The sequence below is a fragment of the Wolbachia endosymbiont (group A) of Conops quadrifasciatus genome (assembly GCF_964027015.1).
GTDB lineage: Bacteria > Pseudomonadota > Alphaproteobacteria > Rickettsiales > Anaplasmataceae > Wolbachia.
Genome location: NZ_OZ034722.1, coordinates 288,356 through 403,698, shown reverse-complemented (window position 1 = coordinate 403,698; position 115,343 = coordinate 288,356). Strand labels below are relative to the sequence as shown.

The 115,343-nt window shown below is 34.9% G+C and carries 101 protein-coding genes, 2 tRNA genes, 1 rRNA gene and 17 pseudogenes (1 of these 121 cut by a window edge); 48 read left to right on the top strand and 73 right to left on the bottom strand.

Features of this window, described 5'->3' with window-relative positions; all coding sequences use genetic code 11:
* The first annotated feature begins 110 nt into the window (after window positions 1-110).
* Entirely contained in the window at window positions 111-341 is a 231-nt protein-coding gene (locus tag AAGD69_RS02045; protein ID WP_341812416.1) for a hypothetical protein, read from the top strand.
* Window positions 342-396: 55 nt separating this feature from the next.
* Window positions 397-723 (top strand): annotated as a pseudogene (locus AAGD69_RS02040) (helix-turn-helix domain-containing protein); the annotation flags it as partial.
* A 56-nt stretch (window positions 724-779) separates the two neighbouring features.
* Here the strand turns inward: AAGD69_RS02040 and AAGD69_RS02035 are convergent.
* The 3 genes and pseudogenes from AAGD69_RS02035 to AAGD69_RS02025 form a co-directional block, all read right to left on the bottom strand.
* Window positions 780-1,613: pseudogene (locus AAGD69_RS02035) on the bottom strand (transposase family protein).
* A gap of 55 nt (window positions 1,614-1,668) precedes the next feature.
* Window positions 1,669-1,938, bottom strand: a complete 270-nt coding sequence (locus AAGD69_RS02030; protein ID WP_341812415.1) for a hypothetical protein — start codon at window positions 1,936-1,938, stop codon at window positions 1,669-1,671.
* A 111-nt stretch (window positions 1,939-2,049) separates the two neighbouring features.
* Complete coding sequence (locus AAGD69_RS02025; protein ID WP_264328606.1) at window positions 2,050-2,229, bottom strand: hypothetical protein; 180 nt, start codon at window positions 2,227-2,229, stop codon at window positions 2,050-2,052.
* Window positions 2,230-2,251: 22 nt separating this feature from the next.
* On the opposite strand from AAGD69_RS02025, the gene AAGD69_RS02020 reads away from it, so the two are divergent.
* The 3 genes and pseudogenes from AAGD69_RS02020 to AAGD69_RS02010 form a co-directional block, all read left to right on the top strand.
* A complete protein-coding gene (locus tag AAGD69_RS02020) occupies window positions 2,252-4,072 on the top strand; it encodes a heme lyase CcmF/NrfE family subunit (protein WP_341812414.1) in 1,821 nt (606 codons plus the stop codon).
* 209 nt (window positions 4,073-4,281) lie between these two features.
* A complete protein-coding gene (locus tag AAGD69_RS02015; protein WP_410529812.1) occupies window positions 4,282-5,094 on the top strand; it encodes a transposase family protein in 813 nt (270 codons plus the stop codon).
* Window positions 5,095-5,157: 63 nt separating this feature from the next.
* Window positions 5,158-5,289 (top strand): annotated as a pseudogene (locus AAGD69_RS02010) (transposase); the annotation flags it as partial.
* 71 nt (window positions 5,290-5,360) lie between these two features.
* Here AAGD69_RS02010 and AAGD69_RS02005 read toward each other — a convergent pair.
* A complete protein-coding gene (locus tag AAGD69_RS02005) occupies window positions 5,361-6,608 on the bottom strand; it encodes an IscS subfamily cysteine desulfurase (protein WP_341812413.1) in 1,248 nt (415 codons plus the stop codon).
* A 1,106-nt stretch (window positions 6,609-7,714) separates the two neighbouring features.
* Between AAGD69_RS02005 and AAGD69_RS02000 the strand changes: the two are divergent.
* A pseudogene (locus AAGD69_RS02000) lies at window positions 7,715-7,924 on the top strand (recombinase family protein); the annotation flags it as partial.
* Between the two features lie 75 nt (window positions 7,925-7,999).
* Here AAGD69_RS02000 and AAGD69_RS01995 read toward each other — a convergent pair.
* The 13 genes and pseudogenes from AAGD69_RS01995 to AAGD69_RS01935 form a co-directional block, all read right to left on the bottom strand.
* Window positions 8,000-8,950, bottom strand: a pseudogene (locus AAGD69_RS01995) (IS481 family transposase).
* 45 nt (window positions 8,951-8,995) lie between these two features.
* Window positions 8,996-9,262 carry a hypothetical protein gene (locus AAGD69_RS01990; RefSeq protein ID WP_341812412.1) on the bottom strand — a complete coding sequence of 89 codons (267 nt, stop codon included), beginning with the start codon at window positions 9,260-9,262 and terminating at the stop codon, window positions 8,996-8,998.
* Window positions 9,263-9,314: 52 nt separating this feature from the next.
* Window positions 9,315-9,500, bottom strand: a complete 186-nt coding sequence (locus AAGD69_RS01985; RefSeq protein WP_341812411.1) for a hypothetical protein — start codon at window positions 9,498-9,500, stop codon at window positions 9,315-9,317.
* Between the two features lie 96 nt (window positions 9,501-9,596).
* Window positions 9,597-11,822: a hypothetical protein gene (locus AAGD69_RS01980; RefSeq protein ID WP_341812410.1), complete on the bottom strand. Its 2,226-nt coding sequence runs from the start codon at window positions 11,820-11,822 to the stop codon at window positions 9,597-9,599.
* A gap of 47 nt (window positions 11,823-11,869) precedes the next feature.
* Complete coding sequence (locus AAGD69_RS01975) at window positions 11,870-12,694, bottom strand: hypothetical protein (RefSeq protein ID WP_341812409.1); 825 nt, start codon at window positions 12,692-12,694, stop codon at window positions 11,870-11,872.
* Window positions 12,687-12,884 carry a hypothetical protein gene (locus AAGD69_RS01970; RefSeq protein WP_341812408.1) on the bottom strand — a complete coding sequence of 66 codons (198 nt, stop codon included), beginning with the start codon at window positions 12,882-12,884 and terminating at the stop codon, window positions 12,687-12,689. The genes AAGD69_RS01975 and AAGD69_RS01970 overlap by 8 nt, the downstream gene beginning before the upstream one ends.
* A 12-nt stretch (window positions 12,885-12,896) precedes the next feature.
* Window positions 12,897-13,847 (bottom strand): hypothetical protein, encoded by a 951-nt coding sequence (locus AAGD69_RS01965; protein WP_341812407.1) that lies wholly within the window; start codon window positions 13,845-13,847, stop codon window positions 12,897-12,899.
* A gap of 491 nt (window positions 13,848-14,338) precedes the next feature.
* Window positions 14,339-15,172: pseudogene (locus AAGD69_RS01960) on the bottom strand (transposase family protein).
* Between the two features lie 667 nt (window positions 15,173-15,839).
* The gene (locus tag AAGD69_RS01955; protein WP_341812406.1) at window positions 15,840-18,356 is read right to left on the bottom strand and encodes a hypothetical protein; all 2,517 of its coding nucleotides are present in this window, start codon (window positions 18,354-18,356) and stop codon (window positions 15,840-15,842) included.
* Window positions 18,357-18,485: 129 nt separating this feature from the next.
* A complete protein-coding gene (locus AAGD69_RS01950) occupies window positions 18,486-19,820 on the bottom strand; it encodes an alanine/glycine:cation symporter family protein (protein ID WP_341812404.1) in 1,335 nt (444 codons plus the stop codon).
* 227 nt (window positions 19,821-20,047) lie between these two features.
* Window positions 20,048-20,551, bottom strand: coding sequence for a protein-disulfide reductase DsbD domain-containing protein (locus AAGD69_RS01945; protein ID WP_341812403.1), 504 nt, complete (start codon window positions 20,549-20,551; stop codon window positions 20,048-20,050).
* 287 nt (window positions 20,552-20,838) lie between these two features.
* On the bottom strand, window positions 20,839-22,488 hold the full coding sequence (gene groL, locus AAGD69_RS01940; RefSeq protein ID WP_341812402.1) for a chaperonin GroEL: 1,650 nt from the start codon (window positions 22,486-22,488) through the stop codon (window positions 20,839-20,841).
* 100 nt (window positions 22,489-22,588) lie between these two features.
* The gene (locus AAGD69_RS01935; protein WP_064125033.1) at window positions 22,589-22,879 is read right to left on the bottom strand and encodes a co-chaperone GroES; all 291 of its coding nucleotides are present in this window, start codon (window positions 22,877-22,879) and stop codon (window positions 22,589-22,591) included.
* Window positions 22,880-23,052: 173 nt separating this feature from the next.
* Here AAGD69_RS01935 and AAGD69_RS01930 point away from each other — a divergent pair, with 173 nt between their 5' ends.
* Both AAGD69_RS01930 and dut read left to right on the top strand, forming a co-directional pair.
* Window positions 23,053-23,859 (top strand): folate-binding protein, encoded by an 807-nt coding sequence (locus AAGD69_RS01930; protein WP_341812401.1) that lies wholly within the window; start codon window positions 23,053-23,055, stop codon window positions 23,857-23,859.
* A 149-nt stretch (window positions 23,860-24,008) separates the two neighbouring features.
* Window positions 24,009-24,470: a dUTP diphosphatase gene (gene dut, locus AAGD69_RS01925; RefSeq protein WP_264688252.1), complete on the top strand. Its 462-nt coding sequence runs from the start codon at window positions 24,009-24,011 to the stop codon at window positions 24,468-24,470.
* A gap of 104 nt (window positions 24,471-24,574) precedes the next feature.
* On the opposite strand, the gene AAGD69_RS01920 is transcribed toward dut, so the two are convergent.
* Window positions 24,575-24,775, bottom strand: coding sequence for a hypothetical protein (locus AAGD69_RS01920; RefSeq protein WP_341812400.1), 201 nt, complete (start codon window positions 24,773-24,775; stop codon window positions 24,575-24,577).
* Window positions 24,776-24,872: 97 nt separating this feature from the next.
* Between AAGD69_RS01920 and AAGD69_RS01915 the strand changes: the two genes are divergently transcribed.
* The gene (locus AAGD69_RS01915; RefSeq protein ID WP_341812399.1) at window positions 24,873-25,088 is read left to right on the top strand and encodes a hypothetical protein; all 216 of its coding nucleotides are present in this window, start codon (window positions 24,873-24,875) and stop codon (window positions 25,086-25,088) included.
* Between the two features lie 222 nt (window positions 25,089-25,310).
* Here the strand turns inward: AAGD69_RS01915 and nusB are convergent, their stop codons facing one another.
* The 3 genes from nusB to yidC are packed head-to-tail and all read right to left on the bottom strand — an operon-like array spanning window position 25,311 to window position 27,908.
* A complete protein-coding gene (gene nusB / locus AAGD69_RS01910) occupies window positions 25,311-25,793 on the bottom strand; it encodes a transcription antitermination factor NusB (RefSeq protein WP_341812398.1) in 483 nt (160 codons plus the stop codon).
* On the bottom strand, window positions 25,793-26,221 hold the full coding sequence (locus AAGD69_RS01905) for a 6,7-dimethyl-8-ribityllumazine synthase (RefSeq protein ID WP_341812397.1): 429 nt from the start codon (window positions 26,219-26,221) through the stop codon (window positions 25,793-25,795). Before AAGD69_RS01905 ends, nusB begins: the two co-directional genes overlap by 1 nt.
* A complete protein-coding gene (gene yidC, locus AAGD69_RS01900; protein ID WP_341812396.1) occupies window positions 26,199-27,908 on the bottom strand; it encodes a membrane protein insertase YidC in 1,710 nt (569 codons plus the stop codon). Before yidC ends, AAGD69_RS01905 begins: the two co-directional genes overlap by 23 nt.
* A gap of 134 nt (window positions 27,909-28,042) precedes the next feature.
* On the opposite strand from yidC, the gene AAGD69_RS01895 reads away from it, so the two are divergent.
* The gene (locus AAGD69_RS01895; protein ID WP_182182693.1) at window positions 28,043-28,558 is read left to right on the top strand and encodes a TIGR02281 family clan AA aspartic protease; all 516 of its coding nucleotides are present in this window, start codon (window positions 28,043-28,045) and stop codon (window positions 28,556-28,558) included.
* A 6-nt stretch (window positions 28,559-28,564) separates the two neighbouring features.
* Here the strand turns inward: AAGD69_RS01895 and secF are convergent, their stop codons facing one another.
* From secF to AAGD69_RS01875, 4 genes are all read right to left on the bottom strand, one after another.
* A complete protein-coding gene (secF, locus tag AAGD69_RS01890) occupies window positions 28,565-29,440 on the bottom strand; it encodes a protein translocase subunit SecF (RefSeq protein WP_341812395.1) in 876 nt (291 codons plus the stop codon).
* A 74-nt stretch (window positions 29,441-29,514) separates the two neighbouring features.
* Window positions 29,515-29,826: a hypothetical protein gene (locus AAGD69_RS01885; protein ID WP_341812394.1), complete on the bottom strand. Its 312-nt coding sequence runs from the start codon at window positions 29,824-29,826 to the stop codon at window positions 29,515-29,517.
* A 33-nt stretch (window positions 29,827-29,859) separates the two neighbouring features.
* Window positions 29,860-30,480 (bottom strand): helix-turn-helix transcriptional regulator, encoded by a 621-nt coding sequence (locus AAGD69_RS01880; RefSeq protein ID WP_341812393.1) that lies wholly within the window; start codon window positions 30,478-30,480, stop codon window positions 29,860-29,862.
* 162 nt (window positions 30,481-30,642) lie between these two features.
* A complete protein-coding gene (locus AAGD69_RS01875; protein WP_410529861.1) occupies window positions 30,643-31,455 on the bottom strand; it encodes a transposase family protein in 813 nt (270 codons plus the stop codon).
* Between the two features lie 165 nt (window positions 31,456-31,620).
* On the opposite strand from AAGD69_RS01875, the gene AAGD69_RS01870 reads away from it, so the two are divergent.
* The 8 genes and pseudogenes from AAGD69_RS01870 (at window position 31,621) to AAGD69_RS01835 (ending at window position 36,981) form a co-directional block, all read left to right on the top strand.
* Window positions 31,621-31,773, top strand: a complete 153-nt coding sequence (locus AAGD69_RS01870; RefSeq protein ID WP_196770130.1) for a hypothetical protein — start codon at window positions 31,621-31,623, stop codon at window positions 31,771-31,773.
* A gap of 16 nt (window positions 31,774-31,789) precedes the next feature.
* Complete coding sequence (locus AAGD69_RS01865) at window positions 31,790-32,863, top strand: Fic family protein (RefSeq protein WP_341812391.1); 1,074 nt, start codon at window positions 31,790-31,792, stop codon at window positions 32,861-32,863.
* A 95-nt stretch (window positions 32,864-32,958) separates the two neighbouring features.
* Complete coding sequence (locus tag AAGD69_RS01860; RefSeq protein ID WP_341812390.1) at window positions 32,959-34,446, top strand: UbiD family decarboxylase; 1,488 nt, start codon at window positions 32,959-32,961, stop codon at window positions 34,444-34,446.
* 43 nt (window positions 34,447-34,489) lie between these two features.
* A pseudogene (locus tag AAGD69_RS01855) lies at window positions 34,490-35,020 on the top strand (phospholipase D family protein).
* A 109-nt stretch (window positions 35,021-35,129) separates the two neighbouring features.
* Window positions 35,130-35,318, top strand: a complete 189-nt coding sequence (locus AAGD69_RS01850) for a hypothetical protein (protein WP_341812389.1) — start codon at window positions 35,130-35,132, stop codon at window positions 35,316-35,318.
* A gap of 89 nt (window positions 35,319-35,407) precedes the next feature.
* Window positions 35,408-35,671, top strand: coding sequence for a hypothetical protein (locus AAGD69_RS01845; protein WP_341812388.1), 264 nt, complete (start codon window positions 35,408-35,410; stop codon window positions 35,669-35,671).
* Between the two features lie 169 nt (window positions 35,672-35,840).
* On the top strand, window positions 35,841-36,047 hold the full coding sequence (locus tag AAGD69_RS01840; RefSeq protein ID WP_264732505.1) for a transposase family protein: 207 nt from the start codon (window positions 35,841-35,843) through the stop codon (window positions 36,045-36,047).
* Between the two features lie 99 nt (window positions 36,048-36,146).
* Window positions 36,147-36,981 (top strand): annotated as a pseudogene (locus tag AAGD69_RS01835) (transposase family protein).
* 171 nt (window positions 36,982-37,152) lie between these two features.
* Here AAGD69_RS01835 and rnc read toward each other — a convergent pair.
* From rnc to AAGD69_RS01745, 17 genes are all read right to left on the bottom strand, one after another.
* Window positions 37,153-37,851 (bottom strand): ribonuclease III, encoded by a 699-nt coding sequence (gene rnc / locus AAGD69_RS01825; RefSeq protein WP_341812387.1) that lies wholly within the window; start codon window positions 37,849-37,851, stop codon window positions 37,153-37,155.
* Window positions 37,852-37,941: 90 nt separating this feature from the next.
* Window positions 37,942-39,009 (bottom strand): quinone-dependent dihydroorotate dehydrogenase, encoded by a 1,068-nt coding sequence (locus AAGD69_RS01820; protein WP_341812386.1) that lies wholly within the window; start codon window positions 39,007-39,009, stop codon window positions 37,942-37,944.
* A gap of 138 nt (window positions 39,010-39,147) precedes the next feature.
* Window positions 39,148-39,219 (bottom strand) — tRNA-Cys (locus tag AAGD69_RS01815).
* A 5-nt stretch (window positions 39,220-39,224) separates the two neighbouring features.
* On the bottom strand, window positions 39,225-40,121 hold the full coding sequence (locus AAGD69_RS01810; RefSeq protein WP_341812628.1) for a class I fructose-bisphosphate aldolase: 897 nt from the start codon (window positions 40,119-40,121) through the stop codon (window positions 39,225-39,227).
* A 64-nt stretch (window positions 40,122-40,185) separates the two neighbouring features.
* A complete protein-coding gene (locus AAGD69_RS01805; protein ID WP_341812385.1) occupies window positions 40,186-42,492 on the bottom strand; it encodes an AAA family ATPase in 2,307 nt (768 codons plus the stop codon).
* A 206-nt stretch (window positions 42,493-42,698) separates the two neighbouring features.
* The gene (locus AAGD69_RS01800) at window positions 42,699-43,925 is read right to left on the bottom strand and encodes a DEAD/DEAH box helicase (RefSeq protein WP_341812384.1); all 1,227 of its coding nucleotides are present in this window, start codon (window positions 43,923-43,925) and stop codon (window positions 42,699-42,701) included.
* A 35-nt stretch (window positions 43,926-43,960) separates the two neighbouring features.
* A complete protein-coding gene (locus AAGD69_RS01795) occupies window positions 43,961-44,212 on the bottom strand; it encodes a cold-shock protein (protein ID WP_341812383.1) in 252 nt (83 codons plus the stop codon).
* A gap of 174 nt (window positions 44,213-44,386) precedes the next feature.
* Window positions 44,387-45,721, bottom strand: a complete 1,335-nt coding sequence (locus tag AAGD69_RS01790) for a TldD/PmbA family protein (protein ID WP_341812382.1) — start codon at window positions 45,719-45,721, stop codon at window positions 44,387-44,389.
* A gap of 18 nt (window positions 45,722-45,739) precedes the next feature.
* Window positions 45,740-46,612, bottom strand: a complete 873-nt coding sequence (gene atpG / locus AAGD69_RS01785; protein ID WP_341812381.1) for an ATP synthase F1 subunit gamma — start codon at window positions 46,610-46,612, stop codon at window positions 45,740-45,742.
* Window positions 46,613-46,821: 209 nt separating this feature from the next.
* Window positions 46,822-48,042 carry a heme biosynthesis protein HemY gene (locus AAGD69_RS01780; protein ID WP_341812380.1) on the bottom strand — a complete coding sequence of 407 codons (1,221 nt, stop codon included), beginning with the start codon at window positions 48,040-48,042 and terminating at the stop codon, window positions 46,822-46,824.
* A complete protein-coding gene (locus AAGD69_RS01775) occupies window positions 48,039-48,770 on the bottom strand; it encodes a hypothetical protein (RefSeq protein WP_341812379.1) in 732 nt (243 codons plus the stop codon). Before AAGD69_RS01775 ends, AAGD69_RS01780 begins: the two co-directional genes overlap by 4 nt.
* Window positions 48,763-49,992: a lipoprotein-releasing ABC transporter permease subunit gene (locus AAGD69_RS01770; protein WP_341812378.1), complete on the bottom strand. Its 1,230-nt coding sequence runs from the start codon at window positions 49,990-49,992 to the stop codon at window positions 48,763-48,765. Before AAGD69_RS01770 ends, AAGD69_RS01775 begins: the two co-directional genes overlap by 8 nt.
* Before the next feature lie 133 nt (window positions 49,993-50,125).
* Window positions 50,126-51,424, bottom strand: a complete 1,299-nt coding sequence (locus AAGD69_RS01765; protein ID WP_341812377.1) for a sugar phosphate nucleotidyltransferase — start codon at window positions 51,422-51,424, stop codon at window positions 50,126-50,128.
* 117 nt (window positions 51,425-51,541) lie between these two features.
* Entirely contained in the window at window positions 51,542-52,804 is a 1,263-nt protein-coding gene (locus AAGD69_RS01760; protein ID WP_341812376.1) for a hypothetical protein, read from the bottom strand.
* 76 nt (window positions 52,805-52,880) lie between these two features.
* Window positions 52,881-53,237 (bottom strand): succinate dehydrogenase, hydrophobic membrane anchor protein, encoded by a 357-nt coding sequence (sdhD, locus tag AAGD69_RS01755; RefSeq protein WP_341812375.1) that lies wholly within the window; start codon window positions 53,235-53,237, stop codon window positions 52,881-52,883.
* Complete coding sequence (gene sdhC, locus AAGD69_RS01750) at window positions 53,234-53,611, bottom strand: succinate dehydrogenase, cytochrome b556 subunit (RefSeq protein ID WP_341812374.1); 378 nt, start codon at window positions 53,609-53,611, stop codon at window positions 53,234-53,236. Before sdhC ends, sdhD begins: the two co-directional genes overlap by 4 nt.
* Window positions 53,612-53,711: 100 nt before the next feature.
* Window positions 53,712-55,215: ribosomal RNA gene (locus AAGD69_RS01745) — 16S ribosomal RNA — on the bottom strand.
* Between the two features lie 153 nt (window positions 55,216-55,368).
* On the opposite strand from AAGD69_RS01745, the gene AAGD69_RS01740 reads away from it, so the two are divergent.
* The 3 genes and pseudogenes from AAGD69_RS01740 to radA all read left to right on the top strand — a co-directional run bounded on the left by AAGD69_RS01740 (window position 55,369) and on the right by radA (window position 59,648).
* Complete coding sequence (locus tag AAGD69_RS01740) at window positions 55,369-55,983, top strand: hypothetical protein (protein WP_341812627.1); 615 nt, start codon at window positions 55,369-55,371, stop codon at window positions 55,981-55,983.
* Between the two features lie 1,047 nt (window positions 55,984-57,030).
* Window positions 57,031-58,054, top strand: a pseudogene (locus AAGD69_RS01735) (IS110 family transposase).
* Window positions 58,055-58,304: 250 nt separating this feature from the next.
* Window positions 58,305-59,648, top strand: coding sequence for a DNA repair protein RadA (gene radA, locus AAGD69_RS01730; protein WP_341812373.1), 1,344 nt, complete (start codon window positions 58,305-58,307; stop codon window positions 59,646-59,648).
* Here radA and ftsY read toward each other — a convergent pair.
* Window positions 59,635-60,546 carry a signal recognition particle-docking protein FtsY gene (gene ftsY, locus AAGD69_RS01725; protein WP_341812372.1) on the bottom strand — a complete coding sequence of 304 codons (912 nt, stop codon included), beginning with the start codon at window positions 60,544-60,546 and terminating at the stop codon, window positions 59,635-59,637. The two genes, radA and ftsY, sit on opposite strands and share 14 nt — an antisense overlap.
* Window positions 60,547-60,749: 203 nt before the next feature.
* Here ftsY and iscU point away from each other — a divergent pair, with 203 nt between their 5' ends.
* The 4 genes from iscU to hscA are packed head-to-tail and all read left to right on the top strand — an operon-like array spanning window position 60,750 to window position 63,761.
* Complete coding sequence (iscU, locus tag AAGD69_RS01720; RefSeq protein ID WP_114516867.1) at window positions 60,750-61,142, top strand: Fe-S cluster assembly scaffold IscU; 393 nt, start codon at window positions 60,750-60,752, stop codon at window positions 61,140-61,142.
* Between the two features lie 10 nt (window positions 61,143-61,152).
* Window positions 61,153-61,557, top strand: coding sequence for a HesB/IscA family protein (locus AAGD69_RS01715; protein ID WP_341812371.1), 405 nt, complete (start codon window positions 61,153-61,155; stop codon window positions 61,555-61,557).
* Window positions 61,550-62,008: an iron-sulfur cluster co-chaperone HscB C-terminal domain-containing protein gene (locus AAGD69_RS01710; RefSeq protein ID WP_164224977.1), complete on the top strand. Its 459-nt coding sequence runs from the start codon at window positions 61,550-61,552 to the stop codon at window positions 62,006-62,008. Before AAGD69_RS01715 ends, AAGD69_RS01710 begins: the two co-directional genes overlap by 8 nt.
* Window positions 61,986-63,761, top strand: coding sequence for a Fe-S protein assembly chaperone HscA (hscA, locus tag AAGD69_RS01705; RefSeq protein ID WP_341812370.1), 1,776 nt, complete (start codon window positions 61,986-61,988; stop codon window positions 63,759-63,761). Before AAGD69_RS01710 ends, hscA begins: the two co-directional genes overlap by 23 nt.
* A 3-nt stretch (window positions 63,762-63,764) precedes the next feature.
* Here hscA and lepB read toward each other — a convergent pair whose 3' ends face one another.
* Complete coding sequence (gene lepB / locus AAGD69_RS01700) at window positions 63,765-64,511, bottom strand: signal peptidase I (RefSeq protein ID WP_341812626.1); 747 nt, start codon at window positions 64,509-64,511, stop codon at window positions 63,765-63,767.
* Window positions 64,512-64,870: 359 nt separating this feature from the next.
* Window positions 64,871-65,683 (bottom strand): transposase family protein, encoded by an 813-nt coding sequence (locus AAGD69_RS01695; protein WP_410529853.1) that lies wholly within the window; start codon window positions 65,681-65,683, stop codon window positions 64,871-64,873.
* Window positions 65,684-65,971: 288 nt separating this feature from the next.
* Between AAGD69_RS01695 and AAGD69_RS01690 the strand changes: the two genes are divergently transcribed.
* Window positions 65,972-67,171 (top strand): phosphoglycerate kinase, encoded by a 1,200-nt coding sequence (locus AAGD69_RS01690; protein WP_341812369.1) that lies wholly within the window; start codon window positions 65,972-65,974, stop codon window positions 67,169-67,171.
* A gap of 54 nt (window positions 67,172-67,225) precedes the next feature.
* Window positions 67,226-68,053 carry an EndoU domain-containing protein gene (locus AAGD69_RS01685; protein ID WP_341812368.1) on the top strand — a complete coding sequence of 276 codons (828 nt, stop codon included), beginning with the start codon at window positions 67,226-67,228 and terminating at the stop codon, window positions 68,051-68,053.
* A gap of 131 nt (window positions 68,054-68,184) precedes the next feature.
* On the opposite strand, the gene AAGD69_RS01680 is transcribed toward AAGD69_RS01685, so the two are convergent.
* From AAGD69_RS01680 to AAGD69_RS01670, 3 genes are all read right to left on the bottom strand, one after another.
* Complete coding sequence (locus AAGD69_RS01680) at window positions 68,185-69,078, bottom strand: RluA family pseudouridine synthase (RefSeq protein ID WP_410529869.1); 894 nt, start codon at window positions 69,076-69,078, stop codon at window positions 68,185-68,187.
* 53 nt (window positions 69,079-69,131) lie between these two features.
* Window positions 69,132-70,892, bottom strand: a complete 1,761-nt coding sequence (locus AAGD69_RS01675; RefSeq protein ID WP_341812367.1) for a hypothetical protein — start codon at window positions 70,890-70,892, stop codon at window positions 69,132-69,134.
* A gap of 61 nt (window positions 70,893-70,953) precedes the next feature.
* Window positions 70,954-73,128 carry a ComEC/Rec2 family competence protein gene (locus tag AAGD69_RS01670; RefSeq protein WP_341812366.1) on the bottom strand — a complete coding sequence of 725 codons (2,175 nt, stop codon included), beginning with the start codon at window positions 73,126-73,128 and terminating at the stop codon, window positions 70,954-70,956.
* Between the two features lie 59 nt (window positions 73,129-73,187).
* Between AAGD69_RS01670 and AAGD69_RS01665 the strand changes: the two genes are divergently transcribed.
* The 8 genes and pseudogenes from AAGD69_RS01665 to AAGD69_RS01630 all read left to right on the top strand — a co-directional run bounded on the left by AAGD69_RS01665 (window position 73,188) and on the right by AAGD69_RS01630 (window position 79,895).
* Window positions 73,188-73,264 (top strand) — tRNA-Met (locus AAGD69_RS01665).
* Between the two features lie 683 nt (window positions 73,265-73,947).
* Window positions 73,948-75,294: pseudogene (locus AAGD69_RS01660) on the top strand (IS110 family transposase).
* 1 nt (window position 75,295) lies between these two features.
* Window positions 75,296-75,433, top strand: a pseudogene (locus AAGD69_RS01655) (IS5/IS1182 family transposase); the annotation flags it as partial.
* A 43-nt stretch (window positions 75,434-75,476) separates the two neighbouring features.
* Window positions 75,477-75,854, top strand: a complete 378-nt coding sequence (locus tag AAGD69_RS01650) for a head decoration protein (RefSeq protein WP_341812365.1) — start codon at window positions 75,477-75,479, stop codon at window positions 75,852-75,854.
* Window positions 75,855-75,888: 34 nt separating this feature from the next.
* The gene (locus AAGD69_RS01645) at window positions 75,889-76,893 is read left to right on the top strand and encodes a major capsid protein (RefSeq protein ID WP_341812364.1); all 1,005 of its coding nucleotides are present in this window, start codon (window positions 75,889-75,891) and stop codon (window positions 76,891-76,893) included.
* A gap of 598 nt (window positions 76,894-77,491) precedes the next feature.
* On the top strand, window positions 77,492-78,178 hold the full coding sequence (locus AAGD69_RS01640) for a reverse transcriptase domain-containing protein (protein ID WP_341812363.1): 687 nt from the start codon (window positions 77,492-77,494) through the stop codon (window positions 78,176-78,178).
* Window positions 78,179-78,851: 673 nt separating this feature from the next.
* Entirely contained in the window at window positions 78,852-78,986 is a 135-nt protein-coding gene (locus tag AAGD69_RS01635) for a hypothetical protein (RefSeq protein ID WP_341812362.1), read from the top strand.
* A gap of 36 nt (window positions 78,987-79,022) precedes the next feature.
* Complete coding sequence (locus tag AAGD69_RS01630) at window positions 79,023-79,895, top strand: hypothetical protein (RefSeq protein WP_341812361.1); 873 nt, start codon at window positions 79,023-79,025, stop codon at window positions 79,893-79,895.
* Window positions 79,896-80,020: 125 nt separating this feature from the next.
* On the opposite strand, the gene AAGD69_RS01625 is transcribed toward AAGD69_RS01630, so the two are convergent.
* The 3 genes and pseudogenes from AAGD69_RS01625 to AAGD69_RS01615 form a co-directional block, all read right to left on the bottom strand.
* Window positions 80,021-82,072, bottom strand: a complete 2,052-nt coding sequence (locus AAGD69_RS01625; RefSeq protein ID WP_341812360.1) for an ankyrin repeat domain-containing protein — start codon at window positions 82,070-82,072, stop codon at window positions 80,021-80,023.
* A gap of 142 nt (window positions 82,073-82,214) precedes the next feature.
* Window positions 82,215-83,720 (bottom strand): hypothetical protein, encoded by a 1,506-nt coding sequence (locus AAGD69_RS01620; protein WP_341812359.1) that lies wholly within the window; start codon window positions 83,718-83,720, stop codon window positions 82,215-82,217.
* Window positions 83,721-83,766: 46 nt separating this feature from the next.
* Window positions 83,767-85,113: pseudogene (locus tag AAGD69_RS01615) on the bottom strand (IS110 family transposase).
* Window positions 85,114-85,379: 266 nt separating this feature from the next.
* On the opposite strand from AAGD69_RS01615, the gene AAGD69_RS01610 reads away from it, so the two are divergent.
* The gene (locus tag AAGD69_RS01610; protein WP_341812358.1) at window positions 85,380-86,060 is read left to right on the top strand and encodes a group II intron maturase-specific domain-containing protein; all 681 of its coding nucleotides are present in this window, start codon (window positions 85,380-85,382) and stop codon (window positions 86,058-86,060) included.
* A gap of 412 nt (window positions 86,061-86,472) precedes the next feature.
* Here the strand turns inward: AAGD69_RS01610 and AAGD69_RS01605 are convergent, their stop codons facing one another.
* The 10 genes and pseudogenes from AAGD69_RS01605 to AAGD69_RS01560 all read right to left on the bottom strand — a co-directional run bounded on the left by AAGD69_RS01605 (window position 86,473) and on the right by AAGD69_RS01560 (window position 94,008).
* Window positions 86,473-86,619 (bottom strand): hypothetical protein, encoded by a 147-nt coding sequence (locus tag AAGD69_RS01605; protein ID WP_341812357.1) that lies wholly within the window; start codon window positions 86,617-86,619, stop codon window positions 86,473-86,475.
* Window positions 86,620-86,669: 50 nt separating this feature from the next.
* Entirely contained in the window at window positions 86,670-87,284 is a 615-nt protein-coding gene (locus AAGD69_RS01600; RefSeq protein ID WP_341812356.1) for an ankyrin repeat domain-containing protein, read from the bottom strand.
* A gap of 60 nt (window positions 87,285-87,344) precedes the next feature.
* Window positions 87,345-87,470 (bottom strand): hypothetical protein, encoded by a 126-nt coding sequence (locus AAGD69_RS01595; RefSeq protein ID WP_341812355.1) that lies wholly within the window; start codon window positions 87,468-87,470, stop codon window positions 87,345-87,347.
* Between the two features lie 166 nt (window positions 87,471-87,636).
* Window positions 87,637-87,936: a type II toxin-antitoxin system RelE family toxin gene (locus AAGD69_RS01590; protein WP_250295924.1), complete on the bottom strand. Its 300-nt coding sequence runs from the start codon at window positions 87,934-87,936 to the stop codon at window positions 87,637-87,639.
* Window positions 87,917-88,141, bottom strand: a complete 225-nt coding sequence (locus AAGD69_RS01585) for a hypothetical protein (protein ID WP_174132978.1) — start codon at window positions 88,139-88,141, stop codon at window positions 87,917-87,919. The genes AAGD69_RS01590 and AAGD69_RS01585 overlap by 20 nt, the downstream gene beginning before the upstream one ends.
* A gap of 95 nt (window positions 88,142-88,236) precedes the next feature.
* On the bottom strand, window positions 88,237-89,943 hold the full coding sequence (gene argS, locus AAGD69_RS01580) for an arginine--tRNA ligase (RefSeq protein WP_341812354.1): 1,707 nt from the start codon (window positions 89,941-89,943) through the stop codon (window positions 88,237-88,239).
* 104 nt (window positions 89,944-90,047) lie between these two features.
* Complete coding sequence (locus AAGD69_RS01575) at window positions 90,048-90,665, bottom strand: hypothetical protein (RefSeq protein WP_341812353.1); 618 nt, start codon at window positions 90,663-90,665, stop codon at window positions 90,048-90,050.
* Between the two features lie 185 nt (window positions 90,666-90,850).
* Window positions 90,851-91,021, bottom strand: a complete 171-nt coding sequence (locus AAGD69_RS01570; protein WP_341812352.1) for a hypothetical protein — start codon at window positions 91,019-91,021, stop codon at window positions 90,851-90,853.
* Window positions 91,022-92,190: 1,169 nt separating this feature from the next.
* Complete coding sequence (locus AAGD69_RS01565) at window positions 92,191-92,658, bottom strand: hypothetical protein (RefSeq protein ID WP_341812351.1); 468 nt, start codon at window positions 92,656-92,658, stop codon at window positions 92,191-92,193.
* A 515-nt stretch (window positions 92,659-93,173) separates the two neighbouring features.
* Window positions 93,174-94,008, bottom strand: a pseudogene (locus tag AAGD69_RS01560) (transposase family protein).
* A gap of 102 nt (window positions 94,009-94,110) precedes the next feature.
* Between AAGD69_RS01560 and AAGD69_RS01555 the strand changes: the two are divergent.
* From AAGD69_RS01555 to AAGD69_RS01545, 3 genes are read left to right on the top strand one after another with little or no spacing between them, the layout of a single operon-like run.
* Window positions 94,111-94,389, top strand: a complete 279-nt coding sequence (locus AAGD69_RS01555) for a phage tail protein (protein ID WP_341812350.1) — start codon at window positions 94,111-94,113, stop codon at window positions 94,387-94,389.
* Window positions 94,386-94,595: a tail protein X gene (locus tag AAGD69_RS01550; RefSeq protein ID WP_341812349.1), complete on the top strand. Its 210-nt coding sequence runs from the start codon at window positions 94,386-94,388 to the stop codon at window positions 94,593-94,595. The genes AAGD69_RS01555 and AAGD69_RS01550 overlap by 4 nt, the downstream gene beginning before the upstream one ends.
* Window position 94,596: 1 nt before the next feature.
* Window positions 94,597-94,731: a hypothetical protein gene (locus AAGD69_RS01545; RefSeq protein WP_341812348.1), complete on the top strand. Its 135-nt coding sequence runs from the start codon at window positions 94,597-94,599 to the stop codon at window positions 94,729-94,731.
* A gap of 423 nt (window positions 94,732-95,154) precedes the next feature.
* On the opposite strand, the gene AAGD69_RS01540 is transcribed toward AAGD69_RS01545, so the two are convergent.
* From AAGD69_RS01540 to AAGD69_RS01530, 3 genes and pseudogenes are all read right to left on the bottom strand, one after another.
* Window positions 95,155-95,814, bottom strand: coding sequence for an ankyrin repeat domain-containing protein (locus tag AAGD69_RS01540; protein WP_341812347.1), 660 nt, complete (start codon window positions 95,812-95,814; stop codon window positions 95,155-95,157).
* Window positions 95,815-95,870: 56 nt separating this feature from the next.
* Window positions 95,871-97,046, bottom strand: a complete 1,176-nt coding sequence (locus AAGD69_RS01535; protein ID WP_341812346.1) for a multidrug effflux MFS transporter — start codon at window positions 97,044-97,046, stop codon at window positions 95,871-95,873.
* Window positions 97,047-97,271: 225 nt separating this feature from the next.
* Window positions 97,272-98,879, bottom strand: a pseudogene (locus AAGD69_RS01530) (phage tail protein); the annotation flags it as partial.
* A 56-nt stretch (window positions 98,880-98,935) separates the two neighbouring features.
* Between AAGD69_RS01530 and AAGD69_RS01525 the strand changes: the two are divergent.
* Window positions 98,936-99,961: pseudogene (locus AAGD69_RS01525) on the top strand (IS481 family transposase).
* A gap of 152 nt (window positions 99,962-100,113) precedes the next feature.
* Entirely contained in the window at window positions 100,114-101,148 is a 1,035-nt protein-coding gene (locus AAGD69_RS01520) for a hypothetical protein (RefSeq protein WP_341812345.1), read from the top strand.
* 5 nt (window positions 101,149-101,153) lie between these two features.
* Here AAGD69_RS01520 and dcd read toward each other — a convergent pair whose 3' ends face one another.
* Window positions 101,154-101,711 (bottom strand): dCTP deaminase, encoded by a 558-nt coding sequence (dcd, locus tag AAGD69_RS01515; protein ID WP_341812344.1) that lies wholly within the window; start codon window positions 101,709-101,711, stop codon window positions 101,154-101,156.
* A gap of 141 nt (window positions 101,712-101,852) precedes the next feature.
* Between dcd and AAGD69_RS01510 the strand changes: the two genes are divergently transcribed.
* Window positions 101,853-102,869 carry a substrate-binding domain-containing protein gene (locus AAGD69_RS01510; RefSeq protein WP_341812343.1) on the top strand — a complete coding sequence of 339 codons (1,017 nt, stop codon included), beginning with the start codon at window positions 101,853-101,855 and terminating at the stop codon, window positions 102,867-102,869.
* 83 nt (window positions 102,870-102,952) lie between these two features.
* Here the strand turns inward: AAGD69_RS01510 and AAGD69_RS01505 are convergent, their stop codons facing one another.
* Window positions 102,953-103,720, bottom strand: a complete 768-nt coding sequence (locus AAGD69_RS01505) for a hypothetical protein (protein ID WP_341812342.1) — start codon at window positions 103,718-103,720, stop codon at window positions 102,953-102,955.
* A gap of 236 nt (window positions 103,721-103,956) precedes the next feature.
* Entirely contained in the window at window positions 103,957-104,127 is a 171-nt protein-coding gene (locus tag AAGD69_RS01500; RefSeq protein WP_341812341.1) for a hypothetical protein, read from the bottom strand.
* 146 nt (window positions 104,128-104,273) lie between these two features.
* Between AAGD69_RS01500 and AAGD69_RS01495 the strand changes: the two genes are divergently transcribed.
* A complete protein-coding gene (locus AAGD69_RS01495) occupies window positions 104,274-105,725 on the top strand; it encodes a TrkH family potassium uptake protein (RefSeq protein WP_341812340.1) in 1,452 nt (483 codons plus the stop codon).
* Between the two features lie 27 nt (window positions 105,726-105,752).
* Here AAGD69_RS01495 and mgtE read toward each other — a convergent pair whose 3' ends face one another.
* Complete coding sequence (mgtE, locus tag AAGD69_RS01490) at window positions 105,753-107,123, bottom strand: magnesium transporter (protein ID WP_341812339.1); 1,371 nt, start codon at window positions 107,121-107,123, stop codon at window positions 105,753-105,755.
* Between the two features lie 154 nt (window positions 107,124-107,277).
* Here mgtE and prfB point away from each other — a divergent pair.
* The 3 genes and pseudogenes from prfB to AAGD69_RS06945 all read left to right on the top strand — a co-directional run.
* A protein-coding gene (gene prfB / locus AAGD69_RS01485) for a peptide chain release factor 2 (RefSeq protein ID WP_341812338.1) occupies window positions 107,278-108,382 on the top strand; the annotation gives its coding sequence in 2 pieces (ribosomal slippage) (window positions 107,278-107,352 and window positions 107,354-108,382; 1,104 coding nt in all).
* 64 nt (window positions 108,383-108,446) lie between these two features.
* Window positions 108,447-109,469 carry an ankyrin repeat domain-containing protein gene (locus AAGD69_RS01480; RefSeq protein ID WP_341812337.1) on the top strand — a complete coding sequence of 341 codons (1,023 nt, stop codon included), beginning with the start codon at window positions 108,447-108,449 and terminating at the stop codon, window positions 109,467-109,469.
* Window positions 109,454-109,510, top strand: a pseudogene (locus AAGD69_RS06945) (hypothetical protein); the annotation flags it as partial. The gene AAGD69_RS01480 and the pseudogene AAGD69_RS06945, both read left to right, overlap by 16 nt.
* 68 nt (window positions 109,511-109,578) lie before the next feature.
* On the opposite strand, the pseudogene AAGD69_RS01475 reads toward AAGD69_RS06945, so the two are convergent.
* Window positions 109,579-110,602: pseudogene (locus AAGD69_RS01475) on the bottom strand (IS110 family transposase).
* A gap of 181 nt (window positions 110,603-110,783) precedes the next feature.
* On the opposite strand from AAGD69_RS01475, the gene AAGD69_RS01470 reads away from it, so the two are divergent.
* Complete coding sequence (locus AAGD69_RS01470) at window positions 110,784-111,194, top strand: hypothetical protein (protein WP_341812336.1); 411 nt, start codon at window positions 110,784-110,786, stop codon at window positions 111,192-111,194.
* Window positions 111,195-111,212: 18 nt separating this feature from the next.
* Here the strand turns inward: AAGD69_RS01470 and AAGD69_RS01465 are convergent, their stop codons facing one another.
* The 3 genes from AAGD69_RS01465 to AAGD69_RS01455 all read right to left on the bottom strand — a co-directional run bounded on the left by AAGD69_RS01465 (window position 111,213) and on the right by AAGD69_RS01455 (window position 113,102).
* A complete protein-coding gene (locus AAGD69_RS01465; protein WP_341812335.1) occupies window positions 111,213-111,557 on the bottom strand; it encodes a multidrug efflux SMR transporter in 345 nt (114 codons plus the stop codon).
* A gap of 15 nt (window positions 111,558-111,572) precedes the next feature.
* Window positions 111,573-111,869: a DMT family transporter gene (locus AAGD69_RS01460; RefSeq protein ID WP_264735666.1), complete on the bottom strand. Its 297-nt coding sequence runs from the start codon at window positions 111,867-111,869 to the stop codon at window positions 111,573-111,575.
* Between the two features lie 126 nt (window positions 111,870-111,995).
* Window positions 111,996-113,102, bottom strand: coding sequence for a D-alanyl-D-alanine carboxypeptidase family protein (locus AAGD69_RS01455; RefSeq protein WP_341812334.1), 1,107 nt, complete (start codon window positions 113,100-113,102; stop codon window positions 111,996-111,998).
* A 653-nt stretch (window positions 113,103-113,755) separates the two neighbouring features.
* Between AAGD69_RS01455 and radC the strand changes: the two genes are divergently transcribed.
* Window positions 113,756-114,430 (top strand): RadC family protein, encoded by a 675-nt coding sequence (gene radC, locus AAGD69_RS01450; RefSeq protein WP_341812624.1) that lies wholly within the window; start codon window positions 113,756-113,758, stop codon window positions 114,428-114,430.
* A gap of 52 nt (window positions 114,431-114,482) precedes the next feature.
* On the opposite strand, the gene AAGD69_RS01445 is transcribed toward radC, so the two are convergent.
* Window positions 114,483-115,343, bottom strand: partial view of a UvrD-helicase domain-containing protein gene (locus tag AAGD69_RS01445; RefSeq protein WP_341812333.1) — the end only. 2,385 nt of this gene lie beyond the right edge of the window; only the last 861 of its 3,246 coding nucleotides appear in the window; its start codon lies beyond the right edge, outside the window; the stop codon is at window positions 114,483-114,485.

Genomic DNA, 115,343 nt, shown 5'->3' with positions numbered 1-115,343 from the left:
AAAAATCAAGTGATTTACTGCATAATTTAAAAAATGCTTGTCCCAAAAATCTAAACATAGGAATTGCTATAAAGACAGGAGATTGCTTTTTTGACTCCGTGGCTCAAGGGTTGAATGAGTTAAATATAAAACCTGGTTATCGTTTTACCGCAAAATCATTAAGAAAAGATTGTGCAGATTATGCTAGAGCAAATAGAAGGCCAGGTTTGTGGGTTTATGAAGCGGTAATAAAAGATGCTGGTATTGGTGGTTACTCTGTTAAGCTAGAAGGCCCATATGGTCCTATACAAGATCCAAAAACTAAAATAAATATAACAAGACCTGCTGCAAAAGGTGATTGAAAAAATAATGTGAGAGAAGTAGAAGAAGAATAAGCAGATTGAGTAAGGTAAAAAAATGAGCTTTAGTTACTATAACATGAAGAAACACCCAAGAAACTTTCGTAATATAACAGGTTTAACTATAGAGGAGTTCGAAAAGGTAGTGGAAAAAGTGAGGTCTGGGTGGGAAAGAGTTGAAAAACAGAAAAAGTGCCATGGTAGAAGATCACAACTACCAACTCTAGAAGATAAGTTATTTTGCGTAATTTTGTACTATCGCACTTACATAACACATAGATTTTTAGGGTGCCTGTTCAATGTTCACAACGCAAATGTATTTAGGTTACTGAAGAAAATAGAGCCATTACTTGCCAAAAAAGTTACTATAACAAAAGATAAGACCTGCTGAGAATCAAGCAATAAAAAGAAGGAAAGGAGGGTGACTAAAATCAAGGTTAACTAAAAGGCGTGCTTAAGATTCACAATACCAGCAATAATATTGAACCTCAGGTTGTATTTTTTCTGAAAATTGCGGTAAACATGAGACATAATCTTAAATATCTTTATCTCACGGATCTTATTTTCTACTCTCATTCTAAATGATGCTAATCTTCTATTATGCTCTTTCTGCTCTGGAGTTAATGGCTTTTTACGATACTTTTTATATGGAATTATAACATTGCTTTGCAATTTTTGCCAACCTTGATATCCAGAATCGGCATATTTTATGCTATCGATTGGTAAATATTTTTCTTGTTTCCTTATGCGAAAATCATTAATTCTACCATGATATGACTTTGACACTGATAAAATTCTTCCACCTTCTTCGATAACAATCTCAGTTTTCATAGTGTTGGTTCTTTTCTTTCCTGAATATGATTTCTTCCGTTTTTTACTATCTTCTGGTCTCTGTATTTGCTGTTCTGTAACATCAGCCAGAATCTTCAGTATTTTTTCTGGTGTCATACTTCTATCTTTTGTTATAGTAACTTTTTTGGCAAGTAATGGCTCTATTTTCTTCAGTAACCTACATACATTTGCGTTGTGCACATTGAACAGGCACCCTAAAAATCTATGTGTTATGTAAGTGCGATAGTACAAAATTACGCAAAATAACTTATCTTCTAGAGTTGGTAGTTGTGATCTTCTACCATGGCACTTTTTCTGTTTTTCAAGTCTTTCCTACCCAGACCTCACTTTTTCCACTACCTTTTCGAACTCCTCTATAGTTAAACCTGTTATATTACGAAAGTTTCTTGGGTGTTTCTTCATGTTATAGTAACTAAAGCTCATTTTTTTACCTTACTCAATCTGCTTATTCTTCTTCTACTTCTCTCACATTATTTTTTCAATCACCTTTTGCAGCAGGTCTAATGTTACAAACGATGTTTTTTACAACTTTTTCAGCTGCTGCATAATCTATTTCTTTTGCAAAGCAGTCAACAAATGATTGCCAAACTTTTTTATTAACAAGCTTACTTGTCTTATTTTCAAAATCTTCTCTACTTTTGAATCCTAAAATAGTATAGAGATTTTTTTCAACTATTGGTTCGGCATGTTGTTTTGCCACTTTACCTTTTATATTGAATGGAAATTTACTAATCTTAGTTGTACCCACAATGTTACCTCAATATTAACGCTATCTATAAAAGCATAAAGATTTAATATTTAATTTTTAACTAATGCCAGCATTACTAGCACAGCTAACTACGGAGGCATTATGCTAGCATCAATAGCAAGCATCAATTAACACTTTAACTTCTAACTTGTCATCAGTAATATTGTTTATATAAAAACTATAATTTTTTATGCCTGAACTTGGGAATATATTGCTATTGGTAGCCTGCTTATTGTCTTTGACATATTTGTTTTTACCGCTTAGTTCTTGTCGGTTTATTACCACTGCCATATTTTTTTGTGTATCAACATCAATGGCTATTTTGATCTACTGCCACATTACAAATGATTTCTCACTCGAAAACGTATATTACCACTCACACACAACAAAACCTTTGATCTATAAGATTTGTGGAGTTTGGGGAAATAAAGAAGGGTCTATGTTGCTTTGGACATTAGTGCTTACCTTTTACCTATTTCTGATGGGTATTTTTACTGATAACGACAGTAAATTGAAGAAAGTATCCTTGATCACCCAAGGCTTGATTTGCTTTTGTTTTTTACTGTTCACTTTACTTGAATCCAGCCCCTTCACTAAAATGCCAAGCGTTGAAAAAGATGGATTGGGTTTTAATCCGATATTGCAAGATATAGGACTTGCTATTCATCCACCGATATTATATTTGGGGTACCTTGGATTTAGCGTTCCTTTTTCGCTCTCTATAGCTGGATTAATTGCAAATACTGAAGGAAATGTTTGGGCTAAAATTGTCAGGCCTTGGGTACTTATTTCTTGGTCGCTGCTCACTTTGGGCATCAGCTTGGGTAGCTGGTGGGCATATCGCGAACTTGGGTGGGGTGGATTTTGGTTTTGGGATCCAGTGGAAAACGTTTCTTTGATGCCGTGGCTAATTGCAGTGGCGCTGACACATTTGTTGCTCGTTGTACGAAATTTCAATACTTTAAGGAATTTCGCTATTTTACTTACGCTTACAACTTTTATATTGAGTGTAACTGGAACATTTCTAGTCCGCTCAGGAATACTCACCTCAGTGCACACGTTTGCAGATGACTCAAGGTATGGACTATATATATTAGCTCTACTTGGTGTAATTACAGTCAGTAGCTTAGTAATATTTGTAGTGTTTACGAGAAAAAATCGCACATCTTTCCAGTGCTCAACATTGGAATCCAGAAAGAAATCTGCTACTCAAGTGACAGAGGGTAGAAGATTCTTTTCACGCCTTACGATGATGCTGATGAACAATTTATTATTCATCACTGCCTTTTTCATCGTGTTCGTTGGCACTTTATACCCTACAGTGCTTGAGTATTTAACCGGTGAATTAATTTCAGTTGGAGCACCATATTACAATTCTTTATTTAATCCTATTGCACTGGCTATTCTAGTGCTCACCATGATCGGGCAATACTGCCGTTGGCAGGGAAATAGTCTATTGCCAATATTCCGTGAATATAGATTTTCATTCTGCAGTGCTGCAGCTATTTTGCCGTTTATCTTTCACATGGAGCTAATAATTGTGCTATCAATTACTATCTCCATAGCATTATTAATCTTTGTTTTAGAAGCATACAGTAAAAGAATTCGTTTATTTAAGAGCGAATCAATTTTATTAGCAAGAAGAGTTTCTAAATCCTACTATGCAATGATGCTTGCTCATGCTGGAGTGGCAATTCTAGTGCTTGGTATAGCTTATTCAGTTGGTTGGCAGGAGAAAAAAGAAAATTACTTTAAAATAGGGGATAGCATAACAGTCAATAAATTTAAAGTTACTTTGCAAAATATTGAGCTAATAAAAGAAAAAAATTTCCATGCAGTGAGAGGTACAATGGATATCAGGAATTTGCTGAATAACAAGATATTGGGTGAAGTAACTCCTGAATATAGATTTTACCTTGCGGAAGGTCAGAAAAATGTTGAAAGCAGTATCTACCACAATTTGCTTTCTGATATTTATGTTGTAATTGGAGAGATTGATAAGAGTAAGAGCAAAATTGCAGCTAAAGTGCACTATAAACCTGGAATGTCTATAATCTGGCTTGGATCCTTTCTCATCGCTTTTGGTTCGCTCCTTGCCGCTTTTCCTTCTAGTGGACGAATAAAGGTTGTCTAGCTGTGGGTTATCACGGTATTTAGGAAGGGTTATATTAAATCTCATTAAGAAAGAGAGGCATCTTATAAAAGCTCACAACAAAAATTTCATATAGTTATTACTATAGATAAGACCTGCTGCAAAAGGTGATTGAAAAAATAATGTGAGAGAAGTAGAAGAAGAATAAGCAGATTGAGTAAGGTAAAAAAATGAGCTTTAGTTACTATAACATGAAGAAACACCCAAGAAACTTTCGTAATATAACAGGTTTAACTATAGAGGAGTTCGAAAAGGTAGTGGAAAAAGTTAGGTCTGGGTGGGAAAGACTTGAAAAACAGAAAAAGTGCCATGGTAGAAGATCACAACTACCAACTCTAGAAGATAAGTTATTTTGCGTAATTTTGTACTATCGCACTTACATAACACATAGATTTTTAGGGTGCCTGTTCAATGTTCACAACGCAAATGTATTTAGGTTACTGAAGAAAATAGAGCCATTACTTGCCAAAAAAGTTACTATAACAAAAGATAGAAGTATGACACCAGAAAAAATACTGAAGATTCTGGCTGATGTTACAGAACAGCAAATACAGAGACCAGAAGATAGTAAAAAACGGAAGAAATCATATTCAGGAAAAAAAAGAACCAACACTATGAAAACTGAGATTGTTATCGAAGAAGGTGGAAGAATTTTATCAGTGTCAAATTCATATCGTGGTAGAATTAATGATTTTCGCATAAGGAAACAAGAAAAATATTTACCAATCGATAGCATAAAATATGCCGATTCTGGATATCAAGGTTGGCAAAAATTGCAAAGCAATGTTATAATTCCATATAAAAAGTATCGTAAAAAGCCATTAACTCCAGAGCAGAAAGAGCATAATAGAAGATTAGCATCATTTAGAATGAGAGTAGAAAATAAGATCCGTGAGATAAAGATATTTAAGATTATGTCTCATGTTTACCGCAATTTTCAGAAAAAATACAACCTGAGGTTCAATATTATTGCTGGTATTGTGAATCTTAAGCACGCCTTTTAGTTAACCTTGATTTTAGTCACCCTCCTTTCCTTCTTTTTATTGCTTGATTCTCAGCAGGTCTAAGGTAAAAAAATTGGTAAAGAGGAAGGGAAAATTGAAGTCGCAAAAGCAATGCTGGCTAATAATGTTGATGTCAACACTATTGTTAAGTTTACTGGCCTCTCCATGAGTGAGATCAAAGAATTGCAGAATTAAGTGAAAATCTGTGAATGGTTACAGAGTAATTTCAAAGTGCATTTGCAGTTGGACTGGCTGAATGGATATATTTAATGAAAGTCCCATTTCACGGTGTTCAAATCTACTCCTTCTTGTACCATCTCCAAAAGTGGGCTCATTTCTCTCAGTCGGCCAATATTTTTAGCAACAAGATCTGCTGCGTACAAAACTTCTTCTTTAGTTGTAAATCGGCCTAGGCCAAATCTAATTGATGAATGCTCAAGGTCGTGGCCATTATTTAGCGACCGTATGACATAGGAAGGCTCAAGAGACGCAGACGTGCACGCAGAACCAGAACTTACTGCTAAATCCTTGATTGCCATGATGAGAGACTCACCCTCAACATAGGGAAAGCTCAAGTTTAGGTTGCCAGGAATTCTATTTTCATAATCACCATTTAAAACGATATCAGGAAATGCTTCTTTTATCTTATTGTACAAAATATCTCTCATTCCTTCCAATTTGCTTGCTTCTGTTTCCATTTCTTCTTTAGCAATACGTGCCGCTTCACCAAAACCAACTGCAAGAGGTGTTGGAACTGTTCCAGAACGCATACCTCTTTCTTGTCCACCACCACTAATCAATGGTATCAGCCTAACACGAGGATTCTTTCTACGGACATATAATGCGCCTATTCCCATAGGTCCATAAATTTTGTGGCTAGAGAGACTCATAAGATCAATGCACATCTCATTAACATCAATTGGAACTTTTCCAAAGCTTTGAGCTGCATCTGTATGAAAAAATATATTATGCTTTCTGCATATTTTACCAATCTCCTTTACAGGCTGAATTACTCCGATTTCATTATTTACCATCATCACTGAAACCAGTATTGTTTTATCAGTAATTGCTTCCTCAAGCTTTGATAAATCTATAATTCCGTTTTGCTTAACAGGCAAATATGTAACTTTAAAGCCTTCATTTTCCAGATGCCGACAAGAATCCAGAACACACTTATGCTCCGTGCAGACAGTTATTATATGATTTCCTTTATTTTTGTAAAAGTGAGCAATGCCCTTGATTGCTGTATTATTTGACTCAGTTGCACCTGAGGTAAAGATAATTTCTTTGCTATCTGCGTTCACCAGATCAGCGATGTGTTTCCTTGCTTTTTCCACTGCTTCTTCAGCAGTCCAACCAAATGAATGGCTGCGAGAGTGTGCATTACTGAACTCACCAAAATAAGATATCATTACCTCCAAAACACGGGAATCCACTTTAGTAGTAGATTGATAATCAAGAAATATTGGTAATTTTATTTTAGTATCATGTATTTTCTTACTTTCAACATTCATAGAGCTACCACAGGGATAAAATTTACAACTATTTAATAGCACTAAAACTTAATTTTTTCAAGGTATAATCTTGCATCAACAAACATTGTCACCACAGGGATGACGAGTTGTGTGTATGACGCTGGTTCACTCTGTGATGGTGTCATTCCAGCGCCCCTATGATGTCATCCAAGTAGCCAACACTGGGATCCAGGAAACTTAACTCTACACCAAGTAAATGTACAATAAGAACTAGATTCCAGACTGGAATGACAGAAGTCCTACGTCATACTGCCGGAGACCGTCATACCGCCGCGGTATCCTCTAGATCCCGCTAACAAGCAGCGGGATGACGAGGTTATCGTCATGCCACCGTGAACCGTCATACCGTCACGGTATCTCTAGATCCCGCTAACACGTAGCGGGATGACGGTTGTCAGGGTAGTACCTTCTCCTGTCATCCCAGTGCCCTGACTACTTGGATCCAGAAAACTTAACTTTAAATAAGTGGCTGCATAATAAAGACTAGATTCCAGCATCACGCGCTGGAATGAAACCATTTTCGGTCTCTTAAATTGCTTTAGCTACAAACATTAAGAAATTTACCAAACGAAAAAAAAGGCAAAAGAAGCCCCGTGGTGCGAGTTTTGACCCTATAATAATTTAAACTGGCGCTGTAATAATGTGCTGACGCTTAGTTTAAGCGCGTTTTGGCTGAATGTAGAAAAAATTTAAAAGACATGCAGCCGCTATAATTTTATGTAATCCGCCAATAAATACCCTGAGTTTTTTACTAAATTTTGTCATTGAGCCTGCAGGTTAAAAACAAGTTTTGAGTCATAAATACCCTTATTGTCATGATATATATAACAATGTTACAAAAAATGATATCATAGAATTCAGTAGGATAATTCCTAGAAAATTACTATACATAATAAAGAGAAAGCTTAAGTAACCGGATATAGTAGAAGTTAACTTTTTTTGTTTCTTGAGCTTATTGTTTACAACACTTAATAACCAGGAACACAACTACTACTGAAAATAGGAGATATTAACTATGTTTAAAAAAACGTTTAATTTGTAGGATTTTGCAACTTCATATAGGCAATAGAAACTCGTAAGCTAAAAAATACGCAAGTGTGAAAGAGATGAGCACTAAAATTAAGATAAGCATGAGAAGAATATAGCAAATTTTAAGATTAAATTATCTAGCACCAAAAATTAAAGGAGACATAATAAATGGGAAACAGCCAAGTAGTTTGAAGCTATCTGGTTTGAGAGAAGTACCGATGTTATGGAGTGAGCAATTGGAGAAATTTTACGGACTGGTGTCTTGATTTATAAAAGCAACAGGAGATTGAAAAGAGTATGTGCTGAAAAACCAATACTTCAAAAATTGAGGTAAACCAGTGTTAGATGTATGGTTCCAGAGTGTGATGGTAAGGATTTAGTATAAACAATTCAGGAGATTTTGTCCACTGAGAACATGTAAATTCAAAAGGAGTAAGACCATTAAGAGTTTTGAGTCTCTTTGCATAATTGTAAGCCATGACAAAGTCATAAAGATGCTTTGTGAGTTGCTGATGTGATTGGTAGTAGTATTTTTTAACAGTAGCATTTTTTAAAGTTTTGTTCATACGTTCAACTTGCCCATTTGTCTAAGGATGGCTGATTTTTGTTAGACGATGTTCAATATTATGTTCTTCACAAACTCTATCAAATATGTGTTGGAAAGCGTATTTATGGCGTTTCTGGTTGGTAAATTGTATACCGTTGTCTGTCAAAACAGTGTGGATTTTATACGGTAGAATTTTAATCAAATTACGTAAAAACTCAGCAGCTATGGGTTTTGTAGCACTTTTATGTAACTCAATATAGGTGAATTTGGATGTTCTATCTATAGCAACAAATAGATATAGTTTTCCCTCCTCTGTTCTGACTTCTGCAATATCAATATGGAAATAGCCTATAGGATATTTCTTAAATTTCTTTTTTGGTTTAGCTTCACCATCAACATCTGGCAGTTTGCTAATGTTATGTCTTTGTAAACAGCGATGCAGGCTAGAACGAGTTAAGTGCGGAATTGTAGACTGCAAGGCATAAAGGCAATCATCTAATGGTAGAAGTGTATGCTTCCGAAATGCGACGATTATTGCTTCTTCTTCTAAAGTTAGAACAGTTGATCTTGGATGTTTTGGACCCATATCAGCGTCTTTAGTGAATGAGCGTTTTCTCCACTTAATAATAGTTTTTGGATTAAGGTTATAATACTTTGAGAGTTTTGCTATGCTCTCTTTACTATTTTGTATTGCTCTACGAATCGTCTCTGTTGTTTTGGCACACCCATGTAATACTTGTCCCATAATTCCTCCTTTGATGGTATTTTTTTCTCACATTTTATCATACTATCACACTCTGGGACTGTACATCACAAGTACGTCAAGTAACATTATTGTACCATTTACATCCATTGGTGCATCTACTTGTGAGATTGGACTTGGAGTGCTTGATGTTTCCTCAGACAATGCAGGTTTAGAGCTTAATAATCTATCTATAGAGCTTTTTACCCAACCAAATAAATCATTTATCCATGAAGATGGTCTTGTACCACTACTGATTGTGTACTCACTTCTACGATTTCTAATGTGCTGCCTATGAGATTGATCAAATGCCATGACTTCTGGATTGCTTTTTATACGATTGAAAACATCATCATAGACTTGATCCTTATAACTCTTTTTTCACAATATCCACGTCTCTTGCCGTACTTATTTCCTCCTGATGATCTTTTAACATTATCTCTTTATCAGCAAATTTTATAGACAAGGTTTTCATTTTAGGCTCTTTATAGAAATTTTTAAAATATATGATAAATGACTTGCCTACCTCCATATCATTCTCGTTATTTTTCATAATACTCTCATTAAAAGCGTCAGTACTGATCAAATCATATTTATCATGAAGAGAGGTATACTGTACTGCTTTGAGTTAATCTAATATCTTTGTTCATCATTGACTTCCACGCCCATGCCCTCTGGAAACATTACTAACTCCTGGAGATCCTAACTCATTTCTAGGCCTCGCATCATAGCTACTACCTCCAGCAAATATAGATTCTAGGTTATTTCTACATTGTGAATCCATACTTAATATATTTGAAATATATTCTCTTGCACGCACAAAATAATCTTCATTTCTTTCTCGAACTTGCAAATGGCCACGTATTTCATCAAGAACATTATTTTTACTTCTTTGCAATACAGTATTAATATCTCTAGCATTTTCCAATGCCCATAAGGCGCAATTGTAACCATCTCTCTGTTGAGCAACAGAAACATCATCAACGTTAATTTGAGCCTGTTGTAAAACTTGACGAATATTATCTGTAATGCTGTTACCCAATGAGTCAGCATAGTACCCGGCATAACCCCCATTTTGATACACAATAACTAACGTAACCCAATGATTATCATTTAAATTAACAATTAAAGTTAATGGCCGCTTTTCACCTCTTGTTACTACGCTATTCTGAAACTGTTGTAATTGATTAGCTATATGCTTCGGTGATCCCACTACTTCAAACAATGTATCAGTACCATAGCCATATTCTATTCTTGCAATATCAGCTATATCGTGTTTTTGAAGCCAGTAATGATAATCTTTTGCTGCGGTTGCAGACTCTAACGTACGTAGATTTTCCTCTTGTATACCCAGATTTTTCAACCTTTTGGCTACTTCTTGTATTCCTTCTAAATGTTTTCCCTTAGCTGTGTCAATAGATTGTGTTACTTGATTAGTATGAATCACATCTACAGAACTATGCACTACTATAACAGGGGTGAATTCATATTTGCTCGCTAGAATAAGAGAATTTCCACTATTCGCTTCTTCATTAAGTACAACACCTATAAAATCCACTTCCTTTCCATCCGTAAGCGTTTTATAAGCTACACCTTTTGTATACTCTTTATTGATCTGATCATTTGCTTCTTTTATTAATGCATCAGTGTTCTTACCTTTCCTTGGTCCCTTGAGCTCTAATCCTATTGGTATATATTCTTTAGCACTGTTAGCTTGGTCTGCAAACTTAATACCATGGACTAGCATATCAATGCGTTTTCCTCTACCAGTTTGAAATTCAGTTAGTACTAACGCCCTATTTTCTTTTGATTCTCCTAGCTTTACATCACTATAGTGGCTAAATGCTCCGTGGAATACAGCTTGGGTATGTGCTTCTTTTTCTATTAAACCTTTAAAAGGTAACATTCCCTCACCTAACTTTCCAAATAATTCCTTATACTTACCTATTGATGGAGATTGATCTTGTCCAGAAGCAAGCTGAGACTCTAGTACTGCATCAAATGTTTCCTTTAACTCGGCAGGATAAGGAATGTTTTTCCACTCTCCACCAAAAAAACTTTTTCCCTGCTTATACTCATCCAAAGAATTATATCTATTAACCTTCTCTACATTAAAAAAATCTGATTTTCTTTCTTCTTGTAAACTTATACATACTTCTGTTATTTTACCAACTTTTGGTAGATTAATGGGTATTTTCTTCTCACTAAACTCTCCCTTTCCTCCCTCTCTAATATGAAAAACAAACACTTCTTTGTTCTGTTCCCGATTTCCTTTAGTCAGCATAAATGTTGTCACAGGCCTTGTAGTTGATTGTGAACCTGACCTTGTAGAAGAAACAAGTGGGTTCTCCTCGTATAAAAATACGAATTTCTCTAAATTAATTCTCTTGAACTTATCAGCAAGAAGAAGTTGCCCTAATAGAAATCTACTGAAGTAATTACCTCCTTTCTCTGGTGTACCAGGAAATGTATGATAAACACGTTCTAGTAGCTGCTTTATTTTTTCTTTAACATTAGTGATCGTATCTTGTCTTCCATTCCAATCTGAAGCTTCCTTCAAGAGTGCTTGCATTGTAGGTAGAGCAATTTCTCTATCTTCACGAGGTGATATATGCATTGAAAACTTTTCACCTTCAGTTGAATCCAAATTTAAACCTACACATAACACATTATCTGAAATGGTCAAAACACGCATTGTATTTGGCTGAAACCCCTTCGCATAATCTTTTGCTTGCTCTAATGCATCATTTGATGTAGTACCACGACCTTCTCCAGCTTTTAATTCAATAATAATAGGAACAGCATTTAATGATCTATCCTTACCACGAGGCACTAGAACAATATCAGCATAACCTCTTCCTGCAAATTGCTCCAAGTAAACCCTGAGATTATGTCTATAGCGGAAATTTACCAAAGCTCCTGCTATAAATCCATGATGGGCTGCTTCTCTTGTTCCTTGAGCATAGATAAGTGAATTCTTATATTCAGAGTAGATTCCACTAACTTTTTAAGAATTTTCTCTAAAGGTTTACTAACTTCCTCTGCGTCAGAATCGGTAAGTTTGGCTATATCACTTTCTGGATTCTGCCATAATCCGCGTTTTATTTCTTGAAACTTATCTTTTAAAGCATCATCTTCATGCAATTTTTTATCTTCCACTGCAACAAGTACTCCTTGTTGATTAACATTACCTTTATCAATTGTTACTGATTTAACTCTTAATTCGCCCTGATTGTCAAAAACAGGTTGAAATCGTGCAGGCTGAGATCTTCCTAATGCATCCCTCAATTCACCATAACTGAACTTTTTAGTTGCAGAAGGGGCACCTTTCTCTGAGATTACAAATAACCTTATCTTATCTATCGCATCTTTTTTACCTTTAATGTCACCTTTTCTTATAATAGCCACCTTTAAAGTTTGTGAACCATCAAAACAGAAATATACTTTTTCAATATCTAGCTTTGTTGCAATTTCTGTGTCTATGAAAGTAGAAAAACTTCCTAAAAAGAAATGAGGAAAAAATCCAGGCTTTCCCGAAGAATGCAAATACGATGGAATCTGATCAATATAAGATTGAAACCTTGCTTTGAAAGATTCAAAATCACTTTTTTGTTGGGTTGAAGTACTTGGGCCAGGTTGACTAACTCTCGCTTTCTCTCGAATTAACAGCTCTATTAATTCAAAATCTTGTGGTTTTTCTTGACTTAACATATAGCCCCCTAAATTATATAATAACTTTTTATTCACCTAACCTTATATGAGATTTATCATGCATTTTGTTAAGCTTTACATCAGATAAATCACCACTTGGACCAGGTATATTCTTTTGGTCAAGATCTACATCAACAGAACCACTATAAGATAAAAACTTACTTAATGAAGCGTTATCTCCTTGCTCTAAAACAGAACGTATGTAATCTGCTTGTTTGTAAGTCATGAATTCTTTTATTTAATTAGAGTCCACCAGCTTATCTAGCACTGCCCATACCGGTTCCATAATACCCTTCTTCACCCAAGGTACTAATAGATTTGTATGAAAACAAGGAGATGAATCCATTACTTCCTCACTTATTACAAAAGCACGATGACTGTCAAACCCTTCTTTTTTCCATATATGGAGAAAAAGCTTTTTAGCTGCATCTAAATAACATCCTGAATACTCTTGTATTTTTATAGAACACAAGCGGGCATTATAATAATCTCCTGAAATTTCACTCTGTTTTAGACAATCAAACAATTGCTGATATTTATCAAAGCTAAGCGTGTTCTTTATTCTATTTAAAGAATCATAGCAACCATTTCTCTCCAAATCTCTTTTTAAAAGCTCTGGATACTTATCAGGACTTATCTGACTTAAACAAAATTCAAATACATCAGGATAGCCACTATCACCTGCTGCATGCAATGCAATTCTCATGAAAACTTCATCTTTCTCTCGAGTACTTAACTCACTCTCAGGTAATGACTGAACCTTATCCCAAAAAAATTCTACTGCTTCTACACGTCTTCTCCTCGAACTTATTGCTGCGCGGTGTAAACCAAAGACATAAGCATGCTGACCTTTTAGATCTAACTCTGAAATATATCCACTAATGAAATGTGACCAAAATTGCATCATTGCATCTGTACACCAACTTCCACTTACTGATTTAACTAACTTTTTTAGTGCATCTGAATCTCCGTCTCTTATTTCATCTTCCTGCTTAAAATGTTCAAATAGGGAAATTACATCCTCTTCTAAGCAACACCAACATGCAACTTGGTAACGATCAAAGTCATCCAGCGGATTACTTATACCATTCCAACTTTTTGGTTCAATCATCTTTTTAGCTACTACTCTCCTATTGAGTTTGATACCATATATTGTATTGGTTTTTTCCCAACATTCTTCATTTGACAATATATCAAGGAAAAAAGGAAGGTTTCCGGTATTAATAGTCTCCAAGTACCCACGCCCCCAATTTTTTATTTAAAGTTGTTTAGATTCTTTATAAGGATCGTCATCCTTAATAATAGAAAAAGCTACCTTGGTTAGGTCATCTAAGTCCATAATTCTTACCTCACAAACAAAACCATATTAAGATACAGAGCTATAATAATTTATAAATTCCGTATCAACTCTGAAATCGTACTTCACCCTTAAAACTTGTCAATTAATATTGTAGGAATTTTTTCTAACCAAAAGTAATATTTCGATAAAAGCGTTTTAAAAGGCTCAATATAAGGTCTTTTATTAGCTATACACATTTTTGGAATTTGGTTTAATTTTTTTTAAACTATAAGTCCAACGTATATCAGTAAATAGAGTAGACGAGAATTAAAGTAACCTAAGACCTGCTGAGAATCAAGCAATAAAAAGAAGGAAAGGAGGGTGACTAAAATCAAGGTTAACTAAAAGGCGTGCTTAAGATTCACAATACCAGCAATAATATTGAACCTCAGGTTGTATTTTTTCTGAAAATTGCGGTAAACATGAGACATAATCTTAAATATCTTTATCTCACGGATCTTATTTTCTACTCTCATTCTAAATGATGCTAATCTTCTATTATGCTCTTTCTGCTCTGGAGTTAATGGCTTTTTACGATACTTTTTATATGGAATTATAACATTGCTTTGCAATTTTTGCCAACCTTGATATCCAGAATCGGCATATTTTATGCTATCGATTGGTAAATATTTTTCTTGTTTCCTTATGCGAAAATCATTAATTCTACCACGATATGAATTTGACACTGATAAAATTCTTCCACCTTCTTCGATAACAATCTCAGTTTTCATAGTGTTGGTTCTTTTTTTTCCTGAATATGATTTCTTCCGTTTTTTACTATCTTCTGGTCTCTGTATTTGCTATTCTGTAACATCAGCCAGAATCTTCAGTATTTTTTCTGGTGTCATACTTCTATCTTTTGTTATAGTAACTTTTTTGGCAAGTAATGGCTCTATTTTCTTCAGTAACCTAAATACATTTGCGTTGTGAACATTGAACAGGCACCCTAAAAATCTATGTGTTATGTAAGTGCGATAGTACAAAATTACGCAAAATAACTTATCTTCTAGAGTTGGTAGTTGTGATCTTCTACCATGGCACTTTTTCTGTTTTTCAACTCTTTTCCACCCAGACCTAACTTTTTCCACTACCTTTTCGAACTCCTCTATAGTTAAACCTGTTATATTACGAAAGTTTCTTGGGTACTTCTTCATGTTATAGTAACTAAAGCTCATTTTTTTACCTTACTCAATCTGCTTATTCTTCTTCTACTTCTCTCACATTATTTTTTCAATCACCTTTTGCAGCAGGTCTTATGGTATTTTGTTTAACATTGAAGCAAGAGTCTAGACTCTTGCTTCAATGTTAAACAAAATACCATAGAACTCAAAATGCAAAAAAAATGTTCAACATTGTATCAGGAGTCTAGAAATATATGTATCCGTTCAGAGGTGTAGCTTAAGAGACAATAGATAGAAGGTTTTGAAAGGGATTAAGATTCTTTTGTTTCCAAGTCAGGTATAACGAGATTATCGGGAGTGTTAAATAAACCATACGCGTCAAGTTAAGGGAAAGTAGCATAAGGAAAAAGAAAAGTGGTAAAGATTATTTTAGATATTAAGTAATAAAGCTAGTAATTTATAGACTCTTCTAAAAGAATTATCTTATTTTAGATCAAAATTTCCCAAAAAATAAATGTAACAAACAAGATACCCACTTTAAATGGTGCTATATTGGGCCTTAACTTGACGCGTATGGTTTATTTAACACTCCCACTATGGCTATACCTAATTGGGCTTTAACTATATCTCAACTTGATATTTTCTTTCCTGGTAGATTGAAAATTGAGTTGAGTTAAAAATGCGGTTTGACACACTTTTTTGAACATTCCCTAACCTCAATTTACATTAAAATACTTTTATTAGTATCTTTTTCTTGTGACTCAGCAATACGTTTAGCCCAATCCAGTGGCCTTTTATTTCTGTTACCTAATGCAATTCTGTTGCGATCATAACTATCAGTGTGTTCCGTTAAAGTATCTTTTCTTTCTTCTTCTATTACTCCAATTTTCAGTTGTGCTTCATCTTTCTCTAGTAATTTATATAGATTACTATTTTTATCTACAATTGAATTAGTGTCATTGTTTTCTTGTTCTGCCACTGTTTTTATGTCTGTTGAACTGTCTTTTAACAATCCGGCTGCTAATAAATGTTCTTTGGTTTGTTCGCTCATTTCTTTCTGATCCACTGGTTTTAGTGGGAACTTCTGAGTTTCTTTATCCAACTTACTGGTAAATTCCGTAAGTAGAGTGTCATCTCTTTGTTCAACATTCATTAGGCTCGCTTTTAACTGTCCAGAATTTACTCGAGATTGTTCATGATTAGCATGAGTTGGAGATGAATAGCCCGAATCGTTTGTTTTTATGTCTGTTGAGCTGTCTTTTAGCAACCCGACTTCTCTCAAGCGTTTTTTAGTTTCTTCGCTAATCTGACTCTGATCAGCCGGTTTTAACCCGAGATTTTCTTGACCTAATGTATTTTTAAGTTCTTCAAATGGAGTTAGATTAATATGTTCTTCTAATTTCCTTCCTACCTGTTTTAAATCTGTTTGAGATTTACTATCACCATTAGTTGGAGATATATAGCCTGAATCACTTATACTATTTGGTGTTGAAGCAGAGACACTAACAGTTGGACCTTCTACTGTTTTTACATCTGCTAAATCGTCTTTTTGCAACCCATCTTCTTTATCTTGTGACAGTTTATCAGTAGGATCAACTTGCCTTAATCCTCTATTATCTTGCTGTGATCTATCTCTGATTTCTTTAAGAAGATTTTCAGGTGGAGTTTGGTCACTTTGTTCAATGTTCTCTAAGCTCCTCTTCGGCTGCTCAGGATCTACTTGAGGTTGAGCATGAATTTGAGGTGAATAGCCCGAGTCACTTTTGCTATTGGGTTTTGGAACAGAAAGTGGCTGTTTACTTTCTTCCCACTCAGCATCACTAGCACCATGGTTATCACTGTCATGTTCATGTATATTTGAATAAGGCAAGTAAGGAACTTTGTCCTTTAATGTTTCTAATATAGAAGACGTTGATTCATTTTTCCTGCCTCCTTCCATTGATGCTCCGCTACCATCAACAACACCAGTGCGCCATAAGCTGTTTCTCTTGAAATTTCTGATGTCTTGTAATAGATCGCCTTTGCTATTTCCTTCTTGTTGCTGGGTTTTAGGTTGTTGCTGATTATTAGGTGTTTGCTCACTTCTATCTAGTTTTTGGCTTCCAGGTACAGCATGTCCAAATTTAGGATTGTCATACCGTTCATCTTTTTGCCTATTATCTTGATTGTGGCTTACAGACTTGGTGAAAGTAGAACTGTCCGAAGGATCAGAAGTTGCACCTTTTTGCTGATTATTAGGTGTTGGATTATTCTGTTTATCTCTTTGCCCACCATCTTGGCTCACAGGCTTGGCAGAGGCATTCCTCCCTTGCTCATTGACAACATTTTCTTTAGGTGGAAGTGAACTAGTTCTAAGTGGTAGCAGCGGAGGGGTCTGAGACCCGATTTCTCGATTCATATGAGTAGATTGGTGTTTTTGAACAGGTTTTTTGACCTCTTGCTCAATATCTCTACTGTTACTTTTTATTGCGATTTCAGATGATTTGTTAAGGACTTGATTGTCTTTTCCGTCATGTTGCACCTCATTCACTTTTCCTTTTTCCCTGAATTTTATTTCATGCAAGAATAAACCACCTATTTTTACGTCTTTGTTTACTTCTAATTGCTTCTTTAATTGCTCTGTAACACTGTTAGGTTCAATAAGGTCTACACCTTCTTTATCAATATTGACTTTAATAGTACGCTTTTCCCCATTCACATACCAATTTAGCGTCATTTCATATGAACCATCGGTTACAACATAATGTCTTATTTTTTTCCCTCCTTCCTCGGCAACAAAACCATGCATTCCGCTCTTTCCATCACTATGCAACGTTGAAAATCCCGAGATTCCATTCTTCTGACAAAAATCACTGTTTAAAAATTCGCTGATTTTGAACTCTTTCTTGTTATCCTCCAGTGTAATACTGGCATGATTACCGTATATTGAAACTTTTTTATCTTTAACATCATCATTAATGTTATTAGCATTAGTAATATATTTATTCAACTCTTCTTTAGCTTTATCTTCAAGCTCTTGTCTAGCTGTCTTGTCGCATTCCTGAAAAATAACTCCACATGCTTTATTTTTGTCTTTATCTTCGTTCCAATCCCAATCGGCGCATTCTGTTAAAAACTTTACTGTGTTAAAATCAACTCTAGCATTATAAATTGGGTCGTCCTTTTTATCAAATAAAGGAAAAAATTCTTGAATGCGCTCATTATAAATGTGTTCTTGTTGTGTATCGTTAGTGTTCATATACCCCTCACTAATAACCCTCTGCCTTTAGTTCTAGCTAATACTAGCTAATATTAGCTAATATAATTATTACGAGCATTGGTTGAATTTTTATTAAGGAAAGTTGTGTTGTTACTCAGATGGCAACTTTTAGTTGGCGCCTAATTTTAAATATCTGTTGCTCACAGTAAACACTTCTGGATCTTTAGAAGTTAGCTTGAGTATAGCGAGTATGTTAATAAATAACAAAGCAGCAATCGAGATATCAGCGACATCCCATAGCAATCGGACTTTACCCATCGCACCAAGCGGAATGATCATGGTAAAAATTACAATCCAGATTTTAGTGTATTTATTATCCATAGACACATAGAGTATTGTCTGTTTTGAGCAAAAAAACCAAGTAAAAATAGTAGTAAAGGCAAAACAAAACATTATGGCCATAATTAAATAGTCAATATAGGGCCAATTCATAGCTTTTCTAAAAGCAAATATGCACATGTTAGTACTCTCTAAATCAGTGACCCAAGAATCTGTGACAAGCAGTACCATTGTTGTAATAAACACTATGAATGCAACTATAAAAGGCGATATTATTGTGATTAGGCTCTGTTCAATAATAAATTTATTATTATTTTTCTTAGGAACAATTGAAGAGTGTACGATTCCTTCGAGGCCAAGCCCTATATCTGTTGCAAAAATACCTCGCAAAGTTCCGACTTGAATAATAGTCAACATTTCTAAAATCAAACCTAGGGATAAACCAGAGTTAAAGCTACTAGCTGTCAAAAAATTGCTTGTTATTAATTTTAGAGAAGGAGGGATATTTTTACTAAACTTAAATAATATGATACCGCAAAGTGTGAGGTAACTTACCGTCATTATCGGTATCATAGCCGATATAAAAATTTTAATTTTTTTTAAGCTGAGAGCTGCAACAACAAAGAATATTATGGCCATTACAATGCCACCAATGATTACAGGCACATCTATCATGTTAAGTGGTATTGATAGAGAATTTACCTGAACAAGGTTACCAACTGTTATTGAAACCATCATCATAACAACTAGAAACACAATTGTGGCTTTTCTAGAGTTAAATGCATCAGCCATGTAGGCTACAGGGCCACCTATAAACCGTCCGTTCTTTTCCTTTCTGGTTTTTATACTTAGATAACAAGTGACATATTTTATCACAGAAGTGATAACAATAATTATTGCCATCCATAAAATAGAGCCCGGTCCTCCGGTTTTTAGAGCAACAGCAGTTCCTGAAATATTTCCTACTCCTAAATTTCCCCCTAAGATTGTAAACAGGGCGGCTATAGAAGAAAATTTATTTTCCCCTCTTTTAACTCCAATGAGTGAAAGGGCGTACGGCAATCTAAATATCTGTAGCCATTTTAGTTTAACCGATAGGTAAACACCAGCAACTAGCATGAGTAATATTGTTGGCAGTAATAAAACAAACTTTACTGTATCCATCTGTAAAAGTGAGATTTTTATTTAAGTATACAACAAAAATTGAAAATACCTAATTTATTATTTATGAGAGTCACACTACAAAAGCTATAGTAAGCTAATAGCCTGCTATAGCTAAACTGACTTAGATTTACCGACAATTTGAAAAACGACAAATTCGTCATTCCGCTACTTGTTAGCGGAATCTATGCCGAGATACCGCGGCGGTATGACGTGTTAGCTATAAAACCCTATTTTTCATACCACTCATTTATAAGTTTATTGATATTAGAATCTATAAAATCCTTTAGTGGTTGCCTGGTTTTTATCTCAACATTTTTAGGGATGCACCTATCTTTACATATCGCATAATTTATATGGAAGTTAAGGTCAATATACCCTTGATTTGAAAATACATTCATCTTAAAGGGAAATAATACCATATCCTTATATACGTTACTGATAAATATCTCTCTTCCTACTTTATCTCTATGTTCCTTTGGAGTAGGCCAGTAAATATCTATGTTTAATGTGTTACCCTTACAATCAAAAGAAGTGGGAAGACCGAAATCTCCAGGATCTTTATAATATATGTGCCAGCCTGGTTCTACTGTAACCTTTATTGCACCTTTAAGAGTGAGGTTTGCTTCATTTATCTCGCCAATAAGTAAATCAAATTTTGCAATTTCCTCGTCAGCATATAGTTGGGTGCAAGAAAAAAATAAAAACAATATTAAATATATATGTATTTTCATTAAGGCAAATTTCTCCTTTTATAGAGAAAGTGATTTAGATTTTAAGTTTTATATTTAATAGCATTATATAGATTATTTATTAATATAGCATTATGCTAGTATAAATACACCAGGGGTTATAGTTTTCTTATGCTGCCTTTTTGTTATTAGACAACCACAATATAAAGGGATGAAACGGATGCAAACAGTAGTGCCTTTCTGCACCAAACGTATTACCTTTAACGAATAGTAAAATGTGAGATTTTTTGGAACTACCGTGGAGCAATTGCTCCACGGCTTCACTCTACTCAGAATCCACCCATGCCACCCATTTCTCCTGCGCCCATAGGAGATGAAGCATTTTCTTTACTTGGTACATCAACTATCATAGATTCAGTAGTAATCAGCACACTCGCAACAGATATCGCTGTTTCAAAAGCAATACGCACCACTTTCGCTGGATCAATCACACCAGCTGTAAATGCATTAGCGTAATTCATAGCCTCAACGTTGTATATAAGCTCTTTATCATTCTGCTTAATCAAATAGTCAATGATAACAGCAGATTCAAGACCAGCATTTTTAACTAACCTTCTAATTGGAGCACTGAGAACTTTCTTGATAATGTTTATGCCTATTTGCTCTTCGTCACTTGCACCTTTTAATTTGTCGAGAACAGATGAAGCATAAAGAAGTGCAACTCCACCACCTGGAACTATGCCTTCTTCAATTGCAGCTCTTGTTGCATGCAGCGCATCTTCAACTCTATCTCTACGTTCTTTAACTTCCACTTCAGTTGCTCCACCAACTTTTAGCACAGCAACACCACCTGATAATTTCGCTAAACGTTCTCTTAGCTTTTCTTTGTCATAATCAGAAGTTGAAGTTTCAATTTGAGATTTGATCTGCTCGATTCTAGCTTTCACACTGTCAGAATCGCTATTTTCGCTGACAACTGTGGTATTATCTTTAGTAATTTTAACATTTTTAGCAGTACCAAGATCATCAAGTGTCAGATCTTCCATCTTGATTCCAAGTTCATCTTTTATGACGTACTTAGCACCAGTCAAAGTTGCTATATCTTCGAGCATTTCCTTTCTTCTGTCACCAAAACCTGGAGCTTTTACTGCAGCAACTTTTAAACCACCACGCAATTTATTGATAACTAAAGTGCTTAATGCTTCACCTTCGATATCCTCTGCAATAATAACCAAAGGTTTACCAGATTTAACAACAGCTTCAAGAATAGGAAGTAAAGGTTGAATAATATTTAATTTTTTCTCTGTAATTAATAGATAAGGATTATCAAGCTCCACGATCATTTTTTCATTATTTGTAATAAAATACGGAGAGAGATAACCGCGATCAAATTGCATGCCAGTAGTCAGCTCAACTTCTAACTCTTTTGAACCTTTACTTTCTTCAACAGTGATTACACCCTCTTTTCCAACTTTTTTCACGGAATCAGCGATACTGTTACCTATATCCTTATCACCATTTGCAGAGATTATCGCAACTTGCGCTACTTCATCCATTTTCTCTAGAGAAATTGTACGAGACATTGATGCAATTTCCTTTAATATTACATCTTTTGCCTTCTGTATTCCGTTTTTAATACCAACACGATCGTTTCCAGCAGCAATTGATTTTGAAGCTTCCATTATTATGTTGCTAGTTAATATTGAGCACGTTGTTGTACCATCACCAACTTTGTCGTTACATTGAGAACAACTTTGGGCAAAGATGCTTGCTATTGAAGCATTTAGTGGTTTTTCAGGCTTGATACCCTTCATCACCTTATAACCATCTTTTGTAATTTCTGGTGCTCCATAGGGCTTATTAATCCCTACTGTTTTTCCTCTAGGTCCCGCAGTTATTGCTACCGTTGAATCCACTATTGCTGCGACTTCACGAAAGGCTTCTTGTAACTGCTCACCTGATACTACTACATTAGTCATTTTTATCACCTCTTGTTAATAAAAAATTTAGAAAACTATAATAAAACCATTTAAAATGCGCCATGTTGTGCTTTGTTTCAGTTTAGTAAAATAAAGACTGCTATTTAATGACAGCAAGTATATCGGACTCTTTCATCACGATAAGCTTTTCATCATTATGTTCTATTTCTGTACCAGCCCATTGACGATAGAACACTTTATCACCAGCCTTTACAGTTAAAGCTATGCGTTCGCCATTCGAGTTGCGTGAACCTTCACCAGTTGCTACAATTTCACCTTTAGTAGGTTTCTTTTCAGCACTTGATGGAAGCATAATTCCACCCTGCTTTTCCTCGCTAACAGGCTTGATCAGCACGCTATCATCCAATACATTTAAACTTATACTTGACATTTGCTTTTCCTCTCAACAAATTAACCTATAACTTTATATATATACTCGTAAGTTAGATTTCAAGGGCTGGAGCTTGTAAAATATGCATACCATATAAAATATGCACGCCAAAAGCAGTTTCTAAAAGAGCCTAATGTTATATAATAAAATTTAGGTTTATTTATAGAGATTTCATGAGTTATATACCATTCTTAAGTCGTGGTGTGATAGTGCTATATGGGCCTGACACTAGAGATTTTCTGCAGGGCATTATAACCAATGATATTAATAAGCTAGATAGCCAAAAAGCTATTTACTCTTTATTGCTTAGCCCTCAGGGAAAATACCTATATGATTTTTTTCTTATTGAATATGGTAGATATATTTTCTTAGAGTGCGAAAATTTGCACTTACAGCAAATAATCGAGAAACTAGATTTACTTAAAACTTATTTGAGAGTGAAAATTAAAGACATTAGTGCACTATATAAGGTTGGAGTTTTGTTTGATACTAAGTTGGCGGAGTGTAGTAGTAAGTCACAAGTTATTTTTCAAGATCCAAGGCACAAGCTGCTAGGAATGAGGATCATACATAAAGATGAAATAAAAGAACCGGTTGGAGATTTTATTCAGTATGAAAAAGTTAGAATTAAAAACCTTGTCCCAGATGGAGCAAAAGATATGGTACAAAATTCATCGTTCCCATTGCAATATTTAATCGATAAGGCAAACGGTATAAGCTTTAATAAGGGGTGTTACGTAGGTCAGGAAGTCGTAAATCGAATGAGCAGACAAGAAATATTCAGAAGAAAACTTTATCTTGTTGAGGGGGATAACGCACTTCCAGATATTGGCACTAAAGTGACAAATGAAAATAATGAGGAAATAGGGGAACTGCGCTCTAGTGTAGACAACATTGGACTTGCATTGCTTAATACTCAAAAAAGTCATGCAAATTTATATGTCGATGGGGTTAAGTGCGTTAAGACGTTGTATAATTAAAGTCTTAAGGTAGCGCATATAGAAACGAAAAACTTATTTTATGGCCTAGCGTCACGCACTAGAATGACATCATTTACGATGTAACATTTATTACTTTTGCAGATACAATTTACATGCTATAATTGAATTTTCATAGTTGGTAAATTGGAGTGCAAAGAAGTAAAATTAAAGTAGAAATAAAAAGATTATCACACGGAGAAGACTTGTCTCTTCCATGTTATGCAACTACGCAGAGTGCTGGTATGGATCTTTATGCTGCATTGAATGACTCTGCTGTTTTAAATCCACTTGAGAGATTACTTGTTCCAACTGGAATTGTGATTGCAATACCAAACGGTTTTGAGGGGCAAATCCGCCCACGTTCTGGTCTTGCTGCAAAACATGGAATCACTGTCTTAAATTCTCCGGGCACTATAGACTCTGATTATCGAGGTGAGGTGAAGATTTGCCTAATTAATCTAAGTAATCAGTCGTATGAGATAAAAAGAGGAGATAGAATCGCACAAATCCTTATTTCTCCTGTGTCTCAGGTAATTTGGGATGACAGAGAAGAATTCTGCACAGAAGAAACCGGTCGCAATGCAGGGGGCTTTGGCTCAAGTGGTAGGTAATTTGCGAAAAAGCGTGACTATGACAGTTCTTTTATACACAATTTAAGCATATTAATATTTTATTAAACGAGGTCATTTATGCTAACTTTTAAAAATCACCATGGTCAGTTCCACAAAACAAACACTGCACTTGTTGCACTTACTTCTCTGTATGTTATAGGCGCAGCAGTAGCACTTTCAGCACCATATTGGATATCTTCAACTTCCATGCTAGCTCCACTTGCAGCTTTTGCAGCTACACCACTTTGAATGAGTGTTTTAGCATTTGTTGCTGTTGCACTGATTTGTTTAGCAGTATATGCCATCAGCAAAAATAACGAAATATCTGAGTTGAAAGCTCCGAAGATTGTTGTTGATGATAAATAAGCAGCATTGCTAGTAACAAAAGAGGTGTATGAGGAAATGAAAAAGAATAACCAAAATAAGGACAAAGACGGTAAGGTTGTGGAAGGTGAATATCGTATAAACTTCAGCTTAGCAGGCAAAGATTACTATGTTACTGGTAAATTTGGTAATGGTAAAGCGGAGTTTGGTGATATTGTGTTCTTAGATATAAATTCACTAGCAAAGAAAAATGAGCAAGGTGAATATGTTCCAATAAGTGATGACGAAAAGTGATTGGAAGAATTAGGTTTAAATAAAAAGGAGAATAAAGGGGTTAACACTTATTTAGGCTCACTTTTGTTGAACAAGTTGCTTCTGAAGAAAAAGCAAAAAGCTAGACAGCTAAGTATAAAAGAGGTAGATTAAGTCTGCCTCTTTATTTTTTAGTGTCAGTTACTTAAATTTATTATGGAAGTTGCCTTAAAAAATAAATTTTTATATAGTTGTGAGAAGCTGCTAAGGATTTTTATTTAATTTAACTGCATCTTTTGCCTTATCCAATAACCCATTAATAAAACCAATTTCGCTTGGTTTATCAAGTAAATCAGATGCAATGTTAGTATATTCATTAATGACAACTGGAACTGGCGTATCACAATTAGCTAACTCACATATTGCAACACGCAAAATAGATAAGCTTATAAGATTTAACCGTGAAAGGGACCAGCTTGGGTGTAAGTAAGACTCTATTATTTTATCATATTCTTCACTGCTTTTTATAACCTTATATAACAAGTTTTCTAAGAACTGATGTTCAAATTCTTCACATTTAAATATATCTCTCAACTTACTTATGTAGTCCTTAAGCTTACAATTTTCCAATTTAAAAGTGCTTTTGTTGTAACCTACAAAAATATTTGAATAAGCAACTTGTACAGCAAGAAATCTTGCCGTACTTCTTTTTATGCGCCACTTTTTATCTACTGGTTTTTCCTCCATTATTTTAATTTATTGTGTAAATCTATCATATGCAAAACAGTTGAGGCTGCATGGCCACCAACGTTCTTTTTGTTTTTGTCAGCTCTAACTAGTGCTTTATCTTTGCTGTCAGCGGTAATTACGCCCATACCAAGGGGCATTACATAATGCATAATAACTTCATTTAAGCCTTCGATTACTCCTTTACAAACATATTGATAGTGATCGGTGTCACCGCGAATCACGCACCCAAGAGCTAAATAACCGTCATAATTAGCATTCTTGCTTTTTACTGCAAAGAGAATTGTAGCTGGTATCTCAAATGCACCAGGAACTTCAATTATGTCATAGCTTGCATGACTTTCTTTTAATCTATCGACTGCACCTTCAAGCAAAAGGTTCGCTATTTCAGTGTGGTAAATTGAATTAACTATTAGTATTTTCGACATTCATCCCCACTTTTCTTGTTAAAAGCAACTTTATTAATGATTGTTGAATTAGAGTTATAATATTACTAAATATCCAATATATTACCAGGCCGGCAGGAAAAGAAGAAAAAATAAAGACAGAAATGTAAGGTAAAAACTTCATAACATTTACTTGAATATCATCTTTACTGGTTTGATCTTTCTCACTTAGCTTCTGCTGAATTATCATAGTAATACCAAAAATTATAGGTAAAATGCCTATAGAAATAGGAAAGTTATAATTAAACAACCCAAATAATGTAAAGATGTTCGTTGGGTCAGGAGCTGAAAGATCCTTAATCCATAAAAAAAAAGGAGCATGCCTCATCTCTATAGTAACAAATAATACTTTATATAGAGCAAAAAATACCGGTATTTGTATTAGCATGGGAAAAATGCTCGACATTGGGTTTACATTGTTTCTCTTGAACAACGCAATTGTCTCTTTGTGCAGCTTTAAGCTGTCATTTTTATACAACTCTTTTATACGAGTTAATTCAGGCTGCAGGCTTTTCACCTTGAACATCGAAATATATGATCTATTAGATAAGGGAAGCATCAAAAGTTTGATTACTAAAGTCAGCAATAATATTGCTAAGCCAAAATTTTTTAAAACGAAGTTAAAATATTCAAGCAGTAAAAACACTGGCTTGGTTATAAAATAAAGAACACCAAAATCTACAGCTTTATCAAACAAAGGTGTATTGAGAGTATCCTTATAAGAATCTAGTAAATTCAACTTTTTTGCTCCAGCAAAAAAATAATTCACATTAGAAACACTTGCGCCAGGAAGTATGCTCTTGTAAGGTTTGACAAAATCTACTTGGAATTTATCAGTATTATTAACGTTCGTGTGTTTAATGCTTACATTTATTTTATCGGATTTCTCAGGTATGATGGCTGTAAGCCAGTATTTATCAGCAAAACCAAACCAATTTTTTTCACTCGTGCTTGCTTTTATTAAATGTTTTTTGGAAATATCCTTATATGTCCACTCCTCTAGTTTATTATCAAATGCACCCAGTACTCCTTCATGGGATATCCAATAAGATTCGTTGATATTGTCACGTTTACGGTTAATTCTACCATAAGGAACCAAAACTACATTATCTTTTGTATTGTTTTCAATAATTTGCTCAACTTTAAACATGTAGTTATCGTCAAGGCTAATTTTCATTCTAAATAAAATGCCATTTTCATTATCCCAAAATAAATTGACCTCTTTTTGATTGAGTTTATCTGCTTGCCAGACTGTTTTAGAATCTGGAACTTTAATCTTTTCATTCGGATCGAGCCACCCAAATTCTGCGAAATATACATCTTTTGATTCTGCAGGTGACAGTAACACCACTTGTGGAGAAGAAGAACTCGGTTCTAAGTGGTAGTTAGTTAAGATTAAGTCATCAAACCTTGCACCTTTCAAAGGAATTGATCCTTTAATCATGTTATTGGTTAAACTAACCCTCTGTTCTCGAGTGGAATTAATAATTTCAGAACGATTTTGGTGTATTATAGGAGCAAGGTCGTTAAAAGATTCGATATGTTCAATATTTTCAATCAATGGCTGGTTTTGGTTTGCACTAAAAAAATTATCATAAATAATGCGCCAAGATACCATGATCAACATGGAAAGGATAGCTGCTAAAATTAAACTTTTTGCTTCTGACATGAAATTAAATCAAACATATCTTCTTAAAGTGTATATTCAATATTGTACTAAAACAATAAAATTTACTTATTTTTAATAATAACTTTTAACGCTAATCTTTAAAATTTATTTTAATAGCTTCAAATTTTAACAATATGAACGCAGTGAAAAATCTAGTTATTTGGTTACTAATAATAGCCGCCACTTCAATGCTTATTGATTCACAAAGGGACAAACTAAGCGACAGATTTCTCAGTACTTTTTTACCATATAAAGGGAGAATTCAGAATAGTGGTCAGAATAGTGGAAGTATCGAATTTACGAAATCATACGATGGACACTTTTATATTCAGGCTCAGGTCAATGATCGCAATATAACGTTTTTGCTTGATACCGGAGCAACCGATATTGTTCTATCACAAAAAGACGCATTACATGTTGGTATTAACTTACAAAACGTTCAGGATTTTAAAATATATGAAACTGCGAAAGGTCAAATAAAAGCTGGTGTTGTTCACATCCCTCAGGTTAAAATAGGAAATTTTTTAGTTAATGATGTACAGGCAAGCGTTAACACTCATTCTATGTCTCATTCACTACTTGGAATGAGCTTTTTAAGGTATTTTCATTTCACTATAAGAGATAATAAGTTGATATTATACCGCGACTAAACACTTCTACAATCTACTTATCAAAGCTCTGTAGGTTAATATAGGAGCAGAAATAAATATTGCAGAACAAGTGCCAATCAAAATACCAAAAAAAATGATCAAGCTGAAGTCTCTCACTGCATCTGTGCAGATTAATGTCAAAGGAAGAGCAGCAAGAAGGGTTGTACCCGAGGTTAATATAGTGCGAAATAATGTAGCGTTGATACTTGCATCTACCATCTCACTCATCCGCCCACTTTTACCACTCTTGCAATACTCTCGAATCCGATCGTATATAATTACTGAGTTATTGATTGAATAACCAATGACAGTGAGGAGAGCTGCAACTGATGAAATATTAAACTCAATGCCAGTTAGGCTAATAAAACCAACAGTTAAAACCACGTCATGAATCAGTGCTGTTATTCCACTGAATCCACATTGCCAATTAAATCTAAACCAAACGTAAAAAAATATTCCAACAATCGCGATCAACATGGATAACATTCCTTCAAATATTTGTGTTGAGCTTATTTGTGGGCCAACATAGTCTATTTTACGATAGCTTATTGAGCTCCCCAGCTTTTCTTCTAGTATGCTTTTTATCTTTTTGATTTTATCTTCATCTCCTTCATCTTTAAAACGCATGACTAAATTATCACCCGCTTTTGAACTCTGCACTGTAAAACCATTTTCTTTTAATGCATCGAGAATAGAGTGATTCTCATCTGAAGATTTTATCTCTATCAAAATTCCGCCTGCAAAGTCTATGCCTAAGTTCACTCCACGTAACACAACAATGAGCATTGAAAAGATGATAAAAATAATGCTAATTAATGCAGTCAAATCCCTATATTTACTAAACTTGATATTGAGGTTATCTGGAATGAGTCTAAGTGCCATGCTATTTACTTAAAATAATCACTTGAATTTTATATACTTTTTAAAAAATTCACTAGTTTATTCTGTGATTGGAGTCATGCAATTTCATCAGCTGATAAACCAGTTATTTGGGAGATAACATCGATAGAAACGCCCAATATAAGTAGATTATTAGCAACTTCAACCTTAACTCTTTTTATAACCTCTTTTTTGCCAGCCCACATGCCTCCACATAAAACGCAGGATGACAAATCCAATACATCCAATAATTCTTGATTATTAATCTCGTTACATTCTCCCATCAAATTTAATATCCCTGCCTCACTATTCTTGTTTTTACCTCTTTTTGGTCTAGGCTGTAGAGCTATAGCATCAACTGTTAATTCCTCCGCTAAAGCACATAACATTTTGTGTGGAACATTGTCCCCTTTTTCATATCTTTATATTTGCTGTTGTGATATCCCGACTTTACTTGCTAAATCTGCCTGAGTATATTTTCGCTTTACCCTCCAGCGTTTTATCCTTTGTCCTGTTGTACAATCTACAGAATCAGTACGAATTTCTCCTTCTGTATTATTATATTCATCGGTAGATAAGCCTGTTGCTTGAGAGATAATATCAACAGAAACTTCTGCTTTAACTAGACTCTTTGCCAATTCTACTTTGGTTGCTTTTACAGTACTCTTTTCGTTAACCTGGATAGACCTGGCTAGTAAATAAAATGCCTCGTCTAATCCATGATTTTCAATTTCTTCATGTATTCCGACAAGATTTTTCAACACTTTCATCCTATCTTTATCCCAATAACTATGTTCACTTTTAGGGAGTAGAGCTCCGATATTAACTGATAACGCTTTTGCTATGGCATAGAGTTCGTGTGGATAAATGTCATCTACCCCTTGTTCTTGTCTCAGTATTTGCTGTTTTGGTACTCCAATTTTATTTGCCAAATTCTCCTGAGTATATTTTAGCTTTAACCTCCAGTATTTTATCTTTTGCCCTATTTTGTAATTTATAGAGTCAGTGTGCTTTTTGTCATCGCTATCGTTGGAGTCGCTCATATTACTTTCTTTATATAAACAAACATATGCTTTACCATAAGGTTTTATGATAGTCTATTATTTTTTATAACTTTTTTTTCATATATTCATAAGATAGCTATAGACCTGCTGAGAATCAAGCAATAAAAAGAAGGAAAGGAGGGTGACTAAAATCAAGGTTAACTAAAAGGCGTGCTTAAGATTCACAATACCAGCAATAATATTGAACCTCAGGTTGTATTTTTTCTGAAAATTGCGGTAAACATGAGACATAATCTTAAATATCTTTATCTCACGGATCTTATTTTCTACTCTCATTCTAAATGATGCTAATCTTCTATTATGCTCTTTCTGCTCTGGAGTTAATGGCTTTTTACGATACTTTTTATATGGAATTATAACATTGCTTTGCAATTTTTGCCAACCTTGATATCCAGAATCGGCATATTTTATGCTATCGATTGGTAAATATTTTTCTTGTTTCCTTATGCGAAAATCATTAATTCTACCACGATATGAATTTGACACTGATAAAATTCTTCCACCTTCTTCGATAACAATCTCAGTTTTCATAGTGTTGGTTCTTTTTTTTCCTGAATATGATTTCTTCCGTTTTTTACTATCTTCTGGTCTCTGTATTTGCTGTTCTGTAACATCAGCCAGAATCTTCAGTATTTTTTCTGGTGTCATACTTCTATCTTTTGTTATAGTAACTTTTTTGGCAAGTAATGGCTCTATTTTCTTCAGTAACCTACATACATTTGCGTTGTGCACATTGAACAGGCACCCTAAAAATCTATGTGTTATGTAAGTGCGATAGTACAAAATTACGCAAAATAACTTATCTTCTAGAGTTGGTAGTTGTGATCTTCTACCATGGCACTTTTTCTGTTTTTTAACTCTTTCCCACCCAGACCTCACTTTTTCCACTACCTTTTCGAACTCCTCTATAGTTAAACCTGTTATATTACGAAAGTTTCTTGGGTGTTTCTTCATGTTATAGTAACTAAAGCTCATTTTTTTACCTTACTCAATCTGCTTATTCTTCTTCTACTTCTCTCACATTATTTTTTCAATCACCTTTTGCAGCAGGTCTATAGATTTAAGTTGTTTGTTTTATTCCGCTGTGTATAATTTTGATAAACTCCGCGGAATAAACATATGAGTGAACCGATAATTGGTAGAGAAAAAGAAATAGCTATTCTACAAGACAAACTTCTTTCTCAATCAGCCGAATTTATTGCTGTTTATGGTCGGCGTTGTGTAAATGTTGTATTATCTGCATTTTATCAGCATAATATAGAAGTAATGTAATGCAGATATTATGCCGATGCCAAATTATACGATTACTTCTAAAATTGCTAATTGCCTTATGAGGATTGAAGCAGCAAAAGAAAAAGTGTTACATTTGCCACTCACTGTATCGATGCTCTCGTCCCTTCGTGAAACTGCACGGCTTTATACCACACACTATTCTACTATGATTGAAGGAAATCGACTTGAGCCTAAACAGATTGAAGAGGTTTTAAGTGGTAAAAGCCACTTTCCAAAATATAGGAGAGATGAAAATGAGGTTAAAGGATATTATGCAGCTTTAACCCAAGTTGAACAATGGGCAGCGAGAACGATCCCTATTACTGAGAAAGCCATTCAAACGCTTCATGCCCTAGTAATGGCGAGTGGAAAATCTAAAGTGAAGCCAACCTCTTATCGTGATGGTCAAAACGTTATTCGTGATAGCCGTACACGTGCAATAATTTATATGCCACCTGAAGCAAAGGATGTACCAAAGCTCATGAGCAGTATGATTGATTGGATTCGTGACAGTGAACAAGTGTCTTACCCAATTATTGCAGGTATTGCTCATTATCAATTTGTAACAATTCATCCGTACTATGACGGTAATGGTCGTACTGCAAGATTGCTGACTACATTAATTTTACACCTTGGTGGATATGACCTAAAAGGGCTTTACTCATTGGAAGAATATTATGCTAAAAATCTAGGGGCTTATTATGAAGCAATAAGTGTAGGTCCATTGCACAACTATTACATGGGACGAGCTGAAGCAGATATCACTAAGTGGGTGGAGTATTTCGTAGAAGGTATGGCAAATTCATTTGAGAACGTTTTACAACGTATAAATGAAGAAGAATACCACACTAATCAGACTGATCTTATACGCAAGCTTGATCCTAAACAACGCAAAGCTCTTGAGCTCTTCCAGGAGTTTTCCGCTATTACAGCTAGTCAGGTTGGCGAACTATTTAATTTTAAGCCTCGTACTAGTGCGCAACTTTGTAAAAAGTGGGTAGAAATGGGGTTTATTGAGATTGTAGACTTTTCCAACAGAGGAAGAAAATACAAGCTTAGCAAGCAATATGAGGATTTGATCTCAAATTAACTGAAAGCTCGCTAGACAGGAAAGCAGTGCATAGGTCAAATTTCAATAAAGTGCTTGAAAACTAAATGTAGACTTAAAGTTTTAAAAACTGGAATATGTACAACAACTTACGCGACTTCATCAAAGCCTTAGAGGGAAAAAAGGATCTGATTAGGATTAAGGAGGAAGTTTCAACAGTTCTTGAAATGACAGAAATTCATCGCAGGGTTGTGTCAAATAAAGGACCAGCTATAATCTTTGAGAATGTTATCACGGAAAACGGCAAAAGTACGATTCCAGTTTTGGTGAATTTATTCGGTACTATTGAAAGAATTGCGTTGGGACTGAACATAAACCCTGGTGAACTGAGAGATTTGGGTAAACTTCTCGCATTTTTGCGATCACCTGAGCCACCAAAAAACTTCAAAGATGCCGTGAAAATGTTTCCTTTACTAAAAGTTGTATTGTCGATGCGAAGTAAAGTTATGAGCAAAGCTCCATGTCAAGAAGTGGTGCTAACTGGGGATGAGGTGGATCTTAGTTTGCTACCTATTCAAACATGCTGGCCGAATGAACCTGCACCGCTTATCACCTGGCCGCTTGTGATCACAAAAGGACCAACAGCAGACAAGCAAGATAACTTTAATCTTGGAATATATCGTATGCAGGTCGTGGATAAAAAAACGACTTTAATGCGCTGGCTTGCACATCGTGGTGGTGCAGGTCACCACAAACGATGGAAAGAGAAGGAACAAAATATGAAATTTCCTGCTGCTGCTGTGATCGGTAGTGATCCTGCAACAATTATTGCTGCGGTAACTCCAGTGCCAGAAACATTGTCAGAATACCAATTTGCTGGGTTGCTGCGCAAAAAACCGCTTGAGCTTGTAAATTGTAAGACTATTCCGCTTCAAGTGCCAGCTCATGCAGAGATTGTTCTGGAAGGCTATGTAAGTTTGGATAGATATCAAGATGAAGGGCCATACGGAGATCACACCGGCTACTATAATTCTGTTGAGCAATTTCCAAAATTTAATATTACTGCAATTACTATGCGCAAAAATCCAATTTATCTCAGCACTTTCACTGGCAAACCACCTGATGAACCATCAATTCTTGGTGAAGCGCTCAACGAAATCTTTGTGCCCATTCTTATCAATCAATTTCCAGAGGTAGTGGATTTTTATCTACCACCAGAAGGTTGTTCATATAGAATAGCGGTGATATCGATAAAAAAGTCTTATCCAGGGCAGGCAAAAAGAATTGTTATGGGCATACTTTCCTTTCTAAAGCAATTTTTATACACGAAGTTTATTATCGTTGTTGATGATGATATAAATGTACGTGATTGGAAGGAAGTGATGTGGGCAATATCAACGAGAATGGACCCTGTGCGTGACACAATCACAATAGAGAACGCACCTATTGATTATTTAGATTTTGCTTCCCCTGAAAGTGGCCTGGGAGGTAAGATGGGATTTGATGCAACAAATAAAATCTCGCCTGAAACCAAACGAGAATGGGGAGAGAAAATTGAAATGAGCGAAGAAATAGTAAGAAAAATCACGGAGAAGTGGGAAGAATATGGATTGACAGGTGATTAAATTATGATGTAGCCTATCGCCGTATATCCGGGGGTGGGTTGTTGTGAGGCTTTTTCACTTTTTATTCTTGTTAATGTGTTTTTCTCTGTATTACTATGCGGGTTTTATATTTTCGCCCTGCCCAAAAGCTACGGTTTGCTTTTCACCTGGAGAAGATTGTGCTGTACCGATAATCAGCGTAATAGATCAGTCTAAAAAATCTATCTTAGTTCAAGAATATACATTTACTCTTGGAACAGCTGTAAAATCTTTGATTAATGCTAAAGAACGCGGTGTTGATGTTAAAGTCATCTTAGATAAATCGCAACTCTACTCAAAATATAGTGTTATAAATGAATTATTTTCAGGTGGAGTACCAATTTGGATCGATGATAAGCCAAAGATTGCTCATAATAAGATAATGATTGTTGACAATCAAAAAGTCATCACAGGGTAATTTAACCTTAGTAAGACAGCTAAAAAAGGAAATGCTGAAAATTTATTAATTATTACAGATTATCCTGAATTGATTCAGCAGTATGTGAAAAACTGGGAGGCACGAATGTCACAATCTTATAAATACGCTCCCAACTAATCGAGAGCGCTTGCTCAAAATCGGTTTTAAAAACAGCAAGGGAGAGCTTTTTTGATTGATTGGCATAATGATTATGATATAATGAACTAAAAGTTTAAGGAATAAAGTAATGGATTATATAAATGATGCTGCCGGTAGCTACACTGCCGTTCATGATTTTTTTCAAAACAACGGTGTTGGAGATTACAAAGTTCAATGCAGTTATGGTGGGGTGCCGTATGCTACTGATGAGTACGTGCATTCTGGCGATAAATTTTGGAGTAATAATTTCATAACTCACATTTTGGCAAGGAAATAAAAATGTATCCTCAAAGTGAACTTTTAGCTAAAGAATATGCTGGAAATACGTTACCAGTTTCAATATCACTAGATAAGGATTTAATAAAAATGAAGGAATGTCAGAAAAAAACGAAATTTGTGGAACTAGAAAGGGAGTCAGGTGATTTAGTGTATGATAAGCAAAAGCATGTAAAGTGTTACACAACAAAGCTATCATATGATGATGTACATATTTACAATAACGATAAAGTTTCAACATTTAGCATAAAATACGACGTGCCAAATGATCCGAAATACAGTTTAAATATAACATTTACAAAGGTTAATGATAATAAACCAGGATTTTGGCAAAAATTTAAAAACATGTTTTAACGTGACCATTCACTAGACTTCTTTCAAAATTGTTAGAGGGAGTGTAAGATCAAGTATTTGAAAGCATGAAATATAAGGAAATAGAAAAGTTAGAAGGAGAAAAGTTTTAACGTTTAACAGGGGTAAAAAAAGCAACATTTGAGCGAATGGTAGAAAACATGATTTTCGGATGTTTAGAAAATCAAAGGTAGCAGTATTGCCACAAACTAAAATCTTAGCTGATGCCGGCTACAGGGAAATGCAGAAGATACACAAAAATGTTGTATTACCGCACAGGAAAACGAAAAAGAATCCGTTAAGCAAAGAACAAAAAAAAGAGAACAGAACACTTATGATCCAAAGGGCAATAGTTGAAAACGTAATTGAAAAGGTTTAAAATCATTTCCGATAGACAGAAGACCTGCTGCAAAAGGTGATTGAAAAAATAATGTGAGAGAAGTAGAAGAAGAATAAGCAGATTGAGTAAGGTAAAAAAATGAGCTTTAGTTACTATAACATGAAGAAACACCCAAGAAACTTTCGTAATATAACAGGTTTAACTATAGAGGAGTTCGAAAAGGTAGTGGAAAAAGTGAGGTCTGGGTGGGAAAGAGTTAAAAAACAGAAAAAGTGCCATGGTAGAAGATCACAACTACCAACTCTAGAAGATAAGTTATTTTGCGTAATTTTGTACTATCGCACTTACATAACACATAGATTTTTAGGGTGCCTGTTCAATGTGCACAACGCAAATGTATGTAGGTTACTGAAGAAAATAGAGCCATTACTTGCCAAAAAAGTTACTATAACAAAAGATAGAAGTATGACACCAGAAAAAATACTGAAGATTCTGGCTGATGTTACAGAACAGCAAATACAGAGACCAGAAGATAGTAAAAAACGGAAGAAATCATATTCAGGAAAAAAAAAGAACCAACACTATGAAAACTGAGATTGTTATCGAAGAAGGTGGAAGAATTTTATCAGTGTCAAATTCATATCGTGGTAGAATTAATGATTTTCGCATAAGGAAACAAGAAAAATATTTACCAATCGATAGCATAAAATATGCCGATTCTGGATATCAAGGTTGGCAAAAATTGCAAAGCAATGTTATAATTCCATATAAAAAGTATCGTAAAAAGCCATTAACTCCAGAGCAGAAAGAGCATAATAGAAGATTAGCATCATTTAGAATGAGAGTAGAAAATAAGATCCGTGAGATAAAGATATTTAAGATTATGTCTCATGTTTACCGCAATTTTCAGAAAAAATACAACCTGAGGTTCAATATTATTGCTGGTATTGTGAATCTTAAGCACGCCTTTTAGTTAACCTTGATTTTAGTCACCCTCCTTTCCTTCTTTTTATTGCTTGATTCTCAGCAGGTCTATAGAAACTGACAAAAACGTTTTGGTTTAAGATTTAATTTGATTGCTGCTATCCACAATTTTGAGCTCCTTATATGAATTTTGAAAGAAGTCTATTAATGCCTATTTTGCCTAAACTGAAGAGTCTTTTCCAATTTTTTCTAGCATCAACTCAGCAGCTTTTTGTTCAGCAATCTTTTTACTAGAAGCGCATGCAGAAACTTTACCATAATCTTCTATGCAAATTGATATAGTAAATTCAGGATTGTGCGCTGGTCCAGTTTGTTTTACAAGCTCATACTCTGGTAAAGGCAATTTGTTTTTCTGAGTCCACTCTTGCAGTGAGGTTTTAGGATCTTGAGGGGGGTCAAGCATGCCTTTAGCTAGCTTTTCCCAATATTGGGTAATAAATTTTTCAACATTTTCAAGTCCGCCATCAATATAAATTGCACCTATTAGTGCTTCAAGCGAGTTTTCTAAATTTTTTAGATTACATCTCCCTCCATTGCAGCGTTCACTATTATTCATGATGATAAAGCTGCCTAATTTTATTTCTTTAGCAACATTAGCAATGGTGTTGCCACAAACTAAATCCGTCTTTCTTTTTGCCAATGCTCCTTCTTTTTCTTCAGGAAATAGTTTAAACAGTATGGCAGATACGACCATATTCAAAACACTATCGCCCAAAAACTCTAGTCTTTCGTAGCTTACAATCTGGTTTTTGCTATTCCTTTTATTTACGCTTGGGTGAGTTAGTGCCTCTTCTAATATTGCATAATTTGTAAATTTATAATCAATGATCTTAGATATTGCATCATTCAAACTCTTCATACCCATTATTTAAAAGAAAAGCACTTTCTACTACCTTTATACCAGAGAATTAGTTTTATTTTATTAAAATAATACCACCAACTTCCAAAATTAATGTATACAACCCACCACCTCACTAATGTTACTAAATCCATCTCTCATTATTAGTTCTGCAAGTTCTAGATTAATTTTGTTTACAACTTGAGGTCCGTGGTATATGAGAGCAGTGTACAACTGCACCAAAGAGGCTCCTGCCTTTATTTTTTTATATGCATCAGCACCACTTGAGATTCCTCCGCACCCTATCAATAATATTTTGCCCTTAGTAAATTTGTACATATCGCCCAATAACTCGGTTGAAAGTTTGAACAGTGGTTTGCCACTCAATCCGCCACTTTCGTTGTGGTGGGAACGCAGATTATCTCTACTTACCGTAGTGTTGCTTACTGTTAATCCGTCAATCTTATATTCCAACGCAAGCTCAGCGATATTTTCTTTCGTTTGCTGATCTATATCTGGTGAGATTTTTAATATTATTGCGGAATTATCAATTGATTTCCGGGTTAGAGTTATGGATTTCAACAATTTCGATAATTCTTGCTTATTGTGCAGATTGCGTAAATTAGGCGTGTTTGGAGACGAGATGTTCAGCACTATATAATTGCTTTTTCCATATACCATCTTTATTAAATCAACATAATCACTAATTTGGTCTTTCGATGCACTATTTTTTCCTATATTTATGCCAAAAATGCAGTCATCAAGCTTGGTTTCATCTATTTGTTTAAGAAAATAGTCTATTCCTTTATTGTTAAATCCCAATCTGTTAATTACCCCTTGATCTTTAATTAACCGAAAAATTCTTGGTTTTTTGTTTCCATATTGTGGATTACGAGTTACAGTACCAGTTTCAATAAACCCAAAACCAAATGAAAGCATAGGTCTTATAATTTCTGCATTTTTGTCAAAACCTGCAGCCAGGCCCACGGGGCTTCTGAGCTTATTACCAAAAAAATTCACACTCAAAGATTCTGGCAGCTCTATAGGATTCTTATAAGGTATTTTCTTTAATGCCATGATTGCCAAAGAGTGAGCAACTTCAGGCGGCAGTAAAAACAATAAATTACGTAATATCATTTTGTAAAACACTTTGCTTATTTTTAGTTTATTTTTTACCATGCAACACTATAAGAGTATAACCATAACTTGAAAAGAAATTGATTTTACTTATGAATAATGGATAAGCTTTCTCTATAGGTTACACACTTAAAGCTACTGTTGAATTGAGCAACTTTTACAAGATATAGAAAATGAAAGAGGCCGGGACCGGAATTGAACCGGTATAAAAGGATTTGCAGTCCTCCGCATAAGCCATTCTGCCACCCAGCCATTTTTTATGTGTAGATATCCATTATATCTTTTAGCATAGATAAAGCTTCCTCCCTTTTGCGTTGAAAAGTGTTACGTCCAATGATTGAACCATTACCACCACCCTGCTTAATTTCTTTCGCTTCATTGCATATGTCATTCACTGATTTCGATTCGCCACCAGAAAAAACTACTATTCTTTTCCCTGCAAAACAAGATCTTTTAACATATTCAATTCTTTTAGATAATGATTCAATATTTTCTGTTTCTATTTTCTCCCTTTCCAAATATTTAGTTGGAAGTTTTACTTTGATTATATTAGCGCCAAGTAAAGCTGCTATGTGCGCAGCATAGGCAATAACATCAACTGCTGTTTCACCTTCTTTGGAAATTCCTTCACCACGTGGATAAGACCATAGCACTACTGCAAGCCCATAAGATTTGGCTTCAGCTACGATTTCACGGGCTTCTTCCATCATATCAAAACACTTAGCAGAACCAGGATATATAGTAAATCCAACAGCCAAGCAGCCCAAACGCAGTGCATCTTTCACAGAAGAGGTTATTGCTTGATCAGAAGTCAGATTTTTTGAATGTAAGAAGTTGGAACTATTAAGTTTCAAAATAAGTGGGAGCATTCCAGCATAAGTCGAAGCACCAGCTTCAATCATACCAAGTGGAGCAGCATATGCACTTACTCCCGAATCAACTGCAAGCTGAAAATGATAATGTGGGTCATAAGCATCAGGGTTAACTTCAAAGCTTTTTATTGGCCCGTGCTCAAATCCTTGATCTACTGGCAGAATCACTAACTTGCCAGTACCGCCAAGCTTTCCATGCATGAGAATACGAGTAAGATTTGCTTTTACCCCGGGGTTTTCACTTTCGTAGTAGCTTAGGACTTGTTTTACTTTATCACTTATCACTATAATTCAAATTAAATTTTAGTTATAAATTGTAACAAAGATGAAGTTCAATACAAGGATTTTAAACTATATCAAAAGCAATTTTATTTTCTACTTTATTCATATATATTCTTAATTTCTTTCCTTTTATTAATTTACGATTCAGTATTTCTTCCGCTAAGTAACTTTTTATCTCTTTTTCAATAAGTCTCTCTATCGGACGTGCTCCCATTTCCTTACTATAACCCATTTGTACAAGATAAGATTTCACTTCATCCTCTACCAAGCAGTTTATGCCTTTTTGCGTCAGTTGCTTTTTCAGTTCTAGGACAAATTTATCCACAATATGCAAAATCACATCCGTACTTAAGTCAGAAAAAGAAATAATCGCATCAAGACGATTACGAAATTCAGGGCTAAAAACCTGTTCTATTGCTTTTTCGCTATCACCAATGTTAAAATTTTTATGCCCAAAGCCAACAAAACTTTTGCTGCGTTCAGCTGCTCCTGCATTAGTTGTCATAATTAAAATTATATTGGAAAAGTTAACTTTACGTCCGTAAGTGTCTGTAACACAACCATAATCCATAATTTGTAGCAATATATTATAGATATCGCTATGGGCCTTTTCAATTTCATCAAGCAGCACAACACTATATTGATTGTTAGATACAGACTCTGTTAGTAATCCACCCTGATCATAACCTACATATCCAGGAGGAGAACCAATCATCCTTGATATCGTATGAGATTCAATATATTCGGACATATCAAAGCGTATAAGATTCATGCCCATGCTTTCTGCTAATTGTTTTGCTAGCTCGGTTTTACCAACACCGGTTGGCCCTGCAAAAAGATAATTTGCTAAAGGCTTATTGTAATTTCTCAACCCAGATTTAGCAATTTTAATAGAATTAACAAGAGATTCTATTGCCTGCTCTTGGCCAAAAATCACCTTTTCTAGATTAGCTTTTAAAGACTTTACTTTCTGCAAATCATCAGATTCAGATCCGCAAGGCACATTTGTAATTCTAGTAATGGTATTCTTAATATCTCTACTATTTACAATTTTACCCCTGTTTCTTAGCAATTTACAATATGCCCCTGCCTCATCAATAACATCAACCGCTTTATCAGGTAATATTCGCCCAGTAATATACTTATGCGAAAGTTCAGCCGCAGATCTAATGGCATTCTTTGTATAATATACTCCATGATACCCTTCATAGTAGTGCTTTATGCCATCCAGTATCTTTATCGTTTCATTAACAGAAGATTCTTTAACATTAATTTTTTGAAACCTTCTCGCTAGTGCTTTATCTTTTTCAAAACTAGTGCTGTATTCTCTATATGTAGTTGCACCTATACAACGTAGTGTACCTCTTGCAAGCACAGGTTTGAGTAGGTTACCTGCATCAAGAAAGCTACCACTTGTAGAACCTGCTCCAATGATAGTGTGTATTTCGTCAATAAAAAGGATAGCACCTGGTTTTACCTCAATCGCTTTTATTATAGATTTTATTCTCTCTTCAAAATCACCTCTGTAGCGTGTCCCTGCAAGGAGTGATCCTAAATCCAAAGCATAAATTATACTGGACCTGAGCACATTGGGAACACTGCCTTCAATGATCTTCAATACCAAACCCTCAACTATTGTTGTTTTGCCAACACCTGGGTCTCCAACATATAAAGGGTTGTTTTTTCTACGCCTCAATAATATTTCTATAGTGCGATTTAATTCATAATCACGACCAATAACATAATCTATTTTTTTGCTTCTTGCATAGTCATTTAAATTTTTACAATAACTTTGTAGAATTTCCTCATCTTTTAATAGCTCACCTTTATTTACTGTAGTAGGAGCGTCATTATTTTTATCAAGTTTTACTTTATGATTGGTGGTGTATTCATCTATATCGTTAGAGTATTTCATATTAGATATATGGTAAATCAAATTGGAATCTTTCGCACTTTGTTTCTGCAATAGATCTTCAACGTATAAATCTTGCCCAGACAAAATTTCTACTAGAACACTTGCTCCATTTATTTCTTTTTTCCCCAAGCTATGAGCCCGTATTATTGCTCTGTGTATTATGCATTGAAACATTGAGCTAGGTTTAACTCCACTGATAATCAATTCAGAACTGCTTTGTAAAAACCCTTTTATATTATCATTATAATCATTAGCCTTAATATTGCATCTTGATAGAATGTTATCCATATTGATGATTTCATCGGCTCTGATATTACATCTTGATAAAACGTAATTTACATCCACGTCTTTAGTTAACGCCAGCAATAAATGTTCTACTTTCGCATATTTTAGACTAAAATTATAAGCAATGAGTAGCGCTCTATTCAAACTTGCCTCTAAGTTTTTGGAAATCATCTCCTATTCTCTTTAAAAGTGGGAACTCATATATAATGAATAGCACACAATTATTAAAAAAAAATTGAAATCCAGCAGTTCGCTGTAGCCAATTTGAATCCCCACTCTGGATCTACGTCATAGCACCGCGATATCTCAACATAGATTCCGCTAATGAGTAGCGGAATGACGAGTTTTACGCTTATCAAGTTGTAGGTAAATCCTATTTAATACGCTTTTTCTAGTACTCTGCTTTTCTTCTTAAATGCATTAATCTTTTTTCTACCGTATTTAGTCTTTAACGTACTTAGCCTTTTAAAGACCTTTTTGCTATTACGTTTTTTAAATCGTACACTACAATCAAAATTTGGCTCTCCTTCTTTGTCTGCCAATGCAGGCAGTCTTCTCTTATCTTGAGGTGTAACAAAAGATAGCGCATGCCCTTCAGCTCCAGCACGTGCAGTTCTGCCTATACGATGAATATAGTCAGCTTGCGATTGTGGTGCATCATAATTGATAACATGTTGAATGTGGGGAATATCAAGGCCGCGAGAAGCAACATCTGTTGCAACCATGATTTGATTGCTGCCACGACGAAAAGAATTAATGACCCTTTCGCGCTTGTGCTGCCTTAAATCACCATGAATTGCTAAAGCGCTATAGTCATCTTTGTGCAATCTGCTAGCTAGCTGATCCGCTCCTTGCTTTGTTTTGACAAAGATAATGATTGATCCTTCGCGCTGACATAGTTGTGTAACAAGCTTTTCATATTTTTCTGATTCTGATGCATAAACAATCTCTTGCTTAATTTTTACAGAAGTTGTAGTCTCACAATCAACAGAAATACGTTCTGGTCGATTAAGGTACTTCTCAGTAAGTTTAACTATATCACTAGGAAGAGTTGCAGAAAACATAAGAGTCTGCCGTATTTTTGGCAGATATTTCATGATCCCTTCAATTTGAATTCCAAAGCCCATATCAAACATACGATCCGTTTCATCAAGCACAAGAACGCTAACATTGCGAGTAATCAAAGTTTTACGCTCAATATGGTCTATAATACGACCAGGAGTACCTATTACAATTTGTGGTTTTTTCTGAAGCTGATTTAGCTGCCTAAAAATAGGCTCACCACCAATCAATAAAGCGATCCTTAGTGCAGAATTTTGAAATAAGAGTTTTCTTATCTCATTTGTTACCTGATGCGCAAGCTCCCTGGTTGGCACGATGACTAAAGCTGAACCAGTGTTAGGCTCATTCAGCAACTTAGCAACCAACGGGATAGCAAATGCCAAAGTTTTTCCAGTTCCTGTTTGAGCAGACCCAAGAATATCTTTACCTTGTAGCGCTAAGGGAATCGCTTGTATTTGAATCGGAGTTGGGACGAAAAGATTATTTTTATCTAGAGCTTGTGTAAGCAAAGCTGGGAGACCCATCTCATGAAAATTATTCACAATACGTTAACCCTATTAAAAGACTTCATAATATATTAATCTTCCAATCTTAAATTTATTGCAGATTTTTTATCTTCTCCGTTTCTACCGCGCTCCTCTTTAACCTCATAACTCACCCTTTCTCCTTTTATCCCCTTCTCTTTATTCTCTCCTTTAAGTGTCTCAGGCCTTATTCCTGAACGTTCCAACGTGCTAATATGTACAAAAACGTCACTCCCTTTACCTTCTGGCTTGATGAAACCATAGCCTTTTTCGGCATTAAACCATTTTACATTACCAAATTCCATTTAAACAACTCCTAAATTATTAACTAATATTACTAATGTGATGAAAAACTTTGAAATTACGATTGAGAATGCTTTAAGCTTAGCTATTGAAACTAAACCTTTATACTCCATAGTCTATTCTTAACATTACATGACAATAATACACAATTGTTGTACTTAATGCAAATAAATTTTTTAATCGTTAAGCGAACCTGCAACCGTCATTTCGCTAACTTTAATCGTTGGTGAATTAAATTGCCCACAAAAAGTTAGATCATCTGCAACGACTAAATTGCTAAACATATCCTTCAAATTGCTAGCAATGGTAATCTCATGTATTGGATACGTTATTTTTCCATTTTCTATAAAAAATCCGGAAGCGCCTTGGCTGTAATAGCCATTGATTAAATTAACACCAAAACCAAATAAATCAGTTACATATATTCCCTCTTTCACTTCCTGAATTAATTCTTCAAACGATACATTACCATTCTCAATGTAGAGGTTACTAGCTGCAGGAATAACTGCAGCATTACTTGCACGAGTTGCACTTCCGGTTGTTTCTGAGTCTAATTTTCTAGCCGAGTATAAGTCTAAAATCCAATTTTGTAATATTCCGTTTTTTACAAATATATTTTTCTTGCTAGTTATCCCTTCTCCATCAAATGGTCTCGATGCTATGCCTCTTGGCAACAATGGATCATCGATAATATTAATTCTATCGTTGAAAATCTGAGCGTTTAAACTACCCCTCAAGAAAGAACTGTTGCTTATAATACTGCTCCCATTTATAGCAGAAGCAAAACTTTTTACTAGCCCTTTTGCTGCTCTTTTTTCAAAAATAACTGGAAATTTACCAGTTTTAATTGTACGTGAATTCAATTGATCAACTGCTCTTTTTGCTGCTTCTTTTCCCATTAACTCTGGCAACTTTAAATCACTAAAATTACATGCTATATCATAATCGTAACCAACCTTCATTTCACTTTCTCTTCCAGCAACAACAGAGACCTGATTAGCAAAGGTTGATTTACTAAACGAGCCAATAAAACCAGAAACAGTCGATAATACTGTATTCACTAAAGCGTATGAAGAAGAGGCTCCTTCAGAATTAGTGATACTCTTATGTGCAAGGGCTGAATTTTCTGCAGCTTCAGCAATTTCTTTTAGGTTATCAACGGTTACAACATTATTATCTGAGATACTTAAATCTGCAGAAGAGATATAATTACTACCATTTACAGCAAAATTAATGCAAGGATCTTCTGGCGCATTCTTTGCCATTTCTACCACTTGGCTTACCGTATCACTAAGATTATTCAAATCATTTGTAGAAATATACGCAGCTTTGTTTTTACCTGCTATAGCTCTGATTCCTACAGTGCAATTTTTAGATTGTGATATTTGCTCAATTTTTGATAGACGCTGAGAAACTGAAGTCTTATTAGTTTCATATATTGTAACTTCCGCATCTTGATTCTGCTTTTTTATTAATTTAGTGATATCTGCTGCAATATTTAATATATTCATTTTCTATTCCTTAGATTTTTATAAAGACTCTGCACCACCTATAACTTCAATTAAATCAGTTGTAATTGCTGCTTGACGAGAACGATTATAAAGCAATACTAGTTTGTTCAGCATCTCTTTAGTGTTTCTGCTTGCTGATTCCATAGCAACCATCCTAGCACTATTCTCACTTGTTGCACTTTCAAGCAAAGCAGAGTAAAGAGCAATTACAACGTAATCTTGAACCAAAGATTTTAAAATAAATTCAATATTTTGTGGTTCATACTCATAGCCGTAATCTGTTGTTGGACCAGCCAGAGAGTTGTCAATCAAGGATGAGTCTTCACTCCATGGTTTTATTGTTTCCAACATTGGTTTTTGCGTGAAGGTATTATAGAATTTACTATAAAAAACTTTAACTTTATCGTATTTACTTAAATCTATACCATCAAACAAAGCTTCTACGTGCTTTAACGTGATCCCCTTACTATTTTCAATTTTTAAGATACTTTTAGAGTCAAATCTATTTTTACCTACATCAAAAGCTTTTTTACCAAGAAATACAATATCTACTTTTTTGCCATTTGCGATTGACTTATTTACACGCTCTTGACTAAATTTGACAATAGAAGAGTTAAAGTTGCCGCACAAGCCACGATCAGACGCAACAATGAATACTAGGTAAGAACCGTCATTACTGATATTTAGAATTTTTGCCAGTAATTTTTGATCAACTGATAGCATTAATGAAGAAATAATGCTATGCAGCTTAGATATATATAATTTTGAATTTGATAATTTCTTTTGGCTTTGTAATAACTTTGCTGCAGAAACCATTTGCATTATTTTCGTGGTTTTCTGTACAGACCTAATATTCTTAATTCTTAAGGATAATTCCTTTAAGCTCTTCATTTTGTATACAACCCTGATTTATTAAAATATATAATTGTTAGTGTCTAAAAGCAAGTTTTTTTGACATTAGAACCAAGTCTAACTAAAAAACTTGCAGGTTTATTATTTTGAAATAAGGGTTATATTAAGAGATCTACTCCAAAAATTGTTCAATAGAGGTCTTTGATGGTAATTTCCCATATATTATTATCATCACACTTTGTGGAACCTTATAATATATAATAAACGCAATTAAAACTATTGCAATTTGAACATTTATGATCCCATTGCTTTAGTTCTCTGTTACAATTTTTACACTTCCAGCCCGGATCAGGCAAAGCTTCTGAGCCCATCTTGTTTAGCCAATAAATTACCTTGTCGTGTTCTTGCAATGTAACCTTAAGTTGTATTACAATAAAGTAGATTGACATGTAATTAGCCTTTTTCATAGCAGTGTCTAAATATTGACTTGCAAGATCATATTTACCTGAACTCATTGAGGACAAAGCAAGTAAACAGTAACTAAAATAATAATCAGGGCGTAAGTTGTATAGTCTTTCAGCACCTTTACTATTTAAATTGATGTACATTTTAGCTGACTGAGGAGTAGGGTTTACTGCATATTCTGCCTCTAGCACTGCAGAAGCTTTTCTAATTTTTCCAAGTTTAATATATAATTCTGCTTTTAAATAATTGATGGAGCGAAAGGTTGCATAATAACTTTGTGCTCTGAATAAAGACTTTATAGCTCCTTTAAAATCCCCTTTACTTTCATATTGTTTTGCCAAAGCACAATAAAAAACTGCAAACATTTCTTTATGGTCAAATGGAAGAAAAATATTGAACTTAACTGCTTCCTTTAACCTCAAAATCGCATTAATCCAATCTTCTTTCAATATGCAATGCTCTATTTGAAAGGGAATAGATAGCATTTTATCATTAATTGAACTAGAACAATATTCTATAAATTTTTGAAAGACTACTTTTTCTTGTTTGAGGTGAACAATCAGCTTATTGGCCAGAAGTAGAGCTAAGTTACAATTTTTATTTGCAATATTTGTTAAACCGTTACTGAAAAAGCTGTAATTTCCCGTCTTACCTGAGTTAAAGAGCTTTATTAAAGACAACCTATCGCTCTTCTCATTTAGACTTTTAACTACCTTTTGGGCATTCTCTATATTGTTTAAGTCTATGCTAAAGAAAGCTTCAAAGAGAAGCAATTCTTCCCTATCCCTTTTTCTATTTCTTATGTTGGCAAATGTTGATAAAATGGAGGAAAAAAAGCGTACAAGTGTAATTAATAAAAATAATAAAACTACACAAGTAAAAATAATGAAATATAGATCAATACTTATAGTGTAATTGCCTAATTCCAATTTTATTACTTCACCACTTACCTTGACCCATATGCCAAATAAAAACGAAAGAGCGAAAATTATAAAATAAATCATGAGATATATTGTAATAAGTGATGATATATTGTTGAAATATTCTTAGAAGCTACAATAAAACCATTCAATTTATTCAGCCATGGCTTGAATTCTGAATGCGTTAAATTGCTTACTTTAACAGTTATATTTTGCCAATCATTATCGTTTATTGACTCCTCAATTTCTGCGAATTTTGCCCTTAATGGGTCATTTTTATCTTGTATTCTAATCCAGTTTGAAATGATTTTTTTAGACAATGTACTTTTATTGTAGTTAATAACAGCAATGGTCTTCTCAAAAGATAACTTCAACTCACGTAAAGTATCTATCTCTTTCAAACTTTCCAATTCATTTACTGCATTTTCTATCTCTGGATCATCAAGCTCTGATATCAAAGGCTTTATTGAATTTATATGATTATCAAATTTTGCTTCTCGCAATAACGAATTCTTCATTTTAACTACAAGTAGCAGCAATCTTGCGAGGTTCTTATGCCTTGAGCTACCATCACCTTGCTCACATTGAGTGTGCAGACCTCTCTTTAAGTCAAATATCTTTTTTTCTACCCTGGATTGATTAACTTCAAGTGACATTCTGAATTCATCTATTTTTTCCGTTAAAACATTTATATTGTCTTCGCTTTCTTGCTGACTTATTTTTAAAAAGATTATGTTATTTATTGTAATGTAACCGGTAAATAACAATACAATTAAGAACCAACCTATGTACTTTTGCTGAGTATCATTCATAACGTAGTATCTCCGCAGGATCTTGTGCAGCTGCCTGCAATGCAGGAGCAATTGTCGCTAAAAATGATAAGAGTAACGCAAGTGCAGAAATACTTACTACATCTTGAGGGATTAATATCACCGGTAAACTTGAAAAAAAGTATATCATAGGATCAAACAGCTTGACGTTAGTAATGTTTTCTAAAAACACTCTAATACTTTCGATATTGAGAGAAAAAACGACACCTATAATACAGCCAAGACAAGTTCCCGTAAAACCGATTAATAGACCACAAGCGCAAAATATGCGCATAATGCTTACACTTGTTGCACCAAATGTACGCATAATTGCAATCGCGGATTTCTTTTCTTGCACTATCATCATTAAATTTGAGATAATATTAAACGCTGCTACAACTATAATCAAAGTAAGAATTAAAAACATCACATTTCTTTCAGTTTTTAAAGCACTAAAATAATGGCTTTGCTGTGATTGCCAACTTTCAGCTTTCATTCCTATTTCTTTTTCTATAGCATCTGCCAGCTTACCAGCTCTAGTAACGTCGTCTACAAGTACTTCTATATTTTTTATGCTATTTTCATAATTAAAAAAGGCTTGTGCTGATTTTAGAGGCATATATATCAAGGTATTATCATACTCAAACATACCCATATCAAATATTGCTATAACTTTATATTTTTTCATTCGCGGCATTTCACCAAGTAATGCATCAAATTCTTCAGATGATATAAAAGTAATTTTGTCGCCATAGTCAACGTTCAAAGCTTCTGCCAATCGTGCTCCTATTATTATCCCTTCATCAAATTTTTTTACATCACCTATAATTACATTATTTGTAATGGTAGTACTATCAAGCAAATCTTTAGTTGACACACCTCGCACTACGCTACCTGCAATTTTACCATTTGCTACAATAATAACTTGATCATTGGTCATAGGAGTAGCTTTTAATATACCAGGAATTTTCTCAATAGATTTCGAAACTGTGCAGTAATCTGAATTTATGTTCCTATCAAAATAAACATTAATATGGCCATCAATGCCAAGTATTGAGTCAAGCAACTTTGCTCTGAATCCGTTCATCACAGACATCACCACTATTAGTGTTGCAACTCCAAGGGCAATGCCGATAATAGAGAACAAAGTCGTTATAGAGCAAAATCTGGCATTTTTCGCTCGCAAATAGTAAGCAGCCATAGTAATTTCAAAGGCAATGGACATTACAAAATATTTTGAGGTTAAACATTATATTCTTGAAACTTCGTATAATTGTAGACTTTTCTTTATTTGAAAACTAGATATTTTTACTCCTTTAAATTTAGCAGACTTATAGAGTATCTTTAAAATTAGAATTTCAAAATCTTCCATATACATCATCCAATCTCACTATATCATTATCAGATAAATGCTCTCCTATCTGAAATTCAACTATTTCAAGTGGAGAGCTTGTGCTTCTATTTTCAATCCTATGGGAAACTTCCCTTGGGATTTCTATCATATGGTCTTTTACTATAGCATATTCTTTGTCGCCTAAACTAATATATCCAACTCCCGATAGTACTATATGGTATTCATCTCTATAGTGATGGAATTGCTTAGAAGTGTAGCTTAATGGATTTATAAAAAGATATTTTATAAGAAAATTTTCGCTCATTAAAATTATACTATAAAATCCCCATGGCTTGATTTCTCTTCTTATCGCTTTTGCTTTCTTAACCTTATTAATAAACGATATTAGGCTTTTGTTTGGTTGCTTATAAGCTCCACCCAATAAATTTTTATTACTTTCTGTCGTTGAAACTGGTTCTTTTTCTCTAATCACATGCTGAAATGACACCGGTTCTTTGCTAAACTTCTCACTCAATTCTAAAACTGAATTCCAAGTTCCAACATCCAACCAATCGAAATTAGCCTCTACCATTGTAATGTTCTTTGCTTTTTCCATTACCAAGTAATCAATAGATATGCCTTCAATTCCTGCAAAATCTCGTTGTTTTAAATACAGAAATCTCTCTTGCGGTATGAAATGTTTCACACTTGCAAAACATAAATTATAAAGACTTGGAGCAGATTTTTTGATCTCATCTATATAGCGTTTTGCTTTGAACACAAATATTCCAGAATTCCAATAATAATTATTACTTAATACATGCTCAGGTTTCTCTATGAAATCCTTTACTATATGATACTTTTCCTTATGATCATAAACTGCATTTATATAGCCGTATTCAGAATCGAATTCATGAAGTTTGACTCCAAAAGTAACTATAGAGTCATCCTCAGAGGCTAACTTAGACGCTTTCTCAACGGAAGCATAAAAATTATTCAAATCACCTATAAAATGGTCTGAAGGCAGAATTAACATTATCTCGTTTTCATTGCAGAGAAGCGCAGCAATTAATATCGCTGCTGCTGTTCCAATTTTCACTGGTTCGAAAATCACTTTATATTCTCGCAGCGCATGCAACTCCTTCTTCACTAACGACTCGTACTGTATATTTGTGGCAATTATGGGTGGCATATAACCACTTTTTAGCCTCAATAAAGTGTTCTGAAACATAGTGTTATGGCTAAATATTTTTTGAAATTGCTTTGGCTTCGATAAAGGCCAAAGTCTGCTGCCACTACCACCACATAGTATTACAGGGCGCATATAGTTAAGAAAATTAATTAAATAATTAACATCTTATACTAAGAGTAAAATGCATGCAAGTTTTTGTTGTGGAATAGTTAATAAAGAAAGTAAATGTTAATTTAAAGTAGTGGCCGTTTAGCGAGAAGGTAATTGAATTCTTTCGTCTTGCAATGAATTCCGTCTGCTTAGTACTTCATTAACATGAGGAGTATCACTCACTTTTTCAACATCTGCTTTTTTAAACGCAGCTATTTTCTCATTACTTTTGTTTTGCAACTTCTCCTTCTTTAAGCTTTTTCCAATATCTGGTTCTCTAGATTTATCTATACTTTCACTACTTTTATTTGACGGCTTCTCTAAGTCTTTTTCAATACCTGGCCTTCTAGCGTTAAGCTCATCCCATGTGCCCACTATACTAAGTGGCTTATGATCCTTTTGCCCTGGCTTTAGCCTTTCTCCACCTTTAATAACATTAAAGTCACCTTTTGCTTCTTCCCAACATCCTTTCAATTGGTGTTTCCACATAGTGAAGTAAGCATCACCATACTTCTTTTTATCTGCTACAAATAATAAAATTGGAGCCTTAAGTATGGTAGCTCCCATATTCACTAAATTTTTTACTGCCATTGCAGGGGTGAACAAAAGATAGCCAAAAGACTTTGCAATTGGGTTTTGTTCGCTTATTAAATACTCCCCTAACTTTATAGGAAGAGAGGTCAACAATTTAGTACAAACTTTAGCCAAGCTTGTAGCAAAAACGATAGGAACAGATATAAGACTTTTATCTAGCTCTAGATTACCATCCTGATCTCTAATTTCTAAAAAATGGGTGCTTAGCTTCTTGTAATCACTAGCGTATAGTAATTTTCCATTTCTTCCTTTTTCATCTCTATCTTTCTCATCAACTTCTCCCGTGTCATCATTGATGAAGCAACCTTTTTTAGCAAGAAAAGAAGAATTAGTTAATCTAAGTAACTTAGTATCAACCTCAAAGACCGGCAAGTGTTTTTCAAGATCTATTTTTGAAAACTTAAATGGCTTATAAAATTTACTATAATCATTAACCTCAAGCCTACCTTTACTAACTAAAAAGTCAATAGTAAAGTAAGATTTTTTATCAATTTCCTTAACCAAGGCTAGATCAAATTTGTATTCATTATATATAAGCTGGTACTCTGGATTTCCGTCTTTATCTTTTACAAGCTTGTCATTTTTTTTTACAACTCTCCCAGAATCTACAATCTGATAATAATTTTTTGGATATTGACACTTTCGTCCATCCTCATATATCATTACCTTTCTAAGGTCTTTGACATAAACTTGAGACTCAGATGAACTAAATAGATCCTTCACCTTTAGCGTAAGATCTATTCCCCACTTTTTCAATGTCTCTAACATATTGCTAAACCAAAATCGCTATAGTTCAATGATAAAACTAGTACACTAATAATATATTAACACAGAATTGGCAATTTTACAAGAAAATATGCCTGTAAAAGACAAAGATTGTAAAAGCGAGGGTTATATAAGTAATGCTTGATAAGTACTTTATGCATGTAATTGTAAAAATCCTTAGAGATACGCTGTGTATATAATCTTCACACACTACCTGCATTCCAAGAACTGCGTGCCAAAAAATGCAAAACAACAATACAACAAAAAATAAAAGCTCTAGAGGGTGATTAATAAATTTTTCACTAAAAGACAAAGAGCTATCAGTATAAAATGCGCAAGAAAATGAATAGATAAACCAAGGAAACATGAGCAGTAAAATTACCGCAGAAACACGCTGGACCCACCAATGATGTACTGAATTTCCAGATTGACTCATATAAACATAAATAAAAAAGCAATAGTAGAAAGAAGTAGCGTTACTGTCAGCAGTATAGCACTCCTTGAAACGCCAGTAATTTCTAAATTAAGCCCAACATCCCACAATAAATGACGAATACCATTAAGAAAATGATATACAAAACTTATAAAACATAAGACATAAGCTAATTTAGCAACATGAGTGAATAATAATGCATTTAAGTACCTTACTATAAGTAACTCAGGAAAGTAAACATGTAATATGAAATACCAAGAAAGTATCATTAATAAAAGGAATAGCAAGATACCAGTCAATCTGTGCATAATAGAGAAAAAAGTAGTAACTTGTACTTTATATATTTGTAAATGTGGAGAAAGAGGCCTATCACTCATAAAATTCCGTTATCGGGAAATTAAAATAAAGTAGAAGTAAAGACAGCAGTATAGCACATAACAACACCATCATTAAAAATGGTAAGTTATGCGCAAAGCCCAAGGAGGTAATCCAGCTGCAGATTCCCCTACTGCTACCTTGTTACGACTTCACCCCAGTCACCGATCCCACTTTAAATAACTCCCTCCTTGCGGTTAGGTCGTTAGCTTCGAGTAAAACCAATTCCCATGGCGTGACGGGCAGTGTGTACAAGACCCGAGAACGTATTCACCGTGGCATGCTGATCCACGATTACTAGCGATTCCAACTTCATGTACTCGAGTTGCAGAGTACAATCCGAACTGAGATGGCTTTTAAGGGATTAGCTTAGCCTCGCGACTTTGCAGCCCATTGTAGCCACCATTGTAGCACGTGTGTAGCCCACTCCATAAGGGCCATGATGACTTGACATCATCCCCACCTTCCTCCAGTTTATCACTGGCAGTTTCCTTAAAGTCCCCAGCATTACCTGATGGTAACTAAGGATGAGGGTTGCGCTCGTTGCGGGACTTAACCCAACATCTCACGACACGAGCTGACGACAGCCATGCAACACCTGTGTGAAATCCGGCCGAACCGACCCTATCCCTTCGAATAGGTATAATTTCCATGTCAAGGAGTGGTAAGGTTTTTCGCGTTGCATCGAATTAAACCACATGCTCCACCGCTTGTGCGGGTCCCCGTCAATTCCTTTGAGTTTTAATCTTGCGACCGTAGTCCCCAGGCGGAATGTTTAACGCGTTAGCTATAATACAGAAAGTAAACTTCCCATATTTAACATTCATCGTTTACAGCGTGGACTACCAGGGTATCTAATCCTGTTTGCTCCCCACGCCTTCGCGCCTCAGCGTCAGATTTGAACCAGATAGACGCCTTCGCCACTGGTGTTCCTCCTAATATTTACGAATTTCACCTCTACACTAGGAATTCCTCTATCCTCTTTCAATCTCTAGGTTAGCAGTTTTAAAAGCAGTTCCAAGGTTAAGCCTCGGGATTTCACTTTTAACTTACTAACCAGCCTACGCGCCCTTTACGCCCAATAATTCCGAATAACGCTAGCCCTCTCCGTATTACCGCGGCTGCTGGCACGGAGTTAGCCAGGACTTCTTCTGTGAGTACCGTCATTATCTTCCTCACTAAAAGAGCTTTACAACCCAAAGGCCTTCTTCACTCATGCGGCATGGCTGGATCAGGCTTTCGCCCATTGTCCAATATTCCCCACTGCTGCCTCCCGTAGGAGTCTGGACCGTATCTCAGTTCCAGTGTGGCTGATCATCCTCTCAGATCAGCTATAGATCATTGCCTTGGTAGGCTATTACTCCACCAACTAGCTAATCTAATATAGACTCATCTAATAGCAATAAATTTTTCCCCCGTAGGGCGTATACGGTATTAGTTGCCGTTTCCAACAATTATTCCGTACTACTAGGTAGATTCCTATACATTACTCACCCGTCTGCCACTAAGTTATACCATAGCAAGCTACAATATAACTCCGTTCGACTTGCATGTGTTAGGCCTGCCGCCAGCGTTCATTCTGAGCCAGGATCAAACTCTCAAATTTAGACTTCAACCTATAAAAGATTGAGGGTACATCGGATAAATCCGACAAAAAATAATTTAGCTTAATACTGCTGTCTTTATTTCTACTTTAGAAATATTTTAATCTCCAACTATTCAAACAACTTTGAGAGTATTATTATGTGATATAATCACTATGTCAATATGTTTTTGCAAATTAAAAGCATTAATGTATAAATATATAACTATTTGGAATATTACCATGAAAAAATACATCTTTCTGCTTGCACTCGCACCAATGTTAGTTGGCATCACATTATACTTATTGCGCAACATTGATAACACAAAACAATCTATAACTGCGGGTGACAAGTTTTACGAAGTATTATTCTTTAAAAAAGATAATAAGCCGCTGCTAGAAGAAATAGATTCAAATTGGGGGTATTTAGCAAATTTTGAACACGCATTCAATCATATCTCAAATTCAATGCCAACAAACACAGCATCTATTTATAATGATTTGGCAGATGATAAAGATGCTCCTAATGTTTTGCGTGAGTTAGCACAATACTTAGAGGTAATGAGCTTACTTCACTCCAACGGTAAAAAAATAAATAAAGATAAAATTGATAATTTAGAATCAAGTGCAGTGTATCCTTATTCAAGCCAAGAAGCTATCGCTGTAGTAAAGATACATAATAACGACATTAAAGGTGCAACTGAAATATTGCGTTCCCTATTAAATGACAGAAAATGCCCTATCCTAATCAAAGCTAATGCACAAGAACTACTCAGGATATATGGAAGTTAACTCATTAGACTTTTTGTATAGTTTTTGGCAACAACCGTTAGAAACGAAAAACTACTTGACAAACTCCGCCAGCGCCCTTATTATGATAATAAGGGTATTTATTGGCGAATTACATAAAATTATAGCGGCTGTATGTCTTTTTTATTTTTTCTACATTCAGCCAAATCGCGCTTATTTTAAGCGTTAGCACATTATTACAGTGCCAGTTTAAATTATTATAGGGTCAAAACTCGCACCACGGGGCTTCTTTTGCCTTTTTTTTCTGCCTGGTAAATTTCTTAAACATTTGTAGCTAAGGTTAGTTGCATTTAAAAGCAGCTAAATTGCAGTATTTAAGAATTAAAAAACGCCAATACTGAAAATAGACAATGACCAGTGTTTCTTTTGCCTTTTTTTTCGCTTGGTAAATTTCTTAATGTTTGTAACCAAATGAACTGGGCAGCGCGTGACACTGCCCTCCTTTGTCATCCGAGTGGCCCCTATGATGTCATTCCAGTGCTTGACACTGGAATCCAGGAAACTTAACTTTACACCAGGTAATAAGAACTGGATCCCAGTGTCTGGGCACTGGGATGACAAAAAAAGGATGCTACTGGAATGACAGGAAAATGGGCTACTTGGATCCTAAAGGGAAGCGTTCGTGCAATTATTGTGCATGAATTTAATGGCACAACTTATGACAATTATCTTCGCACCAAAACGTTTGTGAGACTCAGTGTTTAGATTTAATTCGCCTATTCAGCTAATTTTTATTACAATTACAACAAAATAATTTTGGCTTTGATGAAAACTGTATATGTATGTCAATCCTGTGGTCATAGCACTTGTATCTTGTAAAAAGCATCTAATGTTTTAAGCTTAAGCATTAGATGGAGAAGGGAAGCACTCTGTCATAGGGCTTAGATATAAAATCTGTCAAGTAGATAAGAGCTCCCTTCTCAAAGGTATAGGCTGGAAGGTATCGTAGAAAGACCTAAATGGTTCTAATTCTATATCCTCAAGAATAGCCTTACTTTTCATTTTTAATGGTAACGTATGGGGTTATATATGATCAACAACTTTCTGGGAATAGATGTATCAAAAGATCGCTTTGATGTTTTTCTCTCATTTATAAGTAAAAAAGGAAAACGTGAAACTAGGAAAAGAAGCTTTAAGAACGATGATAATCGGTTTCAAGGTCTGCAGAGCTTTCTACAAAAACATAACGTAGAGCAAGTGAAAGCTTGTATGGAAGTTACTGGTTGTTATAGTGAAGCTCTGGCTGAATTTCTACACAATGCTGGACATTTTGTAAGTGTTGTAAATCCTTCTTGCATAAGATCTTATGCAAGAAGTAAGCTTGTACGACAAAAGAATGATCAGACCGATGCGGAAATTATTGCTGATTACTGACAAAGACAGGAACCAACTCGTTGGACACCACCTTCTCCTGAGTTAAAAAAATTAAAACATCTTTATCGTTGCTCGGCTGCGTTAAAAGATGAATTGACATTAGTAAATAACCACTTAGAAAAAAAAGAGAGACTGCCTAAAGAAGTTACAAATGCTTGGGAAGACCTTGCAATGAATATAGCTCAAAAAATAGAAACAATAAAAAACTCCATACGTGAACTATTAAAGCAACACAAAGAGTTGTTGGAAAATTTTCAACTTCTATTAACTATTTCAGGCATAGGAGAGGAATCAGCAATAGCTATCTTAGCTGAAGTTCCTGACATAAAAGCTTTTAGAAATGCCAGGCAATTGGCAGCATATGCTGGAGCTATACCACGAAATATAACGTCAGGTTCCTCTGTATATGCCAAGCCCAGATTAAGTAAATCAGGTTCACGAACACTACGTAAGGCAATGTATTTTCCTGCTATAGTAGTTAAAAATCACAATCCTATTATTATGACTTTTTGCAAGAGATTAAAAGAAAAAGGCAAGCATAATATGGCCATTGTGGGAGCTGCGATGCATAAGTTACTCCATATTGTTTTTGGTGTTCTAAGGTTCAAAGAAGGCTTTTGATCCAGATCATATCAAAAACTACAGGGCAAAGCTGTTGGAGGAAGGTTTACTTAGCTGATTGTTAAAAAAAATACTTTCAATCTTATATGAAATATTGCCTTATTTTGTAATTTTCTTGTTGACTAACTAGACGGTATCTGCTTGGATCCTAGAGGGAAGCGTTCGTGCAATTATTGTGCATGAATTTAAATGGCACAACTTATGACAATTATCTTCGCACCAAAACGTTTGTGAGACTCAGTGTTTAGATTTACTTCGCCTATTCAGCTAATTTTTATTACAATTACAACAAAATAATTTTGGCTTTGATGAAAACTGTATATGTATGTCAATCCTGTGGTCATAGCACTGGTAGGTGGGTAGGAAAGTGCATCGCATGTGACAATTGGGATACAGTTGTTGAGGAAATAGCAGTAAAAACGGGCAAAAGAAGTATATCTGCGCCAATTTTAATAAAGACGTTATCGGGTAGCGAAATTATCACTCCAAGTCGTTTTCTAACAGGAATAGAAGAATTAGATAGAGTTTTTGGTGGGGGTATCGTTCAAGGTGCTAGCATTTTAATTGGAGGCGAACCTGGTATTGGAAAATCCACCCTTTTGCTTAGAATTGCAGCTAATGTTGTGCAACTTTCCTCTTTTGAATGTCTTTATGTATCTGGCGAGGAATCTTTAGAGCAAGTGAGTCTCAGAGCAAAGCGTCTTAAGATAAATGAACCTAAAATCAAGCTTTTATCTACAGTGTCTTTAACTGATGTAGTAGCAACAATAAAGGAAAATAAAAGTATTAAATTCTTAGTAATTGACTCTATACAAACAATGTATGATAGCAGAATTACATCGGCACCAGGAACTGTAACTCAGGTTCGTACTTGTGCCCATGAATTAACCATTCTTGCGAAACAATATGGTGTTTCTCTTTTAATAGTTGGTCATATAACTAAGGATGGACAAATAGCTGGACCTAAAACTTTGGAGCATATGGTAGATACGGTATTATATTTTGAAGGTGAAAATAGCAATCAATACCGTATTTTACGCACTATTAAAAATAGATTTGGTCCTGCAAATGAAATTGGTGTTTTTGAGATGTCTGAAGCAGGACTTGTGCCTGTTGATAATCCATCATCATTGTTTCTGATGGCCCATGACAGAGAAGTAGTTGGCAGCGCTGTATTTGCAGGAATTGAAGGTTCAAGACCAATTTTAATGGAAGTTCAAGCGTTGATAGCAGGGACTAATATGGCAACCCCAAGAAGGGCAGTAGTTGGGTGGGATATTAATCGATTGGCTATGATCATCGCGGTGCTAAATGCTCGCTGTAAAATGTTTTTGCATGATAAAGAAGTGTACCTAAACATCGCTGGAGGATTGAAAATACAGGAACCATCGGCTGATCTTGCTGTTGCTGCTTCCCTTATTTCAAGTGTAGTAAATTTACCGCTGCCAACTTCTTCAATAATCTGCGGTGAAGTTGCACTTTCTGGAGAAATTAGGAATGTCTCGTATGCTGATCTTAGACTAAAAGAAGCACAAAAGTTAGGATTCAAAAAAGCAATTATGCCTAAAAATGGTAATTACTCTTCTCATGATATTGAGATAATTAAGCTTGGTCACGTAAGGGAATTAAGAGAAATTTTTAATTACAATTAAATAATGCTTCAGCAAACTCTTTACTAGTAAACTCCTTTAAGTCCTCTATACTTTCACCAATTCCTATAGCATGTAACTTTACCTTATAAGCTTCTGCAAGTCCAATTACTACTCCGCCCTTAGCAGTGCCATCTAGCTTTGTTATGATTAACCCTGTAACACTAACCATCTTACTAAATGCCTCTAATTGGCTATAAGCATTTTGGCCAGTAGTTGCGTCAAGAACTAAAATAACATCATGAGGGGCAGTGTCATCCAATTTCTTTATCGTTCTATATATTTTTGATAACTCCTCCATAAGGTTCACATTATTTTGCAGCCTTCCTGCTGTGTCAATTAGAACAACATCAACGTTATCTTTTATAGCTTGACTTACAGCTCTATATGCCACACTTGCAGAGTCGCTACCATGCTCTCCAGTAATAATCAAGCAATCAGAACGTTCTGCCCAAATGTTTAATTGTTCACTAGCAGCAGCTCTAAATGTATCGCATGCAACAAGCATAACGGACTTTCCCATCTCCTTATATTTATATGCGAGCTTACCTATAGTTGTGGTTTTACCATTACCATTTACTCCACATACCATTATTATGTGTGGTTTTCTGTTTAAAATTAACGGTTGCACGACAGGGTTTAATATAGCTTCTATTTCGTTCATTAACTGCTGTGTGATGATATTATGCTCAACTTCCTTGTCAAATTTGATGCTTGCGAGCCTATCGATAATCAACTTAGAAGTTTTATGACCAATATCCATGCTAATTAGCAATTCTTCTAGCTCATCTAAAAGCGACTGATCTAATTTTTTTTTGCCAGAAAAAATACTTTTCACCCCGTCGCTAAAGCGAGAAGAAGTTTTTAACAAGCCTTTATAAAGGTTACTAAACAAACTCAAGGGAATACTCCTTTTTAAATTATAAACTTAATGATAACATAGAGACGCTGGTTGTAAAGAAATACACGTATTATGTGTATTTGTAAAGTTAAACAGTCGTTTTACGGGAATTTTGAAAGTAAAATACACGTAAAACGACTGTTTTCCTTTAGTTTTTAACCTAAGTATGTTATAATGTAGGGCAGTGGTTTATAGGTAATTTTATGAGTTATAATGAGAAAATTTTAGATCATTACGAAAATCCAAGGAATGTTGGCTCTCTGGATAAAAATGATCCAAATGTTGGTACTGGTTTAGTTGGTGCACCATCGTGCGGTGATGTAATGAAATTGCAGATAAAGGTCAATGACAAAGGTGTTATTGAAGATGCAAAATTTAAAACTTTTGGTTGTGGTTCTGCCATTGCTTCAAGTTCCTTGTTAACAGAGATGATAAAGGGAAGAACCATCAGTGACGTTACACAGATAAAGAATACTCAAATAGTGGAAGAGTTGTCTTTACCTCCAGTGAAGATACACTGCTCGGTGCTTGCTGAAGATGCTATAAAGGCTGCTATTCATGATTATCAAAGCAAACAAAGTAAAGGTGGACATTGAGAACTAAAGCATGAGTGAATATCAAGGAGTAAACGCTATAAAGAAAGATAAAAAACTTATTACTATAACTGTGAAAGCAGTAGAAAGGATAAGGTATTTATTGGACCAAAAGAAGCATACTAACCTTGAGAAACCGGAAGAAGCAATAGGAATAAGAGTGCTAATTAAACAAAAAGGATGTTCTGGTTTAAAATATGATATTGAATATGCGTATGATACTCGTCCTTTAGAGTCGATGATTGAGGAAAACTGCAGTGATGACCAAAAAGTTAAAGTGTTGATCGATCCAAAATCTGTCATGTTTATTCTTGGCTCTGAAATGGATTATATAGAAGAAAAATTTTCATCGGGTTTTGTTTTCAAAAATCCTAATGAGAAAGGAAAATGTGGTTGTGGAGAGAGTTTTCATGTCTAGCAGCTATTTTACATTGTTTGAAATTGAACCAACTTTCAATATCAGCTTTGATGAGTTAGAGAAAAAATATATTGAGCTAAGCAGGACTGATATAAACGAAGGACAATCTAAAAATATAATTAATATTAACAAAGCTTATCAAGTGCTGAAGTCACCACTAGAACGTGCCAAGCATTTGTTGAATCTTTTTGGTGTGGAAAGCCCAAAGGATCATCCAAATTCCGAAATATTAAATGAATCAATGGAAATAAGAGAATATTTGCTGGACTGCGATGATCTACAATTTGCAAGTAGGATGGTTGATGAAAAAATAAAAGATTGCGTTAAAAACCTAATTAACACTTTTGCTGTAAAGAATTTTGATGGAGCTGCTACACAAGTCTTAAGATTGAAATATTTATATAAGTCATTTGAGGAGGTGAAAAAGAATGCAACCAATTCAAATTTCTGAACCAAATTCAAGTGAAGTAGTTTTTGGTATAGATCTTGGTACTACCAATTCTTTAATTGCCATGGTAAATAAAGCTGGCAACGTGGAGATATTTAAAGATGAGCAGGGAAGAGAGCTACTGCCTTCTGTTATTTCTTATGAAAATAATACATTGAAAACTGGCTGTGACGTCGGTCAAAATGCAATCTACTCAATAAAGCGTTTAATGGGTGAAAGTGTTGAAGAATTAAATAAAGAAGGCCTCAATTTTGAAATAGATAACGAAAGTGAAAAAGTTATTAGAGTAAAATGCTCAGAGGAGAAGTATCTTACTCCTGTTGAGATTTCTGCTGAGATATTAAAAGCTTTATGCGAGAGGGTAAAAAAATCCACAGGGATAAAAGTGAAAAAAGCAGTAATTACTGTGCCAGCTTACTTTGACGATTCAGCACGTAACGCAACTAAATATGCAGCAAAATTAGCTGGCATAGAAGTTCTTCGCCTCGTTAACGAGCCAACCGCTGCAGCGCTTTCTTACTCCATTGAAAAGAACAATAACAGTGGAATATATGCAGTTTATGACCTTGGTGGAGGAACATTTGATATTTCAATATTGAAATTACATCAAGGAGTGTTTCAAGTCCTTGCGGTTGGTGGTGATACCAAACTCGGCGGTGATGATTTTGATCACCTACTAAGTTCAATTGTACTTGATAAGTATAGAGAAAAAGTAGGTTTAAACAAGGAGTCGACAACACACCTTAATGTCATTCCAACAAATAACGCTGGAACCTGCAATATCCGTACCGCGAAAGAATACTTAAGTGAAAATGCATCAGGCACTTTTGGCTTTAACATTAACGGCAAGCCATTTGAATGTGAAATAACTAGAGAAAAGTTCGAACAGGCAATAAGTCCTTTGGTTAGTAAAACTATCAATATAGTCACTCGTACTATAAGCGATATAGATCTTAAAATTGATGATATAAAAGGAGTAATTTTAGTTGGTGGTGCAACTAGAACACCATTGGTTCAAAATTCACTAGTCAAACTCTTTGGAAATAAAGTACTGAATGACGTGGATCCGGATAAAGCAGTTGCCATTGGGGCAGCTCTGCAGGCTCATGATTTAACTTCGAGCTCAAAAGATAGGAATATTCTCCTGGATGTTCTACCTTTATCACTTGGCATAGAAACTATGGGAGGCATAGTTGAAAAAATCATACCAAGAAATACGCCACTACCAGTTTCAGAGATAAAAGAATTTACAACTTATGTTGATGGGCAAACAGCAATGAAAATTCACGTTTGTCAGGGAGAACGTGAAATGATAGAGGATAACAAATCTCTAGCGCAGTTTGAACTAAAAGGTATACCTCTACTGCCTGCAGGTTCTGCAAGAATTGAAATAGAATTTACAGTTAACGTTGACGGAATCTTGACTGTTACTGCAAGAGAAAAAGCTACCAGAATCGAGCAGACAGTTGAAGTAAATTCAAGTTTTGGCTTGAGTGAAGCTGATGTTCAAAATATGGTTAACCAGTCAATAAACAGCTTTGATGAAGATATGAAGGCTCGTTCCCTTGCAGAGGCTAAAATTAACTGTAACAAGCTCATACATCTAGTTGAAAATGTTTCCACTGATCAAAAGTTGAAAAACCTATTACAAAACGCAAAAAACGCTTTACAAGGCAATGACTTGAATGAAATTAACAACGCTATCGCTGAGTTAGAAAGTTCTGCTTTAGAATTATGTGAATTAACAGATAGGTAGAGTTTACACAACTTTATGCAATATCCTGTCAAATCTCAGAGCAACAGGTAACCTGAAATTAAATGGTAACCAATCGACCTTCCCCAATTTAAACGATAAACCAACTATACTTACACGCCCAATGATATTTTCCATTGGTACAAAACCAACTTCAGGAAACCTGCTATCCAAAGAATTATTTCTATTGTCTCCCATAACAAAAAATTGATCGTTAGGTACATAATAAACCGGAGTGTTATATGATAGCTTATTAGAAATGTTATCTACCAAAATCTCATGCTCCTTGCCACTTAAAAGCGTTTCTATATATCTTGGTATGTTATGATTTGACTCATAATCAAAAAAACTTTCAATTTGCCTTCGCTCTACTTTCTGATCATTTAGGTATAATTCTCCCTCTATCATTTGCACTTTGTCACCTGGTGTTCCTATTACTCGCTTAACAAACCTGATGCTGTCATTTCTTGTGGGTTTAAAAACTACTATGTCGCCACGCTTTGGAGGGGTATAAAAAATCCTGCCGCTAAAAATGTTTGGAGAAAATGGAAATGAGTGTTTACTGTAACCGTATGAATATTTACTAGTAAAAATGTAATCCCCTTCAAGTAGGGTGCTTTTCATTGAACCAGAAGGTATATGAAATGGCTCGAATAAAAAACTACGTATTGATAGCGCAATCAACAGTAAAAAAAACAATGAAGATAAAAATCTTCCCGTTCTTATCACCCAGTTTTTGCTTAGTTCTTCCAACTTTTCCAACTTTGTTTTTCTTATAGATTAAGCTTATTATAATACATAAATTAAAAAATGGTAATATGAAATTTTACTTGTGAATGTTATTCCTCTATTCAAAACAATTTTGAAAAGGCGGTTCATTTCTTTCAATGGTGTCATCCAAGTAGCGTGACACATAACTCTACGAACATTGCAATTTGCAGGTGGCAGATGAAAGTAGCTGACACTGAGATCCAGAAAAAAGAATGGTGTCATCCGAGTAGCTGACACTGGTTCCTGCAATCTCATCGAAAACGTTGTAACCACTTTCTATAGACCTGCTGAGAATCAAGCAATAAAAAGAAGGAAAGGAGGGTGACTAAAATCAAGGTTAACTAAAAGGCGTGCTTAAGATTCACAATACCAGCAATAATATTGAACCTCAGGTTGTATTTTTTCTGAAAATTGCGGTAAACATGAGACATAATCTTAAATATCTTTATCTCACGGATCTTATTTTCTACTCTCATTCTAAATGATGCTAATCTTCTATTATGCTCTTTCTGCTCTGGAGTTAATGGCTTTTTACGATACTTTTTATATGGAATTATAACATTGCTTTGCAATTTTTGCCAACCTTGATATCCAGAATCGGCATATTTTATGCTATCGATTGGTAAATATTTTTCTTGTTTCCTTATGCGAAAATCATTAATTCTACCACGATATGAATTTGACACTGATAAAATTCTTCCACCTTCTTCGATAATAATCTCAGTTTTCATAGTGTTGGTTCTTTTTTTTCCTGAATATGATTTCTTCCGTTTTTTACTATCTTCTGGTCTCTGTATTTGCTGTTCTGTAACATCAGCCAGAATCTTCAGTATTTTTTCTGGTGTCATACTTCTATCTTTTGTTATAGTAACTTTTTTGGCAAGTAATGGCTCTATTTTCTTCAGTAACCTACATACATTTGCGTTGTGAACATTGAACAGGCACCCTAAAAATCTATGTGTTATGTAAGTGCGATAGTACAAAATTACGCAAAATAACTTATCTTCTAGAGTTGGTAGTTGTGATCTTCTACCATGGCACTTTTTCTGTTTTTCAACTCTTTCCCACCCAGACCTAACTTTTTCCACTACCTTTTCGAACTCCTCTATAGTTAAACCTGTTATATTACGAAAGTTTCTTGGGTGTTTCTTCATGTTATAGTAACTAAAGCTCATTTTTTTACCTTACTCAATCTGCTTATTCTTCTTCTACTTCTCTCACATTATTTTTTCAATCACCTTTTGCAGCAGGTCTAATGCTAATTTGCTTGTAAGCAACCTGGATCCCAGTGTCGGCTACTTGGATGACACCATTATAGAGTGAACCAGTGTCAGCTACTTTCATGACACCATCTGGATGCAAATTTCCTTAAACGTTCGTAAACTTAAAACTTTACTTTAGGTCAAACTGCTGTATAGTGGCTTTATAGCTTTAGTTTTACAATGAATATACCTAGTATAGAAAATTGTGATCTTCACAATAAAACCGTCTTACTCAGAGTTGACTTCAATGTTCCTATAAAAGATGGAGAAATTCGTGACGTCACTCGTATTTTGAGAGCATTGCCTACTATTGAGTATTTAGTTAATGCAAGTGCAAAGATTATTATTATATCGCATTTCGGACGCCCAAAGGCCAGAGACAATAATCTGTCACTAAAAAATGTAATTGACACTTTATCGCAGTTACTAAATAAAAAAGTGAAATTCATTGATGATTGCGTTGGTGAAAAAGTGCAAAAAGCAGTGAGTGCTATGGATGCAAGAGATATAATATTACTAGAGAATCTAAGATTTTATAAAGAGGAAGAGCAGAGTGACTCAAATTTTGCCAAACAACTAGCATCTCTAGCGGATATATATGTAAATGATGCATTTTCTTGCTCTCACAGAGCTCACGCTTCTATTTCACGCATTACAGAGTTTTTACCTTCCTACGCGGGATTTTGCTTACAAGATGAGCTAAAGTATCTTGAAAAAGCTGTATCGTTTAAAACTAAACCTATTACTGCGATAGTTGGGGGAGCCAAAATGTCAACTAAGATAAAAATGCTTATAAAGCTAACAGAAAAGGTTGATTACCTAGTTCTCGGAGGTGCAATTGCTAATAATTTTTTGTTATTTAGCAAAGTAAATATAGGAAAATCTTTCTTTCAAAATGGTGTTGACGACCTTCTACATAATATTGTTGAAACAGCAAATAAAAACAATTGCAAAATAGTTGTGCCAGAAGACGTTCTGGTTGCAGTAAACTCTGATTACAGCACTAGTATTTCAAGAAGAACTGAGTCCATTTTGGATGGTGATATAATTTTGGATATCGGACCACAAACTTTGAGTACAATAAGCAGTATAATAGCAAGCAGTAAGACTCTGCTGTGGAATGGACCTATTGGTGTTTTTGAACATTCAGCTTTTGCAAGTGGTACAATAGGGGTAATGAAAGTCGTAAGTGACTTAACGCACAAAGGAAAGTTAACCAGCATAATAGGGGGAGGTGATAGTCTATCTGCAGTAAGCGCTGCAGGCCTTACCGATAAGGATTTTACATGTGTTTCCACTGGTGGAGGAGCGTTTTTAAGTTGGCTGGGTGGTGATGAAATGCCGGGAGTTGCTGCTCTGCAAAAATGCACTCAACATTAGATTAAAACTTTTTTAAATTGTTTCTTATAAGCTAGCTTTTTTGTGAACTTGATTATGTCGAAGACAGTTAAACTAATTTTGTGTTTAATAATACCGATAATAGGATTTATTTTTTATATTAAGGATCATTATTTTCACACCAGTTATGTAGAAGAAAATGTTAAGGTCAATTTTGAACCATTTTTCAGTTCACAACCAGGTTATATACCACCGTTTCCAGAATTAACTGACTTCGATAGAGGAGTGTTGAAAGTTTGTGGAGATTGGGGAGCACATCCAGATAAAGAAGATTTCAAAATTTTACTTAGTTGTCCGCAGCATCAAGAAGTAGTGAAAGGAATATATGATAAGCTTGATCATCAAGTGATTACGCCAGATGCGGATTTGGAGTTATTTAAAGATGAACTGGCTAACATTTGGTTTACAAATAGTGGAAGTGAAAAAGAAACTATAGGGTTTGGACATATTTTTTGTGGTGAGCCAAACGATAAATTAGGTGGTATGCATTTTGTAGGTAGATATGTTGAAGCTCAAGAAGATAAATGGGCAGGTGCAATTTGGAATGATAAGTCCCTATGCAATAAATCAGATATTAAGCCACCAGTTTATACATTTGGAATGAAATATTTGGGTAAGGATGGGGAAGTGAAAGTTAAATGCCCAAATGGATACGCATATAACCTTCATGCCGATGATATTTTAATTTCTGCAACTAAGGCGTTCAAGGAATTAGGAAAAGATGGAATGTGCCTATATGAAATGGAAGATGACAATTATCAATCAGTGTTTGTAAGAAAGAATGATTCTATACTTACGTTCTATCCCGACTTAACACCAAAATGTGATGATAAGAGTACTAATTGTAGTTGCAATAAATCTTAATTTCAAAACCAATAGGGTGAACAAATGATAAAAATGTTATAGCCAATTTATGCTGACCCAAGCAACACCCGCGGTATCTCATCCGCTAACTAATAGCGGAATGACGGTTTTTCAAATTGTCGGTTTATACTTCAAAAATCAGGTAAACCTTTCTTAGGTATATTTTCAAACTCACCAATTAAAGTTTTTATATCTTGCGGTAAATCAGAGACAAATTCCATGTATTTATTACTTTTTGGGTGGTATAAGCCAAGTGTATAAGCATGTAGTGCTTGCCTATTGAAATTACGAATAAAACTAGAGTTTTTAGCATATTTTGTGCTTTTACTACTATTTTTTCCGTAAACTTGATCACCAACTATGGAATGTCCTATGTGGCTCATGTGGACTCGAATTTGGTGTGTTCTGCCTGTCTCTAAAGTGCATTTAACCAGGCTTGCTTGTCCTATAACTTTTTGCACTAAATAGTAAGTGATTGCTAATTTGCCTGTGATTTTTGTTACACACATCATTTCTTTATTACCGCGTTTGGGAGCAATGTTAGTTTTTATAGTTCCCTGCTGGGAAGATAATGCTCCCCAAACTACTGCTAAATATTCTCGCTTTATTTTACGATTTGATAACAATTCAGACAAAAAACTATGGGCTTCCTCATTTTTTGCAATTACCATCAGCCCACTAGTATCTTTATCGAGTCTATGAACAATTCCTGGTCTTACATCAAGGTGAGCGATAACTGCGTTCAAGAGCGTATCATTGTTTGTCCCAGCACCAGGGTGCACTGTTAATCCACTTTGTTTACTCAGAACTATAATGTCCTCATCTTCATAGACGATATCAAGTTTTATGTCATAATTAGGCTCAATTGATGTGGATATGTTAGGTTGAACGAGATGTACTATATACTCTTCACCTGATTTTACTATGTGATCATTATTAATTATCGGTGTGCCAAGTAATTTTACCTGCTCATTCTGTATTAGTCTTTGAGTTTTACTGCGCGATATGTTGCATTTTTCAGCTATATAGGTGTCTAACCTTAATTTTTTCTCATCACTATTAATGTTTAAGGTTATATCTATCCTGCACACGCTACTTTAAATGCTGCGTGAATGTTTTTGTCTACAAAATCAACTTTTGTACTAGGAAGATCACCTTGTTTTTTAATATGGCAAGTTGTCTTAGAGCTATCTTTCCAGTGGACTATTATTTTATTATCAAAATCCCGTAGTGTTGCCTCAACCTTTTTTTCTTTATTATCTTTTTCTTCCAGCTTAATAGATTCTAATAAATAATATAAAAATTCACTTGGGTTGCCATTGATTTTTTCTTTCCATTCATCTGTTCTTTTTCGTTCAAATAAATCTTTTTTCTGCTGCCTTATTCTGTATTGTTTTTCTAAGACTGCCATTTGTTCTTGTAGATCCTTCTCTTCATCTACTAATTGATCAGTATTATCTTCATTATCAGGCTCATTTGGTTGGCTGTGTTCTTCTAATAACTGTGCTTGTATCTCTTTGTCTGCAGATCCATTAGTGCTAGTTTGCATCTCTTTATTTGCAGATCCGTTAGCATTAGATCGACTACTGCTTCCTTGCCCATTTTGTTGAGGGTTGGGGTTATTAGGTGCGTTAGGCAGTCTTTCATTGTGGAAAGTAGCTCCCGTTAGTCCCATATATTGTCCTGGCTTTAACCTGGCTACTCTATCATCAATAGTCTCTACTGCATTCTTAATAGCATTTATTGTGTCCATTACCTTCTTTACATCCACTTCACTCAGTTTATCTTTTACGTCTTTGCTAACTTCTTTACACAGAACATCCACACTTTTACTAATATCTTTCAGGCAGTCAGTTATTTCTTTACTAGCAGTTGTTTTCACCTCATCCACATTTTTCTTTATATCTTTTTCTAATTTATCAAGTAAAGCTTTGAGATCCTTCCCTATACTGCCAAGCGTTTCTTTAATGTTAATATTTGCAGGCTTTAAAAGACTATTATCAAGTAAATCGCAAGCTTTTTTAAGGTTACTGACAAATGAGTCGCAAAACGGACTAAGCAGTTCTTTCATTAGAGATATTAGTTCATTTTCCTTTTTACCAAGCTTATTTTCTATTACTGATACAACCATGCCCTTTCCAGACCAGTATGGAAGTAGAAGACCTAAAGTATTGTGGTTTCTAATAGTATGATTTTCATAATCTACGCTATTACTTATTAGATTGCTAAGTGTTGATATGATGCATACAAGAATAACGACTAATAAAGATATTAATGTTATTAGAGCATTAATGGATTGTGATATTGCTGAAACTACTATAATAGCACCAAATACATATGATCCAGTAAACAAGAAAATCCTATTTCTATTTTCTGCTTTTATATCTTCTAGTATTTTTCTCTGCGTCTTAGAAATTGGTAAAACTATTGAAAGCTTTTTCCTCTTACGATCTAAATTTGTTACAATTTCAATTTTTTCGGCTTCTTGAACAATCTGGCTGTACTGTTCATCAACTTGATAGTTTCCTACTTTTTTATCTATCTCATTCTCTTTTATTTTTTGTGTATTTATAAAGTTTATAACAGCAGTAAATAAGAGAACTGCAAGAGGAATAAAGACAAGAGGTGCTGGCGTGAACACAAACCCAGCAATACTTACTGTAACAGGCTGAATAGAAAAGGCAGTAAATGCTATAAGAGTAGCAATGGTACTTGATATCGATATAGTACCAGAATACTTTCTTATAGATCTCAAAATTCTACTGGGCTGGTCAGAAAGTTTTCTAAATCCTAAAAAATCAAAATAGTTTTTGAAAGGATCTTTAGTTTCTGTAACCATAACATTTTTCTAGTTTTAATTTATTTAGGTATACATTAACCAAACCTTAAAATCAAGTTTCTTAATTTTTCAACATGTGCCAAGGCCTATTAGAGCGCACTGTATTAATCTTTACGTAACGATTTGTTAACCAAATTAAATGTGTGCCATATGTTTTTAGATTGGTGTATTTAATAGTTCTAGTATTACAAACTGAATAGTCGAATTCACTTAATTGAATTATTAAATCAACTTTATCACAATTTTCTGAAATATCTTCTTTTTTATAAGCAAGCAGTACTGATTTATTATTTCCTTTATTATATATACAGCCATAATCGTTGCACTTTAGTCTTTTATCTGGATTGCTATATTTTGTATGATTCAAAATTTGGTTCTGCCCATTTTGTTTCGCCCATGTTTTGACAACAAAGTTCCTATTTTTTCTGGTGAGAGAATATAGTAAGTTATCACTCTCCTTTGCAGCAACATTATCAGCATTTATTAGGATGTCGGGGGTTTTATATGCGGTGCTAAAGCAAATACCTAGTACAATAAAGAAAATTCCGAAGAAACGCCAATTTCTTTCCCACAAGCACAGCCACAATAAACCAAGTGTTATGATAATAATTGATGAGGCAGGAAAAGTACGAATGGGAATAACCAAATACTGAAGACTAGCGATAGCGTTTGTTATATACAAAATACTGTCAATTGGGCGTTCTATAAGTGGCGCTATAATCCATTCAATACCGAAAGGAATCAACAAAACATAGATTATTCCAAGTGGAATAATAATTAATGTAACTATTGGTATAGCAACTAAATTTGTGATAATACCACTAATTGAAAAATAATTAAAATTGTATATCGTGTACGGAACAGTTGCTAAACTTGCTATTACTGAGCTGATCATTATCGACACAAAATATTTCATTATTTTTATTTTGAACAATTTATTAGCATTAATTTGATAACTGGCAACCAGTGCCAAAACCGCAGAAAATGACATCTGAAAGCCTGGCTTTAAAATTGCTTCTGGTTCTACTGAGAGTATCACTGCAGCAGCAAACGCAATTGCTATTAATCCTCGATATTTTCTCTCTATCATTATTGCAACGAGTACTAAAATCACCATGATGTAGGCACGCTGAGCAGAAATTTGCATACCGGTAATCAACAAATAAAACGTGTTTGGCAAGATAGTAAGGAATGCAGATATTTTCTTGGTGTTATACTTAAGAGTCAAAGTTTCAGATATTGCGAATAAATTACGAAACACTATAAAAAACAGACCAGCAACGAATGATAAATGCAAACCAGATATGGCAAACAAATGTGCTATACCTGAATCTCTTATCGCATCCATAGTTTTTTGGTCTATTCCGTCCTTTTTGCCGATTAGTAATGCAGAAATTATGTCTGCATGTGGTTTTTTAATATTTTGCTGCAGGTTTTCATAAATGTATTGACGGAAAGATTCTATATATTCTTGAAATTTCTTTGCTTCAGCCTTTTTGTGCAAAGCTATTTTGCTTGTTGCAAAACCTGTTGCACTTATTTTCTGATAATATGCTATTCTTGCAAAATCATATGCATGCTCCAAGGGCGCAATCTTTATAGGGAAGAGTTTTGCTGATAATTTTACTTGATCGCCTATTTTAATGCCTTTTTCCACTTTGGTTCTAACTGATATTCTGATGTTATCTAGAGCTCTATCCGGTGTCATTCCAGCGCGTAACGCTGGAATCCATATCTTTTTTTTCTGGATCCCAGTATCAAGTACTGGGATGACAAAAGGGGGTGCTGGGATGACAGGAGAGGATTTTGAGATAGCAGAGGGTTTTGTAACAGAAAGCAGAAATTGTTTGTATGAGCCCCTGTCATTAATGTCCTTCACTGTGGCAATTATATCTTTTACGTATCTCTCTTTATCAAGAATTTGAGTATCAACTAAAGCTGTTCTTAATTTACTAGCTGTAAATCCTATGAGCACTGCAATTAAAGCAATGCATAGTATTGTGTACCTTTTGTGCAGTATCGCAATCAGAGTTAGTGTAGGTGGAAGCAAAAGAAAAATAGATATAGTGAAAATGCAGCTTGGTTCAAAACTTAGGGAAAAATAGGTTAAAATCCCTACACACTGACACACAGGAAACCACAGTATCAAGTTATATTTTTCATTACGTAGGTTATGACGTATATAGCTAACTATTATGTCAAAAAAAGTTAATAAATATACTAATATACGACCCATAGCGGATTTTATCCTTGTATATCCTATAATTGCAAGTATAATAGTTAAATAAACAACGACGCGGGATGGAGCAGCTCGGTAGCTCGTCAGGCTCATAACCTGAAGGCCGTAGGTTCAAATCCTACTCCCGCAACCATTTTCCAACTGTGCGAATATTGTGGTTTCAGGCAGCTCATACAAACCAAAACTTACTTGACAAATTCCGCCAACCCCATTACTATGACAATAAGATTATTTTTCGACTCAAAACTTGTTTTTGATCCGTGCGGGTTCAATGACAAAAATTCAGTAAAAAACTTAAAGTATTTATTGGCGGATTATATAAAATTATAGCGGCTGCATGTCTTCTAAATTTTTTCTACATCCAGCCAAATCGCGCTTATTTTAAGCATTAGCACATTATTACAGCGCCACTTACAGTAATAGAGAGTCAAAACCAGCTACTCGGAGGTTTCTTTGCCTTTTTTTTCACTTAGTAAATTTCTTAACGTTTATAATTTAGATTAGTTGCGGCTTAAAAGCAGCTGAATCGCGGTTATTAAGCGTATAGCACCGAACAGAAGAAATCTGTCAAACCAGGAAGAAACTCCTCAATTTAAGTTTTTAGTAGTTTTTAAGTATAGTTGTATAGGAAGCGCCTCTGAAGTTATAACCGAAATTTTCACTGGTGCCATAAGTACCCGTCGTTTAGCATGGTTTTGGGAGGAACGGTCAAATCATTGATGGAGTTTTTTAGGCTACCTCGGTTAGGAGATTGTATTATCTAACCGTTCCAAGCTGAAGCGTTTCCCTATTACAAATTATAATAAGGGAGTTACTATGAAAAAAGCAAAAAGTAAATTAGAGATCATGAATCCTGATGCAGCAGGAATAGATGTTGGTTCAGCTGTACATTATGTATGTGTACCAGAAGGAAGTGATGAACAGCGTATACAAAAATTTAGCTGCTTTACAGAGGATCTCCATAACATAGCAAAATGGCTGAAGAAATGTAAAGTTACTACAGTAGCCATGGAGTCAACAGGAGTATACTGGATTACTTTGTTCCAAGTACTTGAATCATATGGACTTGAAGTAAAGCTTGCAAATGCAAGACATGTAAAAAATGTACCTGGAAGAAAGTCAGATGTTCAGGATTGTCAATGGCTTCAACAACTACATAGTTATGGGTTAATCCAAGGATCATTTAGGCCAGATGATCAAATGTGTGTATTGCGTGGTTATGTTCGGCAACGTAAAAACTTAATTGAAAACGCTGCTAAACATATTAATCGCATGCAAAAGGTGTTAGTACAAATGAATATTCATTTACATAAAGTGACAAGCGATATTACTGGCGTCACAGGAATGCAAATTATTAAAGCAATAGTAGAAGGTGAAAGGAATCCTAAAAAACTAGCTGAATTCAGAAGTGTGAATATGAAGAATGATAAGGCTACTATAGCAAAAGCATTAACAGGCGATTATAGAGAAGAACATTTATTTGTATTAAAGCAAGAATATGAAGCATATAATTTTTTTCAAGAAAAAATAATTGAATGTGATAAAAGTATAGAGAACTATTACAAAGCATTAGAGACGAAGTCCGATGAGAGTAAAGAGTTAGGTAAGGAAAAAAATAAGTCTAGAAGAGGCAGACCAAATTTCACCCTGCGTGAGGAATTGTATCGTGTAACTGGTATAGATTTCACTAAAATTCCTGGATTTGATGTACTAACTGTACAAACCATTATTGCGGAAGTTGGCATTAATCATAATAAATGGCGATCAGAAAGGCATTTTACCTCATGGTTAGGGCTTAGCCCTGCTAATAAGATTACAGGAGAAAAAGTATTTTGAACAAAAACTCGTAAAGTTATTAATCGTGCTACGAATGCCTTGCGAATGGCTGCTTATGCTGTGGGAAATAGTAAAAGTGCATTGGGTGCATATTGTAGGAGATTAAAAAAACGGCTAGGAGCAATAAAAGCAATTACTTCTACAGCAAGAAAATTAGCATGCATCTTTTACCAAATGTTGAAATATGGACAAGAGTATGTGGAAAAAGGAATGAGCTATTACGAAACACGTTACAAAGAGAGAGTTGTAAAAAATTTAATCAAAAAAGCACAGGAATTTGGCTACATATTAGTTCAACAAGAAGCGCTAGTTAAGGGAGTTTCTTAGGAGAATGAGAGTAGAAAATAAGATCCGTGAGATAAAGATATTTAAGATTATGTCTCATGTTTACCGCAATTTTCAGAAAAAATACAACCTGAGGTTCAATATTATTGCTGGTATTGTGAATCTTAAGCACGCCTTTTAGTTAACCTTGATTTTAGTCACCCTCCTTTCCTTCTTTTTATTGCTTGATTCGCAGCAGGTCTACTGAAGCAAATAATCTTGGTGATCTATTAAAGTATGAGGCATCAAGTCTATACTCAAGAGACCAAATAACAGTAGCTAAGGGGCAGAACCTAAAGCTTGGTACAGTTGTTGGTTGTGATAAAGATGATCTAATTAAAATTTTAAACCCAACTGCAACAGATGGCACACAAACAGCAATAGGTGTAATAACAAGCGATGTAAATAGCAAAGATGGAGATACTAAAGCAATAATAATTACTCGTATTGCCCTTCTTGCCGATCATGCAGTTGTATGGCCAGCAAATATCACTGAAGAGCAGAAAAATGCAGCAATAAAGCAACTTGAAGCACGAGGGATCATTATCCGCAAAGGGGCTTAACGAGCTATTTAAAAACAGTATTAAAGGGGGAAAGATGCAAAATCCATTTACAAATACAGCATTTAGCATGACAGCACTAACAAATGCGATGAATATATTGCCAATAAATTATGGACGAGTTGAAAATTTAAATTTGTTTCCAAGTAGATCAGTAAGATTTAGACATATTACAATAGAAGAACACAACAGAGTATTAAGTTTACTACCAACGCAGTTACCCGGAGCACCAGCAACAGTAGGAAAAAGAGGAAAAAGAAAGGTCAGAACATTTACGATTCCACATATTCCACATGATGATGTAGTATTACCAGAGGAAGTGCAAGGAATAAGGGCATTTGGATCAGAAAGTGAACTTAAAGCGCTGGCAGATGTAATAACCGATCATTTGCAATTGATGAGGAACAAACATGCAATAACATTAGAGCATTTGCGAATGGGAGCGCTGAAGGGAATAATTTTGGATGCTGATGGCAGTGAATTATTAAATCTGTACAACGAATTTGAAATTACGCCAAAAGTAGTAAATTTTGCACTGGGAACAGCAACAACCGATGTCAAGCGTAAATGTCTAGAAGTACTGCGTCATGTTGAAGATAACCTAAGCGGTGAATATATGACTGGGGTTCATGCTTTGGTAAGTCCTGAATTTTTTGATGCATTAACTTCCCATGCTAAAGTAAAAGAAGCATATGAGAGGTGGCAAGAAGGTGCGGCGCTCCGGAACGATATGAGGTCAGGATTTACGTTCTGTGGAATAACGTTTGAAGAATACAGAGGGCAAGCAACCGACCTAGAAGGAAACGTGAGAAGATTTATTGAGAAAGATACAGGGCACTGTTTTCCACTAGGAACAGCGAGTACGTTTACGACATATTTTGCACCAGCAGACTTTAATGAGACAGTAAATACTCTTGAACAGCCACTATATGCAAAACAAGAGCCAAGAAGATTTGATAGAGGGACCGATTTACATACGCAGTCAAATCCATTGCCAATGTGCCACAGACCAGGGACATTAATCAAAGTCGTTGCAGCATAACAATACTGGTAGAGTAACTACAAGTTGGTGAGGCACAGAACGACTCTACCGGTATGCGCTTTTTTAGCATGTAAAGGTTAGTATATCAAAAAGAAATATGCAAGGTGCGCCAAGAAGTGCGTAAGGAACAGTTGGTGAAAATCTAACTCAGGTAAAGCCTAGCCAGCAATCTGGAACGAACTATTATGCTACGTAAGGTAACAAGCGTAGTAGGGCTAATAGAAGGGACAATATAGGATGCAACGAAAGTAAAGGTATTGAGTCCCGAAATTTTTGACGATATGGAGGTTGACGCTCTCTTGCAGGCGGAAGACAAAATAAGTGATAACGAAAAGGCAAGATATCACTTGCTCCATCGGGATCTAAGGCCGTGTCATGTGTTGAGATGGAACTTACGTGAACTTGGGAGATCCTTTGTATTCCCAATAGGGTACTCTAGAACAAGTCAATAAAGGCGAGGACTGGGGAAAGATACGAAGGAAGTCGGACTAACTGATAGTACTCAGAGTGTGGGAAAGCCACATACAAGGGGAAGCGGTTAGCAATATAGTAACTGGTATAGGGATTGCTATACAAATACAACAGAGATTGGAGGAATATGCAAGGAAAACTAGACCAGATAGTAGAAAGAGCGAAGCGAGATAAACGATTGAAATTCACATCGTTAGTGCATCTGATAAATGCAGAGAATCTTGCAGAGTGCTATAAGGAACTAAAACGAAACAAGGCTTGCGGTATAGACCAGGTAACAGTGGAAACTTACGGAGAAAATCTTGAAGAGAAGCTTAGAACTCTAGTGGATAGCATGAAGAAAAAGCAGTATCAACCGCAACCGGTGAAAAGGGTATATATACCAAAAACTGGGAGCAAAGAGAAACGCGGGCTCGGAATACCATCAACAGAAGATAAGTTGGTACAGATAATGTTAAAGAAGATACTAGAAAGTATTTATGAAACAAATTTTCTGGACAACTCTTATGGATTTCAACCAGGAAGAAGCTGTCATCAAGCGGTCAAAACACTGAATAAAGCAGTTATGGACAAACCAATTAATTACATTGTAGAAGTGGATATCAAGAAGTTCTATGATAATATTCAGCATAAATGGCTAATGAGATGTCTGAGAGAGAGGATAACAGACCCCAACTTATTGTGGTTAGTAAAACGGTTTCTCAAGGCAGGAATAGTTGAAGCTGGACATTATGAAGCAACCGAACAAGGTACACCACAAGGTGGTATAGTAAGCCCAATATTAGCTAAAATATACCTACATTATTTATGCTAAACTTTGCAACAACAACCAAGCTGTAAAGGATCTTTTAGAAGAAGCCAAAAAACATGGTATTTTTGAGGAAGTTAATGATAAGAAAATAATCTCAGAATATTTAGGGAGTAATGGAGAACCAATACGTACCCATAGTTCTGTTGAAGATGGTGTAGTAAGAGTAAAAGATCATTATGAGTGCGCCAAGAAAAGCGTTTAGAAGACAGTTGGTGAAAATCCAACCTTAGGCAAAGTCTAGCCAGCAGGCTAGAACAGACCATTATGCTGCGTAAGGTAACGAGCGTAGTAAAGCTAGTGGAATGGACAACACAGGATACAACGCAAGTGAAGGTATTGAGTCCCGAAATTTCCTATATCATAGAGATCGACATTTTTCATATGATGGAAGACAGCATGAAGGGTAACGATAAGGCAAGTTATCACTCACTCTATCGGGATCGGAGGCCGTGTCATGTGTTGAGATGGATTCTAAATGAACTGGGAGATCCTTTGTATTCCTACTAAGGTACGTTGGAACAAGTCAACAAAGGCGAGAATTAACGGAAGATACAAAGGAAGTCGGACTGATTGATAGTACTCAGAGTGTGGGAAAGCTACATACAAGGGGAAGCGATCAGCGGTATAGTAACTGGTTTAGGGATTGTTACAACAACACAACAGAGGTTGGGATATGATGCAAGGAAAACTAAATCAGATAGCAGTAATCAAAGATGCTGTGAATGCTACACTGAAGAGCCGTATGCGGGAAATTCGTAAGTACGGTTCTGTTGGGGGGATCATAGCAGTTAAACCTAATAAGAGGATTTAAAGTTATGATCTCTACCGGACTAAAAATAATAAGAAAGTGTTGAATCAAAATATAACAATTCAAGTTGGTGCTAATGCAGAGATATTAACCAACACCAGATCATGTGGAAGTAACGAAGAAGGCAAAAATGCTTCAACAGACAATACTATGGAAGAATCAATGGCTTGTAGTGTATCAAGGGAGGTTAAAGAAGTGATGGATAAGTGTTTTGATATAGAAGAGCAAGAGGAGATGATAAATTTTTATAAAGCTACAGAAACTGAATCACATAATGATATTCATAAAGATAAAGAAGATTTTTACCTGACATTTGAAAATAAGGAGAAAGCTGAAACCGAGGTTCTTCTTCCTAAAGAAAAAGCTGTATCAACAAAAAGACGGATATCATTACATCCGGTATTATTAGACGACGAATGTATAGGTAATTTTAATCCAACAACGATAGAACGTGCTAAAGAAAAAGCGATGCCAGCAAAAAGATTGATACCATTAGATCCAGTATTATTAGACAATGAAGATAACGAAAATTTTCACCTGACATTTGAAAACAGCAAAAAAGCTCAAAACTTTTCAATAGAAAATGCTGTGCAAGAACGCAATATTTCTGGTAGCTTCCCTTTTCGACAATGTTTTAATAGTGATGCTGCAGGCAAAGAAGAAAATCCATCAACAAAAGCAACACAACAAAAACGAGCAATCCTGGCTGGTAGTGCTGGAGTAGTATTATTGGTGGGTAGTGTTGCATCCTATATTATGAAAATGCATGTAATAGCCGTAATTGGATGGATTGTTGGATTAGCGTGTATAGGTTTCGCACTGTATAATTCGTTCAAGCCAAATACCAAACTGGAGAAAGTGGAAGGTCCAGCACAGCCTGTCATTGTTCATTCTTATTTGAATACAACATAAAAATGTTATGCTTAAAAACAAATAAGCATCAGGTAAATCTTTAAATAAGATAATTTATTCGGGAAAATACCTAAAACGTTAACTTAACATTACTATGGCTTTCCCTTGTAAAATTGTGTAACTGACTATCTTACCTTTTGTATACTTTCCTGTATAGGAGAAGACAATGATATATCACCTAATGAGGAGTTGACGCTAAGTGTTTCAGAAGGTTTACTAAGTTTTCCAGATCTGAAAAAATATCCTTGTTCTATTGCCTTATTAACTGATAACCCTCCTAGCAAGCAATTTCTTCCTGGTTCTTCTTTACAGTGCTTTAAACTTTCCAGCAGACCTTGGTCTTTTATTTCTACCTTTATTTGGCCCTCATTTTCCTTACTGGGGTATAACCTAACTTCTAATTCTCCCAAACTAGTATAGAAAGTTAACACTATATCACTATCTTCTACAAGATCTGTATAATTCCTTATTCCTCCTTGAGTTATAATTTCCACCTCACTTTTACCGATCTTGATTATATCTCTTCCGTATTCTATTTCTCCTTGAGTGAGTCCTAAATCCCTTGCTCCATCTGTAATCTTTGCAACATCTATTGTGCTATCTTCTGAATATTCTAAGTAAAAAGTGGTATTATCTATCCTTGCATCATTCAATTCACCATTAGCAGCATTTTCCGCAATTGTAAAAAATTCTTTAGCATAATTAATATAATTGTCATATGCTCTGATCATATTCGCTTTATGACCCTTAAAGCTTGACTCTATTTCATCAATGACTTCAAAACTGCTCGAATTCTTTAACTTTCCTCCTCTCGATATTAATGCACATATTATATCACTAGCAACTTCAGGACTTTTGTCTAGCTGGTTAATTCTTTCTATCACATGATCTGTAAAATAATTCTCTTGATCTTTAGCAAAATTCAGTCTTATTCCAGATATGATAGCTTCATTCACAACTTTTTGTAATTCAGCTAGGCTTTCAGCTTCTGATACTTGAATAAAAAACCGATTTATCTTGGCTAATCGATCAGGTGGGACAATGTTTGATAAAAGGCTATCCCATCTTTCTACTAAATTCTTCCTTATCCCTTCAAAATTATCTTGCTCATCTTTCGTTAAAGAAGTTACTCCTGCTTGTAAAAGCAATTTTTCTACTTCCTTAAATGTAGATTTTTTAATAGGTGCCGAAATACCAGAATTAACTTTAACCTTTAAAACTGTCTTTAAATCTTCGTCATTTTTATGCTCATTTAAAAAATTCTTTAGATTTTCAAATTGTTCGGGATCAGGTACGTCCCAATTTGAATCAAGCGATTCAATATTAACTAACTTTAATAGCTGGTCATACAATTTTTTTTGATTGTCAGTTAAGAGACATTCTATAACATTATTATTATCACTTGCGATTTGTAGGGGGGTTTTGCCATCATTATCCTTTATACTCAGATCAGCCCCACTTTTTACAAGTAAATCCATGATTTTCCTACTTCTACTAGTACAATAAGCAGCATAGTAGTGCAGTGGTGTTTTACCTTCTCTATCCTGTATATTAGGATTAGCGTGTAGACCCAATAGACAATCGACATCTTCATATTTACAATGATACAGGGCAGTATCATGCAAAGGTGTTTTACCTTTATTATCTTGTATGTTTGGGTCAGCTCCTGCTTCCAGAAGATCATGCATATTCTCTTGTCCTACAAAGACATGTAGTAGTGTTGTTCCTAACTTGCTTCTTTTAAGGTTGAACACATCCTTTAGGTCTTCACTGTTCTTATTATCTGCTAAGCACTGCTTAAGATTTAAGAAATGATTATAGTTGTCACAAACTAAATCTTTTATAACACTCCCGAGTAACCCTTTGTTTAACTTTTTTTGGCTAGATGTTAACTCTAAGTTGGGTGCATCCATGAGCCATTCGTGTACTAGATACTCTAAGTATTTTCTATCGTCTACCAAGGTTCTTGAGCCATTATCTGAATAAATTAAGCTTACCTTGATGAAATTATAGTAATCATCTTGAATATCTACTATTGGTAACTCAGTTGTTTCTGGATTCCGATCATCTATTTCTGAACACCCTAAAACGTTACTTAATCCCAATTCTAGGTCTTGCTGATCTATTTGTTGACTAGACAGTCCTAGACTAGATTCTCTTGACTCTTTACCTACCATTCCACCTCCTAGCTTGAACAGATAACATATTGTATACAATGTATTATATGAGTCAAGCTAATTAAGCATAATATTTTTATTATTTCGCAAATGTGATATAAAAAGAAGTGAGAGAGAAGACAACTCTTTTCCTCAAGCCAGATCACTGATTAACTGCTCGAGAGGTGCCTGCTTGATAAGTTACTGATTGTTTAACTTGGCCAGTTGGTTGTTTACCAAAAAGCATTACATCAGAGCTATGCTTCACTTCTACGTCTACAAACTTATCACCAATTTTTATGAGAGAATTTGTATCTGCTGCACCTTTATAAAAAACAGCGTACATCAGGTTAGCTTTGCCACTATCAGTAATCACTTTATATGCCTCACCTTGCTTATACCTTTGTAACTGATCCTTCGCTTCTTTTTCCTTGCTTTTTAACTTTCCTTGCTCAGCAAACTTTAGCTCTATTCCAACTGGAGAATATTCTTTCTCCCCGTCATTAGCTTGTATAACTAACATCATATCCACCTTATTTCCACTACCTGATTGAAACTCAGTAATAACTTTCATATCGTTATCACTATAGCTGCTAAATAAACCATGCAGTACAGCTTGGAATGTAGCTTCATTTTTTATTAATGATCGTAAAGGATTCAATATACGAGAAATTTCTTCGAATAGTTTTTTGTAGTCATTATACTGACTAGATTTTATAGCTTTGTCGAAAGCTGCCTTGAGCTTCTTGTTTTTATCAATCGGTGGTAGAAAATCACCTAGAAGAGTTTCACCGTTTTTTTTGTATTCGTCTAATGAGTTGTACATCTTTAGTGTAACTCCATCATTCTGATCACAGTATTGGTTAAATTGATTCTTATTACTAGGTGTACTGTACAAGTTAAAGGTTATTTCTTGTATCTGTATGTCATTAACGTTTTGAATTCCTCGAATATTTTCAATTGGAATTCTTTTACTAGTTTGCACTTTTAATACAAACTTATTTTTTTCATTTACATTGAGTATAAATATCTTCTTGCCTATAGTTAGCACTATAGTTGTAACACAATCTGCAATACTTTCCTCTGCTGTTTTTAAACGTGTTTGCGATCCTGTAACCATTTTATCATTTTTATCATAAATCAAAATATATTTACCTAATTTTTCACGCTTAATAATATCAGGAATAAACACTAATTGACCTAAGATCATTCTACTGACATAATTAACATTATCACTTCCACCATTGCTCCAAACAATCCCATAGTAAAGGTACTCTAGCTGCTTTCTTATCGCCTCAGCATTCACTGCTTCAGTACTAAGCAACCTTTCTATTACAGAATTACCTTCTCGACTAAGAAAATTTTCTACGTCAATTCCAACATTTCCATGATCAACCATTTCAAAATTTAATCCTACACAAATAGCCTCCTCAGCTGTAGTAACCATTCTTATAGAGTTAGAAAAAGAGGCCTTAACATAATCTTGTGCTTGCTTCAATGCTTTTATCACCGTACTCGCTTGACCAGTACCTGCTTTAAGCTCAATAATAATGGGAATAGAGTTTAGCGACTTATTAGTACCACGTACAAGTAAGATAATATCTGCGTAACCTTTCCCTGCAAACAGCTCAAGATACAGTTTTAGATGATAACGATATTTGAAATTCATTAAGAATCCTGCTAAAAAACCATGATAACTTGATTCTTTACCACTCCTAAGAAACTCCCTTAACTAGCGCTTCTTGTTGAACTAATATGTAGCCAAATTCCTGTGCTTTTTTGATTAAATTTTTTACAACTCTCTCTTTGTAACGTGTTTCGTAATAGCTCATTCCTTTTTCCACATACTCTTGTCCATATTTCAACATTTGGTAAAAGATGCATGCTAATTTTCTTGCTGTAGAAGTAATTGCTTTTATTGCTCCTAGCCGTTTTTTTAATCTCCTACAATATGCACCCAATGCACTTTTACTATTTCCCACAGCATAAGCAGCCATTCGCAAGGCATTCGTAGCACGATTAATAACTTTACGAGTTTTTGTTCAAAATACTTTTTCTCCTGTAATCTTATTAGCAGGGCTAAGCCCTAACCATGAGGTAAAATGCCTTTCTGATCGCCATTTATTATGATTAATGCCAACTTCCGCAATAATGGTTTGTACAGTTAGTACATCAAATCCAGGAATTTTAGTGAAATCTATACCAGTTACACGATACAATTCCTCACGCAGGGTGAAATTTGGTCTGCCTCTTCTAGACTTATTTTTTTCCTTACCTAACTCTTTACTCTCATCGGACTTCGTCTCTAATGCTTTGTAATAGTTCTCTATACTTTTATCACATTCAATTATTTTTTCTTGAAAAAAATTATATGCTTCATATTCTTGCTTTAATACAAATAAATGTTCTTCTCTATAATCGCCTGTTAATGCTTTTGCTATAGTAGCCTTATCATTCTTCATATTCACACTTCTGAATTCAGCTAGTTTTTTAGGATTCCTTTCACCTTCTACTATTGCTTTAATAATTTGCATTCCTGTGACGCCAGTAATATCGCTTGTCACTTTATGTAAATGAATATTCATTTGTACTAACACCTTTTGCATGCGATTAATATGTTTAGCAGCGTTTTCAATTAAGTTTTTACGTTGCCGAACATAACCACGCAATACACACATTTGATCATCTGGCCTAAATGATCCTTGGATTAACCCATAACTATGTAGTTGTTGAAGCCATTGACAATCCTGAACATCTGACTTTCTTCCAGGTACATTTTTTACATGTCTTGCATTTGCAAGCTTTACTTCAAGTCCATATGATTCAAGTACTTGGAACAAAGTAATCCAGTATACTCCTGTTGACTCCATGGCTACTGTAGTAACTTTACATTTCTTCAGCCATTTTGCTATGTTATGGAGATCCTCTGTAAAGCAGCTAAATTTTTGTATACGCTGTTCATCACTTCCTTCTGGTACACATACATAATGTACAGCTGAACCAACATCTATTCCTGCTGCATCAGGATTCATGATCTCTAATTTACTTTTTGCTTTTTTCATAGTAACTCCCTTATTATAATTTGTAATAGGGAAACGCTTCAGCTTGGAACGGTTAGATAATACAATCTCCTAACCGAGGTAGCCTAAAAAACTCCATCAATGATTTGACCGTTCCTCCCAAAACCATGCTAAACGACGGGTACTTATGGCACCAGTGAAAATTTCGGTTATAACTTCAGAGGCGCTTCCTATACAACTATACTTAAAAACTACTAAAAACTTAAATTGAGGAGTTTCTTCCTGGTTTGACAGATTTCTTCTGTTCGGTGCTAAATGAGGTAGATAAAATGTTGGAGAAAGCAAAAGAGGTGACCAAAGAAGGAAAGTACCAACGTATGGAATATTCCAGATGGGCAGATGATTTAGTGATACTGATCAGAGAATACCCGAAACGGGAATGGCTAGAGAGAGCAGTATACAGAAGGTTGGAAGAGGAATTAGCAAAACTAGAAGTGAGCGTAAATGAAGAAAAGACAAAAGTCATCAACCTAAAGAAAGGAGAAATATTTAGCTTCCTAGGGTTTGATTTTCAAGAGAATATCACAAGACAAGGAAAGTGGAATGTCAGGAAAACACCGCAGATGAAAGCACGAACAAACCTGCTACGCAAGTTGAAGGAAATATTTCGGCGCTATAAATCGCAACCGATAAAAAGAGTGATACATGACATCAATCCGATATTGAGAGGGTGGGTAAACTACTTTAGGATAGGGAACTCTAGTCGAAAGTTCAATTACGTAAAACATTGGGTGGAAAAGAAGGTAAGACGCAACTTAATGCGAGCCAAGAAAGCAAAGAAAGGGTTTGGTTGGAAGAAGTGGAGTAGCGAATGGATATACAAAACGCCGGGTCTATATTCAGACTACAGAATAAGGTATTACAGACCGAAAGCATCACCAACACAATATGTGATAAGCTTTGGTAAAGAACTTGCTAGGAAAGCGTAGTGCAGGAAAACCGCATGCTGCGTTTGACGAGGCGGGAGCTGGAAACGTTAACATGGGAATTTGGATTGAGGCCCACCACGAAAGTGATGGAATAGCCACCAAACCCTAAAGGAGGAGCGCCAGTTCTCGACCCTACAGATTTTCTTAAATGTTAAATCTAACTTTGGATCGAGAAATTTAGAAAGAGCCATAGTAAAAATACTGAGAAAAGATTAATAATTATACACTATTATTAACAACTATTCAACCATATTTTTAAGTATAGCTAACACGTCATACCGCCGCGGCCGCTAACACGTAGCGGGATGACTGTTGTCAGGCTAGTACCTTCTCCTGTCATCCAAGTAGCCGATACTGGGATCCAGAAAAAAGGATGATGTCATGAAAGTAGCTGACACTGGAATCCAGCAGATCAAGCTTTCCGCTCATCCCCAATTATGCCTTGTTCTTTTTCCACTTCATCCATTTCAGTACTAGGTTTTAACATCGTATATGTGATACCACCAACTGCTAGTGCTGCTGCTGCAATTGCAGCCACTGCTATTACTATAGATATCAACTCAACTGCAACTGTTCCGGTTGCAAAAAGTGCTACTGCTACAGCAGTGCCTAATACTGCGACTGCACCACTGGCGAAAAGACCTTTTTTAATTGCTGATGTAGGTTGTTTTTTTTCTGTTTCTTCCAGAAGAGGTGTTGTATCCTTATTATCATCCTTTCTTGCGTTAAATTGTTTTTTTCTTCGTTTAGTTTTTTTAGCTGTTTTTCTTCTTCTTCCAGAAGCTTCTTTATATCACCAGTTCTAGCTAAATCTCTCGGAGTTTTACCATCTTTATTCTTTAATAAAGGATTTGCTTTGTTTTCTACCAAAGCTTTTACTACATCTTTATGGCCATGATAAGCAGCCAAATGCAAAGGAGTAAATCTATTTTTGTCTTCAGCATTAACATTTACTTCATTTTCTATTAGAGTATTTACTATCTTTGTGCGGCCATTTGCAGCAGCCCAATGTAAAGAAGTCCATCCATATTGATCCAACGCATTAACATCAGTCTCATTTTTTATTAGGGCATTTACTACGTCTATATAGCCCTTTTCAGCAGCCACATGTAAAAGAGTATCTCCCCAATCTTTTGCATCAACATTGATTCCTTCTACTCCTAATAGAGCATTTGCTACATCTCCTAGATCATCAGATATTGCTTCGTAAGAAGCTAAATGCAATAATGTGAATTTACCACTTTCAACTTCAAACAGGTGATTTACACCAAAACCAGCTTCTTCCTATTTCTTATATTCTTCTGGATATTTCTTTAATTCCTCTTTTATTTTGTCAATTACGTTGTCTTTACTTAAGCCTTCCTCCTTATCAACCGCGCTTAACATTCTTTTCAACTGCTCATAGTTCATTGTAATAATTTTACCCCTATTTCAATAATATTTTAATTATCATGTATTATGGCAAAAAAGTCAACTCATTTCTTCCAAAGGCTCTATATTGAAGATAGAAAGTCCAGAAGCGATGGCGTGTGCTAAGGCTTGGACGAGTTGCAGCGGTGAGGTCTTTCTTATATTTTTAATTGTGTAATCTTCTGTGTTTGTAAATGTTTTTTCTATGCCCCACTGCAGTAATAAGTACTTTACGTTCTGAATGATTTATGATATAAATTATACGGTAGTTGCTAACCCTTATCCTATATTGCCCTCTAAAGCTATGACATAAAGGCTTTCCTAGATTAAAAGGATCGACTGTAAGGCGTTTCTTTATGGCCTCCTGAACCATTAATTTAATCTTTGCCGGAAGAGCTGGAATTTCTTTTTCAATAACATTTTTTAAGAATTTTATAGTGTAAGTTTTATTTCCAGATGTTTTCATCATCCTCTACTTCTTCTTCACCTTCAGAGAGGCGATCGTCAGCTATTTCGGATAGCTCTACATCTTCTTCGAACTCTTCTTCCACTAAATCTACTAAAACTTCAGGGATAGTTTTATTTTGAATCTCTGCCATTTCTGTAAGATACTGAGCCAATTTACTGTCAAAACTTACATTAACATTGAGCTTTTTTTGACTGTGAGCCATATATTAACCAGAAAATACTACTATAAACTATAACATTTTTACTTAATTTTGTCAATTCCTCTATTCGTTGAAAAAACAATCTTGCACAAAAAAAGTCAACTCATTTCTTCTAACGGCTCTATATTGAAGGTGGAAAGTCCAGAAGCGATGACGTGCGCTAAGGCTTGCACGAGAAACATTCTTGCAGCGGTGAGGTTTAAGTTGTCTTCCAGTATGAAACGCATGTTTAAATCACTCTTGCCATACCCCCATAAAACGTGAAACGCTTCTGCAACTTCAAGTAAGTAGAAAGTAATTCTGTGTGGCTCATAAAGCCTTGCTGCAGTTTCTACCACATCTGGCCACTTTGCTAAGGTTTTTATGAGGAAGAGCTCTCCACCTGTCTTTAAAAGTGAAGGGTCTGCTGTTGGGAGCTCTTTTGGAGCATTACGCATTAACGAATGAGCACGAGCATGCGCATATTGCACGTAAAAAATAGGGTTGTCTTTTGATTGTTCTTTAACTTTAGCAAAATCAAAGTCCAAGACCATATCATTCTTGCGTGTTAACATTATAAAACGAATTATGTCCCTGCCAACTTCTTCCACTACATCTCTTGCTGTGAGGAAGTTTCCTGATCTTTTGGACATCTTAACAGGTTTGCCATTCTCGAAAAAATTCACAATATTATGCAGTTTTACCTCTATTTTTGCTTGATCGTCACTGAGCGCAGAGACGACTGCTTTGAGCCTTTTGATATAACCACTATGATCACTACCGACTGCTACTATCATATTATTAAAACCACGTGATATCTTATCAAAATGATAAGCGATATCTGAGGCAAAATAAGTCCAACTGCCGTCCTCTTTCTTCAATGCGCGGTCAACGTCATCACCAAATTTTGTAGAGCGAAATAACATCTCTTTTCTGGGAGTCCAATTTTCACTTTCTTTGCCTTTTGGTTTCTCCAGGTACCCTTCATACACCAAACCCTTGTCAGACAATATCTTTATACTCTCTTCAATTTTGCAACTTTTTTGTAGCTCATACTCTGAAGTAAAAACATCATGACTTACCCCAAGTAAGTTCATGTCTTCCTTTATGAATTCTAAGATAGAACTTAAAGTATACTCCCTAATCACCTGATTATCTTGCTTTTCTAGAAGCTCCTTGCCATATTTTTTGGCCAGCCCATTCCCTATCGGTTTTAAATATTCACCTGGGTATAAACCTTTTTCGATGCTGATTTTTTCTCCCAGAGCTTCCTTATACCTCAAATATACTGACTTTATTAGTGTATCTATCTGCGCTCCAGCATCATTAATATAGTATTCCTTAGTAACTTTATAACCAACTTTTTTCAATAAATTTGCCAGAACGTCACCAAATACTGCTCCTCTTGCATGACCAATATGCAGTGGACCAGTTGGATTTGCAGATACAAACTCAACATTGATGGCTTGATTGTTCCCTATATCTAGGGTGCCAAACTCTGTTTTCAGCTCATTTATTTGTTTTAAAATTCCATGCCATACTTCTATTTTTAAGTGCATGTTGATGAAACCAGGGCCTGCTATTTCCACTTTTGCAACTTCATCAAAAGGTTTAAATTCTCTTGCTAACATCCCTGCAATCTCGACTGAATTCTTCTTTTCATGCTTTGCAAGCACCATAGCAACATTTGTATAGATATCACCATGTGCTCTATTGCTTGGAGGCTCTACAATAAAATTTGCCGCACTTGTATTTATGACACCCCTTTGCTTCAACTCATTTAATTTGCTGGAAATTAGAGAGGAAACCTGTTTGAAAATGTTCATCAACTAGAAAACCTATGAAAACCTAGAGCAGTATAGCGAATAAGTGGTGCTAGTTGAAGAGTTATCTTAACTATTTTACTTTCCTGGATTAGGAAAGTTATAGTTTATATTAAGTCGTTACCGTAATTATAGTGAGGGAAAGCCATACTTTCGCTGTCACTAAAATAATTACTACCTGTACCTTCATCACCTGTACCAGTACCAGTATCTGTACCTTCATTACCTGTACCTTCATCACCTGTACCTGTACCAGTTCCAGGGTCACCAGTATCAGGATCTTTCTCTTTCTTTAGTTCATTCTTAGTATCAGGATCTTTCTCTAGTTCATTCTTAGTCTTGTCATCAATCTCAAATTTAAGACTTTTCTTTAGTTCACTCATAATATTTTCTTTCAGTTCATTCTTAGTCTTATCACTAATCTCAAACTTAAGACCTTTCTTCAGTTCATTCTTAATATCTTCTTTCAGTTTATTCTTAGTCTTATCATCAATCTCACATTTAAGACCTTTCTTCAGTTTATTCATAGTCTTATCGTCAATCTTACACTTAAGATCTTTACCACATTTATTATGAATTAACTTACTCTTATTGACTTTACAATTATCCAGCTTTGTGAACAAATTAACTCTCACCATGTCACTGACAGAACATGTATCAGGTGATAATGAACATGCACGATTTGTATTTTTTTGATTTGGATAAGAACAGGTGCTTTTTAACATAAAATAACTCCATTAGTAAATAAAATTATTAAAAAATTAACTATAAAGTGGAAGTGTGTACTAACAATGTACACATTGCATTACTTTTATATAACATAAACAGTGCCTTCTAGTGTTGACATAAAGGGTTCAGCATATTGACTATCTATTATGAAAGAGTTCAATGCTTCTACACATTTATCACATTAAGGATTGTCGTGACACTTGCCCACAATTCTACCGTCTACAATCTCAAGGTCATTTTTAATGTCATGAATAATTCTCATACAGTCTCTAGCTTTCAGGCCTGTTGGCTGTCCACGAGCATCGAGAATATCATCACCTCCTGCAGGAACTCTTATTGTAAGCTTTGACATGTCAATTGGTTCCTTAGGTTCAAGTCCATTGTGAGCGGAAAAAAGGGTTTATCTGTAGCAAGAACAGTGATTATGCTAGAGTTCAATGCTTCCACACATTTATCACATTCAGGACTGTCGTAACACTTCCCCACAATTTTGCCATTTACAATCTCAAGGTCATTTTTAGCGTTCTTAATAATTTCCCCACATTTCACAGAACCCAGGCCTGTTTCCTTATTAGTCTTCAAATTGACAATCTTATCCGTTCCTGGCAAGGTCGATATCACAAGCTTTAATATGTCAAATGGTTCCGGTTCCTTGGTTTTAGGCTCAAGTCCAGTGTCAGGCTTAGGTTGTGGATAAGAAGGACAAGGGGGACAAGGTGGTATATTTAAATCGAAGTCAGGAAGCTGTATATTTAAGTCGAGTCCATCATGCCGAGGGTCAAAGCGATTATGGTAACATGGGTCAAAGTTATGATGGTACCGTGGGTCAGTTATGCAAGCTGTGCGTGCAGAAATACATGGATCCATACGTGGATACGAAGAAAAATTGTAAGTCATAAAAATCCTTTAAAAAGTAACTATTGAATTATTATAGGATAAAAAAGTTAATGATTTTATAATTCTAAGGTTAAAACTAGCATGTTTGAGATCCTTAATTTGCAATATATTTCAGAATACGGTTTTTAGCTAAACTGACTTAGATTTACCGACAATTTGAAAAACCGTCATTCCGCTACTAGTTAGCGCCGCGGCGGTATGACGTGTTGCTTGGGTCAGCTATTAATAGTGATGTAGTTCAATATATACGCTTAAGTAAGGTGGAGATTTATTATACAATAGTTAGAGGCAAACCAGCCATTATACAAGTAGTAGATATTAGAGTTCAGAAATTTTACTACGAGCAAAGATTTCAAAAAGGAACTGTAAGTATAGTCGTGTTGCTGAAATAAATTTTGGTAGAATTGCTATAGCCACTGCGAATAACAACTTGCTTATCTTCTCAAGCAAAATACATGGGTTCCCATGTGCTCTTGGAAGCACGTATAGCTAGACATGCGTTTATGAGTTTGTTTTACTCTTCTTTAGTACTAAAGAAGAGTAAAACAACTAACGAACCTATCACACACGTGATAACCAAAGTTACCCTTTCATTACCTTCATTACAACTACCTACAAAAATTCTTAAATTATCTCTGCCGCCATAGTAGGCTTGAAATGATCTAGAGATACTGCTTCAGTTTTTACAACTTCGTGCGTACCAAATTCTGTCTCAACTCCAGCTCCAATTCCATTTCTAATTCCAGTTCCCAAATGATATGGTGGTATATTTACCACTACTGTGTTACCAGAGTCGTGAGCATGATACCATGCTGCTTCGTGACTACTGTGACATGGATGATGATAATGATTAAAATGTGAATAATGGTTATCTTGGTATGAAATGTGATTATGCTTGAAGGGTATGTGTAAATTAGGAATATGATGATCACCTATAAGACAAAGCTTGTACATGGCTGTGCAGTCCTTGTCAAGGCAAGACTTATCTTCAGATTTATCAGATATGCATGCTGATTTAGAATCTGAGGAACAAGGTACATCGGTATTATGAGAGTAAACGTTGTACGGTTGTGAAATTGAATAACGAGTCATAAAAAATCCTAAAAAAAATAACTATTAGATTATTATAGGATAAAATAATTAACAATTTAATAATTTTGAGATTAAAATTAGCATACACAAACTTACAGTACATTTCAAAATATGACTTTAATGTAGCAGATATTAGAGTTGGAAGTTTTACTATGGCAGAATAATGATAAGATTCCAAGAAAGAGCTGTCAGTAGTCAAATTAGTTGTGTTGCTGAAATAAATTTTGGTAGAACTGCTATAGCCACTGCGAATAACAACTTGCTTATCCTCTCAAGCAAAATGTGAAACACATGGGTTGAATAACACCCATGTGCTCTTGGAAGCGCGTATAGCTAGACACGCGTTTATGAGTTGTTTAAAAAACGATCCTCTAACAAAAAAAACCAAATCCATCACAAGGATTGTGGCATGTATCATAGTAATTATGATACGTATCAAAATGGTTATGACATAAGACCTGCTGAGAATCAAGCAATAAAAAGAAGGAAAGGAGGGTGACTAAAATCAAGGTTAACTAAAAGGCGTGCTTAAGATTCACAATACCAGCAATAATATTGAACCTCAGGTTGTATTTTTTCTGAAAATTGCGGTAAACATGAGACATAATCTTAAATATCTTTATCTCACGGATCTTATTTTCTACTCTCATTCTAAATGATGCTAATCTTCTATTATGCTCTTTCTGCTCTGGAGTTAATGGCTTTTTACGATACTTTTTATATGGAATTATAACATTGCTTTGCAATTTTTGCCAACCTTGATATCCAGAATCGGCATATTTTATGCTATCGATTGGTAAATATTTTTCTTGTTTCCTTATGCGAAAATCATTAATTCTACCACGATATGAATTTGACACTGATAAAATTCTTCCACCTTCTTCGATAACAATCTCAGTTTTCATAGTGTTGGTTCTTTTTTTTTCCTGAATATGATTTCTTCCGTTTTTTACTATCTTCTGGTCTCTGTATTTGCTGTTCTGTAACATCAGCCAGAATCTTCAGTATTTTTTCTGGTGTCATACTTCTATCTTTTGTTATAGTAACTTTTTTGGCAAGTAATGGCTCTATTTTCTTCAGTAACCTAAATACATTTGCGTTGTGAACATTGAACAGGCACCCTAAAAATCTATGTGTTATGTAAGTGCGATAGTACAAAATTACGCAAAATAACTTATCTTCTAGAGTTGGTAGTTGTGATCTTCTACCATGGCACTTTTTCTGTTTTTCAACTCTTTCCCACCCAGACCTCACTTTTTCCACTACCTTTTCGAACTCCTCTATAGTTAAACCTGTTATATTACGAAAGTTTCTTGGGTGTTTCTTCATGTTATAGTAACTAAAGCTCATTTTTTTACCTTACTCAATCTGCTTATTCTTCTTCTACTTCTCTCACATTATTTTTTCAATCACCTTTTGCAGCAGGTCTATAGCAAAGAGAAGCGTTGGAGTGTGGTTAAGTGTATTGGTAAGCAATTACTACAGAATATTGGCCAAGGGGCAAAAAATGTAGATTTAGAAGGAGTAATTTATCTTCATAACGGGTTAGATCAATTAAAGAGTATAAAAGAAGCAGAAGCAAATCAAATACCTCACACTTTAGTTGATAGCATGGGAAATGTTTCAGGACAATTTGTCATTACTCGCTTTGAAGAAAAGCAAACATCATTTTTTCCTTGTGGATTACCGAAAAAAGTTGAATTTAATTTAAGTTTAAGGCGTTATTTATGACTACATATTACTCGACAAAAGAGAATGACATGTTGGATTATATTTGTTGGAAGCACTATGGATTTACTTCAGGAGCAGTAGAAGTGGTCTTGGAAAAAAATCCTGGACTTGCAGAGTATGTGAGCTTTTTGCCTGCAGGACTGAAAATTAAGTTGCCTGTAATTGAGAAACCTCTACAGAAATCAACCTTAAAGATTTGGGGATAAGATGCAACCAGAGTTTATCATTGAAGGGTATGAATTAACAAAAGATCGCTTGGTGTCAATGCATGTTACTGATGAATCAGGGACTATAGAAGATGTAGTTGAAATATGTGTTGATTACACAGGGATGATAACATAAAAGTTCCAAAAGAGTTAAAGATTACTTTGGGATATAGAGAAACAGGAGTACTACCCATAGGTTTATATACAGTTAATGAAGTTACGGTGCAAAGTCCACCAAAAACCTTGATGATCAAAGGTCATGCAACAAATTTGATGATATCACTAAAGGAAAAAGTATCTAGGGAATGGCATCAGATTACACTAGGTGATTTAGTCAAAGGAATAGCAAATAAACATGGATATGGGTACAAAGTTGCTGAAGAATTTAAAGATATATTGATACCACACATTGATCAGACTGAAGAAAGTGATATAAATTTGTTAACCAGAATAGCTATAGAGCGCGAAGCTATGGCAAAACTGGCAGGAGGATATATATTGTTTATTCCAAAAGGTGCAGCAAAATCAGTAACAGGAAAAGCTTTAGGAACGACGACTATTAGACCTCAAGATACAATCCAATATTATTTTTTGCATCAACATTTGCCTTTTTATCCAATAGGGCTTCTACTACCTCTTTGTTGTTATTTCGAGCAGCAAAATGTAAAGGAGTATTTTCAGAATCATCTGTTGCATTAACATCGATTCCATCTTTATCCAATAGGGCTTCTACTACCTCTTTGTCATTATTTTCAACAGCCCAATGTAAAGGAGTACATCCACTATTATCTTTTGCATCAACATTTGCTCCTCCTTTTAATAGAATTTTTACTACATCTTTATGGCCCTTTATAGCGGCCCAATGTAAAGGAGTACATCCACTATTATCTTTTGCATTAACATCGGTCCCATTTACTTTCAGTAGGGCTTTTACTACATCTTTATGGCCAGTTAGAGCAGCAAAATGTAAAGGAGTACATCCACTATTATCTTTTGCATTAACATTGATCCCATTTACTTTCAGTAGGGCTTCTACTACCTCTTTGTCGTTATTTCGAGCAGCCCAATGTAAAGGAGTTTTTCCTTTTTCATCTGTTGCATTAACCTGTGCTTTTTCTTCTTCATCCAACAGATTTTTTACATCATCAATATTACCGCTTTTAGCAGCCTGAATTAAATCATTACCTATATCTTCATTATCTTCATTTACATTACTCATCCCATACCTCCTGTAAACTATATTGTTATAATAAAACCATTAATAATCTATGACCTTTATGTTCCTGGATCACGCAAATAATACCCGTGTTTTTCAGTACATTTGAGCCGGCTGTACATAAGAATTGCAATTGTAGAGCATGCTATTGTTAATAGTAAATTTGGTAAAATACCATAGCGAAAAAATTTTCCTGCTATATATATTCCAATAGCCCCAAACATCATGTTGCAGAATGAGAGGACTGCACTACCAAGCCCTATACCTTTGATCGTTTCTAAAGCAGAAGTTACGTTATTGCTGATTACTAATGCAAGCCCAATATTGGCTGGAATCCAGGCAACTTGAAGAATTAACATATTTAACTTGTCCGCGAAATAAAAATATACCAATAAACTATCGGATATTATCGGTAACACCAAACCTATTATTAGCATTTTGCTCACCCCTACTTTTGGTACATACCTTCTATTAATTAAAGTTCCAATTATGTAGAATATGACTATAATCGATATGAGGTAGCCAAAATACTGTACTTCAATGCCCATTGATTCAAATATGAACGGGTAGTTAGCAACATATGCCCAAAACCACATGAAAGTTAATCCATGAATGGCTGAAAACCCAAGGAAACGATAATTTCTAAATATTGATATATATTGCTTGAAGATATTAGTAGTTATACTGGTTTCATTTTTATTCACAGTGAGTGTTTCTTGTAACTTAAAGTAAATAAAAATAAGCATAGCAATTGCCACAAGTGACATAATAAAAAACAAAAATTTCCAACTATACCCATGTGAAATTATATAACCGCCCACCACTGGAGCTATTCCAGGTGAGAGTGCCACTACCATATTTAACTTTGAAATTACTCTCGAGTATTCACTACCCGAGTACATATCCCTTATTGCTGCATACCCAACAACACCTGCAACACCAGCCCCTGCTCCTTGTATGAAGCGAATTAGTATCAAGAGCATAATACTGTCGACTATATAACACATGACACTTGCCAAAGTAAAAATTGTCATACCAATCAGCATCATTGGACGCCTACCATAATGGTCCGATAATGGACCATAAATTAATCCAGATACTGCAAATCCAACTAGATTCAAGCTAATTGTAAGCTGCACTACACTGCCTTCTACTTTAAAATAATTGGCAATGCTTGGTAGTGCAACTGAGTATAGGTCAGTTGCCATATCGACAACTGCTACAGACAATATCATAATAAGAGAGATGATATTTTGCGAAAGAGCTGTTTTCACTTAATGATTTACTGAATTAAATATACTTGATTATAATATATTTTTTTCATTAGTATAAGTACAATTTTACATAGTAAACGATGTCATTCGAGTAGCGGACACTGAAATCTTAAGCTAAAATCATAAAAAGCCTGAATTTCAATATCTTATTTTCAATTATTCAGGTTTAAGTTTAAATACTGAGCATCAATTGTTCAGGACCTTTGCTTCCGTGTTATCCAATGAATCACCGTAAGTCACTGCTTTTAGGTAAAACTTTTTTCCCCTTTGCACTTCGAAAGATATTATTGAATCATCAAGTAGAACAAATTTTTCACCTGCGGTGTCTTTAGTACCTTCTTGCCCTCTAATTAGGTTGCTAAGCTTATATTTATTTTTATTTATGAGTTTAGTACTCTGGAATTTCACTATCTCTTTTCCGATTAATGCTGAATTTGAATCGATAATTCCTAGCAGCTTACCAAAACGTAATACTATTACAAGCCCCTCATCGGTAGATTCCATTACATATCCGTAAGTAGACTGTTTATTTGTGCTTGCGATAGGCTTATAATCCTTATCGTTGTACGAAATAAAGAGTGTTGCTCCTTTCCAATTCTTTTCCTCATTAATTAAAGTAAAGCTTGCGCTATTACCTTTAATATGCGGTAAATCTATCATTTCTATGATGGTTTTGCTGATGTGAGAAGGAGGGTATTCCTTCAGCATAAGTGACCTTGTTGAAGGAAAAGAAAGCTTATATATAGAGTAATCATAACCAACGCCAATTACTTGAATGGACATGCTTTCAAATTTTGTTTTTATAATTCTCACCGTATGCTTTTTCTCACCGTCTAAAATCGTTATTACATCACTTGGCACAAGCCACGCATATTTTATCGGCAGCTTGAAATTGTATATATTTCTCTCTTGCCACGAAGAATAAAGTAAAACCTCAGCTATATTTTGCGCCTCTCCCTCCTCCATAATGAGCGGTATTTCAACTGTTATAGCAGTGCCTTGCTTTGGAAGTTCAGCATATTTAACATCAATTGGATAGCCAAAATTGCGATTAAAATAAACGACGTTAACTTTATTGTTTAAATCCAGTTGACTAATATTAACAAGTTGCATTTGCTTTGAATTGTTACTGAAAACCGTTTCACCAATTGGCATTACAGTTGTAACTCCCCTGCCCTTTTGGACAAATTTCAGTTTAGAGCCCTGTTCAACCACATCAAAAAAATAGCAACTTTGCAGCATTTTAATAATTGAACGTATGGGTTGCTGGTCGTTTATCACATATCCAGACAATAACCCTTTGACGTTGCTTGTATCAAACTGATTGCTTTTTAAACCTGTTTTTTGTAACAAATCCAATAAAACATCGGAAATATTAAGCTGTGAAAGCTTTCCCTGAATCCCCTGAATCCAATGTCCTGTCTGCCAGTTATGGCAGTCAGCCCACATATCACATAAATTGGGAAAGTAAGGAAATGGCCTTGCATCCCATGCCCAGAGAAACATTTTTTCTACCATTTCTGAGCTTTGCCACTTCTTTAGCGTTCCTTCAATTGCAATTTTTTGTGAAAGAAAGCTCACCTCTCCGTTTGAATATCGTGGATATTTGCTCTCTATGCTACCTTTGTCAACAAACACATTTGGCTCATTAGTGCAGCCGTTCATACTGGGAAATCCATATTCAGTAAACCATATTTTTTTCATTTTTGGTTGCCATTTTGTTTTACTACCACCGGGGTTTATGTGAGTTTCACTCCACCATTTCTCTATATTTTTCCAAAAAACTGTACAGTCCCAGAGTGTGATAGTATGATAAAATGTGAGAAAAAAATACCATCAAAGGAGGAATTATGGGACAAGTATTACATGGGTGTGCCAAAACAACAGAGACGATTCGTAGAGCAATACAAAATAGTAAAGAGAGCATAGCAAAACTCTCAAAGTATTATAACCTTAATCCAAAAACTATTATTAAGTGGAGAAAACGCTCATTCACTAAAGACGCTGATATGGGTCCAAAACATCCAAGATCAACTGTTCTAACTTTAGAAGAAGAAGCAATAATCGTCGCATTTCGGAAGCATACACTTCTACCATTAGATGATTGCCTTTATGCCTTGCAGTCTACAATTCCGCACTTAACTCGTTCTAGCCTGCATCGCTGTTTACAAAGACATAACATTAGCAAACTGCCAGATGTTGATGGTGAAGCTAAACCAAAAAAGAAATTTAAGAAATATCCTATAGGCTATTTCCATATTGATATTGCAGAAGTCAGAACAGAGGAGGGAAAACTATATCTATTTGTTGCTATAGATAGAACATCCAAATTCACCTATATTGAGTTACATAAAAGTGCTACAAAACCCATAGCTGCTGAGTTTTTACGTAATTTGATTAAAATTCTACCGTATAAAATCCACACTGTTTTGACAGACAACGGTATACAATTTACCAACCAGAAACGCCATAAATACGCTTTCCAACACATATTTGATAGAGTTTGTGAAGAACATAATATTGAACATCGTCTAACAAAAATCAGCCATCCTTAGACAAATGGGCAAGTTGAACGTATGAACAAAACTTTAAAAAATGCTACTGTTAAAAAATACTACTACCAATCACATCAGCAACTCACAAAGCATCTTTATGACTTTGTCATGGCTTACAATTATGCAAAGAGACTCAAAACTCTTAATGGTCTTACTCCTTTTGAATTTACATGTTCTCAGTGGACAAAATCTCCTGAATTGTTTATACTAAATCCTTACCATCACACTCTGGAACCATACACTTTTTTTGCTATATCCCAGTGTCTGAGCACTGGGATGACAGATGCTATGATAAGAAATTTAACAGCTTACAATGAATAGTTGAAGTTTTTAATTAAGAAAAACACACGAGTAAATTATGTAGCTATAATCATTGTAAGCAACAATGAAAAAGTGCGGAAGTAGAAATTTGAGTTGACAAAATAAGAAAAAATGTAGTATATTAAAAATATTGATACTAACTTAAACTAATTATGCCAGAAGTAGTAAATACACCAGACAACATACAAAGACCGTCAAAATTAAAAAAAGCAAAAGAAATTCTGCTAGCTCCTGTAAGGTGGCTAATCACAGGTTTATTTGTAGTATTTTTTATAATATTTGTTATTTCTCTCCTGGTGTTTTTCTTAATCGCCAAGGTATTGAGTAAGCTATATCTTTTTGCAGGAGGCAAAATGTCTGAATGGTTAGAGCAAAGAACTGAAGCATTTATGGAGGCAGCACGTATCCCACAAACAACGCATGATACTAATGTAAATGATGCAATTAATATTAACGTTCAAAAGCTAAAAGAAAACTATGGCGAGCCTGATTTTGATGATAAGTTTATAGAGGAAATAGAAGGATTTATTGATCAGTTAGAGTGCATAGCAAATGGCACACAAAAAGCTGCAGATAAAGATCAACTTACAGAAGATGAGAAAAAACATGCACTTGAGTGCTTGGAGCGTATAAAAAATAACCCTGGTACACATAGTGGAAGAGGGTTAACATTGAAGCAAGTTTTAAATTTAGCTTGGAAGGCTTGCAACGATCAAACTAGAGCAAATGCTGATCAGAATATAGATATTAATACCCGCATATCACAGAGAAAATATCAACTGGTTAAACATTTAGTAGAATCGCAAACAGAATACGGAGTGCGTGGTGGTCATGGTTCAAGTGCATGTTTTACTGGTACCTTCAACAGTATTGTCTCTTCCTTGTACACTTTTGAAGAGTTTTCCTTCTTGCAAAAAGCAGATAAGAATACTATAAAGCAGGAATTTGAAAATGAGCTGCAAAAAAAGGGAGAAGAACTATTTAATCAGCTTTCCAATGATAAAGAAAGAAAAGAAGTTGCAGAAGCTTTAAGTAATCCTCCTTCTACAAATTTCTTTTCAAGCTATGTAGAGTCATTTAAAAACCACTATGCACGTGCAGTTTTAGGTGATAAAGAATGCGACAAATTAGTTAAAACTTATCTTAGTAATCTTCAGTACAATAGCACAATATCTTGCTTTACCTAAAGTAATCACTTTACCAGCGGCAAAGTGATACCATGCTGATTCATATATTTTCCTTTCATATCATCATATGATTTTTCACACTCACTTTCGCCGCTTAAAAATACGAATTGGCATGTGCCTTCATTAGCGTAAATTTTTGCAGGAAGTGGAGTGGTGTTTGAGAATTCGAGTGTGACATGACCTTCCCATCCAGGTTCTAAGGGAGTAACGTTTACTATAATTCCACACCTTGCGTAAGTTGATTTACCAACACAAATGACCAGTACATTTCTTGGTATACGAAAATATTCCACTGTGCTTGCAAGCACAAAGCTATTTGGTGGAATTATGCATACGTCTGTTTCTTTATCTATAAAACTATTCTCAGAGAAATTTTTAGGGTCCACGATGGCTGAATTAACGTTAGTAAAAATTTTAAATTTATTATCCACTCTTGCATCATACCCATAAGACGATAGTCCGAAAGATATAACACCTTTGCTGCTTTTGTGATCCACAAAAGGCTCTATCATCCCAAAGTTTTCAGCTTTTTCTCTTATCCATTTATCTGGCATAACTGCCATAATTGCCCCTTAAAGTTGTGTAATACTTACAATAATATAAAATAAAATTTAAATGTAAACTGTAGCTTTTGTCATGCAATTAAAGCTTTTAAGTTTGATTTTTTATTACAATAATTAGATTTATGTTCTTAACTAAAAATAATGCTTAGAAACTTTTTCCTGATTTTTGTATTCGTATTATTCACGCCGCTGTCAAATGCTGATGCCAGGAAATACATCAGAATTGTTGGATCTTCAACCGTTTTTCCTTTTATCTCATTTGTAGCCGAGGAGTTCAATCGTGTATTCTCTTTTAAGACTCCAGTTGTGGAATCGATAGGAAGTGGATCAGGGTTCAAAATGTTTTGCTCAGGAATAGGGGAAGACACGCCAGACATCACCACTTCATCTCGCCCTATGAAGGAAGTAGAAAGAGAACTATGTAAAAGGAATAAAATTAATGAAGTGATAGAGATCATCATTGGCTATGATGGAATTGTCATTGCAAATTCAAATCAAAGCCATAGATTTGATTTCACAAAGAAGGACTTATTTGAAACTTTATCTGCATATTCTCAAGAAAATGATAAATTAGTAAAAAATAATAAGAAGTTTTGGTCTGATGTAAATCAAGCCTTACCAAAAACAGAAATTGAAATTTATGGTCCACATCAAAATACAGGCACATACGAAACTTTGGTTAATTCTATTATGTTCAATCAATATTCATGCATGAACTCGAGAATTTTCAAAGAGAATTATAAAGATCAGGAAGAAAGAAAGAAAGCATGTGGTAATATAAGGGATGACGGAAGGTATATAGAAGTTGGAATTAATGAAAACATAATAATACAAAAATTGAAAAGTAACAAGAACGCTTTAGGGATATTTAGTTTTAGCTTTTTAATGAGGAATCAAGATAAAATACAAGGGAGCACAATTGCAGAAATTGAGCCAACTTACGAAAATATATCATCGGGAAAATATATATTAGCAAGACCTCTATACCTTTATATAAAGAAAGAACACCTGGATACTGTTGATGGATTAAGAGAATTCATAAAAGAAATTATAGATTCGATCGGCATTGAAGATGGGTATCTATCTAGGCTTGGTCTAATTCCACTTTCAAGTGAAGATATAAAGAAAACTTCAGCAAAGGTTTATGATATAAAGTGACGGCAACGCTTCTTTGACATTTTTTATTCTGGAACGTCTATAGCCAGACCCCAGCGCAGCGCGCTGGGATGACATTATTAACGTTATACTCCTTGTTGTGGTGTAAACTGTTTTTCTACACTTGGATCTTCTAAAACCTTAGCAATACCAGCACCCATTAATATAATTGCTGCCAAAACTGCTAAAGCCAGTGCAACTGCAGGATACGCTAGCACATAGGCTGCAACAGCACCAGCTACGCATAGTCCAGTAACACCTAGAGCAATCTTCCCTTTGTGTTCACTCCAGAAGGTTGTATCGTTCTTTTCTGTGGTTTTGTTGCCAGTAGTTGGTACAGGGTATGTGTTGCCTGCAGTTTCGGTTTCTTGTTCTTTTAATTTCCGTATATGCTCTGCATCTTCTATTCTTTGTTCTTCTATAAGCTTTTTGGACGCATATTCATTAAGGTCTTCGTCAATTTTTTGAATAAAGTCGTTGACCAATTTGTGTGATTCCGGTTGGCCTTTTAAATTTTCTAGGTCATTGCGAAACAAAAACGTAAAACCACCTTTGTTGTTATCAGAAAGCCCAAAAAGGGATCGAAGAAACTTCTCAGGAGTTTTTTGGTAGAAAAATTCAAGAAATTTTATCATTTTTACTACTACTTCTTCAGAATCCGAGAGTAAACTTTCCCTCAAGAGATTTTGATTAAAGATGCTTTCCGCTAAACATGTAAAAACTTTCTCCTGATCGTTACCAAAGTCGAGTGCTTCTCCAATTTGTTCCCAGTTAATATCGTCATTAGGATCAAGAGATTCAAATACCATATGGAGGTTATTTATATGACCAATTACCCTCTTGTGCTCTTCCATTTCTTGAATAACTGTTTTAAGAGCAGGATATATATCTGTGTTATTAGGGTCAATTTTTCCTTGAAAGCGTTTAAGATTATCTATTGTATCCGTAAAATATGGTTGATCTTCAAAAAAATTTGCTACCTCGTAACCACACAAAAAATCACGAGTTTTTTGATCAGCTTCCTTCCAAATTAGTTCAATGATCTCTGCTTTAGTATTAACGCTAGCTTTAGAACAGTTAATAACAAAATCTAAATGGTACCTTTGTCACTAGTCAAAGTCCCCTCGTGGCTCAAAACTGCTTGTATATCATTATGTTCATTATTGTTGAATATGTACTGGACTTTTTGAGATTTGTCATCACAGACTGCCTGTCTTAATGAACCTAGAATTTCTTCTTGTGCATCAGTTAATTCAATCATATCTTACCTCTAATTTATAAACAATTTAATTATCACACATATTTACAAATAAGTCAAGTATATTGTTAATAACTGTTAATAAAGGCCAACAAAATGCTTGACGTTAGAGTAGCTTTTATGGCTTTGTATAGCGAGGAAATAACTCTATGAAAATTCATCAACGTTTACAAACTTTACGTTCAATTGTATTTATTGTGGGAATATTCCTATTGTTATTTAGCTTAGCAATGCTTATTCCTGCTATTACTAATAAATATCTCAGCTACGAATGGAAAAATTTTCTCGCTGGATTCATAATTACCTGCACATCTGGCGTAATTTTTATTTTACTCGGTAAATTAAATGGCATGCCGGCAATTTTTGCAATTACTAGTTGCACCTGGATTGCCTCGTCTTTGTTTGCAGCTATTCCTTTCTATTTTGATAATCTGAGCTATGTTGATGCATTATTTGAAACGATATCTGGCATCACAACCACAGGGGCAACTATATTTAATGATATTGAAAAACAATCTCCAGGAATACTGCTATGGAGAGCAATGCTACATGGCATGGGGGGTTTTGGTGTAATCACTTTAGGAATTGCAGTTTTTCCTATGTTTAAGATTTTCAGCCTAAATAATTTACTTTATTCTGAATATTCAGATGCTACAAAAAGGAAGTTGCCGAACACGCGAAGCGTAGTAATTCATATTACAGCAATATATTATGGCCTAATTTTGTTATGTATATTTTCCTATTATCTGGCTGGTATGCCACTATTTGACGCAATATGTCACGGAATGTCCGCTGTATCAACTGGTGGATTTGCTAACTATAATGATTCTATAGGGCACTACAATAACCCTATGTTAGAAGTCATAACGATCATTTTTATGATTTTGGGTTCTCTGCCTTTTCTTAGCTATTTAAAAATCATAAGACGGTTAGACATTTGCTATGATGAACAGGTCTCTTACTTTGTTAAGATAGCTATTGTTTCATCTTTATTTGCTTGTTTTTGGTTGTATCAAAATGTTGATTTAGGAGTGTCATTATCATTTAGATGCAGCATATTTACCATCACCTCCTTGATTACGTCAACTGGTTATGCAATCTGTAATCATATAGATTGGAGCTTCATTTCAGTCTTAGCTTTTTTTCTAACCTTTGTTGGTGGATGTAGTGGTTCTTCAAGTGGTGGCATCAAAATCTTTCGTTTGATCATTTTTCTAAAGTCTATAGGAAATCACTTTCGCCTTTTATTAAACCCAGGTGCAGGTAATAGGGTAAAATTCAACGGAAAAACCCTGGAGAATGATGAAGTTCACTCTGTCTTTATATTTTTTGCAATTTTCATGTTAACGTTTACCATTTCATCAATAGTGATGTCTTACTTAAGCAATGCAGACTTTATAACTAGCATCAGCTCAGTCTCTGCAACGCTTACAAATTCTGGCCCGGGATTTAGTAATTTAATAGGCCCTTCAGGTAACTATTCTTCTTTCAGTAATGAAGTAAAATTATTTTTGTCGTTTTTGATGCTGCTTGGTAGACTTGAAATATTGCCAATCTATTTTTGTATAGGTAATTTATTCTTATTTAATAGAAAGAAATAGTTGGTAAAGTTGTGAAACTTGATATTGTCAACTGTTTAATAAAAAGATCGTAGCTAAACCAAGAAATATAAGAGCTGAGAGAATATCAGTTGTTGCCGATGTTAGGATTGAAGAAGAAACTGCAGGGTCAGACTTTAAACGGTGAAGCATTATAGGAATGAAAGTTCCGATGAACGTTGCAATAATTGACATCATAATCATGGAGACCACAAAAATCATCTCCACTTTGAAATTGTGAAATCTTATTGCTAATACTACGAGTGAAATGGTAGATAAAATTACCCCGTTTATAAGACCTATTAAAAATTCTTTCATCAGTACTCTTTTTGCATTTTGCTCAGTTAGATATTTTGTTGCGATTGCCCGGATGGTTAGCGTTACTGTTTGGGATCCTGCATTTCCGCTCATTGATGCAATTATCGGCATGATTATTGGCAGTACTATAAAACTTTTTATTACATCATCGAAAAAGCCAACTACTATGGAATACATTGTTGCAGCTAAGAGGTTAAACAGTAACCAAGGTAGCCTTTTAATTATAGTTTTATGTATAGAGGCATTTATATCGGCTTTAGAAGATACACCGCTTATTTTGAGTACATCCTCTTCTGTTTCTTGTTGAATAACTTTTATCACATCTTCAATTAAGATCACACCAATAATTTTACCATTCTTATTTACTACCGGAGCCGATAATAGAGAGTAATCTTTAAATATTCTTGCTACTTCCTCTTGGTCTACTCCAGTTTTAATGATTTTTATGTCATGATCCATTATCTCTTTTATTATTGTGTCTCCTGAGTGAGATATTACCTTATTTAAATTAACACTGCCTATAGGCTCTAATTTTGAGTTGATAATGAATATCTGGTGAAATCTTTCTGGTATTTTTTTATAGTTGCGCAAGAATTCCATTAGCTGATTTATCGTCCAATAATATGGAGCTATAACCATATTTTTATGTATCAACCTTCCTGCACTTTCTTCTGGGTATGATAACAATTCCTCTACTAATTTTTGAGTTGCATTGGGTAAGTAGTTAAGTATGTTTTCTATAGACTTTCTATCCAAATCTTTCACTATGGTTACTATATCTTCTAAATCAAGGAGCATTAGTAACTTTGCTGTATTTTCTATTCCCAATGTTTCTATGATCTCTCTTTGTAAATCTGGCACTACATGCACTAGGGCATCACTTAACAAATGTTGATCGAGGATATTAACTAATTTCTCCCTGTGATCACTGATTGAAGTAGATAAAAAATAAGCTAACTGAACGCTATCTATCGTTTTTACAATATTACGAACATTTTCTAGCTCCTCGTTATCAAGTGACTCTATTAAGTCATCAATAGCCTTTTTGTCTAAACCATAATGAGAACTTATTTCAATATTCATTACTTTACCTTATTTTTTAATAAATATACACACTTGATTTCCTTAAACATTAAAGTATAATGAAATTATTTTGAATTAACTATCATATGGTTAAATTTCTATTTTGTTTGCTGTTATTGTTAGTAATAGTAAATATATTAAAATCTAAAGTATAATGAAAACTTATTCAGAAATTTTCGAATACTTTCAAGGCTTAAATAAAAGTATTTCTCTTATCAGGAGGTGTCTTTGACATAGAAAAATTAAAGTTGCGTCTTGAAGAGCTGGATTCCCAAGCGTCGAATGATAATCTGTGGCAAGACAATCAAAAGGCACAAGAAATTTTAAAAGAACGTTCTAAAATTAAGAATGACGTAAAGTTGTTTTTAAAGCTGGAAAGCGATTACAACGATGCCATTAGCTTAATGAAGTCTGCTATTGATGAGAATGATGAAGAATTTTTCTCTGAAGTTGAAAGTGAATTAGCTAAGCTAGAGAAATCAATCAAACTTAAAGAGACAGAATCCTTATTTACTGGTGAAGCAGATAACAATAACTGCTTTTTAGAAATCCACTCAGGAGCTGGTGGAACAGAGAGCAATGATTGGGCTGAAATGCTGATGCGCATGTATACAAGATGGGCAGAAATTTATCACAACTTTAAAGTTGAAGTTGTAGAAAAATTAGAAGGAGAGTCGGTTGGTATAAAGTCTGCAATGATAAAAATCGTTGGAGAAAAAGCTTACGGGTGGGCAAAAAGTGAAAGTGGAATTCACAGGCTGGTTAGAATATCGCCGTTTGATGCAAATGGTAAACGTCATACCAGTTTTGCAAGTGTAGGAGTAACTCCAGTGATAGAAGATTCAATTGATATTGCTGTGGATGAAAAGGATCTAAAGATCGATACCTACCGTGCTTCCGGAGCAGGCGGTCAGCACGTGAACAAGACTGAAAGTGCGGTACGCATTACGCATATTCCAACTGGTGTTGTAGTTCAATGCCAAAATGGTCGTTCTCAACACAGAAATAAAGATGAGGCGTTAAAATTACTTAAAGGACGTTTATACCAAATTGAAATGGAAAAGAAAGAACAAAAGATGGCTGAAGAGTATGGTAAAAAATGCGATATAGGTTGGGGCAATCAGATCAGATCGTACGTTATGCATCCATATCAAATGGTGAAGGATTTAAGAACCGGACATGAAGTGGGTAATATAAATTCTGTTTTTGATGGTAATATAGATTATTTCATAGTTAGTGTGCTTACTAAGCAAAATTAGGTAGGGTTGACTTTCTTGTCATAATATATGATAATTAAAATATTGTTAAAGTAGGAGTAAAGTTATGACAATGAGCAATGATGAGTGGAGAAAAGTATTAACTGATGTAAATGCTTACGCAGATTATTATAAAAATAATATAATTACAAAAATACAGGAGAGGTTGCAATCATATCCTGAATACACAAAGTGGAAACAAGATAATTTTAACGTAAATCATAAATTTACTGTTTTTGATGAAACACTGTTATATTTAGCTGTTAAAAATGACTGTTTAGTATTGGTAAATATTCTATTAGGAATAGAAGGTATAAATGTTGATGCAGTAAACGAATATAATGGATATACTCCTTTGCATTTGGCTTGTGCAAATGATCAAACAGGAGTAGTAAATCTTCTATTGAAAAGAGAAGATATAGATGTTAATGCAATAGATAAAGATAAACATACTCCTTTACATTTGGCTGTTGAGAAGGGCCATATTGGTGTGGTAAATAATCTATTAGAAGTAGGAGCAGACGTTAATGTAGAAGATGAAAATGGAAAGACTACTTTGCACACGGCTGTTCAATTTGGCTGTGGAGAGGGAATAAAAGTTCTAATAGGAGAAGTGATGATAGGAGCTCTGATAAAAGCAGGGGCGAAAGTTAACGCAGAGGATAAAGATAAACATACTCCTTTACATTTTGCTCTGGATAAAGAGATGGTAAGAACTCTAATAGTATTAGGGGCAGATGTTAATGCAAAAGATAATCATGAAGAAACTCCTTTGCATATTGCTGCTAGAAATGGCCATATAGAAATAGTAAAAACTTTAATACTATCAGAGGCAGACGTTGATGCAGAGGATGAAAGTAAACGTACACCTTTACATTTTGCCCAGGGTAAAGAGATAGTAAAAACTCTAATAGGAGCAGGAGCAAATGTTAATGCAGAAGATAAGGATTGCAGTACACCTTTACATTTTGCTGGCAATAGAGAGGAAGTAAAGGTTCTAGTAGAAGCAGGAGCAAAGGTTAATGTGCAAAAGATAAGGATGGAAGGACCCCTTTACACCTTGCTGCTAGACGTTACAATAAGGAGATAATTGGGGCCTTAATAGAAGAAAAAAGAGCAGATACCGTCTAGTTAGTCAACAAGAAAATTACAAAATAAGGCAATATTTCATATAAGATTGAAAGTATTTTTTTTAACAATCAGCTAAGTAAACCTTCCTCCAACAGCTTTGCCCTGTAGTTTTTGATATGATCTGGATCAAAAGCCTTCTTTGAACCTTAGAACACCAAAAACAATATGGAGTAACTTATGCATCGCAGCTCCCACAATGGCCATATTATGCTTGCCTTTTTCTTTTAATCTCTTGCAAAAAGTCATAATAATAGGATTGTGATTTTTAACTACTATAGCAGGAAAATACATTGCCTTACGTAGTGTTCGTGAACCTGATTTACTTAATCTGGGCTTGGCATATACAGAGGAACCTGACGTTATATTTCGTGGTATAGCTCCAGCATATGCTGCCAATTGCCTGGCATTTCTAAAAGCTTTTATGTCAGGAACTTCAGCTAAGATAGCTATTGCTGATTCCTCTCCTATGCCTGAAATAGTTAATAGAAGTTGAAAATTTTCCAACAACTCTTTGTGTTGCTTTAATAGTTCACGTATGGAGTTTTTTATTGTTTCTATTTTTTGAGCTATATTCATTGCAAGGTCTTCCCAAGCATTTGTAACTTCTTTAGGCAGTCTCTCTTTTTTTTCTAAGTGGTTATTTACTAATGTCAATTCATCTTTTAACGCAGCCGAGCAACGATAAAGATGTTTTAATTTTTTTAACTCAGGAGAAGGTGGTGTCCAACGAGTTGGTTCCTGTCTTTGTCAGTAATCAGCAATAATTTCCGCATCGGTCTGATCATTCTTTTGTCGTACAAGCTTACTTCTTGCATAAGATCTTATGCAAGAAGGATTTACAACACTTACAAAATGTCCAGCATTGTGTAGAAATTCAGCCAGAGCTTCACTATAACAACCAGTAACTTCCATACAAGCTTTCACTTGCTCTACGTTATGTTTTTGTAGAAAGCTCTGCAGACCTTGAAACCGATTATCATCGTTCTTAAAGCTTCTTTTCCTAGTTTCACGTTTTCCTTTTTTACTTATAAATGAGAGAAAAACATCAAAGCGATCTTTTGATACATCTATTCCCAGAAAGTTGTTGATCATATATAACCCCATACGTTACCATTAAAAATGAAAAGTAAGGCTATTCTTGAGGATATAGAATTAGAACCATTTAGGTCTTTCTACGATACCTTCCAGCCTATACCTTTGAGAAGGGAGCTCTTATCTACTTGACAGATTTTATATCTAAGCCCTATGACAGAGTGCTTCCCTTCTCCATCTAATGCTTAAGCTTAAAACATTAGATGCTTTTTACAAGATACAAAACCCTTTGTTGAAGGATAATGATAATAACATTCCGAGCGATTTTGACAAAAATCATTATATAGTTCGGCATGTGAATTTTCTTTTATCTGAAGAAAGAATGAAACGACATGACCAACAGGGTAAAATATCCCTTGTTGCTTTCAGTTTAACAATATTGTTTGGTACTGCTATAACGATAACACTTTTTGCAACTGGAACAATTACAGCTGGGCTATATCCTGTAATAGGAGCAGTAGTTACAGTTGTAGCAGCAGCATTAGCGGTAGCTTATACTACAGTTAGAATGTTAGAACCTAGTACTAAAATGGATGAAATGAAAGAAGCGCAAAACGTAAATGGAAATGGGCAGGAAGTATCTCCTAATTAATTCCAATTTTGGGATCTCTTATTCCATTTTATCAACAGTTTGTTTTGCAGTATCAAACAATTTTAATCCTATAATCCCGAATGTAACTAAAATAAAGCATATTACTTCGAATAAATTAACTGGTTCATTAAATAGGTAAACTCCAAGTATCGAAGCTCCTATAGCACCTACTCCAGTCCAAATTGCATAGCATACTCCGATAGGTATAGAACGTATAGCGAGCGAAAGTAAATACGTACTAAGAGCCATGGAGAATATGCTAATTATTGATGGTACGAGATGAGTAAATCCATAACTATGCTTAAGTGTTATGACCCAGAACACTTCAATTAGTGACGATAAGAGTAAATATATCCAATTCATGCATAAATTTTAGGTTTAAATAGAGAGCTTTAGCCCTATGGTTCCTATTACAATTAAAATGATACATAAAACTTGAGATAAATTAATATTCTCTGTGAAAGCGGTTGCACCAATTATAGTTATTCCAATTGTGCATATTCCAGAGGAAACTGCATAGCATACTCTAATAGGTAGAAAGCATGCTGCAAGAGATAAAAAATAAATGCTAATGATCATAATTACCAATGTTGCAATCGAAGGCACAACCTTAGTAAAACTGTTACTAAACTTTAACGTTACAGCCCAAAGTATCTCTAGGATACTAGACAGCAACAAATATAATCAGCACATTTTCGTAACATTTCAATCTTGTATTGTAACAGAAATTGTTAGCTAAGGCTATACTAAAGTGCAATAGATCTCTCTTTCGAAATTGCTTTGAAAGCCAATATATTAAACTTAAAATAACATTCTAAAAAACTTTTCTATGAAATTCAATTCCTGTACGTCATTTGCTGCATAAAGAGGTGTAGTTTGTTGCTCAATACCTGGTATTTCTACAAAAACTTTGCCCACTTCTTGACCTTTTTTAATGGGTGCAGGTATCATATCTTTATATTCAATACGCACCTTAATTTGGTCATGCAATTTGCGGTTGTAAGTTATGGTAACATCGTTTGCAACTGTAATAGGCACTTTTTTATCTTTTCCATAGAGAACATTTACTTCCTCAACTACACTGTCTTTAGCAAATATTTTCTTAGTATTAAAATGATTTAAGGAGTATTGTATCAGTCTTTTTGCTTCTTCTATTCGCCCTTTCTCAGTGTCTAAACCATTTACGACAGCAAAAATTCTCCTATCATTTCGTTTTGCAGATGCTACAATGCCATAACCACCAGCATTTGTATAACCGGTTTTTAAACCGTCAACCCCAATGTCGTGAAAAAGTAGAAGATTTTTATTCTTTTGTGCAATTTCGTTATATGTCAAATATTGCTCAGAAAATAAATTGTAATATTCAGGAAAATCAGTGAAAATCCTTTTTGCCAGCATTACCAAGTCTTTTGCGCTCATAAAATGATCTCCATCTGGCCACCCGCTTGAGTTGACAAAATGACTGTCATTCAGGTTCAAATTTTGTGCAACCTCATTCATTTCAGCCACAAAATTCTCTTCTGATCCTGCAATACCCTCGGCTAGTGTTATGCAGGCATCATTACCTGAGACTATTGTAATTCCTTCGAGTAATTCCCTCACCGTAACGGATTGACCTTCTTTCAAAAACATAGAAGAGCCTTTTCTTTCCCACGCTTTTCTGCTTACTCGAAATTTATCCTCCATATTTATTATTCCAGCTTTTAGATAATCGAAGGCTATATATAAAGTCATTAGTTTGCTCATTGAAGATGGGGCCATTTTTTCATCGGAATTATGGTCAAAAATGAATGAGTCTGAAGCCAAATCTAAGACTAATGCTTGCTTTGCTTTGGTTCTAAACTGGTATGAGTATGAAGAAAAAGGAAGTATAAAAACTAATAGCAAAATTACCAATCTGCTTAACATATTTATAATTTTAAATTTACAGTGTACTAATTAATAGTATAATTTTACAGGGGCATTTCAATAGATCTCTTGCATAAAAATTCCTTGAAAAGCTTTGCCAGCCCCCTTATTGTAGTATTAAGGGTATTTATGACTCATTGTTTTTGACCTGCAGGCTCAATGACAAAATTCAGTAAAAAACTCAGGGTATTTATTGGCGGATTACATAAAATTATAGCGGCTGCATGTCTCTTTTATTTTTTCTACATTCAGCCAAATCGCGCTTATTTTAAGCGTTAGCACATTATTACAGCGCCAGTTTAAATTATTATAGGGTCAAAACTCGCACCACGGGGCTTCTTTTGCCTTTTTTTTCGCTTGGTAAATTTCTTAAATATCTTCTTAAATTTTATAGCTAATCAGTACTGGGATGACATTATAGGGGCACTGGGATGACACCCTGACAATCGTCATCCCGCTGCTTGTTAGCGGGATCTGCTGAGATACCGCGAATGAATTGCAGTATGATGTAGAGCTCGCGTCAGCTACTTTGATGACACCATTTACTGTCTTTAAAAATGAATGTTCTTACAATTGTGCGTCATGCGCTTTATTAAATATTTTACTTAAAAATCTAACTTCTTATTATACAAGAGATAAGCAATTCACTAATGATGAAAAATTATGAAAAGGGGCATAAAAAGCGCCTAAGAGAGAAAATTATTTTAGATAATGGACAATCATTACTTGATTATGAAGTTTTAGAGCACATTTTATATTCAGCATACAGTAGAATTGATGTAAAGCCGATAGCAAAGAGTTTGATAGAAAATTTTGGCAGTTTGAATAAAGTTTTTAATGCTGACCTGGAAGCACTGCAAAATGTTGATGGTGTCAGCAATGCAGCAATATCTGCCATCTTTTGTGTGAAACAAGCCTTTGTTCGTTCTGCAAGAGAAGAAATAAAAGACCTGCCTATAATCGATAACTGGGAAAAATTGCTTGATTATTTAAGAATAAGCATAGGAAGCCTCAATAAGGAAAATTTTCGCGTCATCTATATGAATAAAAAGTATCGTCTAATAGCGGAAGACCTGCAAAACGTTGGTACAGTAGATCAAACCCCTCTTTATGTCAGAGAGATCATCAAGCGCGCACTTTTGATTAGTTCAACATCCATTGTAATATCTCACAATCATCCAAGCAGAGATACACAACCTTCAAATAGCGATATATCTCTCACTAGGCAACTAGCAGAAGCTTGCCAAAGTATAGGAATAGAATTAATAGACCACATTATTATTACATTCAGTAGCTATTTTAGTTTCAAGGAAAATAGGTTGTTGTGAAAGCTTGTAGATTTTGAAATCCTTTTTATTGCACTCTTGTAATCAAGTTTCGTTAAAGGTCAGATTGAATGGTTAAATCTTCCACCCAAATAACCACACACTCTACTTGCTTGTTTGGATATATTTCTTGTACTAAGGTTTTATAGGTCAGCATTTGCTTTTTTATTTCATTTAATAAGGAAACAGAAACGTTACGGTGTGATTTGTAGTCAATTATGATCGCTTTATCTTGCGTTATGCATAACCTATCTAGTCGTACTAATACTGGTTCGCCATAGATTATTCCACTCAGTGTAATCTCTGATTTGTCTTCTAAGTCAAACAAATAACCATATTTTTCATTAAAGGCCAATATTTTACTGTAAATTTCATCCTTATCTTCACTGGTGTTTATATTGTCAAGATATTTTCTGACCCAGTTTTTTCTCCTTTCTTTTTCTATCTTGGGCATATACTGCAATATGCTGTGAATGATTTTTCCTCGGGTAAATCCTTCTTCTTGTTTACTCTCTTCTTCAATTACAACAACTTCTCTTAAAGCTGGCGGAAGCGAAATGACTGGAACGTCAAAATAATCACGTTTTTTATAAATGTAAGGGTAGTTTGCGTTCACACATAGCACTTCAACTTTTTCTTTAAATATTGGCTGTAAGTATGATTGTTTCTTTTCATATGGTTCTCCATACTGAGTGATTAGATCATACCAAGAGCCCTTTTGCACTGGCTCTTTACTTAAGATGTATAACTCATCTTCAGCACGTGTGAGTGCTACGTATAATAAACGCAAATATTCGTTATAATCCTCTAGTTTTTTCTCTCTTTTTACTTGATCACAATAAGCGTTATTGTTTTTTCCACACCAAAATGGCACTTCCGTTCCATCAAAGATAATGCTTTCACTGTTTCTTGGCAC

What these genes read in the sequence shown, in the direction of transcription:
- AAGD69_RS02025 (WP_264328606.1), bottom strand. Translation starts at nt 2,229, where the DNA reads ATGGCAGTGGTAATAAACCGACAAGAACTAAGCGGTAAAAACAAATAT.
- AAGD69_RS02020 (WP_341812414.1), top strand. Translation starts at nt 2,252, where the DNA reads ATGGCTATTTTGATCTACTGCCACATTACAAATGATTTCTCACTCGAA.
- AAGD69_RS02015 (WP_410529812.1), top strand. Translation starts at nt 4,282, where the DNA reads ATGAAGAAACACCCAAGAAACTTTCGTAATATAACAGGTTTAACTATA.
- AAGD69_RS02005 (WP_341812413.1), bottom strand. Translation starts at nt 6,608, where the DNA reads ATGAATGTTGAAAGTAAGAAAATACATGATACTAAAATAAAATTACCA.
- AAGD69_RS01990 (WP_341812412.1), bottom strand. Translation starts at nt 9,262, where the DNA reads ATGGCATTTGATCAATCTCATAGGCAGCACATTAGAAATCGTAGAAGT.
- AAGD69_RS01985 (WP_341812411.1), bottom strand. Translation starts at nt 9,500, where the DNA reads ATGAAAAATAACGAGAATGATATGGAGGTAGGCAAGTCATTTATCATA.
- AAGD69_RS01970 (WP_341812408.1), bottom strand. Translation starts at nt 12,884, where the DNA reads ATGACTTACAAACAAGCAGATTACATACGTTCTGTTTTAGAGCAAGGA.
- AAGD69_RS01955 (WP_341812406.1), bottom strand. Translation starts at nt 18,356, where the DNA reads ATGAACACTAACGATACACAACAAGAACACATTTATAATGAGCGCATT.
- AAGD69_RS01950 (WP_341812404.1), bottom strand. Translation starts at nt 19,820, where the DNA reads ATGGATACAGTAAAGTTTGTTTTATTACTGCCAACAATATTACTCATG.
- AAGD69_RS01945 (WP_341812403.1), bottom strand. Translation starts at nt 20,551, where the DNA reads ATGAAAATACATATATATTTAATATTGTTTTTATTTTTTTCTTGCACC.
- groL (WP_341812402.1), bottom strand. Translation starts at nt 22,488, where the DNA reads ATGACTAATGTAGTAGTATCAGGTGAGCAGTTACAAGAAGCCTTTCGT.
- AAGD69_RS01935 (WP_064125033.1), bottom strand. Translation starts at nt 22,879, where the DNA reads ATGTCAAGTATAAGTTTAAATGTATTGGATGATAGCGTGCTGATCAAG.
- AAGD69_RS01930 (WP_341812401.1), top strand. Translation starts at nt 23,053, where the DNA reads ATGAGTTATATACCATTCTTAAGTCGTGGTGTGATAGTGCTATATGGG.
- AAGD69_RS01920 (WP_341812400.1), bottom strand. Translation starts at nt 24,775, where the DNA reads ATGGCATATACTGCTAAACAAATCAGTGCAACAGCAACAAATGCTAAA.
- AAGD69_RS01915 (WP_341812399.1), top strand. Translation starts at nt 24,873, where the DNA reads ATGAAAAAGAATAACCAAAATAAGGACAAAGACGGTAAGGTTGTGGAA.
- nusB (WP_341812398.1), bottom strand. Translation starts at nt 25,793, where the DNA reads ATGGAGGAAAAACCAGTAGATAAAAAGTGGCGCATAAAAAGAAGTACG.
- AAGD69_RS01905 (WP_341812397.1), bottom strand. Translation starts at nt 26,221, where the DNA reads ATGTCGAAAATACTAATAGTTAATTCAATTTACCACACTGAAATAGCG.
- yidC (WP_341812396.1), bottom strand. Translation starts at nt 27,908, where the DNA reads ATGTCAGAAGCAAAAAGTTTAATTTTAGCAGCTATCCTTTCCATGTTG.
- AAGD69_RS01895 (WP_182182693.1), top strand. Translation starts at nt 28,043, where the DNA reads ATGAACGCAGTGAAAAATCTAGTTATTTGGTTACTAATAATAGCCGCC.
- secF (WP_341812395.1), bottom strand. Translation starts at nt 29,440, where the DNA reads ATGGCACTTAGACTCATTCCAGATAACCTCAATATCAAGTTTAGTAAA.
- AAGD69_RS01885 (WP_341812394.1), bottom strand. Translation starts at nt 29,826, where the DNA reads ATGTTATGTGCTTTAGCGGAGGAATTAACAGTTGATGCTATAGCTCTA.
- AAGD69_RS01880 (WP_341812393.1), bottom strand. Translation starts at nt 30,480, where the DNA reads ATGAGCGACTCCAACGATAGCGATGACAAAAAGCACACTGACTCTATA.
- AAGD69_RS01875 (WP_410529861.1), bottom strand. Translation starts at nt 31,455, where the DNA reads ATGAAGAAACACCCAAGAAACTTTCGTAATATAACAGGTTTAACTATA.
- AAGD69_RS01870 (WP_196770130.1), top strand. Translation starts at nt 31,621, where the DNA reads ATGAGTGAACCGATAATTGGTAGAGAAAAAGAAATAGCTATTCTACAA.
- AAGD69_RS01865 (WP_341812391.1), top strand. Translation starts at nt 31,790, where the DNA reads ATGCCAAATTATACGATTACTTCTAAAATTGCTAATTGCCTTATGAGG.
- AAGD69_RS01860 (WP_341812390.1), top strand. Translation starts at nt 32,959, where the DNA reads ATGTACAACAACTTACGCGACTTCATCAAAGCCTTAGAGGGAAAAAAG.
- AAGD69_RS01850 (WP_341812389.1), top strand. Translation starts at nt 35,130, where the DNA reads ATGGATTATATAAATGATGCTGCCGGTAGCTACACTGCCGTTCATGAT.
- AAGD69_RS01845 (WP_341812388.1), top strand. Translation starts at nt 35,408, where the DNA reads ATGAAGGAATGTCAGAAAAAAACGAAATTTGTGGAACTAGAAAGGGAG.
- AAGD69_RS01840 (WP_264732505.1), top strand. Translation starts at nt 35,841, where the DNA reads ATGTTTAGAAAATCAAAGGTAGCAGTATTGCCACAAACTAAAATCTTA.
- rnc (WP_341812387.1), bottom strand. Translation starts at nt 37,851, where the DNA reads ATGAAGAGTTTGAATGATGCAATATCTAAGATCATTGATTATAAATTT.
- AAGD69_RS01820 (WP_341812386.1), bottom strand. Translation starts at nt 39,009, where the DNA reads ATGGTAAAAAATAAACTAAAAATAAGCAAAGTGTTTTACAAAATGATA.
- AAGD69_RS01805 (WP_341812385.1), bottom strand. Translation starts at nt 42,492, where the DNA reads ATGATTTCCAAAAACTTAGAGGCAAGTTTGAATAGAGCGCTACTCATT.
- AAGD69_RS01795 (WP_341812383.1), bottom strand. Translation starts at nt 44,212, where the DNA reads ATGGAATTTGGTAATGTAAAATGGTTTAATGCCGAAAAAGGCTATGGT.
- AAGD69_RS01790 (WP_341812382.1), bottom strand. Translation starts at nt 45,721, where the DNA reads ATGAATATATTAAATATTGCAGCAGATATCACTAAATTAATAAAAAAG.
- atpG (WP_341812381.1), bottom strand. Translation starts at nt 46,612, where the DNA reads ATGAAGAGCTTAAAGGAATTATCCTTAAGAATTAAGAATATTAGGTCT.
- AAGD69_RS01780 (WP_341812380.1), bottom strand. Translation starts at nt 48,042, where the DNA reads ATGATTTATTTTATAATTTTCGCTCTTTCGTTTTTATTTGGCATATGG.
- AAGD69_RS01775 (WP_341812379.1), bottom strand. Translation starts at nt 48,770, where the DNA reads ATGAATGATACTCAGCAAAAGTACATAGGTTGGTTCTTAATTGTATTG.
- AAGD69_RS01770 (WP_341812378.1), bottom strand. Translation starts at nt 49,992, where the DNA reads ATGTCCATTGCCTTTGAAATTACTATGGCTGCTTACTATTTGCGAGCG.
- AAGD69_RS01765 (WP_341812377.1), bottom strand. Translation starts at nt 51,424, where the DNA reads ATGCGCCCTGTAATACTATGTGGTGGTAGTGGCAGCAGACTTTGGCCT.
- AAGD69_RS01760 (WP_341812376.1), bottom strand. Translation starts at nt 52,804, where the DNA reads ATGTTAGAGACATTGAAAAAGTGGGGAATAGATCTTACGCTAAAGGTG.
- sdhD (WP_341812375.1), bottom strand. Translation starts at nt 53,237, where the DNA reads ATGAGTCAATCTGGAAATTCAGTACATCATTGGTGGGTCCAGCGTGTT.
- sdhC (WP_341812374.1), bottom strand. Translation starts at nt 53,611, where the DNA reads ATGAGTGATAGGCCTCTTTCTCCACATTTACAAATATATAAAGTACAA.
- AAGD69_RS01740 (WP_341812627.1), top strand. Translation starts at nt 55,369, where the DNA reads ATGTCAATATGTTTTTGCAAATTAAAAGCATTAATGTATAAATATATA.
- radA (WP_341812373.1), top strand. Translation starts at nt 58,305, where the DNA reads ATGAAAACTGTATATGTATGTCAATCCTGTGGTCATAGCACTGGTAGG.
- iscU (WP_114516867.1), top strand. Translation starts at nt 60,750, where the DNA reads ATGAGTTATAATGAGAAAATTTTAGATCATTACGAAAATCCAAGGAAT.
- AAGD69_RS01715 (WP_341812371.1), top strand. Translation starts at nt 61,153, where the DNA reads ATGAGTGAATATCAAGGAGTAAACGCTATAAAGAAAGATAAAAAACTT.
- AAGD69_RS01710 (WP_164224977.1), top strand. Translation starts at nt 61,550, where the DNA reads ATGTCTAGCAGCTATTTTACATTGTTTGAAATTGAACCAACTTTCAAT.
- hscA (WP_341812370.1), top strand. Translation starts at nt 61,986, where the DNA reads ATGCAACCAATTCAAATTTCTGAACCAAATTCAAGTGAAGTAGTTTTT.
- AAGD69_RS01695 (WP_410529853.1), bottom strand. Translation starts at nt 65,683, where the DNA reads ATGAAGAAACACCCAAGAAACTTTCGTAATATAACAGGTTTAACTATA.
- AAGD69_RS01690 (WP_341812369.1), top strand. Translation starts at nt 65,972, where the DNA reads ATGAATATACCTAGTATAGAAAATTGTGATCTTCACAATAAAACCGTC.
- AAGD69_RS01685 (WP_341812368.1), top strand. Translation starts at nt 67,226, where the DNA reads ATGTCGAAGACAGTTAAACTAATTTTGTGTTTAATAATACCGATAATA.
- AAGD69_RS01675 (WP_341812367.1), bottom strand. Translation starts at nt 70,892, where the DNA reads ATGGTTACAGAAACTAAAGATCCTTTCAAAAACTATTTTGATTTTTTA.
- AAGD69_RS01670 (WP_341812366.1), bottom strand. Translation starts at nt 73,128, where the DNA reads ATGGGTCGTATATTAGTATATTTATTAACTTTTTTTGACATAATAGTT.
- AAGD69_RS01645 (WP_341812364.1), top strand. Translation starts at nt 75,889, where the DNA reads ATGCAAAATCCATTTACAAATACAGCATTTAGCATGACAGCACTAACA.
- AAGD69_RS01640 (WP_341812363.1), top strand. Translation starts at nt 77,492, where the DNA reads ATGCAAGGAAAACTAGACCAGATAGTAGAAAGAGCGAAGCGAGATAAA.
- AAGD69_RS01635 (WP_341812362.1), top strand. Translation starts at nt 78,852, where the DNA reads ATGCAAGGAAAACTAAATCAGATAGCAGTAATCAAAGATGCTGTGAAT.
- AAGD69_RS01625 (WP_341812360.1), bottom strand. Translation starts at nt 82,072, where the DNA reads ATGGTAGGTAAAGAGTCAAGAGAATCTAGTCTAGGACTGTCTAGTCAA.
- AAGD69_RS01620 (WP_341812359.1), bottom strand. Translation starts at nt 83,720, where the DNA reads ATGAATTTCAAATATCGTTATCATCTAAAACTGTATCTTGAGCTGTTT.
- AAGD69_RS01595 (WP_341812355.1), bottom strand. Translation starts at nt 87,470, where the DNA reads ATGAACTATGAGCAGTTGAAAAGAATGTTAAGCGCGGTTGATAAGGAG.
- AAGD69_RS01590 (WP_250295924.1), bottom strand. Translation starts at nt 87,936, where the DNA reads ATGAAAACATCTGGAAATAAAACTTACACTATAAAATTCTTAAAAAAT.
- AAGD69_RS01585 (WP_174132978.1), bottom strand. Translation starts at nt 88,141, where the DNA reads ATGGCTCACAGTCAAAAAAAGCTCAATGTTAATGTAAGTTTTGACAGT.
- argS (WP_341812354.1), bottom strand. Translation starts at nt 89,943, where the DNA reads ATGAACATTTTCAAACAGGTTTCCTCTCTAATTTCCAGCAAATTAAAT.
- AAGD69_RS01575 (WP_341812353.1), bottom strand. Translation starts at nt 90,665, where the DNA reads ATGTTAAAAAGCACCTGTTCTTATCCAAATCAAAAAAATACAAATCGT.
- AAGD69_RS01570 (WP_341812352.1), bottom strand. Translation starts at nt 91,021, where the DNA reads ATGTCAAAGCTTACAATAAGAGTTCCTGCAGGAGGTGATGATATTCTC.
- AAGD69_RS01565 (WP_341812351.1), bottom strand. Translation starts at nt 92,658, where the DNA reads ATGACTCGTTATTCAATTTCACAACCGTACAACGTTTACTCTCATAAT.
- AAGD69_RS01550 (WP_341812349.1), top strand. Translation starts at nt 94,386, where the DNA reads ATGACTACATATTACTCGACAAAAGAGAATGACATGTTGGATTATATT.
- AAGD69_RS01545 (WP_341812348.1), top strand. Translation starts at nt 94,597, where the DNA reads ATGCAACCAGAGTTTATCATTGAAGGGTATGAATTAACAAAAGATCGC.
- AAGD69_RS01540 (WP_341812347.1), bottom strand. Translation starts at nt 95,814, where the DNA reads ATGAGTAATGTAAATGAAGATAATGAAGATATAGGTAATGATTTAATT.
- AAGD69_RS01535 (WP_341812346.1), bottom strand. Translation starts at nt 97,046, where the DNA reads ATGATATTGTCTGTAGCAGTTGTCGATATGGCAACTGACCTATACTCA.
- AAGD69_RS01520 (WP_341812345.1), top strand. Translation starts at nt 100,114, where the DNA reads ATGCCAGAAGTAGTAAATACACCAGACAACATACAAAGACCGTCAAAA.
- dcd (WP_341812344.1), bottom strand. Translation starts at nt 101,711, where the DNA reads ATGGCAGTTATGCCAGATAAATGGATAAGAGAAAAAGCTGAAAACTTT.
- AAGD69_RS01510 (WP_341812343.1), top strand. Translation starts at nt 101,853, where the DNA reads ATGCTTAGAAACTTTTTCCTGATTTTTGTATTCGTATTATTCACGCCG.
- AAGD69_RS01505 (WP_341812342.1), bottom strand. Translation starts at nt 103,720, where the DNA reads ATGGAAGAGCACAAGAGGGTAATTGGTCATATAAATAACCTCCATATG.
- AAGD69_RS01500 (WP_341812341.1), bottom strand. Translation starts at nt 104,127, where the DNA reads ATGATTGAATTAACTGATGCACAAGAAGAAATTCTAGGTTCATTAAGA.
- AAGD69_RS01495 (WP_341812340.1), top strand. Translation starts at nt 104,274, where the DNA reads ATGAAAATTCATCAACGTTTACAAACTTTACGTTCAATTGTATTTATT.
- mgtE (WP_341812339.1), bottom strand. Translation starts at nt 107,123, where the DNA reads ATGAATATTGAAATAAGTTCTCATTATGGTTTAGACAAAAAGGCTATT.
- AAGD69_RS01480 (WP_341812337.1), top strand. Translation starts at nt 108,447, where the DNA reads ATGACAATGAGCAATGATGAGTGGAGAAAAGTATTAACTGATGTAAAT.
- AAGD69_RS01470 (WP_341812336.1), top strand. Translation starts at nt 110,784, where the DNA reads ATGCTTAAGCTTAAAACATTAGATGCTTTTTACAAGATACAAAACCCT.
- AAGD69_RS01465 (WP_341812335.1), bottom strand. Translation starts at nt 111,557, where the DNA reads ATGAATTGGATATATTTACTCTTATCGTCACTAATTGAAGTGTTCTGG.
- AAGD69_RS01455 (WP_341812334.1), bottom strand. Translation starts at nt 113,102, where the DNA reads ATGTTAAGCAGATTGGTAATTTTGCTATTAGTTTTTATACTTCCTTTT.
- radC (WP_341812624.1), top strand. Translation starts at nt 113,756, where the DNA reads ATGAAAAATTATGAAAAGGGGCATAAAAAGCGCCTAAGAGAGAAAATT.